Origin of the sequence: Pseudomonas sp. P1.8 (genome assembly GCF_001269805.1) — a bacterium.
Classification (GTDB): domain Bacteria; phylum Pseudomonadota; class Gammaproteobacteria; order Pseudomonadales; family Pseudomonadaceae; genus Aquipseudomonas.
This window is the reverse complement of the sequence record NZ_LHVM01000004.1, coordinates 1-115,343: the sequence shown is the minus strand read 5'-3', so window position 1 is coordinate 115,343 and position 115,343 is coordinate 1. Positions and strand designations below refer to the sequence as shown.

Below are 115,343 nucleotides of genomic sequence, written 5' to 3'. Positions count from 1 at the left end.
ATGTTGACGTTGACCCGGTAGCTCGACTCCAGCTCGGTGCTGGCGAACAGATGCTGCATCAGCGCATCGTGGTCGAAATTCTTGCGGGCACCCGGGATGATCACGATTCGGCACGGGTTCTCGTGGTCAGATTCGTCGCGCAGGTCGGCAATTTGCGGAGCCTTGGACGGCTTGGCCTGCATCATCGCCGCAATCTGCTCCAGCACCTTGGCGCCGGAGACCTGATGCGGCAGCGCGGTGACGATGATGTCGCCGTCTTCGATGTGATACACGGCGCGCATGCGCACCGAGCCCTTGCCGGTCTCATACATTTTCAGCAGGTCGGCGCGCGGGGTGATGATTTCCGCTTCGGTCGGGTAGTCCGGGCCCTGGATGTGTTCACAGAGCTGTTCGACCGTGGCTTTGGGCTCATCGAGCAAGCGCACGCACGCCGTGGCGACTTCGCGCAGGTTGTGCGGCGGTACGTCGGTGGCCATGCCCACGGCGATACCGGTGGTGCCGTTGAGCAGGATATTCGGCAAACGTGCCGGCAACACCAATGGTTCGTCGAGAGTACCGTCGAAGTTCGGACCCCAGTCCGCCGTGCCCTGGCCCAACTCACTGAGCAGCACTTCGGAATAGCGCGACAGCCGCGCTTCGGTGTAACGCATGGCGGCAAAGGACTTGGGATCGTCCGGCGCACCCCAGTTACCCTGGCCGTCGACCAGCGTGTAGCGGTAGCTGAACGGCTGAGCCATCAGCACCATGGCTTCGTAGCAGGCCGAGTCGCCGTGGGGGTGAAACTTGCCGAGCACGTCACCGACGGTACGCGCCGATTTCTTGTGCTTGGAATCGGCGTCCAGCCCCAACTCGCTCATCGCATAAATAATGCGGCGCTGCACTGGTTTCAGACCGTCGCCGATATGCGGCAAGGCACGGTCCATGATCACGTACATGGAGTAGTTGAGGTAGGCATTTTCGGTGAAGTCAGCCAGTGACCGGCGCTCTACACCGTCCAGGCTGAGATCAAGGGAGTCGCTCATGCGGGCCTCATCGGTTCGTTGTCTGGCGCAGCAGCATGGTGCCACCGCGCTGGGTAAATTCAAGTTTGTTCAGTGCGCTCATGCCGAGCAACACCTGATCGCCATGTAGCCCCGGCGCCACCAGTGCGCGAACATCACGCAGCACAATGTCACCCAGTTGCAGGCGTTCGATACGGGTGCGATAGCCCTGGCTCAGGCCATTGGCTGTGCTCAGGGTGACACCGAATCCTTCTTCGAGCTTCAAGCGCCTGGCCAGGTCCGCCGGAATCGACACATCGGTTGCGCCCGTGTCGAGCATGAAATCCACTGGCTGGCCGTTGATCTGGCCGCTGGCGACGAAATGCCCCTGTACGTTGCTGACCAGTTTCACTTCTATGAAACCCTGGCCCTGCTCCGAGGTGACGACCACGTTCGGGTTTTGTTGACGCGCTTCCCACTGGCCGAAAAATCGCGTGGCCAGAAACAACGCAGCGCACCACGCCAATATCATCAACACCCGTCCAGCACGGCGCCCGGGCGTTTGCTGGCTCACGGCGTAACGCTCCAGCCACCGTCCGGCGCGGCAAAGCGCCAGACAACCGGCCGGGTTTCGCCATCGACGCGAGCACCGTTGTTGTTGTCGACACCGATCCAGGCGCCGTCGGCATCCACGATCAGTGCCTCTTCCAGCCCATAGTTCTGTGGATAACGACGCTCTTTGCGCAATAACTCGGCAGCGTACGACCAGCAACGCTCGACCTTGGCCGTCTGCGCATCGCGGCGACAGATCTGGTAGGCGTTGCGCTCAAGCGTAAACAGCTTGCCATTGAACAGCGATACATCGGCGAAATCCCGGGGAACCGCTTTGGCGTAGGTAAATTGCTCCGGCTGCATTTCCCTGCCGGCTTCACTCAACAGCACACAGCCGCCGTCGCAGTCCCACACGGTTTGTTGACGCTTGATCAGCAACAATCCGCGACGCTCGCGCTCGGCCGCCAACCACAACTGATCACCCGCCGGATTGACCGCTATGCCTTCGAACAAGGCATTGAAGTGCAGCAACAAACCACTGGCCCGCGCTTCTCGAACCATCAGAGGAGAAATCTTTAACCAGTTTGCCGGCCCGACGACCGGTATTTGCAAGACGGCAGCATGACCTTCGCTGACGACATAGCGATTGCCGGCACTGTCGCAGGTGATGCCCTCGAAATCCAGATCGCCACCGCGCACGAACGAAGCAGCCCAAACGCGGGACTTCAACCCCCAGGGTAAACCGCTTTCGGGCACTGTCGGCACTTCGATGTGCACGGTTTCGGCCTTCCAGACGCTTTCGCGGCTATCGAGGCGGTAAATCTGATCGTCATCTCGATCGGACACCGTCCACAATTCATCGCCACAGCGGGCAAGCCCCGAGAGGTTGCCACCGCGCATCCCGTCAACGACATGCCCGGACAACAGACGCAGCTCCGGCGCCGGCTCGGCAGACACCGTATTGGAGGTCAGCAGCAACGCACAGGCCAGGGCAACGCCCAGACGCATCAGCCCAGCACCTCGGCCAGGTTGCCCTTGGATTCCAGCCAGCTCTTGCGGTCACCGGCGCGTTTCTTCGCCAGCAGCATGTCCATCATTTCCGAAGTTGCCTCGAAATCATCCAGCGTCAGTTGCACCAGACGCCGGGTGTTCGGATCCATGGTGGTTTCACGCAATTGCGGCGGGTTCATTTCACCCAGGCCTTTGAATCGGGTGACTTGCGGCTTGCCGCGTTTCTTCTCGGCCACCAGGCGATCGAGGATGCCATCGCGTTCGGCTTCATCGAGGGCGTAATAGATCTCTTTGCCCAAGTCGATGCGGTACAAGGGCGGCATGGCAACGTAGACGTGGCCGGCATCCACCAGCGCGCGAAAATGCTGGACGAACAAGGCGCACAACAAAGTCGCGATGTGCAGGCCGTCAGAGTCGGCGTCGGCGAGGATGCAGATCTTGCCGTAGCGCAGCTGGCTCATGTCCGCAGCGCCCGGATCGACACCGATGGCCACGGCGATATTGTGCACTTCCTGGCTGGCCAGCACTTCGCTGCCGTCGACTTCCCAGGTGTTGAGGATCTTGCCGCGCAACGGCAGGATCGCCTGGAATTCCTTGTCCCGCGCCTGCTTGGCCGACCCGCCGGCGGAGTCACCTTCCACCAGGAACAGCTCGGAACGCATCGGGTCCTGTCCGGCACAGTCGGCCAGCTTGCCCGGCAGCGCCGGGCCTTGGGTAACGCGTTTGCGCTCGACCTTCTTGCTGGCCTTGAGGCGACGCCCGGCATTGTTGATCGCCAGTTCCGCCAGCAGCATGCCGGTTTCCGGATTGGCATTGAGCCACAGGCTGAACGCATCCTTGACCACACCGGAAACGAACGCGGCTGCTTCACGAGATGACAGACGCTCTTTCGTTTGCCCGGAGAACTGCGGTTCCTGCATTTTCATCGACAGAACGAAGGCGATGCGCTCCCAGACGTCTTCCGGCGCCAGCTTCACACCGCGCGGCAACAGGCTGCGGAATTCGCAGAACTCACGCATGGCGTCGAGCAAGCCCTGGCGCAGACCGTTGACGTGAGTGCCGCCCTGGGCGGTCGGAATCAGGTTGACGTAGCTTTCCTGTACCGCGTCGCCACCTTCCGGCAGCCACAGCAGCGCCCAGTCCACCGCTTCCTTGTTACCGGCAAAAGCGCCGCAGAACGGTTCGTTCGGCAGACGCTCGAATTCGCTGACGGCGTCGACCAGATAGGAACGCAGGCCGTCTTCGTAATGCCATTCGACTTTCTCGCCGGTGGCCTTGTCTTCAAAACTGACCAGCAAACCCGGGCACAGAACGGCCTTGGCCTTGAGCACATGCTTGAGGCGGCTGATGGAGAATTTTGGTGAATCAAAGTATTTCGGGTCCGGCGCGAAGAACACACTGGTCCCGGTGTTGCGCTTGCCGACGGTACCGACAATCTCCAGCTCGGTCGCCTTGTAGCCATCGGCGAAGGTCATCTGGTACTCATTGCCATCACGCTTTACACGCACCCGCACTTCGGTCGACAAGGCGTTGACCACCGAAATACCCACTCCGTGCAAACCGCCGGAGAACTGGTAGTTCTTGTTGGAGAACTTGCCGCCCGCGTGAAGCTTGGTAAGGATCAATTCGACGCCCGACACGCCTTCTTCAGGGTGAATGTCCACCGGCATGCCACGACCGTCGTCGCTGACTTCCAGGGAATGGTCGGCATGCAGAATGACCTGTACCGATTTGGCATGCCCGGCCAAGGCTTCGTCGACGCTGTTGTCGATGACTTCCTGGGCAAGGTGGTTCGGCCGACTGGTGTCGGTGTACATGCCGGGGCGTTTGCGCACCGGGTCGAGGCCCGAGAGGACTTCGATGGCGTCTGCGTTATAAGAGCTAGCGCTGGGAGTGGCCATGGGGTCTCGTCGTCAGTGTTCAGTGAAAAAAGAAATCTACGGAAAAAGATCGCATCAAAGCGATGCGAAATCGATTGCCTGATACATATCGGCACCAATACCGGCAAAACTCAACATCGCCGGCAATTGCGCGGCAAAACCCTGGAAACTGTGGTCGCCACCGGCCTGAATCCGCAATGCGCAGGCCCGGTAGTACTGCTGGGCGAGACGATAGTCGAGCGTTTCGTCGCCGGTCTGCAACCATACCTGATAACGCTGCGGGTCCTGTGGGGCTGGTACTTCCAGCTCGGCCAAGGCTGTCACGTGGTCGTGGGTCAGTTCCCAAGCCTCATCGGTATAAAGGTTTTTCTGCGTCCCCAGATACCCGTCGAACAGTGTGTGCGGGCTGACAGCAGGGTTGATCAGCAGGGCTTTCAGACCATGCCGTTCAGCCAGATGAGTCGCATAGTAGCCGCCGAGTGAGCTGCCGACCAGCAGCGGTCTACCCAGGTCGGCAATCGCCTGTTCCAGCTGCGTGATGGCCTGGCGCGGGTGATGGTGAAGCGCCGGTACGCGCAAATGATCGCTCAGGCCCAGACGTTCCATCACGGTGATCAACTGGCAGGCCTTTATCGACAATGGCGAGCTGTTGAAACCGTGGATATACAGGATCGAACCGGACATTTGAGCTCCCTGAGCGTCAGCCAAAGAAGCGGAGTTTACTGTAGGAGCTGTCGAGTGCAACGAGGCTGCGATCTTTTGATCTTGCATTTATAAAACGAAATCAAAAGATCGCAGCCTTCGGCAGCTCCTACGGCGGAATGGCGTTGTCAGTAGCCGTTGGAGCCGTAATACACGGTGAATTCGTAACCGACAACCCGCTCGACACCGGTTTCCAGCCGTCCATCAGGCAACAAACGCAACCAGCGATACCCAGGTGCCTGTTCTCCGACCTTGAAATCCTCGCTCCGGGGCTCGAACTGAATGCAGGTCGACGGCGAGGCGATCAAGCGCACGCCGTTGCGCAACTGATCGATTTCCTGATGCACATGCCCCCACAACACGGCACGCACCTGCTCAAAACGATCCAGCACGGCAAACAGCGCTTCGGGATTGCGCAAGCCTATAGGCTCCATCCAGGCGCAGCCGATGGACACCGGATGATGATGGAAACACACCAGATGATGACGTTCCGGCGCTTCGCTCAACGAACGAGCCAGCAACTGCAACTGTTCATCCTGCAAATACCCCGGCACCGAACCCGGCACTGCGGAATCGAGCAATGTAATGCGCCAGTTGCCGATATCCACTACCGGTTCGAGCAAAGCGCTCTGCACCGCTGCTTCGGCCATGATCAGCGGCTCATCGTGATTGCCGGGGATCCAGCGTGCCGGGGCATTGAGCTGGCGCGTCATGTCGCGAAACTGCTGGTAAGACTCCAGCGTACCGTCCTGGGACAGATCGCCGCTGGCGATGATCAAATCGACTCGCGGCTGCTGCGCGCGCACCAGCTCAATGACCTTTTGCAGGCTGTCACGGGTATTCATGCCCAGCAGCGTGCCATCCGCTTCGGCAAAAAGGTGACTGTCGGAGAGCTGCACCAGCAGCGCCGGATCGGCGGTGGTCAAGGTGGATACGCTCGGCAAGGTGGTTCTCCCAGGGCGTGATCACGGGAATGGATAAGTACCGCAATTATGCTGGGGGACGATTGAAAGGGGAAATCCGTGAACCTGACGCAGTTCACAACTGCGAATCACAATTAACGTACCACTTCATACTCATGCCCCAGTGCCAGGCAATGACTCAGCCATTCGCCCAGAAACATGTTCAGTTGGGCTTTTTCGTCCGGCTGGTGCATCGAGGCATTCGGATAAGGATAGATGCCGCGAAAGCGTCGTGCATGTTCGGCGCTGACCACTTCGGCCATGCAGGCATCGTGATAGACCTGCACTTCCAGTTGCGGGACCGGTAGCCACGGCAGGCTATGCTCCTGCCGCACTTGCAGGGTCGTGGTGTAGGGACAGACCTGCAGCACTTCCAGCGCCAGTACGCCAAGCATCTGGTCGCCATGGGTCACGGCGATGCGCCTGGCGGCAGGCTCGCTGCGCATGTCCGGCAGCAGTCGCATCAGGCGCGCGTAGTTCGCCTCGCAGGACGCTTGCAGCCCCGCCAGGTCTACCCGATAGCGATCGCGCAGCTTGTTTACGACCATAACCCCCTCACTTCAACGCGGTTCAAAGCCAGCCATTGCAAGGCAATGATGGTGGCCGCGTTGGCAATACGCCCGTCGCGTACGGCTTGCAGGGCGTCTTCAAAGGCCCAGACCGTGACGCGGATATCTTCTGCCTCTTCCTCCAGCCCATGCAGGCCGCCCACTCCGGTGGTGTCGCAACGCCCCAGGTATAAATGCACGAATTCGTTGCTGCCGCCCGGCGATGGAAAGTATTTGGTCATCGGCCAGAGCGCCCCGACTTCAAGCCCAGCTTCCTCCTGCGCTTCACGGTGAGCAACTTCTTCCGGTTGTTCGTCCTTGTCGATCAGACCAGCGACCAGTTCGATCAGCCATGGATTCTCGGTTTTGCCCAAGGCGCCGACACGGAACTGCTCGATCAACACCACTTCGTCGCGCTGTGGGTCATAAGGCAGCATACAGACCGCATCGTGACGTACGAACAATTCACGATTGATCTCACGACTCATGCCCCCGGCAAACAATTCGTGGCGCAGGTGCACGCGATCGAGTTTGTAGAACCCCTCGAAGCACTTTTCGCGCCGAACGATATCGACGGCCGTCGGAATGGCGTTGGTGAAATCGGTCATGACTATCCTCTTGCTGCAAACCTATACGAGGCTCCTTTTTTCCTGGAGCCTCGACTTCGCGCCATCCTAACGCGCCTGTGACGTTTGATGCAGCCCCTTTACCCTCATCGGGATGGACGGTGAAGGCGAAACCCACTCTAATTAGCTTAGTGGCGAACTGACCGCTTCGTTTAGAGTCGAAGCGGTTACTTTTTGCCTTCCCCTGTTTCAGAAAGGACGCCCATGTCGCTTTTCAAAACTGCCTCCGTGGCCGCCATCGCCCTGACCCTGGGCGCCTGCCAGAGCCTGTTCCAACCCAACTACCGGGCGCCGCTGGAAACTACCCGTGACGCGTCGGAACAACTGCAACCGGGTTGCGCCAACGCGGATTGCCCGCTGGTCAACATCGACACCCTGCACTTTCCGGACGAGCCTGCGCTGGACGGCATCGTCGAAAAGCGCCTGTTGCAGATGACCCGCACCTCGCCCGACGCGCCAGTGGCACCGACGCTCGCGGCGTACCGCGAACAGTTTTTGCGCACCGCTGGCCCGCGCAACAGCATCTACCTGCAAGCGAAAGTACGCGAGCAGCATGACGGCCTGGTGATCATTGAACTGTCCAGCTACCTGGACACCGGCGGCGCCCATGGCACGCCGGGTCGAGGTTTCATCAACTATTCACGCCAGCAGCATAAAGTGCTGACGCTGTCGGACATGCTGGTTCCGGGTCAGGAAGACGCTTTCTGGAAAGCCGCGCAGGTGGCACACAACAGCTGGTTGATCAGCACCAAGCTCGATCAGGAACCGGAGTTCGTCAAGAGCTGGCCGTTCCAGAAAACCCAGAACGTGGCGCTGACCTATGGCGGGGTGATCCTCAAGTACGAAACCAGCAGCATCGCGCCTTACGCGCTGGGCCACGTCGAACTGAAGATCCCCTACCCTCGCCTCAACGGCATTATCAAGCCCGAGCTGTTTCCCGGCCGTAACTGAAGGCCCGGCCCAACACTAGCTGGAGCAGCCCTGCCACCACCAGTGCCGGCAGGGTTGCACCGATATCCGGATACAGGTTGGCCAGCAGATGATAGGTGCTGACCCCGCCCAGCCAGGCGAGCAGCGCCGGCCAGCGCAACGCGGCTGACGCCACCTGACCACTGCGTTTGCGCAGGATGAAATGATCCACCAGCACCACGCCGAACAGCGGCGCGAACACCGAACCGATCAACAGCAGGAAGTTCTGGTACTGGGCCAATGGCGCCAGCAAGGCGATCAAGGTGCAGATCACACCGATGGCCAACGCCAGGTGCTCGACTTTCAAGCGCAACAGAATCCCGCTCGACACCGCCGCCGAGTGAATATCGGCAAAGGCGTTTTCTGACTCATCCAGCAGAATCAGCAGCAGCGGAATCCCCAGGCCGGCACCCGCCAGCGCCAACAGCAACGCATTGACTTCACCGCTCGGCGCAAACGCCAGGGTGTAGGCCACGCCCAGGCTCATCAGCCAGAAATTACCGATAAAGAAGCCGATGGCGGTGCCGCCGAAGACGTTTTTCGCCCGTTTGCCGAAGCGCGAGTAGTCGGCAATCAGCGGCAACCACGACAGCGGCATGGCAATCGCAATGTCGAAACCCACAGCGAACGGCATCGAACCGTCCCCGGCCTGGGCCCACAACGCGGCCAGATCAGCCTTGGCGAACAGGTTCCAGGTCAGCCAGACGCAGGCGGCCAGCAGCAACCAGATGCCCCACTTGCGCAGGATCTGTCGCACGAAGGTCAGCGGACCGCTGACGGCCAGCAGCGTTGCCAGCGCGCCGAAGAACAGCGTCCACATGATCGGATTCGAAAGCCAGCTACCGTCGCTGAACGCCTTGGCTCCCAACAGACTGGCGGCATCGCGCATGACGATGATTTCGAATGAGCCCCAACCGATCAGTTGCAGCAGGTTCAGCACCGCCGGCAGGCTCGCGCCTTTGGCACCCAGGCTGAGTTTTAGCGCAGCCATCGACGACAGGCCAGTGTCGCTACCGATCACGCCAACGGCGGCCAGCAGCAGAACGCCAACCAGCGTGCCGAGGAAAATCGCCAGCAATGAGCCCGACAAGCCAAGGCCCGGCGCGAGCAATGCGCCGGTCTGCAAAACCATCAGGCCGATGCCGAGGGAGAACCACAGGGAAAACAGATCGCGCCCGCCGAAGACACGTTTGTCGCTCGGCACCGCGATATCGGGGGAGTAAGTGCTGGGTTGAATGCTCAAGGGTGTTATCTCAGAGGGACATTTGTTGTTGTGGTCTGCACAGTCCTGTAGGAGCTGGCTTGCTAGCGATCAAAGGCGACGCGGTGCATCAGAGGCGCCGCAATCGCCAGCAAGCCGGCTCCTACAGTTGGCATCAAACTTTCTGGTACAGCTGACTGCCTTCCTGCTTGAAGCGCTCCGCCTGTTCGGCCATGCCCTGGGCGACGTCCGCGTCGACCGCTTCGATCCGTTGGTTGGCCGCGTATTCGCGGACTTCCTGGGTGATTTTCATCGAGCAGAATTTCGGCCCGCACATGGAGCAGAAGTGCGCGACCTTGGCCGAATCCTTCGGCAGCGTCTCATCGTGATACGAACGGGCGGTGTCCGGATCGAGGCCCAGGTTGAACTGGTCTTCCCAACGGAATTCGAAACGCGCCTTGCTCAAGGCATTGTCGCGGATCTGCGCGCCCGGGTGCCCCTTCGCCAGATCGGCGGCGTGGGCGGCAATCTTGTAGGTGATGATGCCGGTCTTCACGTCATCCTTGTTCGGCAGGCCCAAGTGTTCTTTCGGCGTGACGTAGCAAAGCATGGCGCAACCGAACCAGCCGATCATCGCTGCACCGATACCGGAGGTGATGTGGTCGTAGCCGGGCGCGATGTCGGTAGTCAGCGGGCCGAGGGTGTAGAACGGCGCCTCGTCACAGCATTCCAGCTGCTTGTCCATGTTCTCTTTGATCAACTGCATCGGCACGTGGCCCGGGCCTTCGATCATGCACTGCACGTCATGCTTCCAGGCAATCTTGGTCAGTTCGCCAAGGGTCTCCAGCTCGCCGAACTGCGCTTCGTCGTTGGCGTCGGCAATCGAGCCCGGACGCAGGCCATCGCCCAGCGAGAAGCTGACGTCGTAGGCCTTCATGATTTCGCAGATGTCTTCGAAGTGGGTATAGAGGAAGTTCTCTTTGTGGTGCGCCAGGCACCACTTGGCCATGATCGAACCGCCACGGGAGACGATGCCGGTCACGCGCTTGGCGGTCATCGGCACGTAGCGCAACAGTACGCCGGCGTGAATGGTGAAGTAGTCGACGCCCTGCTCGGCCTGTTCGATCAGCGTGTCGCGGAACAGCTCCCAAGTCAGGTCTTCGGCCGCGCCGCCGACTTTTTCCAGGGCCTGGTAGATCGGCACCGTACCGATTGGCACCGGCGAATTACGGATGATCCACTCGCGGGTTTCGTGGATGTGTTTGCCAGTGGACAGGTCCATGACCGTGTCCGACCCCCAGCGAATGCCCCAGGTCAGTTTCGCCACTTCTTCTTCGATGGACGAACCCAGTGCGCTGTTGCCGATGTTGCCGTTGATCTTCACCAGGAAGTTACGGCCGATGATCATCGGTTCCAGTTCGGTGTGGTTGATGTTGGCCGGAATGATCGCGCGGCCACGGGCGATTTCGTCACGGACGAATTCAGGGGTGATGATTTTCGGCACGCTGGCGCCGAAGCTGTGGCCGGCGTGTTGCTGGTCCAGCAGGCCGGCGGCGCGGGCCACTTCCAGCTTCATGTTTTCGCGGATGGCGACGTATTCCATCTCGGCGGTGATGATGCCCTGACGCGCATAGTGCATCTGGCTGACGTTGGCACCCGGCTTGGCGCGGCGCGGGTTGTTGACGTGGGCAAACCGCAGCTTGGTCAATTCCGGGTCGGCGAGGCGTTCCTGGCCGAAGTTGGAGCTCAGGCCGTTCAGGCGCTCGGTGTCGCCACGGGATTCGATCCACGGCGAACGCACGTCGGCCAGGCCTTTGCGCACATCGATGATGACATTGGGGTCGGTGTACGGGCCCGAGGTGTCGTACACCACTACCGGCGCGTTGACCTCGCCGCCGAAGTCGGTCGGCGTCACGTCGAGGCTGATTTCGCGCATCGGCACGAGAATGTCCGGGCGAGTGCCCTGAACATAGATTTTTTGCGAGCGGGTAAACGGCTGAACCGATTGCTGATCGACCTTGGCCGAGTCACTCAGGTTGGTGGCGATTTTTGCTTTTGTAGTCATCACGGGTTCTCCAGACAGCATCCAGGCAGTGGATTTTTGTCGGAGCGAACCTGTAAACGAATGGACGCACGGGCGCTGGGAAAACCAGCTGTGCTGTGCTCAGTGCTCGAGGGGTGTTCGATTGTCGAACAACATCCCGGACGAAGCACAAGAGGACTCGCCGGGTGACGAGAAATCTTGTTCCCTACGCAGGCGCTAACCTGATCAGGTTCAACGGGATCCGAAATTATTCGATCTCAGCCTCATAGCAAGGCACCCCGACAAGAACGCGCCCAGTCTAGACACAACGGGCGAAGAACGCCAACCCCGTTGCAAACGCCATGATGAAAGGCGCAATAACACGCCGAACCAGGATTGTTGCCGCCTGATTGCGCAACTACACTCGCTACGCCAAGCTGCGCATTGACGTCGTACGAGCAGCGCCTTAGCCTTGGCGCTCAAATTACCTGTGTAATATTTAATCTAGGGATCGTCTATGCTGCGCAAACTCTCACTGGCCCTTGCCGTGTCTTGTGCGTCCAACGGAATGGCCTGGGCAGCAGAAGCGCCCTTATCGACCAAGACGGATCTGGTCAGTGTTTATCAGGAAGCTGTGGACAATAACGCTGATCTGGCGGCTGCCATCGCCCAATACGGCGCACAGAAGGAAGTCGTACCCCAGGCCCGCGCCGGGCTGTTGCCGAACCTATCGGGTGGCGCAAATATTTCCGAAGTGCGTACGGCTCTCGATCAGCCGTCCGCCACGTCCAATCGCGATGCTCACTCCTACCAGGCCACTTTGGCGCAGCCGTTGTTCCGGGCTGATCGCTGGTTCCAGTTCCAGGCCGCCAAGGAAGTCAACGAACAGGCCGCCCTGCAACTCTCGGCGACCGAGCAAAACCTGATCCTGCAAACCGCCGACAGCTACTTCAACGTGCTGCGCAGCCAGGACAACCTGGCCTCGAACAAGGCCGAAGAAGCGGCGTTCAAACGCCAGCTCGATCAGTCCAAGGAACGCTTTGACGTCGGCCTGTCGGACAAGACCGACGTGCTGAACTCGCAAGCCAGTTACGACACCGCACGCGCCAACCGGATCGTCGCGCAGCGTCAGGTGGATGATGCGTTTGAAGCCCTGATCACCCTGACCAACCGTCAGTACAAATCGATTTGGGGCATCAGCCATAACCTGCCGATCCTGCCGCCAGTTCCGAACGACGCCAAGGCCTGGGTCGAAACGGCGGGCAGGCAGAACCTCAATCTGCTGGCCAGCAACTATGCCGTCAGCGCCGCCGAGCAGACCGTCAAGCAACGCAAGTCCGGACACTTGCCGACGCTGGACGCGATCGCCAAATACGAGAAAGGCGACAACGATGCACTGGGCTTCAGCAATCCCGTTCCCCTGGGCCAACCCTACGGCGGCAACGTCGAGCAAACGACCGTGGGCCTGCAACTGAACATCCCGATCTACAGCGGCGGCCTGATCAACTCCCAGGTGCGCCAGTCCTATGCACAACTGGACCAGACCGAGCAGCAACGCGAATCCCTGCGCCGCAGCATCGTGGAAAACACCCGCGACCTGCACCGCGCGGTGAATACCGACGTCGAGCAGGTACAGGCGCGCAAGCAATCGATTATCTCCAACCAGAGCGCGGTGGAAGCGACCGAAATCGGCTATCAGGTGGGTACACGAAACATCGTCGACGTGCTGGATGCGCAGCGTCAGCTCTACACCTCGGTGCGCGACTACAACAACACCCGCTACGACTACATCCTCGACAACCTGCGTCTGAAGCAGCAGGCCGGCACGTTGAATCCGGGGGATCTACAAGACCTGGCACGCTGGCTCAATCCCAACTACAACCCGGACAAGGATTTCCTGCCACCGGATCTGGCCAAGGCGGCAGAAGAGCAGTTGAAAGCGCGACCTGACCAGTAAAAGTCATTCCTGTGGCGAGGGGGCTTGCCCCCGTTGGGTCGCGAAGCGGCCCCAAAATCTGCAATAGCATTTTTCTACGGCACCGTAGCCGCAGGAATTACGACTGTTTCGCAGCCGAACGGGGGCAAGCCCCCCTCGCCACAAAGGATCACCAGCAGGCTCAAAATCTGTCGATCAACCGCCCCAACCCATCCAGCAAACGCTGCAACGCGCCCTGGTTGGTGCGCATCACTTTCAATCCCGCCTCAGCCATCCGCTGGGCATCCCGCGGCAACTCAAACAGTCGCTGCACCGCCAGCGCCAGTCCTTCTGCGTCCTCCACTTCCTGCAACGCCCCGGCGCTGCGCAATTGCGCGGCGATTTCCAGGAAGTTGAACAGATGCGGCCCGCTCAACACCGGTTTGGCCAATGCCGCCGGTTCCAGCAGGTTATGCCCGCCGCTGGGGACCAGGCTGCCACCGACGAACGCACTGTCGGCCAGCGCATAGAGAAACAGCAACTCGCCCATGGTGTCGCCCAACAGCACGCTGGTGTCTGCGTCGACTGCATTGCCGGTGGAACGACGGACCGTGGCGAGCCCTTGCTGCTGACACAACGCATACACCGAATTGAAGCGTTCCGGATGACGCGGCACCAGAATCAGCAAGGCATCGGGATGATTGGCCAACAACCGGCGATGGGCCGCCAGCACCACTTCATCTTCACCTTCGTGCGTACTGGCGGCGATCCATACCGGACGCTCCCGGGCTTGCCACTGCCCACGCAACGCGTCGGCACGCTGAAGCAACCGCGGATCGATGGTCAGGTCGAACTTGATCGAGCCTGTCACCTCAACTGTTTCAGCTCTGGCGCCCAGGTCGAGGAAACGCTGGGCCTCGGTTTCGGTCTGCACCGCGAACAGGCTCATCTCGGCGAGCATCGGCTGCGTCAACTTGCGGAAACGACCGTAGCCCTTGGCAGATCGCTCGGACAGCCGTGCATTGGCCAGCGCCACCGGAATCCCGCGCTTGGCACATTGATGGATGTGGTTGGGCCACAGTTCGGTTTCCATGATCACCGCCAGTTTTGGCTGGACCCGATCAAGGAAACGCCGGGCAGCGCACGGCAAGTCGTACGGCAAATAGCAGTGCTGGATGCGCGGCTCATTGGCGAACAACGCCTGGATGCGTTCCGACCCGGTCGGGGTCATGCAGGTTACGGTGATCGGCAACGCAGGATAGCGTTCCAGCAACGCGCGGATCATCGGCGCCGCGGCGATGCTTTCACCCACCGACACCGCGTGCACCCAAATACCGCCCGGTTTCATCGCAGGCATGCCATACGAGAAACGCTCGCCGATGCGTTTGGCATACGCCGGTGCCTTGCGCGCCCGCAGCCACAGCCGAAACGCTACCAATGGCAGCCCCAGATAAAACAGCGCGGTATAGAGAGTTCTATTCATGGCGGCGGAGTTTATCGGCTTTTCTCGCCGATCGCCTGCAAGTGCACGGCAAAACGTTCAGCGAGCCAGCGAGCGGCCGGCCCCAGCGGTTCGTCACGGCGCCAGACCAGCTCAACGACCAGGGCTGGCGGCGTCCATTCGCTGTCCAGTTCGACCATCTGATTCTGATAGGTCGGATACTGCACCACGTGGCGCGGCAGCCAGGCCCAGCCGAGTCCGCGCACCAGCCACTCAGCCATCACATAGAAACTGTCGGCACGCCACACTTGCGGGCTGGCCGGTTCGCTGCCGGGATACACGCTGGACTGAGTCGACATTAGCAACTGTCGGTGCTTCGCCAGCTGTTGGCAGTCGATCCGACCTTGCTTCGCCAGCGGATGATCAACACCACACACAGTGACCATTTCCACGCTGCCGAGCACGCGTCGTTCCAGGGCTTCGGGAATCTGGTCGTGGAAGAACAGCAAACCGAGATCGGCGCGACGCTCCACCAGCTTGCGCGCGACATCGCCCTGAGCCGCGCTGGTCAATTGCACTTCAAGGCTGGGAAATTTTTCCGCCAGGGCCTCGAAGCTTTCAATGATCGGTTGATAAGGCATCGCCTCATCCTGGGCCAGGCGCAGGCGCGCTTCCTGACCGCGCATCAACGCCAGTGCCCGGCCATTGAGACGTTCGCACTGGCGCAGCACTTCCCGTGCTTCCTCCAATAATCCAGCGCCGGCTTCGGTGAGCTTCGGCTGACGGCCACTGCTACGATCAAACAGGCTGACGCCGAGGTCTTCCTCCAGCAACGCAATCGCACTGCTGACTGCCGACTGCGCCTTGCGCTGATCCCGCGCCACGGCGGAAAACGAACGCTGTTCCGCGACGCTGACGAACAACCGCAGCTGTTCCAGATTCCATTGCATGTTCATGGACTAACCCATCTCTATAGCAGATAGGTAATGACTTTACCGCATCTGGAGAATCCCTAGAATGCCAAGCTCAGAAAGCAACACTTCACACGAGGATTGACCCATGACCGCTTACTACTACCTGGCCATAGCCATCTGCGCCGAAGTGATTGCCACTGTTTCGATGAAAGCCGTCAAAGGCTTCAGCACGCCATTACCACTGCTGCTGGTGATCGTCGGCTACGGCATTGCGTTCTGGATGCTGACGCTGGTGGTGCGCAGCGTGCCGGTGGGCGTGGCATACGCGGTGTGGGCCGGCATGGGCATCGTGATGGTCAGCGTCGCGGCGCTGTTTATCTACGGGCAGAAACTGGATGTGCCGGCGATGCTGGGGATGGCGTTGATTGTGCTGGGTGTCGTGGTGATTCAGCTGTTCTCCAAAACTGCGGGTCACTGACACTCTGCAGGAGCCGGCTTGCTGGCGATAGCGGTGCATCCGGCACACCGCTTTGGCTGGATCTCAGCAAGCCGCCTCCTACAGGCTCACCTGCATCCTGAAGATGCCTTGTATACTGCGCCCTCGTCTTGAACACTGAGGTCGCCGAATGCCATCCGTTATTTCCACCGACGTTCTGATTGTCGGCGCTGGTGTCGCCGGCCTCTGGCTCAATGCGCGTCTTCGCCGCGAAGGTTTTTCGACCGTGCTAGTGGAGAACGCCAGCCTCGGCGGCGGGCAGAGCGTGAAGTCCCAGGGCATCATCCATGGTGGTGCCAAGTACGCCTTGCATGGCGCACTGACCGGTGCCTCGGAAGCCATCGCCGACATGCCGCGACGCTGGCGTGAAGCCCTGGCCGGTGACGGCGAACTGGACCTGTCCGGTGTGCGACTGCTGTCCGAAGCCCATTACCTCTGGTCCCCCGGCACGATCGCCGGCAACCTCACCAGTTTCTTTGCCAGCAAAGCCGTGCGCGGCCGCGTCGATCAGGTCAAGGGCGACCAGTTGCCGCCCGCCCTGCAAGACAAACGCTTCAAGGGCAAAGTCTATCGCCTGGCAGAACTGGTGATCGACGTGCCGAGTCTGATCCAGCGCCTGGCCGATCTGGCCGGTGACGGCTTGCTTGCCGGCCAGGCAGTCGAACCACTGCTGGATGGCGGCGTGCTGGTCGGCCTTAAAGTGGATGGGCGCGAAATCCGCGCCCAGCGCATCGTCCTGAGCGCGGGCGCCGGGACGGCAGCATTGCTTGAAACGCTGGGGTTGAGTCGACCCGCCATGCAGCGTCGGCCGCTGCACATGATCATCGCCAAAGGCCCGAGCCTCAAACCGCTGTATGCCCACTGCCTGGGCGGCGGCACCAAACCTCGCATCACCGTGACCACGCACCCGGCGGCGGATAGCCAATGGGTCTGGTACATGGGTGGCGATATCGCCGAAGCCGAGGGCGTGGCCCGAGAACCTGCCGAACAAATCGCCACAGCACAGAAAGAAATCGGCCAATTGCTACCGTGGATCGACCAGAGCACGGTGCAATGGGCGACTCTGCGCGTGGATCGCGCCGAGCCACTGCAATCGGGCCTCGTCCGACCCGACAACGCATTCGTGGCCGAAGAGGGGCGTTTGCTGGTGGGCTGGCCAACCAAACTGGCCCTGGCGCCGGACTTCGCCGACCGGGTGATCGCCAGCCTGACCCGCGACGGCATCCAGCCAAGCCATCCGGCACCGCTGCCTGAACTGCCAAAGCCGCCAATGGGTGTACCTGCCTGGGAGCAACTGCTGCCATGAGCCAACCGACATTGCACGACTTGCATCGCCCACTGGGCAGCACCGGCTTGCGGGTGTCGCCGCTGGGCTTGGGCACGGTGAAACTGGGTCGTGATCAAGGGGTGAAGTACCCCAATGGTTTCCAGATCCCCGGCGACGACGACGCGCGCATGTTGCTCAAGCTCGCCCGCGACATGGGTATCAATCTGATCGACACCGCCCCGGCCTATGGCCGCAGCGAAGAACGACTTGGCCCGTTGCTGCGCGGTCAACGTCAGGATTGGGTGATTGTCAGCAAGGTCGGTGAAGAATTTGCCGATGGTCAGTCGCGCCACGACTTCAGTGCCGCTCATACCCGGCTTTCCGTGGAGCGTAGCCTGCAACGTCTGGAAACGGATTTCATCGACCTGGTGCTGGTGCACTCCGACGGCAACGATCTGGCGATTCTCAACGACTGCGAGGTCTATGCGACCCTCGCCGCACTCAAGAAAGAAGGCAAGATTCGCGGCTTCGGCTTTTCCGGCAAAACCGTCGACGGTGGCTTGAAGGCACTGGAGCAAGGCGATTGCGCCATGGTCACCTACAATCTGAACGAACAAAACGAGAAGGCCGTGATTGACTATGCTGCTGCACACGGCAAAGCCATTCTGGTCAAAAAAGCCTTGGCCAGCGGTCATGTCTGCCTGAGCCCGGGTGTTGATCCGGTGCGCGCCAGTTTCGAGTTGTTGTTTGAACGTCCGGGCGTTGCCAGTGCTATTGTCGGGACCATCAATCCGCTGCACCTCGCCCATAACGTCGCGACCGTTGCCCAGGTCCTACGTAGCAACTGATGCCGCCCCACGCGGCCTTAAGCAGGAGCCGACATGCCGCGTACGCTCATAAGAAAGAACCCGAGCAACTTCAAGACCCTGCCGTTATTCGTCGAAGCGACCCCCGAAGGCCTGACTTACCAGAGCGTCGGGAGGCCGCTGAACTTCTCCCAGACCCTGCAACGCCGTCGCCCGGTGACGGTAGACAACAGTGAACGGTTTGCCCTGGAACTGGCCAATCTCGGGGTTTCGGTACGTCTGACACTGCATTGGCAGAATCGCGACTATTGGGTGCTGGTTCGCCAGCGCCGCCAGGATCGTGGGGACGTCGTGCTCAAGTTGATCTCTGGTTATGTGCCGGCTCATGAACTGAATCTGCCATTGCACACGGCAATTCAGGAGATTGCCGAGGAGTGCTTGCTGGAGACCCCGGAAGGCTGGCTTGGTGGACGCTTCAATGAAACCTGGCTGCCTGCGCCCTACTCCGCCGCCCTGCATTACCGGGAAGCCTTGCCGTTTCGCCTGACGCCCCTGTCCGGCTCGGCACGACCGGTGCGCTGCGCCAATCTGATGTTGATTGAACGGCCGCGGGCATATGTGCATTTACCGACAGCATCGCTGCAACTGATCTACGACTTGCGTCTGGACGTCCCCAAGGAAGCCAAATCCCTGAGCCTGTTTCACGTCGACGAAAGGCTGGAAGGTGATCAACTCGTCGCTCGCCTCGATCGCAAGCGCCCCGACCTGTACCTGATGCCCCTGAAGGATGGCCACCCCACGGCCGAACTCTATACCTTGAAAAAGGACCAGCTGTATCCAGCAAGCACACGCGGGCTGTATCTGGCCGAGAGTTTTGCCCGCCAGGAAGGTTGGCTGGTGAGGGATGAACGAATTCGCTGGAAGGATTGGGTGCGCCAGCAGGGTTTGACCCCGCCGAGCAAAGATTCAGGTCTGGCCCGGCTGCGCGGGAAAGCAAAATTGCTGTTGAAGAAAATCGTTCCGCGCAAAAAAGTCAGTTCCTGAAAGCAAAAAAACGCAGCCTGCGGCAGCCCCTACACAGGAATGCGTATCCCTGTAGGAGCTGCCGCAGGTTGCGATCTTTTAACCTTTATTCAGACTTGCGGATTTTCTCGACAATCGCCGTGGTCGAGCTGTTTTCCACCAACCCCAGCACCTTCACCGTACCGCCGTAAGCGGTCACGATGTCTGCACCGACCACTTGGTCGATCCCGTAATCGCCGCCCTTGACCAGCACGTCCGGCTTGACTGCGCTCAGCAGGTTTTCCGGGGTGCCTTCAGGAAAACTGATCACCCAATCCACTGCGCCCAGACCAGCCAATACCGCCATGCGTCGGTCGACACTGTTGATCGGACGACCCGGTCCTTTCAGGCGGCTGACTGAGGCATCATCGTTGATCGCAACGATCAGACGATCGCCTTGCGCCCGTGCCTGCTCAAGGTAGGTCACGTGGCCGGCATGCAGGATGTCGAAGCAACCGTTGGTAAATACAATCCGCTCGTTGTGCGCACGGGCATCGTCAACGGCCAGCAGCAGTTGCTCAAGCCCCAGAACACCGCGCTCGGAACCTTCTTCGCGCTGAATGGCACGACGCAATTCCGGCGCGCTGATGGCTGCCGTACCAAGTTTGCCGACGACAATGCCAGCCGCCAGGTTGGCGAGGGCCACCGCGTGAGGCAGTTCTTCACCTGCGGCGATCGCGGCCGCCAGGGTGGAAATCACCGTGTCACCGGCACCCGTCACGTCGAACACTTCACGGGCCCGGGCCGGCAGGTGCAGTGCCGGGTGATCCGGGCGTAACAAGGTCATGCCGTGTTCGCCACGGGTCACCAGCAAGGCGCCCAGATCCAGGTCGTGCATCAACTGCGCGCCCTTGTTCACCAGTTCATGCTCATCGGCACAACCACCGACGATAGTTTCGAACTCGCTGAGGTTCGGCGTGATCAGGCTTGCGCCACGATAGATCGAGAAATCCTTGCCCTTGGGATCGGCCAGGACCGGAATACCCCGGGCGCGAGCGGCCTGGATCAGCGCCTGATGGTTTTTCAGGGCGCCTTTACCGTAGTCGGACAGAACCAGCACCTTGATGCCTTCAAGCAATTCGTCGACCTGCGCAGATAATGCCAGAGCATCGGTGGCGAATGGTTCTTCGAAGTCAATCCGCAACAGTTGCTGGTGACGGCTCATGACCCGCAGCTTGACGATGGTCGGCTGGTGCGCAATGCGCTGGAAAATGGCGCGTACGCCTGCGCCCTGGAGGCTATTAACCAGGCTATTGGCGGCTTCATCGTCGCCAGTCACACCGACCAGCGAGGCCGGTGCGCCGAGGGCGGCAATGTTCAAGGCAACGTTGGCGGCACCGCCCGGGCGGTCCTCGATGTGATCGACCTTGACCACCGGTACCGGTGCCTCAGGAGAAATCCGTGAGGTACCACCATGCCAATAACGGTCGAGCATGACATCGCCGACCACCAAGACAGGGGCTTGATCGAATCGCGGCATGGACAACTTCATGGAGCAACCCACATACAGAATGAACAGGGGCGCGATATTAACACAGGGTTGGCGTCGGCTTGTGCGACGGCTGCAACGGGATGATTAGCAGGGCGTTAATGCTCATTTTTTGAGCAAAAAAAAGCGACGACCGACGACAGGGTGAGTCAGGCTCACCCTGTCGCTTCGCATCAGGCGATGTCTTCGGCCGGAGTGTCCAGACCCATGGCATGCAGGCGCGAATAGTAGCCGTTTTGGGCCAGCAACTGCGCGTGGGTGCCTCGCTCGACGATCTGGCCCTGATCCATCACCAGGATCAGGTCAGCTTTTTCGATGGTCGACAAACGGTGAGCGATGACCAGTGTGGTTCGCCCCTTCATGACCTGGTCCAGCGCGGCCTGAATGTGCCGCTCGGACTCGGTGTCGAGCGCCGAGGTCGCCTCGTCGAGGATCAGCAAAGGCGCATTTTTCAACAGCGCCCGGGCTATCGCCAGACGCTGGCGTTGGCCACCGGACAGCAGCACGCCATTTTCACCAACCTGGGTATCCAGGCCCTGGGGCATCTGGGAAATGAAGTCCATTGCAAATGCATCCGTAGCGGCCTTTTCAATGTCGGCACGGGGTGCACCGGCCAGGTCACCGTAAGCGATGTTGTTGGCAATGGTGTCGTTGAACAGGGTGACATGCTGTGTGACTTGCGCAACATGACGACGCAGATTACGCAGGCGATAGTCCTCGATCTCGACATCATCGAGCAGGATTTCTCCAACGTCGTGATGATAGAAACGTGGAATCAGGCTGGCCAGGGTCGACTTGCCGCTGCCAGAGCGACCGACCAACGCGACCATCTGTCCCGGCGCCGCCGAGAAGTTGATGTTCTTCAAGACTTCACGCTCGGTTCCCGGATACGTGAAGCAGAGGTTGCGTACTAGCAGGTGGCCGTTGACACGATCACGCTCAACCGTGCCGTTATCAATTTCCGGCTCAACGTCGAGTTGCTCGAAAATGCTCTCCGCCCCGGCAACGCCCTTCTGAATAGTCGAACTGACTTCCGACAGCTGCCTGATCGGTTTGGGCAACAGGCCGGCGGCGGTGATATAGGCCACCAGATCACCGGCCGTTGCGTCGCCACGCAGGAACAGCACCAGGAACATCAATACAGCCATGGCGGTGTAGATCACCAATTGCAGCATCGGCGTATAGACCGCACCCGTCTTGGTCATGCGCAATTGCTTGTCGGTATTGCCTTGGCTGGCAGCGGCAAAGCGTTGCTGCTCGTAATTTTCGCCACCGAAGCTACGAACTACGCGATAGCCCTGAATGGTCTCGGAAGCCACGTGAGTCACGTCGCCCATGGCCACCTGGATCTTTTTGCTCTGCTTGCGAAATTTCTTGCTGGTGTTACCCACCATGAATGCAATCAGCGGCAGGATTGCGAGCATCACAATGGTCAGCTTCCAGTTCATCCACAACAAATAGGCAAACAGGAAAACCACGGTCAAGCCTTCGCGGATCACCACTTTGATGGCGTCCGTGGCGGCGCCGGTCACCATCGTCACGTTGAACGTGATGCGCGAGATCAGATGCCCGGAGTTATGGGTGTCGAAGTAGCGGTTGGGTAGCACCAGCAACTTGTTGAACAACTCGACGCGCAAGTCATGCACCAATCCCAACGACACCCTCGCCAGGTAATAGTTACCCAGAAACGAGCCCAGGCCTTGCCATGCAGCAATCAGGATGATCAGCAGCGGCACGGCCATCAGCAACTGCAAATCCTTCAGGTAGGGGACCGTGGGAAAGAGCACCGCTTCGGGGTTGCTCAAGCCATCGACGAAATATTTGAGAATCCCGGCCAGCATCGGCTGTGTCGAGGCAAAGATCACGAAGCCGACGATACTCAGCAGGAAAAGACCGACGTAGGGTTTTACGTACCCCAGCAGCCGAAGATAGATTTTCAGGCTGGAATCCTGTCCCGCTTTAGGCGGTGCATCACTCATCGTAGAGCTCACTGATTAGGAAGAACGCGAAATTTTATCACAGGCGTCGGAACTGGCCCGCGCCCATACCAAAACACTGGCCAAACCTATGGGCAACCAGCTTATAAACCATTCTGGCCTTGGCGTACCGGACAAGCTGGCAGCGTCAAATTGCATTGCCAGCGTAGAAAACAGCCAGATTCCGATAATTCCCTTGGCATAACGCGTATCCCGGACTTTCCATGCCTCGTACAGCACTGCCAACCAAATCGCACACCACAACAGGAGCCCAGGTATTCCCAATTCAATGGTCACATGGGTAAACAAATTGTGCGTATGGTCAAAAACCTGACCCGACGTGAGCACCCGATAGTCGCCACCCAGCCCCAGGCCAAGCCATGGATGTTCAGCGATCATTTGCAGACTGGCGATCAGGATTTGCGGGCGATAAGACATACCGCGCGCCACGACGAAGGATTCGAAAAACCAGACTGCGAGCACGGCCACAATCAAGGCAGCTGCCGCGATGATGCGACTGCGTCGGTCACCGCACCACATCGGCATGGCAAGTACCGTGAAAAACAAAGCCACCCCCGCACCACGACTCTGACTGAGCATTACGAAGGCACAAAGCAAGCCTAACGCTGATACCCAGATCACTTGCAACCTGCCGGTATTGGGAGGCCAGAACACAAGCCAGACAGCCGCCAACCCAATGACATAGCCGCCCAGGATCGGATGAGATAACTCGCCAAGCCCCTCAAGGCGCGCAGCCCAAGCGTTTCCATCAATGCCATAAAACTTGATCATCGCCACCAACGCCGTCGCTGACAAGCCCACACCTGCCCATTGCATGGTCCGAATCACGCGCTCGGGTCGACCGTTGGCAAAAACCGAAAAAAACAGCACAAACACCACGATATAGAGCAATCGCTTGGCCTCGCGAAAAACGTCCGGGGCGTTTGTCCATGTGAGACTGATCAATGACCAGACCAGAAGTCCGAGCATCGGCAGGTAGACCCAGCGTTGCTCAAGGAACAACTCACGGAGCCGGGAGCGGGCAGACCAGGAAAACAATATCGCTGGCAACCACAGCAATGTGACCAACCCTTGTTGATAGATCTTGTTCGTAGGCGCAGCGGCGATGGCCAACAGGAACCACAACAAACCCATCGTCATCCATACTTGCGCCCAGCGTTTTTCTTGCATCAAATTACCCCTGTGAGAGTTCACCCACCCAACCTGGCATGGTTAAAGCTGAAACTTTTCGGCATCATTGCCCGCCACAGCGCCCCGCTTTTCCAACAAGGCTTTCTACGATGCAATGCTCCCCGCTTTCGCAAGCCACTCTAAATCAGATGATTGAAGGTGCCAGAGTACTTGAAGCCGACAGCTACGGGCCGAAAGTCTATCTGTTGCAGAATGGGAATATTCTCAAACTGTTCCGTCGCAAGCGCATTTTTTCTTCCGCGATGCTGCGCCCCTACTCGAAACGTTTCATCGACAATGCTGTCGAGTTGCAAAAACTTGGCGTGCCGACCCTGGAGGTCCTGCACTACCACAAACTGCAAACCCCGGGCATGACGGCGGTACTTTACCGACCTCTGCCTGGGGAAACCCTGCGCCAGATCGCCAGCAAGGAAGGCTTCACCTGGCAGCAGGCACTGCCAGACCTTGTGGGGCTGATACGAAGTCTTCATCAATCAGGGATCTACTTTCGGTCACTGCACCTAGGCAACATTGTAGTTACTCCAGACAAACGCATGGGCCTTATTGACGTGGCGGACATGCGCTTTCTGCGTGCGCCGCTACCCCGGCACTTGATCAGGCGCAACCTGCAGCACTTCGCTCGCTATATTGCACGCGAAAACCTGAACGACAGCTTTCCAATGAACGCACTCGAACAGGCATTGCTGCCGTCATGAGAGCAATGCCCGGGACGTCTGGCGGAAGCTCTGCCAGGCTTGATCCGGGGCAAGCTCCTGATACTGATCTGCTGCGATCGTCCTGGCCGAGACGTTGAACGCTCGCACGATAGCGTCGCGCCAGGCGTTCACATCCTCTACGGGCGCAAACCAGCCGCTATGGGCAAGTTGTTCACGAAATACTTCGAGGTCACTGGCCAGTACCGGGACACCCGCCATGACCGCTTCCTGCATGATCAGGCCCAGGCCTTCGCTCAGTGACGGCATCGCCACCCAGTCGAATGCTCGATAGAGCTGCGCCACATCACTCAGATGCCCCGTTAACAAGACGTTGTCGCGCAGGCCCAATGCCTCAATTCGAGCCTCCAGTTCGGCACGGACCACCCCCTCGCCAACAATCACCAGTTGCATATCGGGCCGTTCATGCAATGCCGCAGCAAAGGCATCGAGCAGGCAGCCAAAACCTTTTCCAGCGACCAGACGCCCCACGGCTCCCAGAACCGGTGTGTTATCCAGAGGCAGACCTAAACGGGCACGCGCTTGCTCGCGTGTAAGCAAGGCCGAACGAAAGGCAGCGGGATCGAAAGCACTACGCAGGGTCATGACCGGAAGTTGCAGATCCTGATTCAATGAAGTCGCCAGGGTTTGTGACACCGCGACCAATGTCATCCGGGTAGCCGGTAGCCGCCTGAAGAGCGCTCGATCAAACGCATTAAGCCGCGTCGAGCCATGGAAAATCACCACCGCGTGCAGATGTGGCATTTCCTCGACAACGGGTAACAGCGCGCGTGCGACACCCAGGCCATCAAGCAGTAGCACCCGCGCATCGCTGGCCTCGAGGGCACGCTGAAAACCGTAGTGCATCCAGGGCTGGGTCAGCCGCCAGAAATGTCGCCCCTTCAATCGGGCAGAGGACAATCCCCACTCACGGACCTTGCCGACGAACACGCCACATTCGGATGCATGCCCCTGAAGCAGCCACGTTTCAATCGAAGCCGCCGCCGGAGCTTGAGACAAAATCTGGTGGTGCACCTTATGAGTCGAGGCGAACGGTGCACCGCTTGCCCACATGACGTTGACGATACTCATAGGGAAAAAAGCCGGGACTGGGGATTCTTTAGACAAGCCGTATTGCGTTCAGTTGTTGGACCAACCACTTTTTCACCACTGCAACCGATAACTGGGGCGCACGATCGGCAACCCGATGCGATTTCGCTTTCTATGAAAAAAAGCCTCTGATTCCCAACAAGAACCAGAGGCCGCCAGCAATATCAATGGCCGGGCAACGCTTGTCAAATACCCAGCTTCGACCGGACCTTTTCCAACAGACTCAGCGGCGCACGAACTCGCAAAGGCGGATTGAGCGCCTCAACGATCTGCTGACCGATTCGCGCAAAACTGAACTGACTGACAGCCAGGTCTCGACCGTTTCGAGCGATACGCTCTGCCAGATCCGGATCGCTGCGCAATTTGCCCAGTTTTTCCCGAAGTTGAGCAATGTCCCGGTAGAAAACAATGTTGTGCATATCCCGCAGCCCCAGCGCCTGACTCTCCGGCTCTCCCTGGTCATAGGCCAGCAATACACAGCCGCAGGCCATGGCTTCGAAATTCTTGATCATGAACTCGCCCATGCCGACATCGGCGCTTACAAAAAAACGGATACGGTTGAGTGTGTCGCGGTATTCCTCACCGGATTTCGTACGGGTGACCACCAGGGGTTCGACGTCGGCAAGCTCATCGAGCAGGGCTTTGCGCCCGCTGTAGGCAACGCTGTTGGTGCTGCCGACAAAGGCCAGTTCGATATCCCGGTCTCGACCTTGATCCTCAAGCTGAGTCTGGTCGTAGCCCTTGGGAACGAACACCGCGTCGAATCCTTCGCCACGCAAACGCTCGGTGACCACGAAACCGGAACTGATGATTCGTGCCCACGGTAGCCGACGGTAGTGCGCGCTGAACTTACCGGTGTACTTGCAAGGAATGTAATTCTGGTAGGCATCGTGTTCGAGAATCACCAGATTGGGAATCGTGCGGATAAATCCGACCTGGCGAATTTCCTGCTTGAAACGCAGGAAAAACACGATTCGGTCATATTGCGATACATCGACTTCGCGGCGGAAATAACTGCGCAGGTTGCGCTGCTCATCGCTGCTCAGCCACCGTAGGTCGCACTCGCAATGAGCTGCCACGCCGTCATATAAACGGTCCAGGATGGCCCGCTGATCCTTCTGTACCAGAAATAGAACTTTCATCGTTTTCCTTGCCGCAACAGGCACACCCAGCAACACCTGACACCCTTCCCGCTCACAGCAGGTGTACTTCAGGCCCGTAAACTTTACAAATGCCAGAACAGCTCATGGCGGCGCACAGCTTTGCGAAAAAAATCATTTTCACCGTAAGGCGAACCGGAGCGCCCGGCTAACAACCGTTGCAGCGTGCGACGCAACCTTCGCTTGAGCGGGGCTCGAGGCTGCAGGTCATGCATCATTCCCAGCGCCATGGCCTTATCACGCTGCAGCGCCTGGGCCAGCAAAAGACAGAAGGGATGCATTGTCTGCGTCGAATCAAAGTTCGGCGCAAGCGCAACGCCAGCACCGGCATCACCCATGGGCCAGCGATCGTTGTCATGCAAGTGATTGGCGTATCCCAGTAGCGTCGGTTGCCATTGCAACCCATTCAAGGCTTCAAGGACGGCTGCATGTGCACAAATATGATCAGGGTGCGGATCGAGGGTCGGGTGCGGCAGCACAATCACCTCGGGCTGAGCCCGCAGCAGCAATTCTCGCAGGTCGGCCACCAGGTTGTTCCAGGTCGGCGCGCCATCGACATCACCCGGCAGCGCAAATGGATTCAACTGGCGAAACAGGCGAGTGTCACTCAGGTCCGCCTCGCGCGAGCCTGCCGGCTGAGTCGGCGAAGCTTGCATGGTCGCCAGTTGCAGACAGAAATAGCCAAGCTGCACGCAGCGTGCTTCGGGCACCCCCGCCCAACGCGGCACTGCAATGCTGTCCCAGGTTCGCAATCGGCCTTTCAGACGCGCAGCTTGGACCTTGTCCAATCCCATCTGCTGATAGTGTTCAGCTTCAATTTCACCGGCAGTCAGCGTGACGATCCAGGCTTCATCGGCCTGGCTGTACAAGCCGTAAGCCGCCAACTCCGCATCATCGGCATGGGGCGCGATGACCATCACCCGCTGACGACGGTAGTCGGGATGTTCGAAGGCCCACAGCACAGGCTCGCCGAGCAATCGGCAGAAACGCCCGCGCAGACGTAATTTACCTTGTGACAGTGTCTGCGCCTGACCACTGAGGTTCAGGTAACGCAAACCGTCCACACCACGTTCGAAAGCCTGTCGGTCTGGTTTATCTCCCCCGGCCAATTCGATCACCGGATCGAGGAACCGCCCCAACCATGTGCTTTTGATTCGCAACGCCAATACCAGCGTCGCATCGTCGACCAGCATGACACCATCGTCCAGCCGCAGCTGATCGCCGCTCAGGTGCACCTTTGGCTGTGGCGTGTAGGGTGGGAAGCTGTACTCATAATCGTCAGTGGGTGAGTAGAAAAGATGGTCGGCAAACCAGGCCTCGTGGGCGATCCAGCCCAGCACCGCGAGCATCAGCGGCACCCACCAGGCGACCAGCACACCGATAATAACCAGCAGCACCAGTGCACTGAGCAGAGCTATGCGCTTGTTGCGCCGGTGACGCTTGAGCAACTGTTGTTTGCGACTCATCACTTGGCTCATACGGTGAAGACCGGTACGGGGTTGCACCAGCGATCCTTGTATTCACGATCGGCACGACCGAAAGAAAAACGCAACGGCTTGTCCTGCGCGCGGGCATGTTCCCAGGCGCTTTGGGTATTGAGAAAACTCAACACGCTACCGGGACTGAACTCGCGGGTTTCAGGATCAACGCCGCCATTGATGTACTCGACACTGATCCACTGCGGCGTCTCGACGCGGTACACCAGCTGAATCGCGATCGGCGCATCGTTGAGAAAGATCACCGAACCGATCAGCAACTCACGCAACAACTCGATGACCTCGGCCATGCGTTCAGCACCTGTCGCTGGAAAGCCCCAACGGCGCTGGAACAGATCGCAATAGATCGCCCCCAGTTCACTGCTGGAAAACTCAGAAACCGGGCGCACCACGCCGCCCGCCTCTTCCAGCAATCGCAATTCACGGCGCTGGTTGTAGCGAAACTTCTTCGACAGTTCTTCGGGCGTGCGGGCCATCGCCAACTGCTCGGCCTGCAACTTGATGCCGGTGAAACGGCCCTCGTTCAGGGCCGACAAATAGCGCCCGCGATGGCGCAAAGGCACCTGAGCATCAGCCGCGGCGGGCAGAATGATCTCTGCATTCCCCAGATCGAACAGACCTTTCTTGCCGCGGCGCTTGAGCACGTCCTTGGACAAGGCCAGATCGCGTCCCCAGGTTGGAATGGCCGCCTTGACGTCGCCATCCTGCATCCAGGCGAGGTAGCGAACCGGGATGTCGGCCAGTTTTGCCAAACGCTCGACCACCATGGGGTGGGTCGCAACACTGCCGCCATAACGCTGCCAGGTTTGGGTATAAACCGAGGCGTCGACTACCGCCCAGCCACGTTCACGCCAGCCTTGAAATCGGTTGAGCATCAGCCCCTCTGTGCCAGTTCGGTAACATGCGGCAAGTGCCAGAAAGCGTCGCGTACCGCGCGGTCGGAGAATCGCTCGTACAGGCGCTCAAGCATCAACTCGGCGCATTGGCGATGTTGTTGCTCGTCCATTGCAGCCAGATGTTGCAGGCCTTGAGCCAAATGCTCGGCATCGCCCAGCGGGAACAGAATGCCCACGCCTTCAACCACTTCCTTCGCGCCACCACATGCGGTTGCAAGCAATGGCACTCCGGCAGACATTGCCTCCAACAGCACCATGCCGAACGGCTCGTGATCGGAACTCAGGGCAAACACATCGAAGGCACGAAAATAGCGACGTGCCTCGGGGACCTGACCAAGAAACAGCACTCGATCACCAATCCCGAGCTCACGGGCCTGCGCCTTGAGATCTTCCTCCAACCGCCCGGAACCGAGGATCACCAGTTGGCTGTTGGCTGGCAAGCCCGGCAGGGCTTTGGCAAAACCGTCCAGCAACGTGGCCTGATCCTTGTCCGGATGCAGGCGCCCGACGTTGCCGACAATCCAGGCGTCCGCCGCCAGGCCGAGAGTTTCCCGCGCTTCGGCGCCCAACACCTGGGTTGCCTGCAAAGTATCCACATCGATCCGGTTGTAGAGCGTACGAATCCGCGACGCCGGCCATTTCGGCAGGCAGCTGCGCATATCATCGCGCACGGCATCGGAGACGCCGAGCAAGCTCAGGCGCTTGCGAAAGAAATTCGCGAACAGCTTGCGGCTGCCACGCTTGTAATCGTCAAAAGCGTGGTGCACGCCTATCACCGGCAACGATGTGCCAAGCAAGGCGATGTAAACAGGTTTGAAGCGATGAGCGATGCAGAAACTGAAATTGCGCGAAGCGGCGATTTTACGCAGATCGCCGATGGCACCCAGCTTCAGGCCTCGAATGGCCTTGGAGCTGTACTCCATGAACAGCACTTCATCAGAGGCGCACCCCGCAGCGACTTCGGCATCGGCGACCCCGGTGAGAAACACCGTGGTCACGCGATAGCCGGTCCCCGCGAACAGGCTGGCGTACTGCCGGGCGCAGTCCAGAAACGGGCCGTCGTAGCCGTGACAGAACTGCAACACATGGCGTTCAGCCGAGCGTGTCATAGGCGTTTGCGCCCTCTTTAACCACCAGAATGTCTTCCATGATCAAATACTGTAGATCGGAACCGAAGAACATGTTCAACGCGTCCGTCGGCGAGCAGATCATTGGTTCGCCACGACGATTGAGCGAGGTGTTCAGCGACACGCCGTTACCGGTCAGCACTTCCAGCGCTTTCATCATGTCGTAGTAACGCGGGTTGTATTCGCGCTTGAGCACCTGGGCGCGGGAGGTACCGTCTTCGTGGACGACTTCCGGCACGCGGGTTTTCCACTCTTCCGCCACTTCGAAGGTGAACGTCATGAACGGGGCCGGGTGATCGATCTTGATCATCTGCGGTGCCACGGTGTCGAGCATCGACGGGCAGAAAGGCCTCCAGCGCTCGCGGAACTTGATCTGGTGATTGATGCGGTCAGCCACGCCCGCAATGCTCGGGCAACCGATGATCGAACGACCGCCCAGTGCACGCGGACCGAACTCCATGCGGCCCTGGAACCAGGCCACCGGGTTGCCATCGACCATGATTTTGGCGATCTGCTCGGGCATGTTGTCGAGCTTGCGCCAGTTCGGCTTGTCGACATGACGGGCGCAGGCTGCGATCACGTCTTCGTTGCTGTACGACGGGCCGAGGTAGACGTGTTCCATCTTCTCGACCGGGACGCCACGGGCGTGGGACACATAGGCGGCGGCGCCGACTGCGGTACCGGCATCGCCGGATGCAGGCTGCACAAACAGTTCTTTGACGTCGTCGCGGGCAATGATTTTCTGGTTGAGCTTGACGTTCAACGCACAGCCACCGGCGTAGGCCAGTTTGCCGGTTTCCTTGAGCACGTCGCCCAGGTAGTGGTCGATCATCTGCAGCGATATTTTTTCGAACAGCGCTTGAATGCTCGCGGCGTAGTGGATGTAAGGTTCATCGGCGATATCGCCTTCGCGCTTGGGACCCAGCCACTCGATCAGCTTCGGCGAGAAGTAGTAGCCCTTGCCTTTCTCTTTGTAGCGACGCAGGCCGATGACGTTGGCGTAGTCGGTGTTGATCACCAGCTCGCCGTTTTCGAACGAAGCCAGGCGCGAGAAATCGTATTTGCTGGCGTCGCCGTACGGCGCCATGCCCATGACCTTGAACTCACCATCGAGCATATCGAAACCGAGAAACTCGGTAATCGCGCCATACAGGCCGCCGAGGGAGTCCGGATCGAAGAATTCCTTGATCTTGTGGATCTTTCCGTTTTCGCCATAACCGAAGAAGGTCGTGGCGTACTCGCCCTTGCCGTCGATGCCCAGGATCGCGGTTTTCTCTTTGAAACCGGAGCAGTGATAAGCGCTGGAGGCGTGGGCCAGGTGGTGTTCGACCGGCTCGATCTTGATTTTCTTCGGATCAAAACCCAGTTGCTCCAGGCACCAGACGATCTTGTTGCGATAGCGCTTGTAGCGACGGTTGCCCATCAGGATCGCGTCGAGTGCACGGTCCGGGGCGTACCAGTAACGCTTGGCGTACTGCCAGCGGGCCTTGCCGAACAAGCTGATCGGGGCGAATGGAATCGCTACCACGTCAACGTCGGAAGGTTTGATACCGGCCTGCTCCAGGCAGAATTTTGCCGATTCGTAGGGCATGCGGTTCTTTGCATGTTTATCGCGTACGAAGCGCTCTTCTTCAGCGGCCGCGACCAGCTTGCCGTCGATATACAGGGCTGCGGAAGGATCATGGCTAAGGGCGCCGGACAGGCCAAGAATCGTCAATGCCACAGGGGTCTAGCCTCTTTAGTCTGCGTGCAGGCGCAAGCGCCTCAAAAATTAATGTGCCCTCGCAAGGGGCGAGAGACAGCTAAAGGGCGGGATTATAGCGTAAACGTGGAGGGAATGACCCTTTGCGAATTGCCCCAGGGTAATCGCCCTGCAGAAACATCTCCTGGCGGCTCAACTACCACCGGTGCGCCAGTAAATGCCGATATGACCATCCGCAAACTGACGGTAAATCGTATATGGCAGCGAAATCGTGTCAAACACGCCAGATAGTGGAAGATCCAGCAACAAGGCTGGCGCCATGATTCCACCGGGCTGGGGTGGCCCATTCAACATGCAGAAATCATAGGCCAGCCCGCTATAAACCCGCGGAATGGCCTGGCAGTAGGTTTTTTGCCTGCGCAAATCCTGAGCAACGTCGGCATCGCTCTGCAAGACGCTCATGACGGTGCCGCAGCCGGTCAAAACCCATGAAAAAACGCCCAGCGTCACAGCTTTTTTCATCGCCAACATCTTGCCCCCCGAGAATGTCAGACAAACTAGCATCGGGGCGATGTCAGCCACAGTTCATGGCGTCCCAGGATCGCGTAGGACGATTCATCAGAGTTTGTCTGCTTTATCGGTTGGCAATTGCGACGCCCTCGCGAGCAACCTCGCACCCCTATGCGATCCGATGCGAACACAAATTGTGCGCTCGACCCGGATCCTTTGTGGGAGCGATTCAGCTCGCGAAAGAGTTTAAATAGCGCTCGAAACGTCTTTGGGCAGACGTTGATCGATTTTCTGATACAGCGCACTGCTCTCGGCCCAGTTGCGCATGAACCGCGCACGATCGCGCAAATAGGCGGGGGCAAAGCTGCCTACAGTGCCGTGCTGACACATTGAATCAAGATCGATCAGCGCCCAGCGATCCTCGTGCCAGAACAGGTTATGCCCCTTGAAGTCGCCATGGCTGATACGCAGACGAATCAGCTCGGCAAACAGATGATCCAGCGCGACCAGCTCGGACTCCGGCGCATCGCCTCTCTCAACATAGGGCGCAAACCTCTCGATGATGTCGGGCCCCGGCAAATACTCGGTGACCAGGTAAGCCCGGCTGCGCAACCACAGAAAACGCTTTTCCAGCAACGCCAGCGGCTTGGGCGTGGCAATGCCGAGGAACGCCAGACGATTGCCTTCGCGCCAGGAATGCCAGGCGCGACTCGGGCGCCAGAAACGCTTGAGCCAGTGGGCAAACCCCTTGATGTTGTAGCGTTTGATCACCAAAGTGCGGCCATTCACCTCAACCTTGCCGACACTCGCCGCGCCGCCGGTTTTGTAGAGGTGTCCCTGATCAAGCAACGCGTCGGCCTGCTCAAGCACCGGCAACATGGCCGCCTCTTCCTCACGACGAATCGCCCGCAAACCGAACGCACCGCGCTGCACACTGAACAACGAGCACTCACGGCCAACCTTGATCAGATAATCCTTGAGGCGCCATTGGCGGACTTTGTCGATCTGCTTTTGCAGCGCCTCCATGGGCAGGGCATGCTCGCCGTTGCTGAGCAGGTAATACACCAGCAACTCTTCGATGAACGGATCCAGCGATGTGGGCAGCTGAGCGAAAAACACCCCGAGGTTTTCCAGGACTTTCTGTCGCGAAAGCGGTTTGCCCGGTGTTTCCGAGCAGATTCCGGCACCATCGATCAAGTACAGACGACCGCCCTGGCGCAACAGATTGTCCAGGTGCAAGTCTTCCTGCCACAGGCCCCTGCGATGCATTTGACCGATTGCGCCCAAGGCCTCAGCCAGCACCGCTCCTTGCCCATCGGACAATTCAGGCTGTTGCTCAACCTGTTTCCAGGTATCGCCCAGGCTTTCGGCGCGCTCCAGAAACTCAAACAACAGCCAGCCACCCTCGCCGTCCTTCAGGCCATCGGCCAGCAGTTGCGGCGTGGTCAGTCCTTGAGCGGCGAGCAAGCGCACACCGTCCAGCTCCCGCTGAAAATGTCGTGCCGCCTTATGGCCGACCAGCAACTTGGCCAGCACCGGTCGGCCACGCCAGACACCGGCACCGACGTAGCGCTGCCCCGGCAATACCCGCAACAGGCTCAGTAGTTGCAGATCGGCAGGGCCAGCGGCGTCAGCAAGTGTCACATTCAGTGGCAAGTCTGGACTACGGCCAGCGGATTTCAGTTCAGACAAGCGCATCAACGCGGCCCCTTGTGACTACGGCGCGCCGTAAGACGCTGTAACCAGCTGTCGATCAGAGAGCTTTCCTGACCTTGATCCAGATAAGCGGCGAGCAATTCACGCAATTGCGACACGTCCCACTCGGGGGCGCGGCGTGTCAAAGGCTCCAGGTCCTTGACCCGGTCACGCTGCCCGTAAAGCAACGGCCGGGTCTTTTCCAGATCGATCAATTGACCCTGATAGCCTTTTGCGGTCGCTCTCAGAAAGATGTGCTTGGGGTAGAAGCAACCATGCACCTGACGCTTGGCGTGCAGTTGCCGCGCCAGTTCACCGCAGGCCTTGAGGATTTGCGAGTGCTGCTGCGGGCTCAGCTGCGACCAGCGCTGCAACAGCGAATCCAGATCGTCCCAGCCATCCAGGGCTCGGGTCAACAGGATCGCGCGGACCTCTCCATCGATCTTTCGCACGCCGTAGAACGCCGCTTGCAGCGCCGGAATGCCCAACTTCTGATAGCGCACGATGTTTCGAAATTCGTGGGCAAAGCTCGGCTCGCCGAACGGCGCGCGCAACGTGCGGGTCATGTAATTGCTCTGGCGTTTCAGGTAAAAGCCCTGACCTTCCAGATCCAGCCGAAACACGCTGCTCCAGCCTCCCCGACCGGTGTTGGGTTCATCCACCGCCTCGAGCTGCTTGGCCCAGAGGGCATCGAACGTGCCGAGACCATGTCGCTCGAGCAGCGCACGATCTTCAGCCGCCAGGAAATCAGTCATTCGCGTCCCTCGAAAAATCTCACCACATGCCGGATGCGTTTTTTATCGGCCGCATTGAGCCGGGTCCGATTGCGGTATTGCAGGTAGAAGCGCAGGCGCTGCGTGGCCGACAGTTGATACTTGGCAACCTTGTCCAGGCATGCCAGATCCTTGGTAATGCGGTACTTGAGCCAGAACCCGCGCCAGAAATCACCGTTGGGGCAATCGATCAGGAACAGCTGAGCCTGATCGTCGATCAGCAGGTTGCGCCACTTCAGATCGTTATGGGTGAAGCGGTGGTCGTGCATGGTTCGGGTGTACTGGGCCAACTGGCGACTGACGCTATCTACCCAGGCGCGATCCGCCAGTTTCGGGTCGTGGCGTTCGGCTAATGCCGACAAGTCTTCGGTATTGGGCAACTCGCGGGTGATCATCGCACCGCGATCGTACGCCGCTCCGCGTCGTTCGAGCCCCCACGCCACTACTTCGGCAGTGGGAATTCCCCACTTGGCGAAGCGCTTGAGATTTTGCCACTCCATCTTCACTCGGGGTTTACCGATATAGCGACGCAACCCCTTGCCGGCGCCGACATAGCGTTTGACGTAGTAATTGACGCCATTGCGCCGCACGCGGATGACCTCGGACAGCGGATCTCGAGTCAGCCGCTCGCCCTGGAGCGAGAACACGGCCTCCAGGCTGCCGAAGTCCTCTGCCAGATCACTGTAAGCCGGCTCCAGTCTCCAACCCGACATCAGAGCGCATCTCCGTATCGCTGTTTTCGGTCGTAAAGTTTGTTGGCCTTGCCTTCGAGCCAGTTCAGCAACCCGGCCTCCTCGCCCAGAATCTGCCGCAGAGGCCGCTGGAAATAGCCCTTGAGGAAGCGCAGCTTGTCGCGCCGGGTCAGACCGATGTCCAGCGCGGAAAAGTACAGTGCCGCCAGATCCTTGTTGCGCCAGCGCTGGGTGATCGCCGGGCGGGTCTGGGCGCGATGCAGGTCGATCACCGACAGTTTGAAGTCATCAAAGGTCACCGGTTTGTCGGTGTGCAGCAGGAAATGGCAGATGTAGCAGTCGCGGTGATTGACGCCAGCACGGTGCATCATGCCCGTCATGCGCGCGACTTCGGCGATCAGCGCACGCTTGAGCCTTGGCTCCGGCGGTTGCTTGAGCCAGTTGATACTGAAATCTTCGAGACTGACGGTTGGCGCCAGTTCTTCGGTGACGATAAATGAATGCTGGTCGGCCGGATTGCTGCCCTTTTCGCCGTAAGCGACGGCGGTCATGGTCGGCACGCCGGCTTCGTGCAGGCGTTGAATGGCCTTCCACTCCTGACCCGCGCCGAGCACCGGCAGTTTGGCGGTGAGCAGGTTCTTGAAGATTTCACCCCAGCCGATGCCACGGTGGATCTTCACGAAAAACCCGTGGCCGTTCACCTCGGTGCGCAGGGTACGGCGTGCTTCAAGCTCACGGTACACTTCGCCCTGCAAACCCTCGACTTCGGCGAACGGGTCACGTCCGGCCCAGAGGCTCTTGAACGGTTCAGCCAGCATCAACTTCATTTAGCGTGCTCCGCCAGAATCACATCGGCCGCGTGCTGCGGCATGCTGTAGAGGTCGGCCGTCTCGGCGAAGGCCAGACCGTTTCGGCTCCAGGCCGCCCTTGCTTGAGCGTCGTTCAACATGCCGGTCAGGTACTGCGTCAGTTGTGCCTGTTCGAAAGGCTCATCCAGCACAAGGCCAGCGTCAGCCTCGGCAATGTAATGCGCATAACCGCAGACCGCGCTCACCAGCACCGGCAACCCGGCGACCAGGGCTTCAAGCAGAACGGTACCGGTATTTTCGTTGTACGCCGGATGTATCAACAGGTCGGCACCCAACAGGAAACGCGGGATATCGCTGCGCCCTTTAAGGAACGTCACGTTATCGCCAAGCCCCAGTGTCGCACTCTGCATCTGGAATAACTTGGGGTCGTCCTGGCCGATTACAAACAGGCGGGTGCGTTTCTTCAGGTCAGCTGGCAATGCGGCCAACGCCTTTAGGCTGCGATCCACGCCCTTGGTCTTGAACCCGGAGCCGATCTGCACCAGCAACAGCTCATCGTCCTTGAGGTTGAATTCGGCACGGAATCCGGCGCGAATCTCATCGGCATCCGTCGGTCGGCGACGGTCCTGGGCGATACCCGGCGGCAAGAGATGGAAGCGCTCCAGCGGTGTGTCGTAATGCTTGATGAACAGTGGCTGCTGAACTTCGGAGATCATCAAGACCTCGGTTTTGGCGTCCTTGGCGAACACGGCCCGCTCGTACTCGGCGAAATGGCGATAGCGGCCCCAGCGACGGTACAGCGAGTTACGCAGGTTCTGCGCTTTGTCTTCGAAACAGCCGTCGGCGGCGTAGTAGACGTCCAGGCCCGGCATCTTGTTGAAGCCGATCAGGCGGTCGACCGGACGCTTGGCCAGGTCCGCCTCCATCCACTCGCTGAGTTTTTCATTGCGCCGATGATTGAAGAACGCCTTGACCGGCGCCACCAGCACTTCAAAGCCCGGCGGCACGTCGCCTTCCCAGATCAGCGTGTAGACGCGAATCTGATGACCGCGCTTCTGGCACTCCAGAGCGATGCGCATGAAATCGCGCTGCAAACCGCCAAACGGAAAGTATTTGTACAGAACAAATGCCAATTGCATCAACGCAGCTCCTCAGCCAGTAACAACGTGCTCAGACGGCTGGCGACACGCTCGGGATTCAGGCGCGTGAAGCACAGGGGCCACTCGCGTTTCAGGTCAAACTGACGGGCATCTTCGGCCGTCGGTTGATACGTACATTTCTTTTGCAGGCACGGCGCACAGGGGAAGTCGCTGGCCAAGTGAATCTGCGATTTGCCGTAGGCGCCGGTCAGCCCCGGGTTGGTCGGGCCGAACAACGATAGCGTCGGCACATCCAGCGCGGCCGCCAAATGGCCAAGACCGGTATCCACCGCGACACAGGCCTGCGCACCGGCCAGCACCTTGCCGACACCGGCCAGGTTCAGCTTCGGCAGGACTTCGGCGTGTTTGAAACCCGACGCAATGCGCTCGGCACGGGCTTTCTCCAGCGGATTGCCCCAAGGCAATTTCACGCCTACACCGAGATAACCTACGCGCTCGGTCAGTTCGCGCCAGTAGGCTTCGGGCCAGTGCTTAGTGTCCCAGGTGGTGCCATGCAAAAACAGCACGTAGGGATTCTTGCGCGGCAACTCCACCATGCGCTCGACATTCAGACCGTAGTCACCCAGACCTTTGGGCAAGTCATAGCCCAGCGCGATGGCGAACAACTGACGAACCCGCTCCACAGCGTGCTGACCACGGGCAACTGCCAGGCGCCGATCGTAAAAACGCGCGGCGATCGGTTCGCGCGCCGAGCGCTTGTCCAGTCCGGCCACCGGCGCCTTGACGTAACGGGTCAACCAAGCACTTTTCAACAGGCCTTGGGCGTCGATCACCAGATCGTATTTCGTGGAGCGAACGCTTTGCTTGAATCGCTTCCACTCACCACTCTTGATGGTTTGCCAGATGTTTTTACGCCAGCGACGGATCGCCACCGGAATCACCTTGCCCACGGCCGGGTGCCAGGTCGGGATTTCGGCGAAGCCCTCTTCCACCACCCAGTCGAACTGGATGCCGGGAATTGCCCGCGCCGCGTCGGTCAGCGCCGGTAACGCGTGAATCACGTCGCCCAGCGATGAAGTCTTGATCAACAGAACGCGCAAACTATTTGACCTCGACCACAGTGCCCTGCAACCGCTGCAAAGCATCGTTCACCACTTGCGGCATGAGCTGGCGCAAGCAGTTGTAATGGCCAAAACGGCAGGTGCGATCAAAGCAAGGGCTGCATTCGATGCCCAGACGCACGATCTCGACGTGCTCGGCCAAAGGCGGCGTGAAGCCGGGCGACGTCGAGCCGTAAACCGCCACCAATGGGCGATTCAGCGCAGCAGCGACGTGCATCAGGCCGGAGTCGTTGGACACCACCGAATCGGCGCAGGACAGCAGATCGATGGCTTCGGCCAGCGAGGTGCCGCCGCTGAGGTTGACCGACTCTTCACGCAGACCGGGAATCAGCCGAGCGCGGATGTCTTCGCCCACGGCATGGTCGTTTTTCGAACCGAACAGCCAGACTTGCCAGCCCTCGCGGATTTTCGCTTCAGCCACTTTCGCGTAATGCTCCGACGGCCAGCGCTTGGATTCGCCGAACTCGGCACCGGGGCACAGCGCCAACACCGGACGATCAAGAACCAGGCCGAACTTGGCCAGTGCCGCTTCACGGGTGACCGGATCGATCTGCAACATCGGGCGCGGGTACGGTTGCAGCAAGTCGACGCCCGGCTCGTACGCGAGCGCCATGAAGCGCTCGATCATCAGCGGATAACGGTCTTTGTCCAGCGTGCGCACATCATTAAGCAGCCCGTAGCGAAACTCGCCACGCCAGCCGGTGCGTTTCGGGATGCCAGCAAAGAACGGCACCAGAGCCGACTTCAGGGAGTTGGGCAACAGGATTGCCTGGTCGTATTGCCCAGCCAGGGATTTGCCGATGCGCCGACGGGTCGCCAACTCCAGTGCGCCGTGACCGAGCGGGAAGCTCAAGGCCTGGCGAACTTCGGGCATGCGCTCAAGAATCGGCCGGCTCCACTCGGGGGCCAGCACGTCGATTTCGCACTGCGGGTGGCGTTGTTTGAGACACTGAAACAGTGTCTGCGCCATCACCATGTCACCGACCCAACTGGGCCCAACGATCAGAATTTTCATGTGGTTTCCATAAACGAACCGGGGAGGCCTACGCCTCCCCGCCTCGAGAATCTCTGTGGAAGCATGGCGGCTTGCGATGGGTCATCACCTTCAACATTGCTGTCGACTGTCACTCCGCTATCGCGAGCAAGCCCGCTCCTACATGGGTATGGGTGCAACTCGATCTGCGCAACACTGCCGATCTACTCCTGTAGGAGCGAGCATACTCGCGATGCACCTGAGAACGTCGCGGGGCGTCAGGCTCGCCGCGTTATCGTTAACGAACATCGCGAGCAAGCTCGCTCCTACAGGGGATAGTGGCGTATCAAATATCCCGTTTCAGCTTAGCCCCAGCTCACGCCAGATCCGCATGACCTGACGCCTTTCGTCCGCGAACTGATCGCCCGGTATGACCCCGGCATCCTTCTGCAACGCCTGCCGGTGCGCGGCAGAGCGGTAAGCTTTATAGGCCTCACGCAGCAGGCTGGCATCTTCGACGGGCATCAACCCTTCGTGCTCCAGCTCTTCCAGAATGCGGATGTTATCGGTCCAGCGCAGCAATGGCGGGTGCGTTTGCGACCACGCCAGGGTCGCGTATTGCACCATAAATTCAATATCGACGATACCTCCGGCGTCCTGCTTGAGGTCAAAGGGCGCTGCGGCCTCGAAGGCGTTCGGCCCGGTTCCGGCGGCGGTACCCTTGCTGCCGAGGTTCTCGCGCATCTTGGCGCGCATCTCGCTGACCTCCTGGCGCAGGGTCGGCAAGTCACGGGCTTTGCCCAGGATCGCGGCACGGACTTTTTCAAAAGCCTGGCCGACATCCTGACTGCCCACCAACACTCGCGCGCGCACCAATGCCTGATGCTCCCAGGTCCAGGCTTCATTTTCTTGATAGCGGGCAAAAGCCCCCAACGAACTGACCAGCAAACCCGAGGCCCCGGACGGTCGCAGGCGCATGTCCACTTCATACAACTGGCCGGAGTTGGTCTGCGCCGTCAGCAAGTGGATGATGCGTTGCCCCAGACGGGTGAAGAATTGTGCGCCATCAATAGGTTTGGGGCCGTCGGTTTCCGCCTGCGGATCACCATCGTGGATGAACACCAGATCCAGGTCCGAGCCATGGCCGAGTTCCAGGCCGCCGACTTTCCCATAACCGACAATGATGAAGCCCGGATCGCACACGGTCCCGTCGGGGCGCAGTGGCGAACCGTATTTGGCCACCGTTTGCCGCCAGGCCAGGGCCAGCACTTGTTCGAGGATCGCTTCGGCGAGCCAGGTCAGGTAATCGCTGACTTTCATCAGCGGCAGGCTGCCGGCGATTTCCGAAGCGGCGACCCGCAGGCGATGCGCCAACTTGAAATGACGCAGGGCTTCCATTTGCTGTTCGAGGTCGTCTTCGGGAATGCGCGTCAAACGCTCGCGCAATTCGGCGGCCAGTTCCGGCGCCAAGGGTGGCTTGAACAATCGGCCTTCGTTGAGCAACTCGTCGAGCAACAGCGGGAAGCGGGTGATCTGCTCGGCGATCCACGGGCTTGCGGCGCACAAGGTCAGCAAGCGTCGCAACGCACCGGGGTTCTCGGTCAGCAGCACCAGATACGCGGAGCGGCGCGCTACGGCCTCTACCAGTGGCAGCACCCGCTCCAACACCAGATCCGGGTTGGCGTGCTCCACAGCCTGTGCAAGCAAGCGTGGAATAAAGGCATCGAGACGCTCGCGCCCCAGTCGCTGCATGGCTCGCAATTGCGGACTGCCGCGCAGACTGGCCAACGCCTTAAGCGCCTTCGGAGCATCGGCGAAACCGCCCTCTTCCAGCTGACGGCAAGCGGCCTCTTCATCCTGGGCTTCTTCCCACAACGGCAACCATTCTCCGCCAACCACCACTTCGCTTTCGGCGCCTTCCTCCTCGTCGGGATCGGCGATCACCTGAGCGAAGTGCCAGGCCACGCGACCACGCCAGAACATCAGTTGTTCGTGGAAGGCTTCCCAGTCGGGGAAACCGAGCATGAACGCGATACGCGCCTGATCCTGGGCAACGTCCGGCAGCATTTGGGTCTGGCGGTCGGCGATCGCCTGAATCGCGTGTTCGGTGTAACGCAGGAATTCATAGCCTTCGCGCAGCTCGCTGATGACCGCCGGCGGCAGATAGCCCTGACCTTCCAGCGTGCTCAGGACTTTTAATAGAGGACGCTGCTGCAGACTCAAGTCGCGGCCGCCGTGAATCAGCTGGAACGCCTGGGCGATGAACTCCACTTCACGGATGCCGCCGGAACCCAGCTTGATGTTGTCGGCCATGCCTTTGCGCCGCACCTCCTGCTGGATCAGCTGCTTCATGGTGCGCAACGCTTCGATGGCCGAGAAGTCCAGGTAACGACGATAAACGAAGGGTCGCAGCATCTCTTGCAGTTGCGCGCCGGCCACCTGGTCGCCGGCCACCACCCGCGACTTGATCATCGCGTAGCGCTCCCAGTCGCGCCCCTGGTCCTGGTAATACTGCTCCAGCGCGTTGAAGCTCAGCACCAACGCACCCGACGAGCCATAGGGACGCAAACGCATGTCGACGCGGAAGACAAAACCGTCGACGGTCATCGGGTCCAGCGCCTTGATCAGACGCTGGCCGAGACGGATGAAGAATTCCTGGTTATCCAGTGGACGCTTTACGCCAACGGTTTCGCCGCCCTCAGGGTAGGCAAAAATCAAATCGATGTCCGACGACAGATTCAGCTCCACCGCACCGAGCTTGCCCATGCCGAGGACAACCATCTGCTGCGGTTCGCCGCTGCGCCGGCCGGTCGGCACGCCGAACTGCTGACAATGACGTGAGTACAACCATTGATAGGCCTGATCGATGCTCGCGTCAGCCATATCCGACAGGTCGCGGCAGGTCTGCACGAGGTCGGCCTGACGGGTCAGATCGCGCCAGATGATCCGCACTTGATGGCGCGCACGCTGGCGCCGCAACGCACGGCCGAGCTGGTCATCGGTCTCGGCGATGCCCGCGGCGGCGGCAATCTGTGCGCACAATTCGCCGGGGGCAAAACTGCGATCCAGTTCGCCAGACTGAACCAGCATCAGCAGCATCAAGGGATCGCGCACGCTCTGCTCAGTGACGAAGTCACTGGCGGCCGTCACTCGGGCAAATTGCGCCCAGCGCTCCGGCGTCCAGGCGGACAATCCATGGTCATCATCGAGCGCGGCGACGGCAGCGCGAAACGACTGTTCGGCACGGGTGACAAACGGCAGGAGAATGCCGGGCAGTTCGGCAAGCGAAGGGAGGCTCATGGTCTATCCTTGATCGGCGTGCATCGGGCTGCATGTAGTGGATTTCGAAAACCCACTACCTGAAGGAGTGTCGAACAAAAGTTAGAAATAGCTGAAATTTCTATTATTTTGGCAGCCAGCATCAAGCTTTCACCTATTCGAGTTGGAAAAAGACCAACCTTAACGATTATTCTCACAACGCAGCCGGGGGCCACAAGCCGCTCATCTGTAGTTTTACTACTCGTATATACATTACCAAGGCTGAAATGCCGGAAGATTTGTAGTAAAACTACACGCCGCCGGAACAACCTGTCGGCAATCCAAGAATTCAAAACGTCTGCCCACAAGGCCAGTCGCTAACTCAGGCAACCGATTCTGGTAGCCTTTCCGCCCTGGAGCAAGCCATGCAAGACCTCGATCCCGTCGAAACCCAGGAATGGCTGGACGCCCTGGAATCGGTTCTCGACAAAGAAGGCGAAGACCGTGCTCACTATCTGATGACCCGTATGGGTGAACTCGCGACCCGCAGCGGTTCGCAGTTGCCTTACGCCATCACCACGCCTTACCGCAACACCATCCCGGTAACCCACGAAGCACGCATGCCTGGCGACCTGTTCATGGAACGCCGCATTCGCTCGCTGGTACGCTGGAATGCGATGGCCATGGTAATGCGTACGAACCTGAAAGATTCCGACCTCGGCGGTCACATCTCCAGCTTCGCTTCCAGTGCGACCCTGTATGACATCGGCTTCAACTATTTCTTCCAGGCCCCGACCGACGAACACGGCGGTGACCTGATCTACTTCCAGGGCCACACCTCGCCAGGCGTTTACGCCCGCGCATTCATGGAAGGCCGCATCACCGAAGACCAGATGAACAACTTCCGCCAGGAAGTAGACGGTCAAGGCCTGTCGTCCTATCCGCACCCTTGGCTGATGCCTGACTTCTGGCAGTTCCCGACCGTATCGATGGGTCTGGGCCCGATCCAGGCGATCTACCAGGCACGCTTCATGAAGTACCTGGAACACCGCGGTTTCATCCAGCCGGGCAAACAGAAAGTCTGGTGCTTCCTGGGCGACGGCGAGTGCGACGAGCCGGAATCCCTGGGTGCGATCTCCCTGGCCGGCCGCGAGAAGCTGGACAACCTGATCTTCGTCATCAACTGCAACCTGCAGCGCCTCGACGGCCCGGTTCGCGGCAACGGCAAGATCATCCAGGAACTCGAAGGCGTGTTCCGCGGCGCTCAGTGGAACGTGACCAAAGTCATCTGGGGCCGTTTCTGGGACCCACTGCTTGCCAAGGACGTCGACGGCATCCTGCAACGTCGCATGGACGAAGTCATCGACGGCGAGTACCAGAACTACAAAGCCAAAGACGGCGCGTTCGTACGTGAACACTTCTTCAACACGCCTGAACTCAAGGCCATGGTTGAAGACCTGTCCGACGACGAGATCTGGAAACTCAACCGTGGTGGCCACGACCCGTACAAGGTCTATGCGGCGTACCACGAAGCGGTCAACCACAAAGAACAACCGACCGTCATCCTGGCCAAGACCATCAAAGGTTATGGCACCGGTGCCGGCGAAGCGAAAAACACTGCGCACAACACCAAGAAGGTCGATGTCGAAAGCCTGAAGTTGTTCCGCGATCGTTTCGACATCCCGGTCAAAGACGACGAACTCGAAAATCTGCCGTTCTTCAAACCGGAAGAAGGCAGCGCCGAAGCCCGTTACCTGAGCGAGCGCCGTTCCGCACTGGGCGGTTTCGTGCCACAGCGCCGCGCGCAAAGCTTCAACATTCCGACCCCGCCACTGGACACCCTCAAGGCGATCCTGGACGGCTCGGGCGACCGTGAAATCTCCACCACCATGGCGTTTGTGCGCATCCTCGCGCAACTGGTCAAGGACAAGGAAATCGGTCCGCGCATCGTTCCGATCATCCCGGACGAAGCCCGTACCTTCGGTATGGAAGGCATGTTCCGTCAGTTGGGCATCTACTCGTCCGTCGGTCAGCTCTACGAGCCAGTCGATAAAGACCAGGTGATGTTCTACAAGGAAGACCAGAAGGGCCAGATCCTCGAAGAAGGCATCAACGAAGCGGGCGCCATGAGCTCCTTCATCGCCGCCGGTACTTCGTACTCCAGCCACAACCAGCCGATGCTGCCGTTCTACATCTTCTACTCGATGTTCGGTTTCCAGCGTATCGGCGACCTGGCCTGGGCCGCTGGCGACAGCCGTACCCGTGGTTTCCTGATCGGCGGCACCGCCGGCCGTACCACCCTGAACGGTGAAGGCCTGCAACACGAAGACGGTCACAGCCACCTGCTGGCCTCGACCATCCCGAACTGCCGCACCTACGATCCAACCTACGGCTACGAGCTGGCGGTGATCATTCAGGACGGCATGAAGAAGATGACCGAAGAGCAACAGGACGTCTTCTACTACATCACCGTGATGAACGAGTCCTACCAGCAGCCAGCCATGCCGGCCGGTGCCGAAGAAGGCATCAAGAAAGGCATGTACCTGCTCGAGGAAGACAACCGCGAAGCGGCGCACCACGTTCAGCTGATGGGCTCCGGCACCATCCTGCGTGAAGTCCGTGAAGCAGCGAAGATCCTGCGTGAAGAGTTCAACGTTGGTGCTGACGTGTGGAGCGTTACCAGCTTCAACGAACTGCGTCGCGACGGCCTGGCCGTTGAGCGCACCAACCGTCTGCACCCGGGCCAGAAGCCTAAACTGAGCTACGTCGAAGAGTGCCTGAACGGCCGTAAAGGTCCGGTCATCGCGTCTACCGACTACATGAAACTGTTCGCCGAGCAGATCCGTCAGTGGGTACCGGTCAAGGAATTCAAAGTCCTGGGCACCGACGGTTTCGGCCGCAGCGACAGCCGCAAGAAACTGCGTCATTTCTTCGAAGTCGACCGTCATTTCGTGGTGTTGGCAGCCCTGGAAGCATTGGCTGACCGTGGTGACATCGAACCCAAGGTTGTGGCTGAAGCCATCACCAAGTTCGGTATCAACCCGGAAAAACGCAACCCACTGGACTGCTGAGGAGAGATTCTGTGAGCGAACTCATTCGCGTACCTGACATCGGCAGCGGTGAAGGTGAAGTAATTGAACTGTTTGTGAAGGTCGGCGACCGTATCGAAGCCGACCAGAGCATCCTGACGCTTGAATCGGACAAGGCGAGCATGGAAGTGCCTGCGCCGAAGGCCGGTATCATCAAGAGCCTGAAAGTGAAGCTGGGCGATCGCCTGAAAGAAGGCGACGAGCTGCTTGAGCTGGAAGTCGAAGGTGCCGCTGCTGCGGCCCCTGCGGCTGCCCCAGCGGCCAAGGCTGAAGCCCAACCGGCTGCTGCGCCTGCCGCCGCTGCTCCTGCTGCTGCTGCGCCGGCTGCCGCCAGCGTTCAGCAAGTGCACGTGCCGGACATCGGTTCGTCGGGCAAGGCCCAGATCATCGAGATCCAGGTCAAGGTCGGCGACACTGTCGCGGCTGATCAGTCGCTGATCACCCTGGAGTCCGACAAGGCGAGCATGGAAATCCCGTCGCCCGCCGCTGGCGTGGTCAAGGCCATCAACGTCAAGCTCAACGACGAAGTCGGCACCGGCGACCTGATTCTGGACCTGGAAGTTGCGGGTGCTGCGGCACCGACTGCTGCTCCGGCCCAGGCTGCCGCTCCAGCTGCCGCCGCTGCGCCTGCTCCTGCAGCAGCTCCGGCTGCTCCGGTGGCTGACAGCGTTCAGGACATCCACGTGCCGGACATCGGTTCGGCGGGTAAGGCCAAGATCATCGAAGTACTGGTCAAGGCTGGCGACACCGTTGCCGCCGACCAGTCGCTGATCACCCTGGAATCCGACAAGGCGAGCATGGAAATCCCATCGCCAGCCGCTGGCGTGGTGGAAAGTGTTTCCATCAAGCTCGATGACGAAGTCGGTACCGGCGACCTGATCCTCAAGCTGAAAGTCAAAGGCGCTGCGCCGGCTGCTGCTCCGGCACCTGCCGCTGCCGCTCCAAGCGCACCGACTCCAGCCGCGGCTGCTCCGGCCGCCGCTGCACCTGCTGCCCCGGTCGCCGCGCCAGCCAAGCCTGGTGCAAAAGTTCACGCCGGCCCTGCCGTGCGTCAACTGGCCCGTGAATTCGGCGTCGAGCTGAGTGCCGTTGGCGCCAGCGGTCCGCACGGTCGCATCCTGAAGGAAGACGTGCAGGTCTACGTCAAAGCCATGATGCAGAAGGCCAAGGAAGCACCAGCCGCTGCTGCTGGCGCAACCGGTGGCGCGGGCATCCCGCCGATTCCGGTCGTAGACTTCAGCCGCTTCGGTGAAATCGAAGAAGTGCCGATGACCCGCCTGATGCAGGTCGGCGCCGCCAACCTGCACCGCAGCTGGCTGAACGTGCCGCACGTGACACAATTCGACTCGGCGGATATCACCGAACTCGAAGCGTTCCGTGTTGCCCAGAAAGCCGTTGCAGAGAAGGCCGGCGTCAAGCTGACCATCCTGCCGTTGCTGCTCAAGACCTGTGCGCACCTGCTCAAGGAACTGCCGGACTTCAACAGTTCGCTGGCGCCAAGCGGCAAAGCGATCATCCGCAAGAAATACGTGAACATCGGCTTCGCCGTCGACACCCCGGATGGCCTGCTGGTACCAGTCATCAAGAACGTCGATCAGAAGAGCCTGCTGCAACTGGCCGCCGAAGCTGCTTCCCTGGCTGAAAAAGCCCGGACCAAGAAGCTCTCCTCCGACGAGATGCAAGGTGCTTGCTTCACCATTTCCAGCCTCGGCCACATTGGCGGCACCGGCTTCACGCCGATCGTCAACGCGCCGGAAGTGGCGATCCTCGGTGTTTCCAAGGCAACCATCCAGCCAGTCTGGGACGGCAAAGCCTTCCAGCCGAAACTGATGCTGCCGCTGTCGCTGTCCTACGATCACCGTGTGATCAACGGCGCCGCTGCTGCACGCTTCACCAAGCGCCTGAGCGATCTGCTGGGCGATATCCGCACCATGCTTCTGTAATACCGAGCGGCCCTCCTTCACAGGAGGGCCGCTCGCATTTCAAGTTTCCGAGCGCCACGCTCGTACCTCAACCCTGCCAATTTGGCGGGGCTTTTTTTGCCTGAAATTTAACGATTAAAAGTATGTTCCTACATTTGTGGCTGATATGGGCTACAAGTCGAATCCATTTCGACCAGGTATTTTTTCATGTCCAATAAGTAATCCTAGTTTCAAAGTTATTGAACACCCAAAAACACCTTTTATTTATTTCGTTGAAATCGAATGGACGCGAACATGCTAAAACCCACCGTCGGCCCAATTCTTGGCCACATAACTACTGACGAGGCACGAGTTTTTCTGCGTGGCAAGTTACATGAAAGTGCATTGACGTTTGCAGGCATTCGTTACCGCGTACGCGGCGAGGAGAGATGGTCAAAAGGGATATTCGCCAAACTTGATGCGACGCGAGATATGTCTGATGTCATTGTAATCCGCGGTCTTGGTCACGATACCGACTATGAGTATCAAGCCGGCTGGTTCAACACCACGAATGTCGAGCACACAGTAAAATCGGTGCACGAATTGCCGCTGCAATGGCCGCAGGAACTTTATCGCCTGCGCACCCGGTCTGGCTCGGCCGGCACACCTCGAGCCTATTTCGTCGGCTCATGTCGTTACTTGCGTATGACCGCCGGCATCCCCTCGGCGCCACATCTGGGCGACCGGATATTTGCCTCGATTACACGAATGGCACAGCAAGCCGAGCCGCCGGTCAGCGCGATGTTGATGACTGGCGATCAGATCTATGTCGATGACTTGAATTTTTTCGCGCCCGACCGAGAGTTTCAGCAAATCCTGGCAAAATACCGTGCAGCTTTCTCCCAGCCGAATATCTCCCGATTAATGGCCAATGTATCGACTTACATGATCCTCGACGATCATGAAATCGAAGACAACTGGCCGAAAAATAAAAGGCCAAGCGATAACATTCTATATACAAACGCCATCACCGCTTACGAGTTATATCAAGCCAGTCACAGCCCGGCATTTGAAATACTTCACGATGGCCGAATCAGCCGAAATCCGAAGCACTATTGGTACCAATTCACCGATGGCGATATCGAATGGTTCGTCACCGATAGTCGTTCCCGACGTAATCTGTCCGCCGGTGATCGACGCATCCTTGATGTGGAGCAGGAAAATGCCTTGTGCCAATGGCTGATCAGCAGCCCTGCTCGGGTCAAGATGATAGTAACCAGCGTGATGTTCTTTCCTGACGCCAAACAAGATGGAGATGACGCCTGGGCCGGCTTTCCCGGACAACGGCTGCGGTTGCTTGAAACCATTCGTTCGCACCGGCTGAAAAATGTCATTTTCGTTTCCGGTGACGTCCACGGCTCCCTGACCAGTCGACTGACCCACAGCGAAGACCCGGACTTCGAGGTACACACCATCGTGTCGTCGCCATTGTGCAACTCCAGACTGCTGCCCCACGCCCGTCGATCCAGCTTTATCCTCGACCAACCGCTGGTACGGAACGACGCAGGCGAATATCGGCAAGAATTGACGGGCAAAGTCATCAGTCAGGATAACTTCGCACACCTGGTCATCGATGCAGAACGCATTCAGGTCAATTACCACGATCAGGAGGGCAAATTACTGCAATCGACAGACATTGATTTGCGTTAATGGCAAAAAATCGCAGCTTTCGATACGGCGCCAAGGCTTCGACCTGATCAATAGCAATACTTTTGCCGCAAACTGCAGAAATCTTTTCGCCTGCCGACATATTCTTATAGCACTTGGCCTCCATCACTCTTGTCAGTCGGTGCTGCAATGATGCAACCTTGCCGCTGGCAACAGTAAAGAGGGCGAGAGCCCGGCGCGTTCAGCAATTTCGAAGCGAGTTTCCCTCCATGAAAAGCCAACCCGATGCCGCCAGCCGTATGGTGGCCGAGGTAGTGACGCAGTTGCCTGTGCCCTCGCGGCTCGGCATGCTGCGTTTCGAACGGCTTAATGAACCGAGCTGGGCGCTGCTGTTTCTCGACCCCAATTGCGAGCGCCAGTTCGGTCTGCCGGCCATGGAGCTTTGTGCGCTGGTCGGCTCGCCCTACGCCAGCCTGATGGAACCCGAAGCACGCTATCAGTTACATGACGCGGTCCAGCATCAACTGAGCGAAGGCACGCATTATCTGATCCGCTACACCCTGCACACCGCCTCCGGCTCCCTGAACTTGCTGGAAATGGGCGAAGCCTTTAAACAACACAATCGACATTTGTTGCGTGGCTACCTGCTGGTCATCGACGGGGTGTTCGAAGATTCCCCCCTGCAACCTGCCCTGGACCTTGAAACCCAGAACTCGCGCCTGCAAATCGCCCTTGAGCTCAATCAACGGACGCAACAGGAGCAACTGCTGCACCTGGATCGTGCGCGCGCCCAGCAGGATCTCATCCTGTTGCTGACCCGCCAACGCTATACCAGTAACAAATCCCTGCAAGAAGCCGCCGAACTGATCACCCGCAGCGCCTGTGACATCTACGAAATCGATTGCGCCAGCCTGTGGCACCTCGAAGGCTCGCAGCTGGTGCCGATCTCGGCCTATCACCGCACGACTCAGGAATATGTGCTGCCGGAGTCGATCGATATCAGCGTGTTCCCCGACTACCTAGACGCCTTGCACACCGGTCGCGCCATCGACGCGCACAACGCCATGCGCGACCCGCGCACCCGGGAAATGGCCGAACGCCTGCGCCCGCGCGACGTCAATGCGATGCTCGACGCCAGTATTCGCGTCGACGGCCAAGTGGTGGGCGTGCTGTGCCTGGAACAGACCGGTGCGACCCGCGCCTGGCAGTCCGATGAAATCGCCTTTGCCGGCGAACTGGCGGATCAGTTTGCCCAGGTCATCAGCAACCACAATCGACGCACCGCGACCAGCGCCTTGCACCTGTTCCAGCGAGCGGTCGAGCAAAGCGCCAACGCCTTTCTGCTGGTCAATTGCGATGGCGTTGTCGAGTACGTCAACCCGAGCTTCACCGCGATCACCCAGTACAGCACCGAAGAAGTCCACGGTCAGCGGCTGTCAGAACTACCGGCCCTGGAAAATCTCAGTGAATTGCTGTTCGATGCGCCTTCAGCGCTGGCCAAGAGCAACAGCTGGCAAGGCGAATTCAAAAGCCGCCGCAAGAACCTCGAACCCTACTGGGGCCAGTTGTCGATCTCCAAGGTCTACGGCGACAACCGCGAACTGACCCATTACATCGGCATCTACGAAGACATCACGCAAACCAAGCTCGCTCAGCAACGCATCGAGCGCCTGGCCTACACCGATAACCTGACCAACCTCGGCAATCGTCCGGCGTTTATCCGCAACCTCGATGAACGCTTTGCCCGGGACAGCGATGCGCCGATCAGCCTGTTGCTGGTGGACATCGACAACTTCAAGCGGATCAACGACAGCCTCGGCCACCAGACCGGCGACAAACTGCTGATCAGCCTGGCCCGACGCCTGCGCAACAGCTTGATCCCCAGCGGCAGCCTGGCGCGCTTTGCCAGTAACGAATTCGCCGTATTGCTCGATAACAGCGATCTTTCAGTGGGCCAGCAAGTGGCCAACCAATTGCTGGCGACCCTCGACAAGCCGATGTTCGTCGACAACCAGTTGATCAGCGTCACCGGCTCCGTCGGCCTGGCCTGCGCCCCGCTGCACGGGCGCGACCCGCAAACATTGATGCGCAATGCCGGCTTGGCGTTGCATAAAGCCAAGGCCAACGGCAAACATCAGGTGCAGGTGTTCACCGAAGCGTTGAACGCCGAGGCGAGCTACAAGTTGTTCGTCGAAAACAATCTGCGCCGCGCTCTGACCCAAAACGAACTCGACGTGTTTTACCAACCCAAGCTGTGCCTGCGCAGCGGTCGCCTGTTGGGGATGGAAGCGCTGCTGCGCTGGGACCATCCGGAAAAAGGCATGATCCGCCCGGACCAGTTCATCAGCGTGGCCGAAGAAACCGGCCTGATCATTCCGATCGGCAAATGGATCGCCCGTCAGGCCTGCCGCATGAGCAAAGCCCTGGCCGCTGCCGGCCTGGGCAACTTGCAGGTGGCAATCAACCTGTCGCCCAAGCAGTTCTCCGACCCGGATCTGGTGGCATCTATCGCCAACATCCTCAAGGAAGAAGCCCTGCCCGCTCACCTGCTGGAGTTGGAGCTGACCGAAGGCCTGCTGCTGGAGGCCACCGAAGACACGCACTTGCAGCTCGATCAGTTGAAGCGCCTGGGCCTGACGCTGGCCATGGACGACTTTGGCACCGGTTACTCGTCGCTCAGCTACTTGAAAAAATTCCCCATCGACATCATCAAGATTGATAGAAGCTTCATCCACGAAATCCCGGACAACCAGGACGACATGGAAATCACCTCCGCGGTGATCGCCATGGCCCACAACCTGAAGCTCAAGGTCGTGGCTGAAGGCGTCGAAACTGCTGAACAGTTGTCGTTCCTGCGCCGTCACCGCTGCGACGTCGGCCAGGGTTATCTGTTCGACCGTCCGATCCCGGGCAATGAGCTGATCGAAAAGCTCAAACGCTATCCGCGCGGCCCAATCGCCTGACAGCGATCCAACTCTCGGGCAAACTGCTTGTCTGTCTAATTATCCTGACTGAGAGGACTGATCATGGTTCTGCGCTCGGAAATTCTGGTGAACAAAAACGTGCTCCCTACTAAAGAACAAGCTCTGCCCGGCCGTGAATCCCCAATCAAGGTGCCGGAAGAACACTTCGTCAACAAAAACCCTCTACTGGGCCCGTTCCCGGGCAACGTCGAATTCGCCATCTTCGGCCTGGGTTGTTTCTGGGGCGCGGAACGTCGTTTCTGGCAGCGTGAAGGCGTGTACAGCAGCGCCGTGGGTTACGCAGGCGGCTACACGCCGAACCCGACCTATGAAGAAGTCTGCTCAGGCCTGACCGGCCACAGCGAAGTGGTGCTGGTGGTCTACGAGCCAGAGAAAGTCAGCTACGAAGAGCTGCTGAAGATGTTCTGGGAACTGCACAACCCGACCCAGGGCATGCGCCAGGGCAACGACATTGGCACCCAGTACCGTTCGGTGATCTACGCCACCAAACCGGAGCAGCTGGAAGCCGCGCTGAAGAGCAAAGAGGCGTTCCAGGTCGAACTGACCAAAGCCGGCCTGGGTGAAATCAGCACTGAAATCGACGAAGCCCCGACCTTCTACTACGCCGAGGCGTATCACCAGCAGTACCTGGCGAAGAATCCGGAAGGCTATTGCGGGATTGGCGGTACTGGCGTGACCTGCCCGATCTGACACAGATCACTCGTAGGAGCCGGCTTGCTGGCGAAAGCGGTAGTCGGTCCAGCAGAGATCTCTGGGCCGCTATCGCCAGCAAGCCGGCTCCTACAGGGCCGAGCATTACTCGGCAATCAACCAATCCATCTTCCAGCCACCCTGGGTCTGCCCAAGCTTCTCGGACAACCACGGCAGCAGCTCGCGCAATTCCTCCTCCAGCCCCCACGGCGGATTGGCAATCGCCAGGCCGGAGCCGTTAAGGCTGTTCGGCGTATCCAGCGGATGTACCAGCAACTCCACACGCAACAACTTCGGCGCACCGGTACCCGCCAAATCCTGATAGAACCGACGCAAGGCGCGTTGATCCTTCACCGGGTACCAGATCGCCGCCACCGTCTGGCGCATCCGGCCAATTGCCTCTTTCAGCGACGCGGCACAACGCTGCATCTCGTCGAGCTTCTCGAATGGCGGATCGATCAACATCACCGCCCGCTTCTCCGGCACTGGCAGCAAGGCACGCGGCACATGCCAACCTTCGCCCAGGTGCACCTTGACCCGACGATCACCGGCCATGTTGTCCTTGAGCAGCACGCCGTCTTCCGGGTGCTTCTCGTTGAGCAACACGCGGTCCTGCGCACGGGTCAGACGCCGCGCCAGCTCCGGCGAACCCGGGTAATAGCGCAACTGGCCATCCGGGTTCATCTCGTGCAGCACCTGCATGTAATCAGCGGTCAGGATCGGCAGATCCGGCTGGTCCCACAACCGCGCGATGCCTTCCAGGTACTCACCGGTACGGTTGGCCTGATCGCCCTGAAGGTCATAAAGACCAATACCGGCGTGGGTATCGAGATAGGCAAACGGCTGCTCCTTGCGCGACATCAGGGCGATGAGGCGGGTCAAGGTCAGGTGTTTGAACACATCGGCATGATTGCCGGCATGGAAGGCGTGGCGATAATTCATGGTTGCTCCTGCGAAGGCCGGGGAGTTTACCTTTTACCGGCCGGCAAGTCAGGGGTTGGCGGTCAAACGGAAAAACGCTACATCCACAAACGAACAATCCCTCGAAAAATAGAACTTAACCTACATTTTGCAGCCCATGTCCTGCCTGAACATTGGAAGAAAGCACTTCACTGACAATCCAATGGATGGAGATTCCATGACCATGCGCTATGCAAAAATATTACTCACCCTGGCACTCGCCACCTTCGCCTTATTGGTCACTTTCAACAACGTCACCGATTACGCCTCGAACTTCGCATTCGTGCAGCATGTGTTGAGTATGGACACTACCTTTCCCTCCAACACCGCCGGATATCGGGCCATTACCACCCCGTGGGCGTGGCATGCGGCCTACTGGCTGATCATTGGGGGCGAAGCAATGACCTGCACGTTTCTGGCTTGGGGCAGCTTGAACCTGTGGCGCGCACGCCGTGCCACCGGTCCTGTATTCACTCAGGCCAAACGCCAGGCGATCATCGGTTGCAGCCTGGGTTTTCTGGTCTGGTTCTTTGGTTTCATGGTAATCGGTGGCGAATGGTTTCTGATGTGGCAATCACAACACTGGAATGGCCAGGAGCCAGCCTTCCGGTTCTGCATCACGATACTTGGGGTGCTGTTGCTTCTGAACCAGCCAGACGCCGACTTGCCGACATAACGTCGCGCATTCAAGGCAAAAAAAACGGCCCGCTCTTATAAGGAGACGGGCCGTTTCTTGTTCTGCGAGAGATCAGAGCGTTAGCTCACCCTCATCACTTGTTCAGGCGGTAATCTTTCTCGGCAGCATCAAAACGCTGCAGCATGCCGGCAGTCGGCGTGCCCAGTTTGCTGACGATGTAGATCGCCAGGCTGGCGAAAATGAAACCAGGGATGATTTCGTACAGACCCAGCAGTTCGAAGTGTTTCCACACGATCACGGTGATCGCGCCGACCAGGATGCCGGCCAGTGCGCCGTTGCGGGTCATGTCTTTCCAGATCACGGAGATCAGCACGACCGGACCGAACGCGGCACCGAAGCCAGCCCAGGCGTAGCTCACCAGGCCCAGTACACGGTTTTCCGGGTTGGCCGCCAGGGCGATGGCAACCAGGGCCACCAGCAGCACCATGGCACGACCAACCCAGACCAGCTCCACCTGGGAAGCGGTTTTACGCAGGAAGGTCTTGTAGAAGTCTTCGGTCAGGGCGCTCGAGCACACCAGCAACTGGCAGCTCAGGGTACTCATCACTGCAGCCAGAATGGCCGACAACAGAACACCGGCAATCCATGGGTTGAACAGGATTTTCGCCAGCTCGATGAACACACGCTCGTGGTTTTCGGTCACAGGACCTGCCACTTCCGGGTGCGCCGAGAAGTAAGCGATGCCGAAGAAACCTACAGCGACGGTGCCGCCCAGGCACAGGATCATCCAGGTCATGGAAATGCGACGGGCGTTGGCGATCGATTTAACAGAATCGGCAGCCATGAATCGCGCCAGGATGTGCGGTTGGCCGAAGTAGCCCAGACCCCAGCCCATCAGCGAAATGATGCCGATGAAGGTGGTGTTTTTCAGCATGTCGAAGTTGCCTGGATCTTGCGCTTCGATGGCCAGGAACGTGGTGTCGACGCCACCGGTCGCCAGCAGCACGATGATCGGCGTGAGCAGCAGGGCAAAGATCATCAATGTGGCTTGTACGGTGTCGGTCCAGCTCACTGCCAGGAAACCGCCTACGAAGGTGTAGGCAATCGTTGCCGCAGCACCGGCCCACAGCGCGGTCTCGTAGGACATACCGAAGGTGCTCTCGAACAGACGGGCGCCAGCCACAATGCCGGAAGCACAGTAGATGGTGAAGAACACCAGGATCACCACGGCGGAGATGATCCGCAGCAGGCCGCTTTTGTCTTCGAAACGGCTGGAGAAGTAGTCCGGCAGGGTCAGGGCATCGCCGTTGTGCTCGGTCTGCACGCGCAGACGGCCGGCAACGAACAGCCAGTTCAGGTACGCACCGACGATCAGGCCGATGGCGATCCAGCTCTCGGACAGGCCAGACATGTAGATGGCGCCCGGCAGGCCCATCAACAGCCAGCCGCTCATGTCGGAAGCACCGGCAGACAGCGCAGTCACGACGCTGCCCAGGCTACGGCCGCCCAGAATGTAATCGGAAAGGTTGTTGGTGGAGCGATAGGCCATGAAGCCGATCAGCACCATTGCTGCGATGTAGATCACAAACGTGATCAGGGTTGGATTGCTTACGCTCATTGAGTTACGCCCTGGCTTTGTTTTTATGTAGCGGCGGCTGGTGAACCGCTCGCAAACGGTGACGTTTGACAGACGATCCGGGATGCCGCGCATTTATGACCGATGTTTCCCCAGGAAAGCCATCAGCCGGAGCACCTGCATTCGTTGCCGGTTGCACCTTGGGCGCGAATGCTATTCAACAAAGCAAATAAGGTGCAACCAGTTTCGCGAGAATAAGTTGCACCTAGTCGGAAATAAACTTCAAACCCTTGTTTTTGCTCCTTTTAGGAGCAAGAACCGTGACCAACCAAGCTAAAAAGCACCAAGCAGATGCAGCACCGACGTACCAGAATTTATTTCCTGACGAGCTGCTTATTATTCCGACAAAAAAAGGGTTGCACCAGGTTGCACCTCGCCAGTTGCACGGCTAATCTTGCCGCCAGCTGATGCCACGCAGTCGTGGCAAACATGAGGATAAAAACATGGCTACCACCACCCTTGGGGTCAAACTTGACGACCCAACCCGCGAACGCCTCAAGGCCGCCGCGACCTCGATTGATCGCACGCCACACTGGCTGATCAAGCAGGCAATCTTCAATTACCTGGAAAAACTCGAGGGTGGTGCAACCCTGTCCGAGCTGAACGGTTTGACCAAGGATTCCGACGATTCCGTCGACGCGCCTCTGGATCATGCCCACCAGTGCTTCCTCGAATTCGCCGAAAGCATCCTGCCGCAATCGGTCCTGCGCGCATCGATCACCGCCGCCTACCGTCGCCCTGAGCCGGAAGTGGTACCGATGCTGATCGAGCAGGCGCGCCTGCCGGCACCGATGGCCGAAGCGACCAACAAACTCGCGGCCTCGATTGCCGAAAAACTGCGCAACCAGAAGAGCGCTGGCGGCCGTGCCGGCATCGTTCAAGGCCTGCTGCAGGAGTTTTCTCTGTCGTCCCAGGAAGGCGTGGCGCTGATGTGCCTGGCCGAAGCGCTGCTGCGCATCCCGGACAAAGGCACTCGCGACGCACTGATCCGCGACAAGATCAGCACCGGTAACTGGCATCCGCACTTGGGCAACAGCCCGTCGCTGTTCGTCAACGCCGCGACCTGGGGCCTGCTGCTGACCGGCAAGTTGGTGTCCACGCACAACGAAGCAGGCCTGACGTCCTCCCTGAGCCGCATCATCGGCAAGAGCGGCGAGCCGATGATCCGCAAGGGCGTCGACATGGCCATGCGCCTGATGGGCGAACAATTCGTGACCGGTGAAACCATCGCCGAAGCGTTGGCCAACGCCAGCAAGTTCGAAGCCAAGGGCTTCCGCTATTCCTACGACATGCTGGGTGAAGCCGCACTCACCGAGCACGACGCCCAGAAGTACCTGGCTTCGTACGAACAAGCCATTCACTCGATCGGCAAAGCGTCCCACGGCCGTGGGATTTATGAAGGCCCGGGCATCTCCATCAAACTGTCCGCCCTGCACCCGCGCTACAGTCGCGCCCAGTACGAGCGCGTGATGGACGAGCTGTACCCGCGCCTGTTGTCGCTGACCCTGCTGGCCAAGCAATACGACATCGGCCTGAACATTGACGCCGAAGAAGCCGACCGCCTCGAGCTGTCGCTGGATCTGCTCGAGCGCCTGTGCTTCGAGCCGCAACTGACTGGCTGGAACGGCATCGGTTTCGTCATCCAGGCTTATCAGAAGCGTTGCCCGTACGTAATCGACTACGTGATCGACCTGGCTCGCCGCAGCCGTCATCGCCTGATGATCCGCCTGGTGAAAGGCGCGTACTGGGACAGCGAAATCAAGCGCGCCCAGGTCGAAGGCCTGGAAGGCTACCCGGTCTACACCCGCAAGGTGTACACCGACGTTTCCTACATCGCTTGCGCACGCAAACTGCTGTCGGTGCCGGAAGTCATCTACCCGCAGTTCGCCACGCACAACGCCCACACTCTGTCGGCCATTTACCACATCGCCGGCCAGAACTATTACCCGGGCCAGTACGAGTTCCAATGCCTGCACGGCATGGGTGAACCGCTGTACGAACAGGTTGTAGGCAAGGTTTCCGAAGGCAAGCTGAACCGTCCGTGCCGCGTCTACGCTCCAGTCGGCACCCACGAAACCCTGCTGGCGTATCTGGTACGTCGCCTGCTGGAAAATGGCGCGAACACCTCGTTCGTCAACCGCATTGCCGACCAGTCGATTTCCATCCAGGAACTGGTAGCCGATCCGGTAGCCAGCATCGAGCAAATGGCAACCGTCGAGGGTGGTTTTGGCCTACCGCACCCACGCATTCCGCTGCCGCGTGACCTGTATGGTTCGGAACGCGCCAACTCCAGCGGCATCGACATGGCCAACGAACATCGTTTGGCGTCCCTGTCCTGCGCCCTGCTCGCCACCGCGCACAACCATTGGAAAGCCGCGCCGATGCTCGGCTGCGCTTCCAGCAGCGAAGCGCCGGCACCGGTCTTGAACCCATCCGATCTGCGTGACGTGGTCGGCCATGTGCAGGAAGCGACCGTCGAAGACGTCGACAACGCGATCCAGTGCGCCCTGAACGCTGCACCGATCTGGCAGGCCACCCCGCCAGCCGAACGCGCCGCGATCCTGGAACGTGCCGCTGACTTGATGGAAGCCGAGATCCAGCCGCTGATGGGTCTGCTGGCTCGTGAAGCCGGCAAGACCTTCGCCAACGCCATCGCCGAAGTGCGTGAAGCCGTGGACTTCCTGCGCTACTACGCAGTGCAGGCTCGCAACGATTTCACCAATGACGCTCACCGTCCGTTGGGTCCAGTAGTGTGCATCAGCCCGTGGAACTTCCCGCTGGCGATCTTCAGTGGTCAAGTGGCTGCAGCCCTCGCCGCCGGTAACCCGGTATTGGCCAAACCTGCGGAACAGACGCCACTGGTCGCCGCTCAAGCCGTGCGCCTGCTGCTCGAAGCCGGCATCCCGGAAGGCGTGCTGCAACTGCTGCCGGGCCGTGGCGAAACCGTCGGCGCAGGCCTGGTTGGCGATGATCGCGTCAAAGGCGTGATGTTCACCGGCTCGACCGAAGTCGCTCGCCTGCTGCAACGCAACATTGCCGGCCGCCTGGACAGCCAGGGCCGTCCGATCCCGCTGATCGCCGAAACCGGTGGCCAGAACGCGATGATCGTCGACTCTTCGGCACTGACCGAACAAGTTGTGATCGACGTGGTGTCCTCGGCCTTCGACAGCGCCGGCCAGCGTTGCTCGGCCCTGCGCGTCCTGTGCTTGCAGGAAGATTCCGCTGACCGCGTGATCGAAATGCTCAAAGGCGCCATGGCTGAAAGCCGCCTCGGCAACCCTGAGCGCCTGTCCGTGGACATCGGCCCGGTGATCGACGCCGAAGCCAAGGCCGGCATCGAGAAGCACATCCAGGCCATGCGCGACAAAGGTCGCAGCGTGTACCAGGTGGCCATCGCCGACGCCGAAGAAGTCAAACGCGGCACCTTCGTGATGCCGACGCTGATCGAACTGGAAAGCTTCGACGAACTGCAACGGGAGATCTTCGGCCCGGTACTGCACGTGGTTCGCTACAAGCGCAAAGACATCGATCAACTGATCGCTCAGATCAACGCTTCCGGCTACGGCCTGACGCTGGGCGTGCACACCCGCATCGACGAAACCATCGCCAAGGTGATCGACAACGTCAACGCCGGCAACGTCTACGTCAACCGCAACATCGTGGGTGCCGTGGTCGGCGTTCAACCATTCGGTGGCGAAGGCCTGTCGGGTACTGGCCCGAAAGCCGGCGGCCCGCTGTACCTGTACCGCCTGTTGTCGACACGTCCTACAGATGCAATCGAACAATCCTTCGCTCGCGGTGATGCCGAGGTTGCACCGGATGTGCGCTTGCGCGATGCCATGAGCAAGCCGCTGACTGCCCTGAAAGCCTGGGCCGACAGCAACAAGTTCGCCGACCTGAGCAGTTTGTGCGCGCAGTTCGCCGCGCAATCGCAAAGCGGTATCACCCGCGTGCTGGCTGGCCCGACCGGCGAGCGCAACAGCTATGCAATCCTGCCGCGTGAACACGTGCTGTGCCTGGCGGAAGTCGAAGGCGATTTGCTGACTCAACTGGCAGCGGTGTTGGCTGTCGGCGGTTCGGCGGTCTGGCCGGAAGCTGACATGACCAAGGCCTTGTTCGCACGCTTGCCGAAGGAGATTCAGGCGCGCATCAAACTGGTTTCCGACTGGAACAAGGATGAAGTGGTGTTTGATGCGGTTCTGCATCACGGCCATTCCGATCAGTTGCGTGCGGTGTGCCAGCAGGTGGCCAAGCGTGCTGGTGCGATCGTTGGGGTTCAGGGCCTGTCGCAGGGCGAATCCAACATTGCGCTGGAGCGACTGGTTATTGAGCGTGCATTGAGCGTCAACACTGCAGCGGCGGGTGGTAATGCCAGCTTGATGACCATCGGCTAAATAGCGATGCAGTCACTGTAAAAATGGGCGCCCTCATCGGCGCCCATTTTTTTTGCCTTGTAGGAGCCGGCTTGCTGGCGATCAATACACTACGGTGCGTCTGATGCACCGCCATCGCCAGCAAGCCGACTCCTACAGGTCGGTGTTTTGCCCCTTTATCACCGACATCAATCATCCTGTTCAGCCTCTATTCCCCATCTTAGACTCGGCCCATTCCAACAAAAGGTAGGCCGCCATGTCAGAGACGTTGCTCAGTTCCCGCAATCTGGCTTTCGAGCTGTATGAAGTCCTTGATGCCGAGGGCCTGACCCAGCGTGAGCGTTTCGCCGAGCACAACCGCGAAACCTTCGATGCCGCCATTGGCACCGCCCGCAGCATCGCCGAGAAGTTCTTCGCCCCGCACAACCGCAAGGGCGACGAGAATGAGCCGCGCTATGAGAACGGTCAGGCGATTCTGATTCCGGAAGTAAAACCGGCAGTGGAAGCCTTCCTCGAAGCCGGTTTCCTCAACGCCGCTCGCAGTTTCGATGCTGGCGGCATGCAACTTCCTACATTGCTGTCCCAAGCCTGTTTTTCGCACTTCCAGTCAGCCAACGCCGCTTCGACGTCTTATCCGTTCCTGACCATGGGCGCGGCAAACCTGATCGAAAGCTTCGGCACTGACGAACAGAAGCAGCGCTTCCTGCAACCGATGATCGACGGCCGCTTTTTCGGCACCATGGCCCTCACCGAACCGCACGCCGGCTCATCGTTGTCGGATATTCGTACCCGCGCAGAACCTGCGTCTGACGACACCTATCGCCTCAAGGGCAACAAAATCTTCATTTCCGGCGGTGATCACTCGCTGTCGGAAAACATCGTGCACATGGTGCTGGCCAAGCTGCCGGACGCGCCGGCAGGGGTGAAGGGCATCTCGCTGTTCATCGTGCCGAAATTCCTGGTCAACGATGACGGCAGCCTCGGCAAGCGCAATGACGTGTTGCTCGCCGGTCTGTTCCACAAGATGGGCTGGCGCGGCACCACGTCCACCGCGCTCAACTTCGGCGATAACGGTGACTGTGTCGGCTATCTGGTGGGCAAGCCGCATCAGGGCTTGAGCTACATGTTCCAGATGATGAACGAGGCGCGGATCGGCGTCGGCATGGGCGCGGTGATGCTCGGCTACGCCGGTTACCTGTACTCGCTGGAATACGCCCGCGAGCGCCCGCAAGGCCGCGTGCCGGACAGCAAAGACCCGAACACTGCTCCGGCGGCAATCATCAACCACGCCGACGTCAAGCGCATGCTGCTGACACAAAAGGCCTACGTCGAAGGCTCATTCGACCTCGGCCTGTATGCGGCGCGCCTGTTCGATGACACCACCACACTTGCGACCGAAGCCGAGCGCAAGCAGGCCCATGAGCTGCTGGACCTGCTGACGCCGATCGTTAAATCCTGGCCGTCTGAGTTCTGCCTGAAGGCCAATGAGCTGGCGATCCAGATCCTCGGCGGCCATGGCTACACCCGCGAGTATCCGGTCGAGCAGTATTACCGCGACAACCGCCTGAACCCGATCCACGAAGGCACCCACGGTATTCAATCGCTGGACCTGCTGGGGCGCAAACTGGCGCAGAACGGTGGTGCAGGACTGAAAAAACTGATCCGCCTGATCGCCGACACTGGCGAGCGAGCACAGGCGTTTGATTCATTGACGCCACTGCGTGAACCGCTGGAAAAACTGGTGGCCCGACTGCAAGCCGTGACCATCGGCCTGCTGACCGATCTGGCCCAGGGCAAGGTCAACAGCAGCCTGGCGAACTCGGCGCTGTACCTGAAAGTGTTTGGTCACACGGTGATCGGCTGGCGCTGGCTGGAACAGGCGATCCGCGCCGAGGAAGGCTTGACCAAGGGGAATGCGGCGGATGTGAGCTTCTACAAAGGCAAGCTGCAGGCGGCGCGGTACTTCCTGACGTGGGAAGTGCCGGGTTGCCATCATGAGCTGGCGATTCTTGAGGCGCGGGATGATGTGTGCCTGGGGATGCAGGATGAGTGGTTTTGATCCGGGGCTTTTGCCGCCCTTGAGATCCAATCGCCGGCAAGCCGGTTCCTACAGGGATTCGGTCGTTCACGAATAATGTGTTCGACACAAAACCTGTAGGAGCGAGCTTGCTCGCGATGGCGTCAGAACAAACAACACATCACTTCAACTTGAACCCACCCATCTGCCGCGCCAGATCATCTGCCAACCGTTGCAACGTCTGACAATCATCCCGACAGCCCCTGACCTCTCCCGCCGTCGCCCGCGCCAGGTCGGAAATACCCTGCACGTTGCGATTGATTTCCTCGGTCACCGCCGATTGCTCTTCCGTCGCCGTCGCCACCTGGTGATTCATGTCGCTGATGCGTTCGACCTGTCCGGTAATGGCGGTCAACGAGGCTCCCGTGCGCTGGCTCGATTCGACGCCTGTCCCTGTCGCCGCTTGACCGCTATGCATCGAGGAAACGGCGTTCTCCGCGCCCTGCTTGAGACTACCAATCATCTGCTGGATCTCATCAGTGGACGACTGCGTACGTCTTGCCAAGGTGCGCACTTCATCGGCAACCACCGCAAACCCGCGCCCCATGTCCCCGGCCCGCGCTGCTTCAATGGCAGCGTTGAGCGCCAGCAGGTTGGTTTGCTCGGATATGCCGCGAATCACCGCCAGCACCTGATCGATGGATGCCACTTGATGGGCCAATTCGCCCACTGCGCTGGCGGCGACGCCTATTTCGTCAGACATGCTTTCGATATGCCGAATCGAGCCACCGACCGCTTCCCGCGCCTGCATCGCCTCATCCCGCGCCGTTTGCGACGCGACCGCCGCATTGCCTGCGTTCTGCGCGATTTCCTGAACCGTCAGGCCCATTTCGTGAACCGCCGTGGCGACCATGTCGGTCATCTCCTGCTGGCGTCCAGAGCGTTCAGCAGTGTTATCCACAACCTTGGCCACTTGCCCCACCGCCGTGCGCAGGCGTTCGCTGGTGGTGAGCACTTCGCCGATCATGTCGCGCTGACTGTCGAGGAAGCGATTGAACCCACGCGCCAGATCACCCAGCTCATCGGCGCGACTGGAATCTAACCGGTGGGTCAAATCTCCACCACCGCTACCGATGGCCACCAGCGCCGCTGTTACCTGACGAATCGGTCTTACCAACCCTCGTGCCAACAAGACGACCAGCAACAGGCACACCATTGCCACCGCCAGGCCAATGCCGCTGCTCATCCACATGGCGCGGCGGGCCTCGGCGTAGATTTGTGACTGCGGCACTTCGGCAACCAACGTCCAGCCGAGATCGCGCAGTGGCAGGCTCAACGCAAGAAAATCTTCGCCATCACGCTGGAAGCTATTGCTGGTGGCAGATTTTTGACCCATGACGGCGCGCGCCGCGACATCGCCGATCTGCTCGGTGAGGGTGCGTTTACCGCTGAATTGCGCCTCGGGATGAACCTGGATCAAACCGTCGGAACGCACGAGATAGACCTTGCCGCGCTCACCAAAACTGAAATTGTGGATAATCTCCGACAGCTCTTTCATGCTCAATCCAAGCCCTGCAACACCCACGACTTTACCGGCCTGTTCGACTTTGATGTCGATGAAAAGCGCCAATTCTCCGGTGGCCGTGTCGTTATCGATATTGAGGGTGCGCGGCTGGTGGCTGTCGAGAAATGCATAAAACCAGGCGTCTTTTGGATTGGAGCGGCTGAGGGTGCGGTCCAGGCCTTTTTCGCTGAAGTAATGGTTGGAGGCAGTGCCGACAATCAGCGCAGTAAAGGCTTTGTGCTCGCCTCGAATGCCTTCCAGATAAGTGGTGAAGGCACCGACCTGGGCACTGTCTTCACCTGCGGCCAGCCAGTCACGCACCATGCTGTTGCTGGCGATGTCCTTGGCGGCGGTGAGGGGTTGGACAAGGATGCGCTCGATGTCGTTGCGCATCGCTTCGATGCTCGACGGCAAGGCTTGCTCGACCAGGTAGCTCTGGGCGAGGCGGTTGACCACGAGGGTATAAATGCCAACCACAATCAGGATACTGACCAACAGGGCGCTGCCCATGCTCAGGATCAATTGCCATTGAATACTGCGTCGCCAGAACTGCATGGAGCACCCCCAAAGAATAAGAGGCTGAAACACTGCAACAGCCGTGCCGATTGTATACATCAAAATCGACAATTTATTCTTTGGTTGTGCGCAAAGCCGATCAGGCCTGATTGATCGTCTTGGAAATCACTTCAACCGTGGCGCTGACTTGCTCTTGGTAACGGTCGAGTTCGAGCTTGTGCTGCTTTTTCATTTCGATCTGCTGAGAGCACAGATTCATTGCGGCCAGCACCAGCAGTCGGTCACCGATCAGCGTCGGGTACTTCCTTTTGGTGTCGTCCAGGGCAGCTTTCAACATCATCGCAGCGTCGAGCAGGGTTTGTTCTTCCCCGGCCGGCGCCTTGATCGAATAGTCCTCCCCCAGAATCGAGACGACTTTCACCCCCGGACCGTAACTCATGCGCTGACAGGGCCAGCGCTGACGCGCTCAACCAGTGCCTGGATGCGAGCGGCGGTGGCGCCTTGCTTCTCTTCCTGTTCCATCAGGCTCAATTGCAGGCTTTCGTTTTCGTCTTTGGCCTGGGCCAGTTCTGCAGTCAGGGTCTGGTTGGTGCCGAGCAAAGCCTGGTTCTGTTGCACCAGGTCGCTGACCAGTTGTTCCAATTGGCTTAGGGATGCTTCCAACATTTTGATTTTCCGGGCATTTTCAAAGGGCGCGTACGATAAAGAAAAGTCACCCTGGATGCCAGGGTTATACCGGCGCAAAGCCTTGATTTTCCTGCCGGGCGACCTTCCTCGCGAGTTTTAAAGACTGTGAATGGCCGATCTGGTTCCTGCACTTCGTCGCCGAAGGGTGCAACTGGCTGAATGACAGAGGGTTCAATCGCTCAGATCGGCAACGCACAGGGCATTCATCTTCTATCGGCCGCCCGAGGTGCACTCCCTGATGGTAAGCACGGACGTTTACACGCCCCCCGAACAAACGCTATCAAACCACTCCATGTCTAAACCCAATAATGTGCAAGTGGCTAAAACTCGACAAACTCGATAAATCCAAAACACCACTTACACTTATTAAAAACAAGCGAAACACTCAGAACCAAACTCTCGCTCGCAAACATAATTACAACCATGGAATAATTTTAATTGCCGCCAATCTGCGGCCAACATTAAAACCCACCAGAATTTATTTATATAAAAGCGAGAACAACTACCATGTCAAACAATCAAGAAACACCGGCCTCCATGTCCGAACCCCGGAGCACTGCCACAACAAGCCAGAGCATCACCCTGACAACTAACGACAGGGGCGGCGTTACCTATGGCATTGAAGATTCCCTTGCAGCAATCAGCGAAGTGCAATACATCGCCAGTTTTGAAACGGGCAAAGACCGCATCGACATGTTGAAAGCATTGAAAAACCTCGGCGTGAACACGCTAAACTTCAATCTTTCCGACCCCTCCGAACTGAGGAACCCAGGCGATGCTTTTGTAAACTACACGCCTCACAACAACCAAAGCCAAATCATAGTAAAAATCCTCCACACCAAAACATTATTAGCCGTTACCGTAACAGGTTTTGTGCGCTTGGGAGATATCGCAGGCTCAGGCTGGTCTTGAGCCTTCAGATAAATTTGTTTGCACTTTCAAACCCATCTGAAAACCCGGCAAGACAAGAGCATCCTGTTCAAAACAAAATCTGATTATCATCCGTTGAATCTCTAATTGACTCAACAGTTAGCAAATCAGCAGGCACCACCAAAAACAGTCATCTTCAAAAGCTTTTTTGACAGCGACTCAATTCAACAGGTTAGAATCGCTGGCACGCAGACTGCATGGTCAGTCTGCGCCCCGCCTTTCAGCTTTTCTGGAGTACTGCCTTTGAATGCGACAACCATCAACAGCCTGTTCTTGATCGGCGCGTTGCTGGTGGGTGCTAGCATTCTGGTGAGTTCTCTCTCGTCCCGCCTCGGCATCCCGATTCTGGTGATCATCCTGGCCGTGGGCATGTCGGCCGGCGTCGATGGCGCCGGCATTATTTTCGATAACTATCCCACGGCTTATCTGGTCGGCAACCTCGCATTGGCCGTGATCCTGCTCGACGGCGGCTTGCGTACACGGGTCTCGAGCTTCCGTGTGGCGTTATGGCCGGCGTTGTCGCTGGCGACGGTCGGAGTGTTGATAACCACCGGGCTGACCGGTATGGCGGCCGCATGGCTGTTCGACCTGAACCTGATTCAAGGCCTGCTGATCGGCGCCATCGTCGGCTCCACCGATGCCGCGGCAGTATTCTCGCTGCTGGGGGGCAAGGGTCTGAACGAACGGGTGACCGCCAGCCTGGAAATCGAATCCGGCAGCAACGACCCGATGGCGGTGTTTCTCACCGTCACCCTGATCGATATGCTCGCCAGCGGCCAGACAGGCCTGCACTGGAGCCTGCTGACTCATCTGTTGCGCGAATTCGGCATCGGCGGCGTCATCGGACTCGGTGGCGGCTGGCTCATGCTGCAACTGGTCAACCGCATCAATCTGGCCACCGGTTTGTATCCGATCCTGGTCATCGCTGGCGGGCTGGTCGTCTTTGCCCTGACCAACGCCCTGCACGGCAGCGGCTTCCTGGCGGTGTACATCTGCGGTCTGGTGATCGGTAACCGCCCGGTACGCAGCCGTCACGGCATCCTGCACATGCTCGACGGCATGGCATGGCTGGCGCAGATCGGCATGTTCCTGGTGCTGGGCCTGCTGGTCACACCCCACGACCTGCTGCCGATTGCGCTGCCCGCACTGGCACTGGCGCTGTGGATGATTCTGTTTGCCCGGCCGCTGTCGGTGGTCGTTGGCTTGCTGCCGTTCAAGGCCTTCCATGGCCGGGAAAAAGCGTTCATTTCCTGGGTCGGCCTGCGGGGCGCGGTCCCGATCATTCTGGCGGTGTTCCCGCTGATGGCCGGCCTGCCTAACGCCCAGCTGTATTTCAACCTCGCGTTCTTCATCGTGCTGGTGTCGCTACTGGTGCAGGGCACGAGTTTGCCGTGGGTCGCCAAACTGTTGAAAGTGACGGTACCGCCGGAGCCCGCGCCGATCTCACGCTCTGCCCTGGAAGTACACGTCACCAGTGAGTGGGAGCTTTTCGTTTATCGACTCGGCGCGGAAAAATGGTGCATCGGTTCACCACTTCGTGAACTGAAAATGCCCGAAGGCACCCGCATTGCCGCCCTGTTTCGTGGCCAGCAATTGCTCCATCCGTCGGGTAGTACGGTGCTGGAAGTCGATGATTTACTGTGTGTTATCGGCCATGAACACAACCTGCCGGCCCTCGGAAAACTCTTCAGCCAGGCGCCGCAACGGGGCCTCGATTTGCGTTTCTTCGGCGACTTCGTACTCGAAGGAGACGCCCAGCTGGCGGCGGTTGCCGCCCTGTATGGCCTGAAAGTCGAAGGCATCGACCCGGACATGTCCCTGGGCCACTTCATTGCCCAGAAAGTGGGGGGCGCGCCGGTGGTTGGCGACCAGGTGGAATGGAACAACACCATCTGGACCGTTGCCGTCATGGAGGGGAACAAGATCGGCAAAGTGGGCGTCAGATTCCCCGAAGGAAGTCGCCCGGGTCCGGGACTCTTCCTCTAAACTCCATTTCTCGTCAGCTTTTTAATCGGTCTCTATGTCAAGCCTGCGCACCTTTTTCATCATGGCCCTGCTGGGCCTGAGTCTCTCCGTCGGCCCCTTGCAAGCCGCCGAACCGCCCACCCGCGAAGCCGTGCAGACGAGTCTGGACAAGATCGCTGATCGTAAACTGCCGGAGGCGGACCAAAAGGCTCTGCAATCCGTTCTGCAAGGCACGCTGACTCATCTCAACAATCAGCGTGATTACGAGCAGAAACTGGCCGAACTCAAGCAACAGCTGAGCAGCGCACCCAAACAGACCATCGAGAACCAGCGTGAGCTGACGCGGCTCAAAGCCACCAGTGTGGTGCCGGTGGCACAGCGTTTCGCCAAAGAAAACATCCAGCAGCTGGAGCAATTGCTCACCGAGCGCTCGACACAGCAAAGCGATCTGCAAAAAGCCCTTGCCGACGCCAACAGTCTGATCATCACCGCCCAGACCCGTCCGGAGCGCGCGCAGGCTGAAATCTCCACCAGCCAGACACGCATCCAGCAGATCAACAACATCCTCAAGGCCGGCAAAGACGCCGGCAAGACCTTGAGCGCCGAGCAACGCGACCAGCTCAATGCCGAACTCGCGGCGCTCAACGCCCTGATCCCGCTGCGTCGCCAGGAACTGGCCGGCAACACTCAACTGCAGGATCTGGGCAACAGTCAGCATGACCTGTTGTCGGAACGGTCCGATCGCCTGGATCATGAAATTCAGGAACTGCAGAACCTGATCAACCAGAAGCGCCTGGCGCAGTCTCAGGAGACCGTCACCCAACAGTCGATCGAAGCGCAGAAATCCGGCGGCAGCAGCCTGCTGGCGACCGAAAGCACGGCCAACCTGAAGCTCTCGGACTACCTGCTCAAAAGCACTGACCGCCTCAACGAAGTCACTCAGAAAAATCTGCAGACCAAGCAGCAACTCGACAGCGTGACCCAAAGCGACTCGGCTTTGGATGAACAGATCAACGTGCTCAAAGGCAGCCTGCTGCTTTCGAAGATTCTCTATAAGCAAAAGCAGGCCCTGCCGCGCCTCAAGGTCGACCGCGACCTGGCCGACCAGATCGCCGACATTCGCCTCTATCAGTTCGAAGTCAGCCAGCAACGGGAGTTGCTCAGCAACCCGGCCACCTACGTCGATAACCTGCTGTCGACCCAGCCGCCCGAGCAAGTCACCCCGCAGCTGCGCAAGAGCCTGCTGGAGCTGGCCACCACCCGTGCCGACCTGTTGGAACGTCTGAACCGGGAACTGAGTGCGGTCCTCAACGAATCCATCACCCTGCAGTTGAACCAGAAGCAATTGCTCAGTACCGCGCAAAGCCTGCGGGCCACGCTCGATGAGCAGATGTTCTGGATTCCCAGCAACAAGCCACTGGACCTGGAATGGATCCACAGCGTGCCGGATCGCCTGCAACGTCAGATCGACACACTGCCCCTGGCCTCAAGCCTGAGCGAACTGACCGATGGCCTGACCCAGCGACCGCTGCTGTTCCTGCCACTGGCTCTGTTGATCGGCGCCCTGCTGTGGCGCCGCAAGCAACTGTATGCCCGACTGAACAAGGTTCACCAGGATATCGGCCACTTCAAGCGCGACAGCCAGTGGCACACACCACAAGCCATTCTGATCAACATTTTGCTGGCGATGCCGGTGTCCCTTGGCCTCGCCTTGTGCGGGCTGGCCCTGCAAATCGATGCCCGCGGGCAAAACGCCAATATGGGCGCGGCGCTGCTGCAAATGGCTCAGGCATGGCTGGTGTTCTACACCGCCTATCGGATCCTCGCGCCGGGTGGCGTGGCCGAACTGCATTTCCGTTGGGAAAAGCCTCAGGTCGAATTCCTTCGCGGCTGGGTCCGCCGTCTCGGCATGGTCGTGATGGCGCTGGTCGCGGTGGTGGCCGTTGCCGAACTGCAACCGGCGGGGCTGGCCGACGACGTAATCGGCATGCCGGTGGTGCTCACCTGCTACGCCTTGATGACTTTGCTGCTCAGCCGCTTGCTGATCAGCAGCCCGACCCACGAAAACGCCTCGCTGTTCCGCAAGGTCGTGGGCATCCTGTTTACCGCCCTGCCGGTCGCGCTGTTCGTCGCGGTGTGCTTCGGCTACTACTACACCGCACTGAAACTCAGCGACCGCTTGATCAACACCCTGTACCTGCTGATGTTCTGGCTGGTAATCGAAGCCACCTTCGTCCGCGGCCTCAGCGTTGCAGCCCGACGCCTGGCCTATCAGCGTGCCCTGACCAAACGTCAGGCGGCGAAAGAGGCCGGCGACGGCGAAGCGGTCATTGAAGAGCCGACCCTGGACATCGAAAAGGTCAACGAACAGTCGCTGCGACTGATCCGCCTGGCCTTGCTCGGTGGTTTCATGGCGTTGCTGTACTGGGTCTGGGCTGACCTTATCACGGTGTTTTCGTACCTCGACAACATCACCCTTTACGAATACACCAGCGGCACCGGCGCCAACATGAGCATGGTGCCGATCAGCATCGGCGACATGCTGGGCGCACTGATCATCATCGGCATCACCTTCGCCCTCGCGCGAAACTTGCCGGGTCTGCTTGAAGTCTTCGTGTTGTCCAAGCTCAACCTCGCCCAAGGCAGCGCCTATGCCACGACTACGCTGCTGTCCTACGTGATTGCCGGTGTCGGTTTTGTCTCGACCCTGTCGACCCTCGGTGTGAGTTGGGACAAGTTGCAATGGCTGGTGGCGGCGCTGTCGGTCGGACTCGGTTTCGGCATGCAAGAGATCTTCGCCAACTTCATCTCCGGCATCATGATCCTGTTCGAGCGTCCGGTACGGATCGGTGACACCATCACCATCGGCAACCTGTCGGGCACGGTGAGCAAGATCCGCATCCGCGCCACGACCATCACCGACTTCGACCGCAAAGACATCATCGTTCCGAACAAGACGTTCATTACCGGGCAACTGATCAACTGGTCCCTCACCGACACCATCACCCGGGTAACACTCAAGCTCGGCGTCGACTACGGCTCGGATCTCGATCTGGTGAAAGAACTGCTGCTGAAAGCTGCCCGCGATAACCCGCGTGTGCTGAAAGACCCCGAACCTCATGTGTATTTCCTGAACTTCGGCGAAAGCACCCTCGATCACGAGTTGCGCATGCACGTGCGCGACCTCGGCGACCGCAACCCGGTGCTCGACGAGGTCAACCGCTTCATCAACCGCGAGTTCAAGAAGCAGCACATCAACATCTCGTTCCGGCAGATGGAGGTCTACCTCAAGAACCTTCATGGCCAGGAGTACAAGATGGTGCCCATCGAGCCGGAAGCGAAAACCATTGTGCCGATCGTTGATGGCCAGCCTCCGCAACAACCGCCGGCGGCCAAACTCGACTAACAGGCCATTCCCCAGCAGAATGCTCGGACATTCTGCTGGAGCCGGCACTTGAAAGCCCTCGACGAACTGACCTTCGATAATCGCTTCGACCGCCTGGGCGACACCTTTTCCGCCCATGTGCTGCCTGAGCCCATCGACAATCCGCGCCTGGTAGTCGCCAGCCCTGCTGCCATGGCGCTGCTGAACCTCGACCCGGCCGTGGCCGAAACACCGGAGTTCGCCGAACTGTTCAGCGGCCACAAGTTGTGGGCCGATGCGGTGCCTCGGGCAATGGTTTATTCCGGCCATCAGTTCGGTTCGTACAACCCGCAACTGGGTGATGGTCGCGGCCTGTTGCTGGGTGAGGTGTACAACGAGGCGGGCGAGCACTGGGACCTGCATCTCAAGGGCGCCGGCCAGACACCGTTTTCACGCATGGGCGATGGTCGCGCCGTGCTGCGCTCCTCGATCCGCGAATTTCTTGCCTCCGAAGCCCTGCACGCGCTGAACATCCCGACCACCCGGGCGCTGTGCGTCATCGGCTCCGATACACCGGTGTGGCGCGAAAAACAGGAGCGTGCCGCCATGGTCCTGCGCCTGGCGCCGAGCCATGTGCGTTTCGGGCACTTCGAATACTTCTACTACACCAAACGCCCCGAGCAACAGAAAGTACTCGGCGATCATGTGCTGGCCATGCATTTCCCGGAATGCCTTGAGCAACCGGAACCGTACCTGGCGATGTTCCGCGAGATCGTCGAGCGCAACGCCGAACTGATCGCCAAATGGCAGGCCTACGGTTTTTGCCACTGCGTGATGAACACCGACAACATGTCGATCCTCGGCATCACTTTCGACTTCGGCCCATTCGCCTTCCTCGACGACTTCGACGCCAATTTCATTTGCAACCATTCCGATGACCAAGGCCGTTACTCCTTCAGCAACCAGGTGCCCATCGGCCAGTGGAACCTCAGCGCCCTGGCCCAGGCCCTGACGCCGTTCATCAGCGTTGAAGCCCTGCGTGAAACTCTCGGCCTGTACCTGCCGCTGTTCCAGGCCCATTACCTGGACCTGATGCGCCGCCGCCTCGGCTTGACAACGGCCGAAGAGGATGACCAGAAACTGCTGGAGCAGTTGCTGCAACTGATGCAGAACAGCGGCGTCGATTACAGCCTGTTTTTCCGGCGTTTGGGTGAAGAGGCGCCACAAGCTGCCACCGCTCGATTGCGCGATGACTTCGTCGACCTCAAAGGTTTTGATGCTTGGGCCGAGCTTTATCTTGCCCGGGTTACCCGCGATGGTGAGCTAGACCAGGAAAAACGACGTCAGCGAATGCATGCGGTCAATCCGCTGTACATCCTGCGCAACTATCTTGCGCAGAAAGCTATCGATGCGGCAGAGAGCGGCGACTATACGCAAGTCCGCCGACTGCACGCGGTGCTGAGCAATCCGTTCGAGGAGCAACCAGGGATGGAGAGTTACGCCGAGCGACCACCGGAGTGGGGCAAGCATCTGGAGATCAGTTGTTCGTCGTGAAGCGCTGCACAATTGAAAACCTGGAGTCATGTCTCCAGATAAGGATCATTCGCTTTCGACTGGACGATTTGTCATGACCGAGCCACTCCTCATCCCCTGCCCCCACTGTAACGGCCTCAACCGCATCCCGGCCGAACGTCTCAGTGACCACCCGAAATGCGGGCGATGCAAAGCTGAAGTGCTGCTGAACAAGCCCTTTGAGCTCAAGCAAGGCGACTACGCCAGCCAGATCAAGGGTGATCTGCCGTTGCTGGTGGACGTGTGGGCTGACTGGTGCGGGCCGTGCAAGTCGTTTGCGCCGGTATTCGAGCAGGCCGCGGCGCAACTGGCAGGCAAGTGCCGATTGGCCAAGCTGGACAGCGAGGCGAACCCGCAGTTGTCGGCACAGTTGGGGATTCGCTCGATTCCGAGCCTGATCCTGTTCAAGAACGGCCGGGAAGTCGCCCGGCAGAGCGGGGCCTTCCCGTTACCGCAATTGATGAGCTGGTTGCGCAGCCAAGGGGTTTGACACCGTTCTTTTGTTCTTCAGGCGTTTTCCAGCAGGTTGTGCAGCTCCACAAATTGCTGGGTCAACTTGTGCCGCGGATCAAGATGGATCAGCGGAGTGTTGGCCTGATGCGATTCGCGCATACGCACTGAACTGGCCAGGTACACCGGCAGCACTGGCAATCCTTCGGCTATCAGTTCGTCGAGGATCTGCTGTGGCAGGCTGGCACGGGCCTGGAACTGGTTGACGACGATGCCTTCGACTTCCAATCCCTCGTTGTGGTCTTCCTTCAACTCTTCGATCTCCGCCATCAGGCCATACAACGCCTGCCGGGAGAAACTGTCGCAATCGAAGGGAATCAGCACACGATCGGCGGCAATCAGTGCTGATACTGCGTAGAAGTTCAGCGCTGGCGGAGTATCGAGATAAATCCGGTCATAGTCCTCGCTCAACTCTTCGAGCAACTTTCGCAGTTTGTTGATCTTGTGCTTGGCTTCCAGCTTTGGCTGCAAATCCGCCAGTTCGGCGGTGGCCGTAATGACGTGGAGGTTGTCGAACGGTGTTTCGTAGATGTCGACCTGGTTTTTCTTGGAGAACGGTCCGGATGACAGGGTTTGCTTGAAAAAATCGGCGATCCCCATCGGGATGTCACTGCCGGTAAGCCCCGTCAGATACTGGGTGGAGTTCGCCTGGGCATCGAGATCCACCAACAGGGTGCGAAAGCCCTCGCTGGCACTGACCGCTGCCAGATTGCAGGCGATGCTGGATTTGCCAACGCCACCTTTCTGATTGAACACCACACGCCGCATGTCAAAACCTCCGCGTATCAAAGAATGACCGAGTGTAGTGGTCCTCGGTACTGCTTCGCTACCTCGCTGGGATCGGGACTACACAGTCAGTGGCGATCTCCTATCGAAAAAGCCGCAAGTACCACAATCAACAGCCATAAGAGACGACAGACGGGCAGATTAAAATGCGAATAATTGGCAACCAACATGTATTTGCTCTCTAACCAGTCCGTCTGATTGAGCAAAATGCAACCGGCATTTGCTACACGTTCCCGGCACCGGGATAATGCGCACCACTCGGCGCCTGGCGCCACGTAGCGTGAGGCACGGTTTTCGACCACTTACCGCGTCAGGAAGCCCCTCAGGGGCGGGATGAAATGTCTGTGATCAATTTCAATATCGCCCAATGGCGCGCATGGGCTCCAGGGCTCGAAAGCGTGGACGATTGGCAAGCCTGGAGCCGACAACCTGTCGTGCTGCCGGTCAGCGATGCCGCTCCTGACGTCTCGTTCCTGCCAGCCATGCAGCGTCGGCGACTCAGCCGACTGGCACGGATGGCGTTCAGTGTCGGCTGGCCCTTGGCCGATGGTCGCCAGGACCTTCCGTTGGTCTTTATTTCTCGTCATGGCGAAACCCCGCGCACCTTCGACATTCTCAGCGATCTGGCCGTTGATCAGCCGCTGTCACCGACCCAGTTCAGCCTTTCGGTGCACAACGCGATCATCGGCCTGTGGTCGATCATGCGCAATGAGACCAGCGAGATGACGGCCCTCGCCGCCGCTGGAGACGGACTTGAACACGGTATGCTGGAGGCGGCGGCGCTGCTGAGCGAAGGCGCTCCGGCGGTGTTACTCGTTGTGACCGAGGAGCAACCGCCCGAGGCGTATTCGGCCTGGATTGATGATGTGCCATTTCCCTATGCCGTCGGCCTGTTGATCACTCCCGGCAATGACTGGCAGTTGACCCTGAACAGCCCTTCGAATGCGTTGTCCAAATCCCGCGGGCCCCATGCCTTGAATCTGTTGCGGACGCTGCTTGACCAGCAAACAACCTGCCAACATGCCTGGAAAAATCGTGTATGGACCTGGCAACGCAATCCGTGACTGAAAAGAACCGCGACGCTTATTATTGGCGCCTGTTGGCGACCGCCGCGAGCTTCACCCTGTTCGGGTTGGGCGGTATGTGCCTGCGCCTGCTGGTTTTCCCGTTGTTGAGCTGTCTGCCGGGCGACGCCCAGACCCATCGGCTGCGTGCACGAAAAACCGTCAGTCGTTGCTTCTGGTTTTTCGTGCAGTTCATGGCCCGAACCGGTGTGCTGACCTACGATATCGAGGGTGCGGAAAAACTCGGCCGCCCGGGACAGATGATCATTGCCAATCATCCGTCGCTGATCGACGTGGTGTTCCTGATCGGGCTGGTGCGCCATGCCAATTGCGTGGTCAAGCAAAGTCTGTGGGAGAACCCCTTCACTCGCGGCCCGCTGCGCCGCACCGATTACATCAGCAACGACGGCAGCATGGACATGCTCGATACCGCCGCAGACGCACTGAAAAGCGGCCAGACCCTGATCATTTTTCCCGAGGGCACCCGCACACAACCCGGCCAGACACCGGCCTTTCATCGGGGTGGCGCGGCAATCGCCTTGCGCGGTGCGAAAATCCTCACTCCCGTGGTAATCAAGGTCAACCCGACGACATTGACCAAGGCCGAACCCTGGTATCGCATACCCAAACGGCGCGTGCATTTCAGTTTCCGTGTCGGGGCCGATATAGACCCACAGGCGTACGCCGTACAGGGGCCCGCCCCTCAAGCCTCGCGCAAGCTCAACGATTATCTGCATTCTTACTTTATCAAGGAGCTCGCCGAAGATGAGCGATCTACACCGTGAAATCAAAGACCTGATCATCGAAGCCCTGGGCCTTGAAGACATCAGCGCACAAGACATTGGCGATGACCAGACGCTGTTCGGCGAAGGACTGGGCCTGGACTCCGTCGATGCCCTGGAACTCGGCCTGGCCATTCAGAAAAAGTACGGCATCAAAATCGATGCAGACGCCAAGGACACGCGCAATCATTTCAGCAACGTGGCGAGCCTTGCAGCGTTCGTCACCGCAAAACAGGCAGCTTGAGACCGGACCATGCAAACTCGTGACGACATTTTCAACACCTTGCGCGATGCCTTGGTCGAGCTGTTTGAACTGGACCCCGAGCGCGTGAGCCTCGAATCCAACCTGTATCAGGATCTGGAAATCGACAGCATCGATGCGGTCGACCTGATCGATCACATCAAACGCCAGACCGGCAAGAAAATCGCCGCCGAAGAATTCAAGTCGGTGCGCACGGTCAGCGACGTGGTCGAGGCTGTCTACCGTCTTGTTCAACCGGCCGCATGAGCCGACTGATCGGCCTCGGCCTGTTGCTGGCAGGCCTGCTGTACCCCTTTGCGGTGTATTTCGGCATGGAACACTTCGCGCCGTGGCAGTTCGCACTGCTGCTGGGCAGCCTGTGGCTGGCCCGTGCGCTGACCGGCCGCAGACGCCCCGGCAGCCAGTGGATGGCTACAGCGGCCATTGGTTTCTGTCTGTTGCTGGCGCTGTTGGACAGCCCGGCGCTGCTGCGCTGGTATCCCGTATTAATCAGCGGGTTCATGCTGGGATTGTTCGGCCTGAGCCTCAAATTCGGCCCGCCGATGGTCGAACGCCTGGCCCGTCTGCGCGAGCCGCACCTGCCAGCCAAGGCCATTCGCTATACCCGCCAGGTAACCATCGCCTGGAGCGTGTTTTTTCTCTGCAACGGTTTGTGCGCCGCCGCCCTGACGCTGTGGGCGCCGCTGAGCTGGTGGATGTTGTACACCGGTCTGATTTCCTACGGATTGATAGGCCTGATGTTTGCCATTGAATGGCTGATACGCCAACGGGTACGAGGCCACCCATGAATTGGATAAAACTTGAGCATCTGTTGCTCAAGACGCAGCCGGAGCGCGCCGTGACGAGCGCTCCGACGCTGGACCATGCTCAGCTGTGCGACCGGGCGCTGCGCCTGGCTGCCGGCCTGCAAACCCAGGGCGTGCGCCAGATGGCCGTGCACCTTGAGGATGCCGCCGATCTGGCGGTCGCGCTGCTCGGCGCCTGGCGCGCCGGGGTCAGCGTACTGCTGCCCGCCGACCTGCAGCCACAGACCCGCCAGCGCTGGTCCAGGAACGTTGACCTGTGGCTCACCGATCAAACCGGCGATGCCCACCTGAGCGACTATCGCCATCCGCCATTGGATGGCGCCGCTCTGGATCTGGATCACTGCCAGCTCAATCTGTGCACTTCCGGTTCCAGTGGCGAGCCCAAGCGCATCGAAAAAAATCTGCGCCATTTGGCCAATGAAGTCGAAGCCCTGGAACAGTTGTGGGGAGCGGACCTGGGGCCAGCGTGCATCATCGGAAGCGTCGCCACCCAGCACATCTACGGCCTGCTGTTTCGGGTGCTGTGGCCGCTGTGCGCCGGGCGCCCGTTCGTGCGTCGGCAACTGGCCTTTCCGGAGGACCTGCAGCGCGCCAGCCGCGAACACCCCGCCTTTGCCTGGATCGCAAGCCCCGCGTTGCTCAAGCGTATGGGCGACAACCTCGACTGGCCTGCCTTGAGCGCGGTGCGTCGGGTGTTTTCTTCCGGCGGCGCCTTGCCGGCTGAAGCCGCACAGAACCTGCAGCAACGCCTTGGGCAATGGCCGACGGAAATCTTCGGCAGCTCGGAAACCGGCGGCATTGCCTGGCGCCAGGGCTCCGGACTCTGGCAGCCTTTCGCCGATGTTGTGCTGAGCCAGGACGGTGACGGCGCGCTGCTGATTGCTTCGCCGTATTTACCAATCGGCTATGTCGAACACACCGCCGACTCCGCGAGAATCACCGCTGATGGCCGGTTCGAATTACTCCGACGACTGGACCGGATCGTCAAACTGGAAGAAAAACGTATCTCGCTGCCGATGCTGGAACAGGCACTTGCAACCCATGAATGGGTCGCCGAAACGCGTCTGGGCGTCGTCCAGGAAAACCGCGCCTCGTTGGGGGCCTTGCTGGTACTGACCGAAACAGGTCTGCATGCCCTGCGCAATCAGGGTCGACGCAGCGTGACTGAGCAATTGCGCAAGCATCTGAGTCAACACTGTGAGGCCCTCGCCCTGCCACGTCGCTGGCGCTTGCTTCGACAACTGCCGCTCAATGCCCAGGGCAAACTGCCTCAAGCTGAAGTCGACGCCTTGCTGATGGCACCACGCCCCAAGGCGCCACAAGTACTGGAGCAAACCGAAACCGATGGCGAGTGGAGCCTGCAACTGGCCGTGCCACCGGATCTGGCCTACTTCAGCGGTCACTTCCCCACTGCGCCAGTTCTGCCCGGTGTGGTGCAGGTGGAGTGGGCGTTGAACCTGGGACAGCAACTGATGAACCTGCCGGAAAAATTCGCCGGCATGGAAGTACTGAAATTCCAGCAGCTGGTGCGTCCCGGTGATGAAATCCAGCTGCACCTGCGTTTCGACCCAACTCGCGGCAAACTGTATTTCGCCTATCGCAATGAGACTGCAACCTGCTCCAGCGGGCGGATCTTGCTGGAGGCTTTGAATGCATAACCTGTGGCGAGGGAGCTTGCTCCCGCTGGGCTGCGAAGCAGACCCAAAACCATCTCGCACCGGCGTCATGGCGAGTGCTTCGCACTCGAACGGGAGCAAGCTCCCTCGCCACAAAAGTGTTGTAGAGGTTTCGGTCCATGCATAGCCCCTGCGCCGTCATCCCGGTCTACAACCACGAAACCGCCATCACCACGGTGGTCGATGCACTGATCGCCTGCAACCTGCCCTGCATTCTGGTGGACGATGCCAGCAGCCCGGCCTGTGCCCGGGTGCTCGATCGATTGGCCCGGCGCGAGATGGTGTACCTGATCCGCCTGGCCACCAATCAGGGCAAGGGCGCCGCGGTGATGACCGGGCTGCGTGAAGCCTCGCGCCTGGGTTTCAGCCATGCCCTGCAAGTGGACGCCGACGGCCAGCACGATCTGCAAGACGTGCAACGGTTTATCGAACTGTCACGCGCCCACCCGCAAGCGGTCATCTGCGGCTACCCGCAATACGACGACAGCGTGCCAAAAGGCCGTTTGTACGCCCGCTACCTGACCCACGTCATGGTCTGGATAAACACCCTGTCGCTGCAGATCCGCGATTCCATGTGCGGGTTTCGGGTTTACCCGTTGCCTCCAGTGCTTGAACTGATCGAGTCGGCGAGGATCGGCAAACGCATGGATTTCGACTCTGACATTCTGGTGCGCCTGGCCTGGCGCAATCAGCCAATGCAGTGGCTGCAAACCAAGGTCCATTACCCTTTGGACGGTGTCTCACACTTTCGGATGTTCCACGACAACGTGCTGATTTCAAGCATGCACACGCGGTTGTTCTTCGGCATGTTGTTGCGTTCGCCGATGATCCTCTGGCGCCGGTGGCGACCATGACACCAGACAAGCAGCATTGGGCTGACCGCGAAGAACGCGGAAGCTTCTGGCTGATGAAGCTCACCGCGTTTGGCGCCAGGGTCCTCGGTCGCCGACTGTTGAGCCCGCTGCTGTACGGCATCGTCTTGTACTTTTTCCTGTTCGGACGAAGCGCCCGCCACAGTGCCTGGCAATACCAGCAACGGCTCGCCGACTGGAGCGGTCGCAGAGAGTTGCGGCCGAGCCATTGGCGCGTGTTCGGCCAGTTCATGGCCTTCGCCGATTCCATGCTCGACAAGCTTGACGTGTGGAACGGCAAGTTGAGCATCGAGCAGATCGAAATCATCGACCCGGCGCTCCTGCGTAATCAGTTGCGCGGTACACGCGGGCAGATGTTGGTCGGCGCGCACCTTGGCAACCTGGAAGTCTGCCGTGCGCTGGCAGAGATCGGTGAAAAGGTCACGATGAACGTACTGGTGCACACCAAGCACGCCGAGCAGTTCAACCGTTTGCTGGGCGAAGCCGGGGCGACCCATTTGCGCCTGATTCAGGTCAGCGAACTGGACCCGGTCATCATGCTGCAACTGCACGAACGCCTGGAGCGCGGCGAATGGTTGGCGATTGCCGGCGACCGCGTGCCTTTGCATGGCGGGCGCAGCGTAACCGTGGGCTTCCTCGGTCACCCGGCAAAATTCCCCCAGGGCCCGTGGCTGTTGGCCGGTCTGTTGAAATGCCCGGTCAATCTGCTGATGTGCCTGAAGAAGCCCGACGGTGGCTATCGCCTGACGATAGAACCGTTCGCGCAGGCGATCATCTGGAAACGCAGCGACCGAGAGCAGGTCATTCATCAGTGGGCTTCGCGCTATGCCGAACGCCTGAGCCACTATTGTCTCGAAGCGCCCCAACAATGGTTCAACTTTTATCCTTTCTGGAAGACCGATGACGACGCCAACGCTTGAGCCGGTAATCTTCGGCGAACGCCCTTTGCGCATCGAAGATGTGCTGGCCCTGGCCAACCGCAAGGTGCCAACGCAGTTGCAAAGCGATCCCGCGTACCGCGAGCGCATCGCCAAGGGTGCGCGATTCCTCGATTCCCTGCTGGACAAGGAAGGTGTGATCTATGGCGTGACCACCGGCTACGGCGATTCGTGCGTGGTTGCGGTGCCACTGCATCACGTCGAGGCGCTGCCGCGTCATCTGTACACTTTTCACGGTTGCGGACTGGGCAAGTTGCTCGATGCGCAAGCCACCCGCGCTGTGTTGGCGGCGCGTTTGCAGTCGCTGTGCCACGGCGTGTCCGGGGTGCGCGTGGAACTGCTGGAGCGGCTGCAAGCGTTCCTTGAACACGACATTCTGCCGCTGATTCCGGAAGAAGGCTCGGTGGGTGCCAGCGGCGATCTGACGCCGTTGTCGTACGTCGCCGCGACCTTGTCCGGCGAACGCGAAGTGATGTTCCGTGGCGAACGCTGGCAAGCCGCCGATGTGCACCGCGAACTCGGCTGGCAACCGCTGGTGCTGCGCCCGAAAGAAGCGCTGGCATTGATGAACGGCACCGCCGTGATGACCGGCCTCGCCTGCCTGGCTTTCGCCCGCGCCGATTATCTGCTGCAACTGGCCACACGTATAACGGCGCTGAACGTGGTCGCCCTGCAAGGCAACCCCGAGCATTTCGACGAGCGCCTGTTCGCGGCCAAACCGCACCCGGGACAGATGCAAGTCGCCACCTGGTTGCGCAAGGATCTGGCCATCGACGCACCGACCGCACCACTGCACCGCCTACAGGATCGTTACTCCCTGCGTTGCGCACCCCATGTGCTCGGCGTGTTGGCCGACAGTCTGAACTGGCTGCGTTCGTTCATTGAAATCGAACTCAACAGCGCCAACGACAACCCGATCATCGACGCCGAAGCCGAGCGGGTTTTGCACGGTGGGCACTTCTACGGCGGGCACATCGCGTTCGCCATGGACAGCCTGAAAAACCTCGTGGCCAACGTCGCCGATCTGCTGGACCGGCAGCTCGCGCTGCTGGTGGACGAGCGTTACAACCACGGCTTGCCGAGCAACCTGTCCGGCGCCAGCGCCGAACGGGCGATGCTTAACCATGGCTTCAAAGCCGTACAGATCGGCACCAGTGCCTGGACCGCCGAAGCGTTGAAGAACACCATGCCGGCAAGCGTGTTCTCGCGCTCCACCGAGTGCCACAACCAGGACAAGGTGAGCATGGGCACCATCGCTGCCCGCGACGCCATCCGCGTGCTGGAGCTGACCGAACAGGTCGCTGCCGCAACATTACTGGCGGCCAATCAGGGTGTCTGGCTGCGCGGTCAGGCCGAAGACGCCCGACCGCTGCCACCCGCCCTCGCCGCCATGCACGAGGCCTTGGGCAAAGATTTCCCGCCGGTCATCGAAGACCGTGCGCTCGAAGGCGAATTGCGCCTGTGCCTGCAACGTATCGCCGAACAACACTGGAGGCTGCATGCGTAGCAAGGGAGTGCTTCACACCGACACGGAAATCCTCGTGCCGTTTTTCGACGTCGACAGCATGCACGTGGTCTGGCACGGCCATTATGTGAAATACCTGGAAGTCGCACGGTGTGCGCTGCTGGACCGAATCGGCCATAACTACACGGCGATGAACGACTCGGGCTACGCCTGGCCGGTGATCGACCTGCAATTACGCTACGTGCGCGGTGCCGTATTCGGCCAGAAGCTCAACGTGCGCGCCAATCTGGTGGAGTGGGAAAACAGGCTGAAGATCAATTACCTGATCACTGACCAAAACACCGGCGAACGCCTGACCCGTGCCGTCTCGGTCCAGGTTGCCGTCGAGATCTCCAGCCGCGAAATGCAACTGGCTTCGCCCAAGGTGTTCACTGACGCGGTTGAGAGGGCCCTGCCATGAAGTTCTGCGCCCCCCGTTCCCCTGTAGGAGCAAGCTTGCTCGCGATGGTCGTTAACGATGACGCTGGGCACCTGACACTGCGCGGCGCTCTCAGGTCTTTCGCGAGCAAGCTCGCTCCTACAGTGTTCTGCGTGTTGCTGGGTATTCCTGGGCTGGCCCACGCATTCGACCTGCAACAGCTGAGCGATCAACTGGCCAGGCCCGATGTCATCCACGGCAACTTCATCCAGGAAAAGCACCTGCGTGCCCTCCCCCAGCCGCTGACCAGCAAGGGCACCTTCGTCCTGGCGAAAAAACACGGATTGTTATGGCTGCTGAAAACGCCGCTGCAACAGGATTACCGCATCACCGCCCAAGGCATTGCCCGGCGTGATGTCCATGGTTGGCAGATGCTGCCGGGCAAGAGCGCCGGCACCGAGCAGAACCGTCTGTTCCTCGCCGTGCTGCAAGGCGACAGCAGTGGGCTGCAACGAGATTTCGAACTGTCCCTGAGCGGCGACGCACAGAACTGGCAATTGACACTGGTGCCACGCTCGCTGCTGCTCAAGCAAGTGTTCAATCAGATCAATATCGCCGGCAGCGATCTGGTGCACAGCATCGAACTGCTCGAAACCCAGGGCGACAGTACCTTGTTGCGCATGCAGGACAGCACCAGCACCCAACCCCTGAGCGACGCGGAGCAACATGACTTTGCCGAGTGAACGCAAGCTGCCGTGGCTGTTTCTTCTCCTGCTGCTGGCGGTGCTGGCGCTCGCCGGCTGGCAATGGCGTGACGCCGCGCCGCTGTCGGCCAACCTGATGGAACTGGTGCCGGGCACGGCGCCGGACGCATTGGAACAGCGCGCCGAACAACGCATGCAAGAGCCGTTGAACCGTCAGATGCTGTTACTGGTTGGCCATAACAGTCGTGAGAAAGCCATCGCCATGGCACAGCAACTGGGCGATCAGTGGCAGGCCAGTGGCCTGTTCGAAAAGGTCCAGTGGAACCTGCAGGCTGATCTTCCGGCACTGCGCACACAATTGCTGCAAGGCCGTCTGGCGATGCTCTCGACCGAGGATCGTCAGCAACTGGTCGAACACCCTGACGTTTTTATCCAGCAGCGGGTGCAGGCGCTGTTTGATCCCTTCAGCGGTTTCACCCTGGTGCCGAGCCAGGATGACTGGCTGGGCCTGACCGGGCGCATCCAGAATAGCCAGCCACAACGCGGCTCGGTACAGCTCGACATTGGCAGCGGCGCCTTGATCGCCGATGCCGACGGCAAGAGTTGGGTGCTACTGCGGGCACTCACCACCGGCAATGCCTTCGACCTGAACCTTCCGCTGCGAGTGGCCGACCTGCTCCAGCAAAGCCGAGAAAAAGCCGCCCAGGCCGACGTGCAACTGCTCGCCGCCAGCGGTTTGCTGTACGCAGCCAGCGGACAGCGACAGGCTTCGCGAGAGATAACCTGGGTCGGCGGTGGCGCCACTGTCGGGATCCTGCTGTTGCTGCTGCTGGCTTTCCGACGTTGGCGCGTGTTGCTGGCATTCATTCCGGTGCTGGTTGGCATGCTTTTCGGAGCGGTGGCCTGCGTGGCACTGTTCGGCCACATGCACGTCATGACACTGGTATTGGGCTCAAGCCTGATCGGCGTCGCCGTCGATTACCCGCTGCATTACCTGTCCAAGAGCTGGAGCCTGAAACCCTGGCACAGTTGGCCGGCTCTGCGCCTGACCTTGCCTGGGTTGACCCTGAGCCTGATCACCAGCGCCATCGGCTACCTGGCCCTGGCCTGGACGCCGTTCCCGGCATTGACCCAGATTGCCGTGTTCTCCGCGGCCGGTCTGCTCGGCGCCTATCTGTCTGCGGTATGCCTGCTGCCCGCGCTGCTCAAAGGTGTAGAGCTGCGCCCGGCCCAATGGCCGTTACGCGTTTGCGAGTATCTGTTGAGCTCTCGTGAAGCGCTGCTCAAGCACGTCAGTACACCGGTATTACTGGCGCTGCTGATCGCCTTCTGCGTTGGCGGCCTGCTACAACTCGACAGCCGGAACGACATCCGCCAATGGATCAGTGCGCCACAGGCGTTGACCGACGAAGCGCGGAGCATCGCGCAAATAACCGGCTATCAACCCACCAGCCAGTTCTTCCTGGTGCGCGCCGCCAATCAGCAGCAGTTGCTCGAGCGATCAAGCGCCCTGAGCGAACGCCTGGATCAGTTGACCGGTCTGGATAAACTTCCAGGTTATCTGTCGCTCAACCAGCTGGTCAGCCCCCCGAACGAACAGCAGCAAGTGCGCGATGCGTTGAACAAACTGCCGCAGCACTGGCAACCATTGCTCGATGTCGGTGTGCCGGTCGAGGCGCTCCAGGCGGAATTGGCAACGTTGCAGTCGCTGCCCACCGAAGACATCGACACAGCACTCACCGGTCCATTGGCAGAGCCTTATCGCACCTTGTGGCTGGGGCCGACCGATGACGGCGTTGCGGCAATCGTCAGCCTGCAAGGCGTGAGCAACCCGACGTTGCTGCAAGTCCAGGCTGAGGATTTGCCCGGGGTGGTGCTGGTGGATCGGCTGGGCGAGTTGAACAGCGTCTTCGCCGCCACCCAGATCAGCGCCGCCGAACTGAAACTGGCCTCCTGTGTGCTGATCGTGCTGGTGCTGATCCTGCCGTTCGGTTTCGGTGGCGCGCTGCGCATCGTGTCGCTGCCACTGCTCGCGGCGTTGTGCAGCCTGGCCAGCCTCGGTTGGCTGGGGCAGCCATTAACCCTGTTCAGCCTGTTCGGCCTGCTGCTGGTGACGGCGATCAGCGTCGACTACGCCATCCTCATGCGCGAACAGATCGGCGGCGCCGCCGTGAGCCTGCTGGGTACGTTGCTGGCGGCAGTGACCACCTGGCTGTCGTTCGGTTTGTTGGCGGTGTCGAGCACCCCGGCGGTGAGCAACTTCGGGCTGTCGGTGAGCCTGGGCCTGGTCTTCAGTTTCCTGCTCGCGCCTTGGGCCGGTCGCCAGCCGCATGCAGCGCCCGTCGCGGAGACGCCAGCGTGATGGTGATTGTGTTCTGGGCAATGGCCTTGGCGTTGTTCGCCGTGGCGACTCGCGTCGGTCGGCATTTCGGCCTGATTCCGATTGTCAGCCAGTTGCTCCTGGCGACCCTTGGCCTGCCGCTGCTGATGTACTTCTGGATCGAACCGCAATGGCAACTGAGCGGCGCGGCGCTGGTGTCGCCGGACTGGCTGAAGAACCTCTACAGCCTGAGCTTCGCCCTGTTGCTGGGCTACATCCTCAGCGATGTGATCGACCTGCAACTGGACCGCCAGAGCCTGAAGATCGCCCTGCCGAGTTTCTGCATTCCGTTTGCCTGCGGACTGGCCACGGCGATCTGGCTATTGCCGCCACAACCCTGGATCAGTTCATTGGCGGTCGGCCTGCTGTTCGCCATTACCGCCATTCCGGTGTTGTATCTGTACCTGCAACACATCGATTACCCGCCCGCCGCTACCCGACGACTGGTGCAAACCGCGATCCTCATCGACCTCGCCTGCTGGACCGTGTTCGGCATCGCCCAAGGCAGCTTGCACCTGAGCAGTTTGTTGTTGCCGCTGGCCGGCGCTTGCCTGCCGGTGCTGCTGCGCCTGCTGGGCCTGCGTCAAGCGTGGCTCTACAGCGGATGTTTTTTTGCGTTGCTGGTGGTCGCCGAGCACTTCAAGCTCAATGCACTGATTTTCGGCATCGGTTATGTCCTGATCATGGCCGCACTGAAAGCGCCGCTGACATTGCCTTTTCCACTGCTGTGGATGAACCGTTTGCAGACGTACTTCGCCATTCCGCTGATCCTTACGTTCGGCATCGTGCAAATCAACGTGCACAGCGCCATGGACAGTCTTGGCTGGATACAACTGGCGGCATTGCTGCTGTTACCGATCAGCAGCAAACTGCTGGGCAACTGGCTCGGCCTCGGCTGGGCCGGCGCCTCGTTCAGCGGAGCCAGTCGCTGGCGAGAAAGTGTGTTACTGAACATTCGCGGTTTGAGCGAAATAGTCTTTCTCAACCTGCTGCTCCAACAACAACTCATCAGTCCGCCGCTGTACTTCGCGTTGATGCTGATGGGCCTGATTGCGACACTGCTGCCGGCCTTGACCGGCATGCACCGAATCCCGTTGAAAGCCGCCGCGCCGGCAAGGAGCCCTCATGCCAACCGTTGAAATGCAACGCCGCCAGGTCGTAGTGATCGGTGCTGGCCCTTCCGGCGCCATCGCCGCCGCGCTGCTCAAACGCAAAGGGCACGATGTGCTGGTGATCGAGCGTCAGCATTTTCCGCGTTTTTCCATCGGTGAGAGCCTGTTGGCCCACTGCCTGGATTTCGTCGAAGAAGCGGGCATGCTCGACGCCGTCAACGCCGCCGGTTTCCAGGTGAAAACCGGTGCCGCGTTTGCCTGGGGCGAGCGCTACAGCGCGTTCGATTTTGGCGACACCTTTACGCAAGGCAAACCAACGACGTTCCAGGTTCAGCGTGCGGATTTCGACAAGTTGCTGGCCGATCAGGCCTCGCTGCAAGGCGTGGAGATTCGCTACGGCGAGTCCATCGTCGGCGTCGATGTCAGTGGGGCCAAGCCGCAACTCGACGTACGCCGCGAAGACGGCAGCCAATACCGCATCGAAGTCGAGTTCATGCTCGATGCCAGCGGCTACGGGCGCGTCCTGCCACGTTTGCTCGACCTTGAGGCGCCGTCCAACTTCCCGGTGCGCCAAGCCGTGTTCACCCACGTCGAAGACTGCATCGACAACCCGAATTTCGACCGGACCAAGATTCTCATTACAACCCACCCGACAAAACGCGATGTCTGGTTCTGGACCATTCCGTTCAGCAATGGACGCAGTTCGGTCGGTGTGGTCGCCGCCCAGGAACACTTTGAAGGTCGCACCGACAACCTGGACGACTGCCTGCGCGGATTCATCGCCGAAACGCCAAGCCTGGCCGGCGTGATGGGCAACGCCGTGTGGGACACCGAAGCCCGGACCATTGGCGGTTATTCAGCCAACGTCAAATCCTTGCACGGTCCCGGTTTTGCCCTGCTGGGCAATGCGGCGGAGTTCCTTGACCCGGTCTTCTCCTCCGGCGTCACCATCGCCATGCGTTCGGCCAGCATGGCCGCCGCTGTGCTGCACCGCCAGCTGCAAGGTGATTGCGTCGACTGGCAGAGCGAATTCGCCGATCCACTCAAGCGCGGCGTCGACACCTTCCGCTGCTACGTCGAAGGCTGGTACACCGGGACCTTCCAGGACGTCATCTACCACGAGGGCGGCTCGCCGGAAATCCGCCGGATGATCTGCTCCATTCTCGCCGGATATGCCTGGGACGAACGCAACCCGTTCGTCAGCGAAGCCAAGCGACGGTTGAAGGTCATTTCAGAACTCTGTGCAAGAGAGGCGACATGAGCGTCTTCAGCGACAGCCAGGGCCGCTCCGGGAGCCAAGCCCGTTGGCCAGCAGGCTTTGTGCGATTGCTGCCAGTGGCCGCTGCCCTGTTGCTGAGTGCTTGCGCCAGTCGCGCTCCGCTGCCCGAGCAAAACCCCAATCTTGCGCTTCCAATGCAACTGCACATCCAGCGCTTGCAGGATGACCAGCGCCAGGATTGGGTGCTGGTGATCCAGCGTGAAGACCAAGGCATTCGCTGGTCGATGATGGACCTGTTGGGCATTCCCCAAGCACGCCAGAAACTGATCGATAAACACTGGCAATCCGATGGTTTTTTGCCACCCAATCCGCAAGCCCGGGAGCTGTTCGCCGCGTTGCTGTTTGCGCTGACGCCCAAAGATGAACTCGTCGCCAACTATCCTGGGGCCTGGCAGCACGGCACACAACGGTCCCTCCCCGAACGCTGGGACATCCGCTACACACAACCACAGAATTTTCAATTGCAGCTACCGAAAGGTCCGACCTACCAAGTCACTCCACTGAGTGGTGACGCGCCATGACCGCCTACCTCAATGCCCTCGGGGTGGTCTGCGCCCTGGGTCGCGACAAACAGGAAGTCACCCGAAACCTGTTTGCTGGCGATTGCTCCGGCATGGTCGACGACGCTGTGCGGGTACGCGAGCGGTCATTGCCGGTCGGTGCAGTCCGCGGTGAGTTGGCGGCGATTCCAGACGACATGTCGCTGCATCGTAGCCGCAACAATCAGCTGTTGCTGGAAGCTGCGCTGCAAATCCGTCAGGACATCGATAGCGTGATCCAGACCTACGGTCGCCACCGTGTCGGTGTGGTGCTGGGCACCAGCACCTCGGGTATCGACGAGGCCAGCCAGGGCCTGACCCATTACATCCGCGAAAAACACTTCCCCGCCGAATATGACTACCAGCAGCAGGAACTCGCGGCCCCGGCGAATTTTCTCGCCGACTGGCTGCAACTGAGCGGTCCGGCCTACGTCATTTCCACGGCATGCACCTCCAGCGCCCGTGCATTGATGAGCGCCCAGCGCCTACTGGATCTGGGCGTGTGCGATGCGGTGTTGTGCGGAGGTGTCGATACCCTGTGCAAGCTGACGCTCAATGGTTTTTCGGCACTGGAAGCGGTCTCGGGGCAACGCTGCAATCCGTTCTCGGTGAACCGCAACGGCATCAACATCGGTGAGGCAGCTGCGTTGTTTGTGATGAGCCGACAGGCGGACAACGCTCCATCGATAGCCTTGCTCGGCAGCGGCGCCAGTTCCGATGCACACCACATTTCCGCCCCCGAGCCCACCGGCCGTGGCGCCTTGCAGGCCATGAACAAAGCCTTGAGCCGTGCGCACCTGAACCCGCAGCAGATCAATTACCTGAACCTTCACGGCACGGCCACCCAGCACAACGACGCCATGGAAAGCCAGGCTGTCGCGACGCTCTTCCCTGAAGGCGTACCCTGTTCTTCCACTAAACCCATGACCGGCCACACCCTCGGCGCCGCGGGTGCCCTGGAGGCCGCGTTCTGCTGGTTGAGCCTGAGCCCGGTCAATGTCGATCATGCCCTGCCACCGCATGTCTGGGATGGCCAACCGGACCCCCAGTTACCCGCGCTGAATTGGGTGACCCCGGCCGCTCGCCTGGCGTCCATTGCTCCACGCTACCTGATGAGCAATTCCTTTGCCTTTGGGGGCAACAATGTCAGCCTGATTATCGGAGACGCACCATGATTGACTGGCCGCTCGCCGAACTGCTGCCACACGCCGGCGACATGATCTTCATCGAGCAGATCCTGGCGTTCGATGAAGAGCAGATTCATACCCGCCTCACCGTCAGACCCGATGGACTGTTCAGCCGTCCCGACGGTAGCCTGCCGGCCTGGGTCGGCATTGAATTGATGGCCCAGAGCGTCGCCGCCTTCGCCGGTTGCCATGCGCGCCAGCGCGGGGATGACGTGGAATTGGGCTTCCTGCTCGGCAGCCGCAAATTCGAGAGCAACGTCGAAAGCTTCCCGGCGGGCACCGAGCTGACCATCCATGGCATCCGTTCCCTGGAAGACGACAACGGCATGGGCGTGTTCGAATGCCATATCAACGGTACGGGCATTCACGTGACGGCGCGTCTGAACGTATACCGCCCGCCCCACGCGGCTCAATATCTTCATGAATCCCAGGAATCCAGTGATGACTGAATCCGTATTGGTCACCGGTTCCAGCCGTGGTATCGGCCGCGCCATCGCATTGCGCCTGGCCCAGGCCGGGCATGACATCGTGCTGCATTGCCGTAGCGGCCTGGCCGATGCGCAAGCCGTCAAAGTCGAAATCGAAGCCCTGGGGCGCAATGCGCGCATCCTGCAATTCGACGTGTCCGACCGCGCCAGCTGCAAAGCCATCCTTGAAGCCGATGTGGAAACCCACGGTGCTTATTACGGCGTGGTGCTCAACGCCGGCCTGACCCGCGACGGTGCTTTTGCGGCGCTGAGCGAGGATGATTGGGACGTGGTGATGCGCACCAACCTCGATGGTTTCTACAACGTGCTGCACCCGGTGATGATGCCGATGATTCGCCGTCGTGCGCCGGGGCGGATCGTCTGCATCACCTCGGTGTCCGGCTTGATCGGCAACCGTGGCCAGGTCAACTACAGCGCCTCCAAGGCCGGACTGATCGGCGCCGCGAAAGCATTGGCGATCGAGCTGGGCAAGCGCAAAATCACCGTTAACTGTGTCGCACCCGGCCTGATCGACACAGCCATGCTCGATGAAAACGTGCCGGTGGAAGAGCTGATGAAAATGATCCCCGCACAACGCATGGGCACCCCTGAGGAGGTAGCCGGTGCGGTGAATTTCCTGATGTCGGCGGAAGCTTCGTACATTACCCGGCAGGTTCTGGCCGTCAACGGAGGCCTGTGCTGATGAAGCGCGTCGTCGTCACCGGCATGGCCGGCATCACCTCACTGGGCAGCGATTGGGAGACCATCGCCGGCAACTTCGTGGCCAACCGCAGCGGTATCCGCCGGATGGACGAGTGGGACCGCTTCACCGAACTCAACACACGCCTGGCCGGCCCCATCGATGACTTCAAGGTCCCGAGTCACTGGACCCGTAAACAACTGCGCAGCATGGGCCGGGTATCACGGCTGGCCGTTGGCGCGTCGGAACTGGCACTGGCCGACGCCGGATTATTGGGTGACGAATCAATCAAGGACGGACGCATGGGCGTCGCCTGCGGCTCCTCCACCGGCAGCACCGACGAGATCAAGGCCTTCGGCAACATGCTGCTCAACTCGGTGGCCGAGGGGCTGAACGCCAATTCCTATGTGCGGATGATGCCGCACACCACGGCGGCGAACATCAGCATCTTCTTCGGCCTCACCGGGCGCCTGATCCCGACGTCCAGCGCCTGTACCAGCGGCAGCCAGGGCATCGGCTATGCCTACGAGGCGATCAAGTTCGGCCGCTTGCCGCTGATGCTCGCCGGCGGTGCCGAGGAGCTGTGCCCGACCGAGGCCATGGTCTTCGACGCGCTCTACGCCACCAGCCTGAAAAACGACACCCCGCAACGCAGCCCCCGCCCATACGACACCGCACGCGACGGCCTGGTGATAGGTGAAGGCGGTGGCATGCTGGTGCTCGAAGAACTGGAACACGCCTTGGCCCGTGGCGCGCGCATCCATGCCGAGATCGTTGGTTTCGGCAGCAACGCCGACGGCCAGCACACCACCCGCCCCGAACAGATCACCATGCGTCGGGCCATGGAACTGGCCCTGGAAGATGCCGGACTTGCACCTTCCGACATCGGCTACGTCAACGGCCACGGCACTGCCACCGAGCAGGGCGACATCGCCGAAACCCTGGCCACCAGCAGCCTGTTCGGCGAACACATGCCGATCAGCTCGCAGAAAAGCTTCCTCGGCCACACCCTCGGCGCCTGCGGTGCGCTGGAGTCGTGGTTCAGCATCGAAATGATGAACCGCGACCTCTACGCCCACACCTTCAACCTCGACAATGTCGACCCGCACTGCGGCAAACTCGACTACCTGCGCGGCGAGTTTCGGCAGATGAGCAACCAGTACGTGATGAATAATAATTTTGCGTTTGGCGGGGTGAATACTTCGCTGATATTCAAGCGCTGGTCGTAATTTAAGCCAAAAGATCGCAGCCTTCGGCAGCTCCTACAGTGATTGGTGTAGGAGCTGCCGCAGGCTGCGATCTTTTGTTTTTGCGGTACGGTGATCAGGGCGGATCAAGATTATCCAGCACCCGATTCACCGCCATTTCCCCCAGCATGATCGACTGCTGGATCCCCAGCAGTGTGTGGCCCTGTGAGCCCTTCAGGTCTCTGGCGAAGTTACTTGCCATGACGTTTGCCGAGGCTAGCGACACGCAGGCGTATTCCAGCAGGGTGTGGTTGTCGATATCGGGGGCGATGAGGAATAGGGGGCTGGGTGGGTGTGGCACGTCCGGATCGGTATCCGGTGGGTTTGGCGCATTGGTCATGATTCAGCGTCCTGAAAGTGGCGGCCACACCAAATTGCTACTGACCAAAAGGGTGGCAGCTGTACGCAGGTTAGCAGACCGGGCCACGATGAAACCGGCGCGCCAGATGGCGCCCTGCGCACAGCCACCGTCAAGGGCAGGTATGAACATACCTGCCTATCAGGAGCGCCAATGCGCTTCATTGTGGACACGGGCTGCTAAACCCGATCACTGACAATCAGTGACGCGAATCAAGCTACCGACAGCCCCAAAAGCGCACAAGCCGGCGGATTCTGGAGTAGCTGTAGGCAGCGCCGCAAGACGCTGTAGCTTTTGGGAAGGATTTCGGAAATGTCCCACAGGAGGGGGTGAATTTTCCCGCCAGGTTGGCATGCAGAGGGTCTTTTGGGAGTACTTGCGGACGCCTTCGCTGGCAAGCCAGCTCCTACAGGGTTCCGTGGTGTGGCAAGCAGGGTGTGCACAGCGCTGAACACTGTAGGAGCGAGCATGCTCGCGATTGACTGCGCAGCAGTCACGCCTGTAACGGTTCCACCTTCCTCGTCAACAACTCCACAAACGCCCGCGCCATCGCCGACTTCTGATCCTTGCGCTGCACCAGCCACACCGCCGACACCGCCGCCGGATCCAGCAAGGGTCGATAGACCACACCGTCGATGCGCATCCGCTGATATGACGCCGGCATTACCGAAACCCCGAGCCCCGCCGCGACCAAGCCAATGATGGTCATGGCCTCACCGGCCTCTTGGGCGAAGTGCGGGCTGAAACCGGCGTCCCGCGCCAGGCTGAGCAGCTGTGCATACAGACCGCTGCCGTAACTGCGTGGGAAAAAGACGAAAGGTTCGAGGGCCAGGGCTGACAGAAACAGGCCCTCTTCACTGCCGTTGACCAGCGGATGTTTGGAGCTGAGGACCGCGACCAGCGGCTCGCGCATCAATTCGACCACGCTGAGACTGTCCGGCAACCCGAGCGGGCGCATGATGCCGACTTCAATCGACTCGTCCACCAGCGCATCGGCCACCTGGGTGCTGCTCATTTCCCGCAGATTCAGGTGCACGGCCGGGAAGCGCTGGCGGAAAGAGAAAATCGCCTGGGGAATGGTCGAGTTGAAGGGTGCCGACGAGGTGAAGCCGATTTTCAGTTCGCCCAACTCGCCCAACTGTGCCCGCCTCGCGACATCCGCCGCTTTGGCGACCTGCGCCAGCGCCAATCGCGCCTCTTCGAGGAACAGCCGACCGGCTTCGCTCAGTTCGACCCGACGATTGGTACGTTCAAAAAGCCGTGCGCCGACTTCCTGTTCCAGCGCTTGAATTTGCTGGCTCAGCGGCGGCTGCGAGATGCCCAGCACCTGTGCAGCGCGGCCGAAGTGCAGTTCTTCGGCGACGGCGATGAAGTAGCGCAGATGACGCAATTCCATGGAAACCTCATTAGGTCGTAAAAGCTATCAAACAGGTCGAACAATATATTGGATTGAATCATTAGCCAGCTATATGCTTTTTTTCATTGCCTGACCGGCTGCGTCCTCCGAGGTCCCTGTGAAAACTGTTGTTGCCCCACTCGCCCATGAAGTTCCACCCGCCGCGCCGGGTGCTATCGCTGTTGAGTTGGCGGAAATCTACATCGAAAAAGGTACGCCGGCGTTCATGCGCACGGTGCTGGCGTTGTTCTGCGGCGGCTTCGCGACTTTTGCCCTGCTCTACTGCGTGCAGCCGATGATGCCGCTGCTGTCCCACGAGTATTCCATCAACGCGGCACAGAGCAGCCTGATCCTGTCGATCGCCACCGGCATGCTCGCCATTGGCCTGCTGATCACTGGCCCGATTTCCGACCGTATCGGGCGTAAGCCGGTGATGGTGGCGGCCCTGTTCGCCGCCGCGCTGTGCACCATGGCCAGTGCGATGATGCCGAGCTGGCACGGTGTGCTGCTGATGCGCGCGCTGATCGGGTTGTCGCTGAGCGGCCTGGCAGCAGTTGCAATGACTTATTTGAGCGAAGAGATTCACCCACAGCACATCGGCCTCGCCATGGGTTTGTACATCGGCGGCAACGCTATTGGCGGAATGAGCGGACGCTTGATCACCGGAGTGTTGATCGACTTCGTCAGCTGGCACACGGCGATGCTGGTGATCGGTGGCCTGGCGTTGATTGCCGCGGCGGTGTTTTGGAAAATTCTCCCCGAGTCGCGCAACTTCCGCGCCCGCTCGCTGCACCCGCGCAGCTTGCTCGACGGTTTCACCATGCACTTTCGCGACGCCGGGTTGCCGCTGTTGTTCCTCGAAGCCTTTGTGTTGATGGGCGCGTTCGTCACGCTGTTCAACTACATCGGCTATCGCCTGCTGGCCGCGCCGTACCATATGGAACAGGCGTTCGTCGGGTTGCTGTCGGTGGTGTACCTGTCGGGCATCTACAGCTCGGCGAAAATCGGCTCGCTGGCCGACAAACTCGGCCGCCGTAAAGTGCTCTGGAGCACCATCGCGCTGATGATTGGTGGCCTCGCCCTGACGATGTTCACGCCATTGCCGCTGGTGATCATCGGCATGTTGGTGTTCACCTTCGGTTTTTTCGGCGCCCATTCGGTGGCCAGCAGCTGGATCGGTCGCCGCGCCACCCGGGCCAAGGGGCAGGCATCGTCCTTGTACCTGTTCAGCTATTACGCCGGGGGGAGCATCGCCGGTACGATGGGTGGCGTGTTCTGGCATTTGGGTGGATGGAACGGGATCGGGCTGTTCATCGGCACGCTGCTGGTGATTGCGTTGCTGGTGGCGTTGAAGCTGGCGAAGCTGCCGCTGCTGGGTGGCGTCAAAGTCTGACCCAAACCAATGTGGGAGCAAGCCTGCTCGCGATTGCGGAGTGTCAGCCAAACATTTGCTGACTGTTCCACCGCTTTCGCGAGCAGGCTCGCTCCCACATTTTTTACCGGGCGTTTTTTATTGGGCAGCTATCACTCGTGATACTGCGCCGACAACTCATGCACGGCACGCAAGAAGGCGCCAGCATGCTCCGGATCGACTTCCGGGGTGATGCCATGGCCAAGGTTGAACACGTGGCCACTGCCTTTGCCATAGCTGGCAAGGATGCGCCCGACTTCGGTACGGATGGCTTCCGGTTTTGCGTAGAGCACGGTCGGGTCCATGTTGCCTTGCAACGCGACTTTGTCACCCACGCGGGCGCGGGCACTGCCGATGTCGCAGGTCCAGTCCAGGCCCAGTGCGTCGGCGCCGGCATCGGCGATGCTCTCCAGCCACAGGCCACCGTTCTTGGTGAACAGGATGACCGGCACCTTGCGACCTTCGTGTTCGCGGATCAGGCCGCTGACAATTTTCTTCATGTAGGCCAGGGAGAATTCCTGGTAAGCCGCCGCCGAGAGGGCACCGCCCCAACTGTCGAAGATCTGTACCGCTTGCGCACCGGCCATGATCTGGCCGTTGAGGTAGCTGGTGACCGTCTGCGCGAGCTTGTCCAGCAGCAGGTGCAAGGCTTGCGGGTTGTCGTAGAGCATGGTTTTGGTCTTGCGGTAGTCTTTCGACGAGCCGCCTTCGACCATGTAGGTGGCCAGGGTCCATGGGCTGCCGGCAAAGCCGATCAGCGGCACGCGGCCGTTCAGTTCGCGGCGGATGGTGCTGACCGCGTCCATGACGTAGCCGAGGTCTTTGTGCGGATCGGGAATCGGCAAGGCTTCGATGTCGGCCAGGGTGCTGACGACTTTCTTGAAACGCGGACCTTCGCCGGTTTCGAAGTACAGGCCTTGGCCCATGGCATCGGGGATGGTCAGGATATCGGAGAAGAGGATCGCCGCATCCAGTTGCGGGTAGCGGTCGAGCGGTTGCATCGTGACTTCGCAGGCGAACGCCGGATTCATGCACAAGCTCATGAAGTCGCCGGCCTTGGCACGGCTGGCGCGGTATTCAGGCAGGTAGCGACCGGCCTGACGCATCATCCACACAGGGGTGACGTCTACGGGTTGCTTGAGCAGGGCGCGAAGGAAACGGTCGTTCTTCAGGGCAGTCATGTCGGCATCCGGAAAAAAAGTGCGGGCATTTTCTCAGAGCGCGACGCAAAAGGCACGGTTGCAGGTCAGCCTTTTGTCTATCGGGTCAATTTGTCGCGGGGGAATATTTCTTTGCAACACCGAAAACACTGTAGGAGCCGGCTTGCTGGCGATGCAGACGACGCGGTGATCAGGTACACCGCGTTAACGTTCATCGCCAGCAAGCCGGTTCCTACAGGGTGAGGCGTCGATCAGACGCCCAGGTAATCCAGGATCCCTTCAGCCGCATTACGGCCTTCGAAGATCGCCGTCACTACCAGGTCGGAACCGCGCACCATGTCGCCACCGGCAAAGATTTTCGGATTGCTGGTCTGGTGCTTGTACTGACCTTGCTCAGGCGCAACAACGCGGCCCTGGCTGTCGGTCTGGATTTCGAACTGTTCGAACCACGGCGCCGGGCTCGGACGGAAACCGAACGCGATGACCACGGCGTCGGCCGGGATGATCTCTTCGGAACCCGGGATCGGCTCAGGGCTGCGACGGCCACGGGCGTCCGGCTCGCCGAGACGGGTCTCGACCACCTTCACGCCTTCGACCTTGTCTTCACCGACAATGGCGATCGGCTGGCGGTTGTAGAGGAACTTCACGCCTTCTTCCTTGGCGTTCTTCACCTCTTTGCGCGAGCCCGGCATGTTCGCTTCGTCACGACGATAAGCGCAGGTCACCGACTTGGCGCCCTGGCGGATCGACGTACGATTGCAGTCCATCGCCGTGTCACCACCGCCGAGTACCACAACCTTCTTGCCTTTCATGTCGACGAAATCTTCCGGCGACTTTTCAAAGCCCAGGTTGCGGTTGACGTTGGCGATCAGGAAGTCCAGCGCGTCGTACACGCCCGGCAGGTCTTCCCCGGCAAAGCCGCCCTTCATGTAGGTGTAGGTGCCCATGCCCATGAATACCGCATCGTATTCTTCGAGCAGTTGCTCCATGGTCACGTCCTTGCCCACCTCGGTGTTGAGGCGGAACTCGATGCCCATGCCAGTGAAGACTTCGCGACGATTGCTCAGCACAGTCTTTTCCAGCTTGAACTCGGGAATGCCGAAGGTCAGCAGGCCACCGATTTCCGGGTTCTTGTCGAACACCACCGGGGTCACGCCGCCGCGCACCAGCACGTCGGCACAGCCCAGGCCCGCAGGCCCGGCACCGATGATCGCGACACGCTTGCCGGTCGGTTTGACCTTGGACATGTCCGGGCGCCAGCCCATGGCGAACGCGGTGTCGGTGATGTACTTCTCCACCGAACCGATGGTCACCGCGCCAAAGCCATCGTTGAGGGTGCAGGCACCCTCGCACAGACGGTCCTGCGGGCACACCCGGCCGCAGACTTCCGGCAGGGTGTTGGTCTGGTGCGACAGTTCGGCGGCCTGGAGGATGTTGCCCTCGGCCACCAGCTTCAGCCAGTTGGGAATGAAGTTGTGCACCGGGCACTTCCATTCGCAATACGGGTTACCGCAACCCAGGCAGCGGTGGGCCTGGTCGGCCGACTGCTGGGGTTTGAAGGGTTCGTAGATTTCCACGAACTCTTTCTTGCGTTGACGCAACAGTTTCTTCTTCGGATCCTTGCGCCCGACCTCGATGAACTGGAAGTCATTATTCAGACGTTCAGCCATTTTAAAACCTCATCAAACTCTTCAGGCGCATATCACTGCGGGTTGGCACGGGTGCTGGAAAGCAACGATTTCAAGCTGGCAGCCTTGGGCTTGACCAACCAGAAACGGCGCACGTAATCATCGAGGTTCTCGGCGAGTTCACGACCCCACTCGCTGTCGGTTTCCTCGACGTACTCGTTCAGCACGCGTTGCAAATGGCTGCGGTAGGCTTCCATCGCCTCGCCGCTGATCCGCTGGATTTCCACCAGTTCGTGGTTGACCCGGTCAACGAAGGTGTTGTCCTGGTCGAGCACGTAGGCGAAACCGCCGGTCATGCCAGAGCCGAAGTTGTAACCAGTCTTGCCCAATACGCAGACGAAACCACCGGTCATGTACTCGCAGCAGTGATCGCCAGTGCCTTCCACAACGGTGTGGGCACCGGAGTTACGCACGGCAAAACGCTCGCCCGCGGTGCCGGCAGCGAACAGTTTGCCGCCGGTGGCGCCGTACAGGCAGGTGTTACCGATGATGGCACTGTCCTGGGTGCGGTAGACGCTGCCCTTCGGCGGAACGATGACAAGCTTGCCGCCGGTCATGCCCTTGCCGACATAGTCGTTGGCATCGCCTTCCAGGTACATGTTCAGGCCACCAGCGTTCCACACGCCGAAGCTCTGACCGGCAGTGCCCTTGAAGCGGAACGTGACCGGCGCGTGGGCCATGCCCTGGTTGCCGTGCTTGCGCGCGATTTCGCCGGAGATCCGTGCGCCGATGGAACGGTCGCAGTTGCAGATATCCAGGGCGAATTCAGCGCCGCTCAGGTCGTTGATCGCCGAGGTGGCCATGTCGACCATTTTCTCGGCCAGCAGGCCTTTGTCGAACGGCGGGTTGCGTTCAACGCCACAGAACTGCGGCTTGTCCGCCGGCACGTGGTCGCTGCCCAACAACGGGGTCAGGTCCAGGTGATGCTGCTTGGCGGTCTGACCTTCGAGGACTTCCAGCAGATCGGTACGACCGATCAGCTCTTCGAGGGAGCGCACGCCCAGCTTGGCCAGCCACTCACGGGTTTCTTCGGCGACGTAGGTGAAGAAGTTCACCACCATGTCGACGGTACCGATGTAGTGATCCTTGCGCAGCTTCTCGTTCTGAGTCGCAACGCCGGTGGCGCAGTTGTTCAGGTGGCAGATGCGCAGGTATTTGCAGCCCAGGGCGATCATTGGCGCGGTGCCGAAGCCAAAGCTTTCGGCGCCGAGGATGGCTGCCTTGATCACGTCGAGGCCGGTTTTCAGGCCACCGTCGGTCTGTACCCGAACTTTGCCGCGCAGGTCGTTGCCACGCAGGGTCTGGTGGGTTTCGGCCAGGCCGAGTTCCCACGGAGCGCCCGCGTATTTGATCGAGGTCAGCGGCGATGCGCCGGTGCCGCCGTCGTAGCCGGAGATGGTGATCAAGTCCGCATAGGCCTTGGCCACACCGGCGGCGATGGTGCCGACGCCCGCTTCTGCTACCAGCTTCACCGAGACCAGTGCCTTCGGGTTGACTTGTTTCAGGTCGAAAATCAGCTGCGACAAGTCTTCGATCGAGTAGATGTCGTGGTGCGGCGGTGGCGAAATCAGCGTCACGCCCGGCACTGCGTAACGCAGCTTGGCGATCAGACCGTTGACCTTGCCGCCTGGCAGTTGACCGCCTTCGCCCGGCTTGGCGCCTTGAGCGACCTTGATCTGCAGCACTTCAGCGTTGACCAGGTATTCCGGGGTCACACCGAAACGGCCGGTCGCCACTTGCTTGATTTTCGAGCTCTTGATGGTGCCGTAGCGCGCCGGGTCTTCACCACCTTCGCCGGAGTTGGAACGCGCACCGAGGCGGTTCATGGCTTCGGCCAGGGCTTCGTGAGCTTCCGGCGACAGGGCGCCCAGCGAGATACCGGCGGAGTCGAAGCGCTTGAGCACCGATTCCAGCGGTTCGATTTCGCTGATGTCCAATGGCGTGTCGAGGGTTTTGACTTTCAGCAGGTCGCGGATCATCGACACCGGGCGGTTGTCCACCAGCGACGTGTATTCCTTGAACTTGCTGTAGTCGCCCTGCTGCACAGCGGCTTGCAGGGTGTTGACCACGTCAGGGTTGTACGCGTGATATTCGCCACCGTGGACGAACTTCAGCAGACCACCCTGCTGGATCGGCTTGCGCGGGCTCCAGGCTTCGGTGGCCAGGGCTTTCTGCTCGGCTTCGATGTCGACGAAACGCGCACCCTTGATACGGCTTGGCACGCCACGGAAGCTCAGGTTGCAGACTTCCTCGGACAGGCCGATGGCTTCGAACAACTGCGCACCACGGTACGAAGTGATGGTCGAGATACCCATCTTCGACAGGATCTTGAGCAGGCCTTTGGTGATGCCTTTACGGTAGTTCTTGAACACCTCGTAGAGGTCGCCCAGCACTTCACCGGTGCGGATCAGATCGCCCAGCACTTCGTAGGCCAGGAACGGGTAAACGGCAGAGGCGCCGAAACCGATCAACACGGCGAAGTGATGCGGGTCACGTGCAGTCGCGGTTTCAACAAGGATGTTGGAGTCGCAACGCAGACCTTTTTCGGTCAGGCGGTGGTGCACCGCGCCGGTGGCCAGGGATGCGTGGATCGGCAACTTGCCCGGGGCAATGTGACGATCGCTCAGCACAACCTGGGTACGACCGGCGCGCACAGCTTCTTCAGCCTGATCGGCAACATTGCGGATCGCCGCTTCAAGGCCGACGCTTTCGTCGTAGTTCAGATCGATGATCGCGCGCTCGAAGCCCGGACGATCGAGGTTCATCAGCGAGCGCCACTTGGCCGGGGAAATGACCGGCGAGCTGAGGATCACACGCGAAGCGTGTTCCGGCGACTCCTGGAAGATGTTGCGCTCGGCACCGAGGCAGATCTCCAGCGACATGACGATGGCTTCACGCAGCGGATCGATTGGCGGGTTGGTAACCTGCGCGAACTGCTGGCGGAAATAGTCGTACGGTGTACGCACGCGCTGGGACAGCACGGCCATCGGCGTATCGTCGCCCATCGAGCCAACGGCTTCGTAGCCCTGCTCACCGAGCGGACGCAGCACCTGGTCGCGCTCTTCGAACGTGACCTGATACATCTTCATGTATTGCTTGAGCTGATCGACGTCGTAGAACGCCGAACCGTGATCGTTGTCTTCCATGGTCGCCTGGATGCGCAGGGCATTCTTGCGCAGCCATTGCTTGTACGGATGACGGGACTTCAGGCGGTTGTCGATGGCATCGGTGTCGAGGATCTGACCGGTTTCGGTGTCCACGGCAAAAATCTGGCCCGGGCCAACGCGGCCCTTGGCGATCACGTCTTCAGGCTGGTAGTTCCAGACACCGATTTCCGAAGCCAGGGTGATGAAGCCGTTGGTGGTGGTGACCCAACGCGCCGGGCGCAGACCGTTACGGTCGAGCAGGCACACCGCATAACGACCGTCGGTCATTACTACACCAGCCGGGCCGTCCCACGGCTCCATGTGCATCGAGTTGTACTCGTAGAATGCACGCAGATCCGGGTCCATGGTCTCGACGTTCTGCCACGCAGGCGGAATGATCATCCGCACGCCACGGAACAGGTCGATGCCGCCGGTGACCATCAACTCCAGCATGTTGTCCATGCTCGAGGAGTCGGAACCCACGCGGTTGACCAGCGGGCCGAGTTCTTCCAGGTCCATCAGATCGTTGCTGAACTTGGTGCGACGGGCCACGGCCCAGTTGCGGTTACCGGTGATGGTGTTGATCTCGCCGTTGTGCGCCAGGAAGCGGAACGGTTGAGCCAGCGGCCATTTCGGCAGGGTGTTGGTGGAGAAGCGCTGGTGGAACACGCAAATCGAAGTTTGCAGGCGCTCATCGCTCAGGTCTGGATAGAAGGCGGTCAAGTCCGCCGGCATCATCAGGCCTTTGTAAATGATGGTCTTGTGGGAAAAGCTGCACACGTAGTGGTCGGTGTCGGCGGCGTTGGCCACGGACGAGCGACGACGGGAGGTGAACAACTTGACGGCCATGTCCTGATCGCTCAGGCCTTCACCGCCGATGTACACCTGCTCGATTTGCGGCAGGCGCTCAAGGGCCAGGCGGCCGAGCACGCTGGTGTCGATTGGCACTTTGCGCCAGCCGATCAATTGCAGGCCGGCGGCCAGGATCTCGCGGTTCATGTTCTCGCGAGCGGCCTGGGCTTTGACCGGGTCCTGGTTGAAGAAGACCATGCCCACAGCATATTGCTTGGGCATTTCGACGCCGAAAGTTTCCTGGGCGATGGCTCGCAGGAATACGTCCGGCTTTTGAATCAGCAGACCGCAACCGTCACCGGTCTTGCCGTCGGCATTAATCCCACCGCGGTGGGTCATGCAGGTCAGGGCCTCGATGGCCGTTTGCAAAAGGGTATGACTGGGCTCGCCCTGCATATGGGCTATCAGGCCGAAACCGCAGTTATCCTTGAATTCATCTGGTTGGTACAGACCTGCTTTCATAGACACTTTCTCACCAGGCTGCCTCTGATCGAGGCAAATTTCTTTTCAATTCAACCACTTGCCATCCGCGCCGAACGTACGCCAGCTTTGCGGGGGCAAAAGGGAGGTCATTGTACACACCGACACAGAGGCTCACAAATTTGACGACGAAATGTCGTAAATCTATGTCGCATTTGTGAAAGGTTTAAAACGATACGCTGTGCTAGTCAAAACCTTTTTGATTCTGACCGCAACGACTCAAAGACTACTCTGACGCAGACACCACAAGGCACGCAGCCTGGAAGGCGGCGCGCACTTGCAGAAATTTTGAGGTGCCTGGAGAGGCGGCCTGGGTAAGGCCGCCGAATCTTCAGCGAGTTGTTGCCAGTTCCTGTTGGACGCTGGCGACAGTGCGAGGCCAAGGTTTACCAGCCTGAACCTTCGCTGGCAAGGCCTTGATGGCGGAAACGGCTGCATCACGATTGGCGAAGCTGCCATACGTGATGACGTAAAGCGGCTTGCCATTGAGGACTTTCTTGAAATAACGGTAATCGCCGCCCTGCTCTTTCACGAAGCTTTGCGCACTCGCTTCAGAGCTGGTGCCGAGGATCTGCACCACGTAATTGCCCGGCGCCTGACCGGAATACCAGGTACCGCCAGCGGCCTTGGCAGCAGGCGCTGGCTTCTCGGCTGGCTTGGTTGCGGCAACGGCCGGTTTGGCTGGCGCCGGGGCAGGCTTGGCGGCAGGCGCAGGGATCGTTGCAGGTTTGGCCGTAGCGACTTGAGTCGGTGCAGGGGTCGGTTTGACCGCAGGTGCAGGCGCTGGACCGGCCGGGACGCCCGCAGGCGGCGCAGTCGTAGTCACTGTCGGTGGCGTCTGGCTCGAACCTTCAAGCGGCACGCCGTCATCACCTTCGGTAATACCACCCGCGGCTTCCGCCAATGGGCCACGCATGACCGGTTGCGAGTTACCGACCAACGGCAAAGGCATCGGCTGCGTGTTACCAGCGAATTCAACGGCTGGCGCACCGCCGTTCGGCTGAGGCGCGCCCTGGCCGAGCGGCAATTGCGCCTGTTCGTTGGCCGGTGCACCGGTGGTCGGTGTCTTGCTGCGACCCGGCATCAACCAGGCGGCGGCTACCGCGACCACGACAACGGCGGAAATCGCCAATACGTGTTTCTTCGGCATATTGAACCCCATTTTTGGACGCTTCACCGCTGAGCGGCTGGCAATCATGGCTTCGATCATTGCATCGCGGGCAACCTGGTTGATGTTGCCAGGCCAACCGTCGGAGCTTTCGTGAATATCAGAGATCTGATCTGCGGTGAAAAGTTCTATACCCCGACCCGCCCCCTCAAGCCGCTGGTCCAGATATTCGCGGGTTTCTTCTTCGGTGTAGGGTTGCAACTCGATAACGTGGAAGCGCTCTTCCTCTAGATGCAAAGCGTCAAGCTGAGCGATCAGCGACGACTCACCAAACAGGAACACATGTGGACGACCTTCCGGCGCACCGGCAGCCAGTGCCATCAAGGCTTCGAGCGCGGACTCGTCGAGCTGCTCGGCATCATCCACCAGCAGATACACTTCCTGCCCGGTGAGCGCCAGCTGAACCACTTGAGCCAGAATGGCGTCGATTTCGGCGCGAGCGACGTCCAGCGCCTGCGCTACCTGACGCAGAACACCCGCAGCATCCCCGGCACCGCGAGCCGAAACCACCACGCTCTGCACCGATTGCTTATTGGTGCTGGCCACGAGGGCCTGGCGCAGCAGGGTCTTGCCACTACCCTGAGGGCCAGTGACCACCAACAGCAGCTGGCTATAACGCGCCAGGTGATGCAGTTGCCCCAGGACCGGCTTGCGCTGGGCCGGGAAAAATTTGAAGCCAGGAACCCGTGGAGCAAAAGGGTCATGATTCAACTGGTAATGGCCGAGGAAAGCCTCGTCGGCATGCAGACTAGTCATCGCGTTCTTATTAACCTTTAAGCTGAGCCAGGGCGCGGTAGTCCGCTCCCAGCGTGGCCTGTAAAACCTCTTTCGGATAATCGTCGGTCACCACTGCTTTGCCCATATGGCGCAGCAGCACCAGGCGCAAACGACCGTCGATCACTTTCTTATCAATTGCCATGTGTTCCAGGAAATCGGCTTCGGCCATCTCTTCAGGCGGGACAACCGGGAGCCCGGCGCGCTGGAACAGACGGATACCTCGATCGCGCTCCTGCTCACTGATCCAGCCAAGGCGCGTGGACATTTCCAGAGCCATTACGGTGCCAGCAGCGACCGCTTCTCCGTGGAGCCAGACACCATAGCCCATGTGGGTTTCAATGGCGTGGCCGAAAGTGTGCCCCAGGTTCAATGTCGCACGAACGCCGGTCTCTTTTTCATCGGCGCCGACCACCGCAGCCTTGGCCGCGCAGGAGCGCTCGATGGCATAGGTCAGGGCTTGCTGATCCAGATTACGCAGGCGGTCGACGTTGTCTTCGAGCCAGGTCAGGAACGGCTCATCGCAGATCAAACCGTATTTGATGACTTCAGCCAGGCCGGCGGACAGTTCGCGGGCGGGCAGGGTATTGAGGCTGGCGGTATCGATCAGCACCACGTTCGGCTGATAGAAGGCCCCGACCATGTTCTTGCCCAGCGGATGATTGATCCCGGTCTTGCCGCCCACCGAGGAGTCGACCTGCGACAGCAGCGTGGTCGGAACCTGGATGAAGTCGACGCCGCGCTGGTAGCAGGCGGCCGCAAAACCGGCCATATCGCCGATCACACCGCCGCCGAGGGCGATCACCGTGGTACGACGGTCATGGCGCGCAGTCAGCAGGCCATCAAAAATAAGCTGCAGGGTTTCCCAGGTCTTGAAGGCTTCACCATCCGGGAGCACAACGGAAATCACCGAGAACTGCGCCAGGCTGCGGGTCAGACGTTCAAGATAGAGCGGCGCAACGGTTTCGTTGGAGATGATCGCGACTTGCCGTCCGCGAATGTGCGGGGCCAGCAGCTCAGGCTGGTCCAACAAACCTTCGCCAATGTGAATCGGGTAGCTGCGCTCGCCTAGATCGACCTTGAGTGTCTGCATGTGTCCCCACAGTGAAGATTGTTATCAGGCATCTTGCCTTGAATTAACCAATGTCCGCGGCCTCGGCTGATGTGACGCCGTTCGATAGCCATCTGCTACAACCTTGCACGGTCATGGCAGGACGCCGAGGATAGCGCATTTCGTGCGGCGCTTTAACGGGGCGGCAGCTGCTGCAATCGTTCGAGAATATCGAGCACGACCATTCGCGGCGGCCGCTCATCGGTTTCCACCACCAGATCGGCGATTTCCCGATAAAGCGGATCGCGGATCGCCAGCAGATCCCGAAGCGTCTTGGCCGGATCGGCGGTACGCAAAAGCGGTCGATTGCGATCACGGGCCGTGCGGCCGACCTGCTGCTCGACAGAGGCATGCAGATAAACCACTCGCCCACCGGCGTGCAGTGCCCGCCGATTGGCTTCGCGCATGACTGCACCGCCGCCGGTCGCCAGCACCACGCCGTCGTAATCACACAATTCGGCAATCATTGCCTCCTCGCGATCACGAAAGCCCGGTTCGCCTTCTTTATCGAAGATCCATGGGATATTGGCGCCCGTGCGTAATTCAATTTCCTTATCGGAATCTTTGAATGGCAAGCGCAGCTCTTTGGCCAGCAATCGGCCGATGGTGCTTTTTCCAGCACCCATCGGACCTACAAGAATCAAATTTCGCACAGAATCAACGACTCACAGCAATCGCCTGGTTATTCATGATACGCGGTGTGAGAAACACCAACAGCTCGGATTTTTTCTCCGAAACCACGTCACGCCGGAAAAGGCGGCCAAGATACGGCACATCGCCAAGAAATGGCACCTTATCTACAACCTTGGCCTGAGTATTTGAAAAAACCCCTCCGATGACGATGGTCTCGCCGTCATTGACCAAGACCTTGGCGTTGACCTCGTTTTTCTTGATTGGCGGAACCTCCTGGACCTTGTTCAGGTAGTCCGGCTCGTCCTTGGTGACCTTGACCTCCATGATGATCCGGTTGTCCGGCGTGATCTGCGGCGTGACCTCCAGTGACAGCGAAGCCTCCTTGAATGAGACCGAGGTAGCGCCGCTGGAGCTGGCTTCCTGATAGGGAATCTCGGTGCCTTTAAGGATCTTTGCGGTTTCCTTATCGGACGTGACTACCTTAGGCTGCGAGACGATTTCCCCATTGCCGGTTTTTTCCATCGCCGTCAGTTCCAGATCCAGCAAGACGTTGTCGGTGATGAATGCCAACCCGATTCCCGACGTTTTGTCCGCCACCCCCAGGTCGACGAACGGTGAACTGCTGCTCGTACCCCCGAGCGCACCGACGGCATCTTTGCTAACGCCCGAGGCGTTCCAGTTGCCCTTGTGGATGGAACCGCCCCAACGTACGCCCAGACTCTTGTCATAGTCGACGTTGGCTTCGACGATCCGCGCCTCGATCATCACCTGGCGTACCGGAATATCCAGTTGTGCGACGATTCTGCGCAGCTCGTCGAGACGATCCTGGGTCTGGTAGGCAATGATGTTGTTGGTCCGCTCATCGACGGTGATCGAGCCCCGCTCGTCAGCTTTTGCCTCGGCATTGGTCACCGACTGGAACAACTTGGCAATATCGGCCGCCTTGGCGTAATTGACCTGCAACAGCTCCCGCCGAAGCGGCGCGAGATCGGCGATCTGCTTTTGTGATTCGAGCTCCTGACGTTCGCGGGCAGCAATTTCGTCGGCCGGCGCGACGAGCAAGACATTACCGACCTTGCGCTTGTCCAGCCCCTTGGTTTTCAGCACCAGATCCAGCGCCTGATCCCACGGTACGTTCTGCAGGCGCAAAGTAATACCACCCTGTACCGTGTCGCTGGCCACCAGATTGAGGTGGGTGAAGTCGGCGATCAGTTGCAGGACCGAACGCACATCGATGTCCTGAAAATTAAGCGAAAGCTTCTCCCCGCTGTAAGCTCGAACGGCATCGCGCTTTTGCAAATCGTCGACGCTCATCGGACGGACGCTGACCGTGAGCTTGTTATCGGTTTGATAGGTGGAGTATTCGAAGGCACCGCCCGGCTCGATGCTGACGATGGCCCGATCACCGGTCGCGCTGGCCTTGACGAACTGCACCGGCGTAGCGAAATCCTTTACATCCAGCCGCACGCGCAGAGACTCAGGCAGTCGGGTCCTGGCAAAACCGAGAACAATCTTGCCTTCTCGCTCTTGAATCTCGGGAGCCATCGTCGGATCCGACAGATCGATCACGACATTGCCTTCACCCTGACTTCCGCGCTGAAAATCCACGCCACGAATAGCTCTGCCCGCCGGCACAGTATTTCGCGCAGGACGTGAGACAGCAGAAGCTGCCCGGCTTGCCACTGGGCTCTTGGCCTCTTGTCCGACCACGACAAACAGATCATTGCCTTCAATGCGCGACTCGTACGCAGACAGCTGGTTCAGGTTGATGATCAACCGCGTACGATCTTTGACTTGGACTACCGTGGCGCTGCGAGCATTGCCGCGCCCCAGATCCTGAGTCTTGGTCGCGAGCTGACTGACAACGCCAGGCATGTCCAGCGCAATTCGGGCGGGTGCTTGTGTGGTGTAGCCATGAGGTTCAGGGGGAGGCTTGTCGAATGACAACTTCAACTCAACACGATCCCCCGGTAACGTTTCGACATCCAGCGCTTTGAGATTGGCCGCTTGTACCATCGGCGACAACATCGCTATCCATAGCGAAAGACCGATGGTGGAGAAAATCCTGTTCATCATTTTTGTTCCACTATGAGTGCTCTTTCAATGAGATGGTCCGGGGTCGCTCCAGCCAAGCGCCGTCCCCATCCGGGACGATTTCGACCACTTCGACTTGCGAGCTGCTGATGGAGACTATTCGTCCGTCGTTGCGCCCCAGGTAATCGCCGACGCTCAGTCGGTGCACACCTCCCGCCCCGCGCAGCAAAGCAAATGAGCCAGTCGCATTGGAGAGGGTGCCGACCATTTCGAATTGCTCGATGTTGAAACCTTCGAGGTATTGCCTGACCCGATCGGGGTCCGGGCCGACATTGCGAGAACCAGGCTTGTGACCCTCCCGATCGATTCGGATCTGCTTCGAAAACGGACTGCGCAGGTTCGCTGCGCTGTAAGTGAATGTCGGGTAAGACCGGAATGCCGGCGTTGGTTCAATCTTGTCCGGCGCACGCAAGCGCATCCGGCTCATGTACGCATCCAGGTCACCCACGTCATCGCCGGCACCACAGCCGCCGAGCACACCCATCAACAGGACAACCGTCAGGTTTCGCCGGCTCATTGCGCCAGCCCTTTGTCGTTGTAGCGATAAGTCTTGGCCAGGATACTCATGCGCAATTTTGCCCCGAGCTCGGAATTGACCGGCGCGAGATCGAAATCGTGCAACGTGACGATTCGAGGCAACCCTGCGACGCCACTGACGAACGTCGCGAGGTCGTGATAGCCGCCCGTGACGGTGATCTGGATAGGCAATTCGATGTAGAACGGCCGAGAGACTTCTGGCAACAGCTTGATCTCCTCAAACACCAGGCCACTGCCAAGCCCCGTGCGGGTGATGTCTTCAAGCAAACCCGGCACTTCGGTGTCGCTGGGCAACTGTTGCAACAACACGCTGAAGGCGTTCTCCATTTCATCCATCTGCTGCGTGTAGGCCTCCAGATTCGCGGCCATTCGCATCTTGGTCGCAAACTGCTCCTTGAGCGCCGACTCTTCCTTACGCTTGAGATCGAGCTGGCCTTCCCGCTCGCTGATGGAAACGCTGTAGCCCAGAGCAAGCACCGCAACCATCAACAGGCAAGCCACTGCAGCTTTGACGGCAGATGGCCAGGAGCCAATATTGCGGGTGTCCAGGTCGTGAATGTCGATCTTGCGCAAGCCGTCGTACCATTCGGAGGGGCTCATTCATCCATCTCCGGCACCGGGGGGCGAACCTGACGCACTGTCAGCTGGAAAATGTTGGCCTGATTCACCTGATCGACAGCGCTTGCCTTGACCTCGGTAAGACTCGGCTTATCGAACCAGTCCGAAGCCTCCAGATTGCGCATCAGGTCTGAAACCCGATTGTTGGACTCCGCCGCGCCTGTCACGGACAGGACTTTGTCCGTCATTTTGACTTCGGTGAAAAAAACACCATCTGGCAAGGTACGGGCCAATTGGTCGAATATTCGTCCACTGATTGGACGGTTACTCTGCAGATCCTGGATGATTCTCATGCGGTCCAGCAGTTGCTGGCGACGCTCCTTGAGATCGCTGATCTGCTTGATTCGCCCATCCACCACTGCTATCTGCTTGCCGAGGTAATCGTTGCGGGCGACTTGTCGATCAATGGCACCACCAATCACCTGATTCGCAATCATTACCGCACCCATCGCCCCGACCAGCACAGCCGCCAGAACCACAAAAAAGTGTTTGCGACGCAGTTCACGCTGCTCTTCGCGCCAGGGCAAAAGATTGATTCGCGCCATCAGTCAAAGCTCCTGAGGGCCAGGCCACAAGCAATCATCAACGCTGGCGCATCATTCGCCAGGGCAACGCCATTGACCTTGCTGCCCAGAATCATGTCGGAGAAAGGATCGGCAACCTGGGTCGGCGTCTTCAACTGTTGTTCGATCAACCCCTCCAGCCCGGGGATCGATGCGGTGCCACCCGCCAGCAATATGTGATCGACCGAGCTGTACCGACCGGAGCTGAAGAACAATTGCAAGGAACGGAAAACCTGCTGCGCCAATGACTCACGGAAGGGCTGCAGCACTTCATTGACGTAGCCATCCGGCAGCCCGCCGTGCTTTTTCGCCTGACCTGCCTGCTCCATGGTCAGGCCGTAGCGGCGCTGGATTTGCTCCGTCAATTGGCGACCGCCGAACAGTTGCTCACGGGTGTAGATGATCCTCCCGTTGTGCAGCACGCTCAGGGTCGTCATGGTGGCACCGATATCTATCACCGCTACCGTCATGCGCTCCGGGGACGCCGACAACCCGCTGACGAGCAGGTCATAGGAACGCTCCAGGGCATACGCCTCGACATCGACCACTCGCGCTCTCAGACCTGCCAGGGACAGGGCCGCTTCGCGCACTTCGACATTCTCCTTGCGGCAGGCGGCGAGCAGCACATTCACACGCGCGGGATTGCGGGCTGCAGCGCCCTGAACCTGGAAGTCGATGGCGGCTTCCTCCAAAGGGTAGGGAACGTATTGGTCGGCTTCGATCTTCAGTTGGCTTTCCATTTCATCATCCGAAAGACCGGCGTCCATTTCGATGGTTTTGGTGAGCACCGCTGAACCGGCCACCGCCACGGCGACATTCTTCAAACCGCTTTTGGATTTGACCCGTGCACGAGCGAGTGCAAGCCCGACCTCCTCGAGTTCGGTGATGTTCTTTTCGGTCACGGCACCGACCGGCAGCGGCTCGATCGCGTAAGATTCGACCTTGTAGCGCTCGCCCAGGCGGCTCAATTCCAGCAGCTTCACCGAGGTGGAGCCGATGTCGATCCCTAGCAGCGTTTTGGCTTTTTTGTTGAAGAGTCCTGGCACTACAAATTCCCTATGACTATCCGTGAGTTACGGACTGTGCAATGTCCATTGCGTTCAACCCGCCCGTCTTGACAGCAGCGCAAATGACGCTACCCAGCAGAAAAATGCTTATAATGCCCAGCGTTTTTTTCCGCATTTGCTCAAGCGCGGGTCGTTTCCTTTTGCCTGACCCTGATGCCTAATTCATTTTTTGCCCTGGATATCCCAAAGCCTTGATTCGTCTGCTGAAGTTTTTCGGTTGGTCCATCGTCGCGGTTTTCTGCGGACTCCTTCTGGGTCTGAGCGGGGCGTACCTCTACCTTAGCCCCGGATTACCGTCCGTTGAGGCCCTGCGAAGCATCCAGTTGCAGATTCCCTTGCGGGTTTACAGCAGCGACAACAAGTTGATTGCAGAGTTTGGCGAAATGCGCCGTACTCCGATCCGTTTCGCCGACATTCCCCCCAATTTCATTAATGCGTTACTAAGTGCTGAAGACGATAACTTCGCCAACCACTACGGCGTCGATCCGAGCAGCCTGATGCGTGCCGCCACGCAACTGGTCAAAAGCGGGCACATTCAGTCCGGCGGCAGCACCATCACCATGCAGGTCGCGAAGAACTTCTTCCTGACCAGCGAACGCAGCTTTTCGCGCAAAACCACTGAAATCCTTCTGGCACTGCAGATCGAACGACAGCTCACCAAGGACGAGATCCTTGAGCTGTACGTCAACAAGATCTATCTGGGTAACCGCGCTTATGGCATCGAGGCAGCGGCGCAGGTCTATTACGGCAAGTCGATCCGCGACGTCAGCCTGGCACAGATGGCGATGATCGCCGGCTTGCCCAAGGCACCGTCACGCTTCAACCCGCTGGCCAACCCCGCACGCAGCAAGGAGCGTCGCGACTGGATCCTGGGACGCATGTACAAGCTCGGCAAAATTACCGAGGCCGACTACACCACTGCGGTCAACGAGCCACTCAACGCCAGTTATCACGTGCCGACACCAGAGGTTAACGCGCCATACATCGCTGAAATGGCCCGTGCCGAAATGGTCGGTCGCTACGGCAGCGATGCATACACTGAAGGATTTCGTGTCACCACCACAGTGCCAAGCAATCTTCAGGAACTGGCCAATACTGCCCTCCACGAAGGCTTGATGACCTACGACCAGCGCCATGGCTATCGCGGTCCGGAATCGCGTTTGCCGGGCAAGACCCGCGAGGCATGGGTAACGGAGTTGACCAAGCAGCGCACCATCAGCAGCCTCGAGCCAGCCATCGTTACCCAGGTCGACAAGAACGGTTTGCAAGTCCTGACCCGCACCGGCCAGGAGCATGTCAGCTGGGACACCATGAAATGGGCTCGTCCGTTCCTGAACACCAACAGCATGGGGCCAAATCCGAAGCAGCCTTCGGACGTGGCACAGGTCGGCGACCTGATTCGTGTACAGCGCCAACCGGACAACTCACTGAAGTTCAGCCAGATTCCTCAAGCCCAGGGTGCACTGGTTTCCCTTGACCCGCAGAACGGTGCAATCCGCTCGCTGGTCGGTGGCTTCGCCTTCGAGCAGAGCAACTACAACCGCGCCCTTCAGGCCAAGCGCCAGCCCGGATCGAGCTTCAAGCCGTTTGTCTACAGCGCAGCACTGGATAGTGGCTACACCGCCTCCAGCCTGGTCAACGACGCACCGATCGTGTTCGTCGACGAGTACCTGGACAAGGTCTGGCGCCCGAAAAACGACACCAACACGTTCCTTGGCCCGATCCGTCTGCGTGAAGCACTCTACAAGTCGCGCAATCTGGTGTCGATCCGCTTGCTGCAAGCAATGGGCGTCGGCAAGACCATCGACTACATCACCCGCTTCGGCTTCAACAAGCAGGATCTGCCGCCCAACCTGTCCCTGGCCCTGGGCACTGCGACCCTGACGCCGATGGAAATCGCCACTGGCTGGAGCACCTTCGCCAACGGCGGTTACAAAATCACTCCATACATCATCGACAAGATCGAAAGCCGCAACGGCGACACCCTGTTCGTCGCCAACCCGGCGAGCGTGCCTCAGGGTGGCGTCGCCAGCGACGGCATTGCCGCACCTTCCGCTGAAGCCTTCACAGTCAATGCGACCCCGGGCGAAGTCCCTGGCGCGACACCCGCACCACAAGCACCGGCGGTGGCCGAACGCATTGTCGATGGGCGCACGACCTACATCCTCAACAGCATGCTCCAGGACGTCATCAAGCTCGGCACCGGGCGTCGCGCCCTGGCACTGGGTCGCTCCGACATCGCTGGTAAAACGGGTACGACCAACGAATCCAAGGACGCCTGGTTCTCCGGCTACAACGCCGACTACGTGACCACGGTCTGGACCGGCTTCGACCAGCCTGAAAGTCTGGGCCGCAAGGAGTTCGGTGGCACAGTCGCGCTGCCGATCTGGATGAACTATATGGGAGCCGCCCTCAAGGACAAGCCGCCACACACGCAAGCGGAGCCGGAAGGCCTTCTCAGTCTGCGGGTCGATCCGATCAGCGGGCGCGCAGCCAGCCCGGGTACGCCAGGCGCCTACTTCGAGCTGTTCAAGGCCGAGGACACGCCGCCATCCGCAAACGAACTGAGCAACGGCACAGCGCCGGGCAGCCCGCTACCGGCAGATGAAGCGGCGCCGATCGATTTGTTCTGATTCCGACCTGCCAAAAAGCCCCGCCTTCGAGAGAAGCGCGGGGCTTTTTTTACCTGAAAGATCGCAGCCTTCGCCAGCTTCTAAGGGGCGTAAGCCGCTCCATGCAGGAGCTGGCGCAGGCTGCGATCTTTTGAATATGTCTAGTCCTGAAATAGGTTTACACCTGTTTCAGTCTCAAAACGCCCGATGCACCGCATCGGGCGTTTTGTATTTCAAGGCCAGATGTGGCCGCTCCGCGTTGTAGATCAGCACCGATTCATCAACCATTCTCACCGCGTCGGCCAGGTTCTTGGGGCGATGCAGCAAAAACTCCGTCTTCAAAATCCCGTTTATTCGCTCCGCCATCGCGTTCTGATAGCAGTCATAGCCATCGGTCATCGAACAAATGACCCCGTGCTTGGTGTGAAAACGCTGATAAAGGTCGGAGCAATACTGCGCCCCACGGTCTGAGTGATGAACCAGCGGCTGCTTGGTTTTCCTTCCTCCTACAGCCTTCTTCAGCGCTTTGAGCACCGACTCTGTATGCAAGCTCTCATGCACATGATGTCCCACTATTTTACGCGAGTAGGCGTCGGTGATCAGGCTCAGATAAGCAACGCTCTCCTGGGTAGGCAGATAGGTTATATCCGCAACCCAAACTTGCTCAGGAGCACAGGCCATGATTTGCTGCGGGCCTGCCTTGGGTCTGTTTGGATGTCTTCTCCCTCTATTTTTTGTTTGTGTGGTCTTGTTGTATGCCCGCTTGCGAGGGACCAATTCTC

The 115,343-nt window shown here is 59.7% G+C and carries 92 protein-coding genes, 1 pseudogene and 1 riboswitch (1 of these 94 running past the window's edge); of the genes and pseudogenes, 42 read left to right on the top strand and 51 right to left on the bottom strand.

Annotated elements, in window-relative coordinates; genetic code table 11:
- The 8 genes from parC to AD668_RS01475 all read right to left on the bottom strand — a co-directional run.
- On the bottom strand, window positions 1-1,022 hold the 5' end (the start) of the coding sequence (parC, locus tag AD668_RS01510; RefSeq protein WP_053153634.1) for a DNA topoisomerase IV subunit A. It extends 1,246 nt beyond the left edge of the window; the window shows 1,022 of its 2,268 coding nt (coding positions 1-1,022); it begins with the start codon at window positions 1,020-1,022; the stop codon falls past the left edge of the window.
- Window positions 1,023-1,029: 7 nt separating this feature from the next.
- Complete coding sequence (locus AD668_RS01505) at window positions 1,030-1,554, bottom strand: TIGR02281 family clan AA aspartic protease (protein ID WP_053153631.1); 525 nt, start codon at window positions 1,552-1,554, stop codon at window positions 1,030-1,032.
- The gene (locus tag AD668_RS01500; protein ID WP_053153628.1) at window positions 1,551-2,540 is read right to left on the bottom strand and encodes an esterase-like activity of phytase family protein; all 990 of its coding nucleotides are present in this window, start codon (window positions 2,538-2,540) and stop codon (window positions 1,551-1,553) included. Before AD668_RS01500 ends, AD668_RS01505 begins: the two co-directional genes overlap by 4 nt.
- Window positions 2,540-4,444 (bottom strand): DNA topoisomerase IV subunit B, encoded by a 1,905-nt coding sequence (parE, locus tag AD668_RS01495; RefSeq protein ID WP_053153625.1) that lies wholly within the window; start codon window positions 4,442-4,444, stop codon window positions 2,540-2,542. The genes AD668_RS01500 and parE overlap by 1 nt, the downstream gene beginning before the upstream one ends.
- A 54-nt stretch (window positions 4,445-4,498) precedes the next feature.
- Window positions 4,499-5,107, bottom strand: coding sequence for a YqiA/YcfP family alpha/beta fold hydrolase (locus AD668_RS01490; RefSeq protein WP_053153622.1), 609 nt, complete (start codon window positions 5,105-5,107; stop codon window positions 4,499-4,501).
- A 146-nt stretch (window positions 5,108-5,253) separates the two neighbouring features.
- Window positions 5,254-6,069, bottom strand: a complete 816-nt coding sequence (cpdA, locus tag AD668_RS01485) for a 3',5'-cyclic-AMP phosphodiesterase (RefSeq protein WP_053153619.1) — start codon at window positions 6,067-6,069, stop codon at window positions 5,254-5,256.
- Between the two features lie 113 nt (window positions 6,070-6,182).
- Entirely contained in the window at window positions 6,183-6,635 is a 453-nt protein-coding gene (locus tag AD668_RS01480) for a DUF1249 domain-containing protein (RefSeq protein ID WP_045061863.1), read from the bottom strand.
- Window positions 6,626-7,243: an NUDIX domain-containing protein gene (locus AD668_RS01475; protein WP_053153617.1), complete on the bottom strand. Its 618-nt coding sequence runs from the start codon at window positions 7,241-7,243 to the stop codon at window positions 6,626-6,628. The genes AD668_RS01480 and AD668_RS01475 overlap by 10 nt, the downstream gene beginning before the upstream one ends.
- Before the next feature lie 222 nt (window positions 7,244-7,465).
- Here AD668_RS01475 and AD668_RS01470 point away from each other — a divergent pair, with 222 nt between their 5' ends.
- The gene (locus AD668_RS01470) at window positions 7,466-8,212 is read left to right on the top strand and encodes an RsiV family protein (protein WP_053153613.1); all 747 of its coding nucleotides are present in this window, start codon (window positions 7,466-7,468) and stop codon (window positions 8,210-8,212) included.
- Here the strand turns inward: AD668_RS01470 and cytX are convergent.
- Both cytX and thiC read right to left on the bottom strand, forming a co-directional pair.
- Window positions 8,181-9,473 carry a putative hydroxymethylpyrimidine transporter CytX gene (gene cytX, locus AD668_RS01465; RefSeq protein WP_053153611.1) on the bottom strand — a complete coding sequence of 431 codons (1,293 nt, stop codon included), beginning with the start codon at window positions 9,471-9,473 and terminating at the stop codon, window positions 8,181-8,183. The genes AD668_RS01470 and cytX overlap by 32 nt on opposite strands.
- Before the next feature lie 133 nt (window positions 9,474-9,606).
- Window positions 9,607-11,496 (bottom strand): phosphomethylpyrimidine synthase ThiC, encoded by a 1,890-nt coding sequence (thiC, locus tag AD668_RS01460; RefSeq protein WP_053153608.1) that lies wholly within the window; start codon window positions 11,494-11,496, stop codon window positions 9,607-9,609.
- Window positions 11,497-11,660: 164 nt separating this feature from the next.
- Window positions 11,661-11,766: riboswitch (TPP riboswitch) on the bottom strand.
- A 205-nt stretch (window positions 11,767-11,971) separates the two neighbouring features.
- On the opposite strand from thiC, the gene AD668_RS01455 reads away from it, so the two are divergent.
- Window positions 11,972-13,411 (top strand): TolC family outer membrane protein, encoded by a 1,440-nt coding sequence (locus AD668_RS01455; protein ID WP_053153605.1) that lies wholly within the window; start codon window positions 11,972-11,974, stop codon window positions 13,409-13,411.
- 160 nt (window positions 13,412-13,571) lie between these two features.
- Here AD668_RS01455 and waaA read toward each other — a convergent pair whose 3' ends face one another.
- Window positions 13,572-14,852 carry a lipid IV(A) 3-deoxy-D-manno-octulosonic acid transferase gene (gene waaA / locus AD668_RS01450; RefSeq protein WP_053153602.1) on the bottom strand — a complete coding sequence of 427 codons (1,281 nt, stop codon included), beginning with the start codon at window positions 14,850-14,852 and terminating at the stop codon, window positions 13,572-13,574.
- Window positions 14,853-14,863: 11 nt separating this feature from the next.
- Window positions 14,864-15,766: a LysR family transcriptional regulator gene (locus AD668_RS01445; RefSeq protein ID WP_172681776.1), complete on the bottom strand. Its 903-nt coding sequence runs from the start codon at window positions 15,764-15,766 to the stop codon at window positions 14,864-14,866.
- A 103-nt stretch (window positions 15,767-15,869) separates the two neighbouring features.
- Between AD668_RS01445 and AD668_RS01440 the strand changes: the two genes are divergently transcribed.
- The 4 genes from AD668_RS01440 to AD668_RS01425 all read left to right on the top strand — a co-directional run bounded on the left by AD668_RS01440 (window position 15,870) and on the right by AD668_RS01425 (window position 19,337).
- The gene (locus AD668_RS01440; RefSeq protein ID WP_008004867.1) at window positions 15,870-16,202 is read left to right on the top strand and encodes a multidrug efflux SMR transporter; all 333 of its coding nucleotides are present in this window, start codon (window positions 15,870-15,872) and stop codon (window positions 16,200-16,202) included.
- A 148-nt stretch (window positions 16,203-16,350) separates the two neighbouring features.
- A complete protein-coding gene (locus AD668_RS01435; RefSeq protein ID WP_053153597.1) occupies window positions 16,351-17,526 on the top strand; it encodes an FAD-binding oxidoreductase in 1,176 nt (391 codons plus the stop codon).
- Complete coding sequence (locus AD668_RS01430) at window positions 17,523-18,335, top strand: aldo/keto reductase (RefSeq protein ID WP_053153594.1); 813 nt, start codon at window positions 17,523-17,525, stop codon at window positions 18,333-18,335. The genes AD668_RS01435 and AD668_RS01430 overlap by 4 nt, the downstream gene beginning before the upstream one ends.
- Before the next feature lie 33 nt (window positions 18,336-18,368).
- Window positions 18,369-19,337, top strand: a complete 969-nt coding sequence (locus tag AD668_RS01425; RefSeq protein ID WP_053153591.1) for a hypothetical protein — start codon at window positions 18,369-18,371, stop codon at window positions 19,335-19,337.
- Window positions 19,338-19,422: 85 nt separating this feature from the next.
- Here AD668_RS01425 and hldE read toward each other — a convergent pair whose 3' ends face one another.
- The 3 genes from hldE to AD668_RS01410 all read right to left on the bottom strand — a co-directional run bounded on the left by hldE (window position 19,423) and on the right by AD668_RS01410 (window position 24,011).
- The gene (hldE, locus tag AD668_RS01420) at window positions 19,423-20,847 is read right to left on the bottom strand and encodes a bifunctional D-glycero-beta-D-manno-heptose-7-phosphate kinase/D-glycero-beta-D-manno-heptose 1-phosphate adenylyltransferase HldE (protein WP_053153588.1); all 1,425 of its coding nucleotides are present in this window, start codon (window positions 20,845-20,847) and stop codon (window positions 19,423-19,425) included.
- 170 nt (window positions 20,848-21,017) lie between these two features.
- Window positions 21,018-22,823 (bottom strand): lipid A export permease/ATP-binding protein MsbA, encoded by a 1,806-nt coding sequence (gene msbA / locus AD668_RS01415; RefSeq protein ID WP_053153585.1) that lies wholly within the window; start codon window positions 22,821-22,823, stop codon window positions 21,018-21,020.
- Window positions 22,824-22,838: 15 nt separating this feature from the next.
- Window positions 22,839-24,011 (bottom strand): O-antigen ligase, encoded by a 1,173-nt coding sequence (locus AD668_RS01410; protein ID WP_053153582.1) that lies wholly within the window; start codon window positions 24,009-24,011, stop codon window positions 22,839-22,841.
- Window positions 24,012-24,160: 149 nt separating this feature from the next.
- On the opposite strand from AD668_RS01410, the gene AD668_RS01405 reads away from it, so the two are divergent.
- Complete coding sequence (locus AD668_RS01405; RefSeq protein ID WP_256220553.1) at window positions 24,161-24,727, top strand: toluene tolerance protein; 567 nt, start codon at window positions 24,161-24,163, stop codon at window positions 24,725-24,727.
- Here AD668_RS01405 and AD668_RS01400 read toward each other — a convergent pair.
- The 15 genes from AD668_RS01400 to glnE form a co-directional block, all read right to left on the bottom strand.
- Window positions 24,722-25,816: a glycosyltransferase gene (locus AD668_RS01400; RefSeq protein ID WP_053153576.1), complete on the bottom strand. Its 1,095-nt coding sequence runs from the start codon at window positions 25,814-25,816 to the stop codon at window positions 24,722-24,724. The genes AD668_RS01405 and AD668_RS01400 overlap by 6 nt on opposite strands.
- Window positions 25,817-26,019: 203 nt before the next feature.
- Window positions 26,020-26,976, bottom strand: a complete 957-nt coding sequence (locus AD668_RS01395; RefSeq protein ID WP_053153573.1) for a glycosyltransferase — start codon at window positions 26,974-26,976, stop codon at window positions 26,020-26,022.
- 83 nt (window positions 26,977-27,059) lie between these two features.
- Window positions 27,060-28,460, bottom strand: a complete 1,401-nt coding sequence (locus AD668_RS01390) for a PIG-L deacetylase family protein (RefSeq protein WP_053154089.1) — start codon at window positions 28,458-28,460, stop codon at window positions 27,060-27,062.
- A gap of 8 nt (window positions 28,461-28,468) precedes the next feature.
- Window positions 28,469-29,365, bottom strand: a complete 897-nt coding sequence (locus AD668_RS01385) for an antimicrobial resistance protein Mig-14 (protein ID WP_053153570.1) — start codon at window positions 29,363-29,365, stop codon at window positions 28,469-28,471.
- Window positions 29,365-30,495, bottom strand: a complete 1,131-nt coding sequence (locus tag AD668_RS01380) for a glycosyltransferase (RefSeq protein WP_053153567.1) — start codon at window positions 30,493-30,495, stop codon at window positions 29,365-29,367. Before AD668_RS01380 ends, AD668_RS01385 begins: the two co-directional genes overlap by 1 nt.
- A complete protein-coding gene (locus AD668_RS01375) occupies window positions 30,479-32,236 on the bottom strand; it encodes a carbamoyltransferase (RefSeq protein WP_053153564.1) in 1,758 nt (585 codons plus the stop codon). Before AD668_RS01375 ends, AD668_RS01380 begins: the two co-directional genes overlap by 17 nt.
- A 171-nt stretch (window positions 32,237-32,407) precedes the next feature.
- Window positions 32,408-32,737, bottom strand: a complete 330-nt coding sequence (locus tag AD668_RS01370; protein WP_371259746.1) for a YceK/YidQ family lipoprotein — start codon at window positions 32,735-32,737, stop codon at window positions 32,408-32,410.
- A gap of 234 nt (window positions 32,738-32,971) precedes the next feature.
- Window positions 32,972-34,423, bottom strand: a complete 1,452-nt coding sequence (locus AD668_RS01365) for a lipopolysaccharide kinase InaA family protein (RefSeq protein ID WP_053153561.1) — start codon at window positions 34,421-34,423, stop codon at window positions 32,972-32,974.
- Complete coding sequence (locus AD668_RS01360) at window positions 34,423-35,175, bottom strand: lipopolysaccharide kinase InaA family protein (RefSeq protein WP_053153558.1); 753 nt, start codon at window positions 35,173-35,175, stop codon at window positions 34,423-34,425. The genes AD668_RS01365 and AD668_RS01360 overlap by 1 nt, the downstream gene beginning before the upstream one ends.
- Window positions 35,172-35,906 (bottom strand): lipopolysaccharide kinase InaA family protein, encoded by a 735-nt coding sequence (locus AD668_RS01355; protein ID WP_053153555.1) that lies wholly within the window; start codon window positions 35,904-35,906, stop codon window positions 35,172-35,174. Before AD668_RS01355 ends, AD668_RS01360 begins: the two co-directional genes overlap by 4 nt.
- Complete coding sequence (gene rfaP, locus AD668_RS01350) at window positions 35,906-36,712, bottom strand: lipopolysaccharide core heptose(I) kinase RfaP (RefSeq protein WP_053153552.1); 807 nt, start codon at window positions 36,710-36,712, stop codon at window positions 35,906-35,908. Before rfaP ends, AD668_RS01355 begins: the two co-directional genes overlap by 1 nt.
- Complete coding sequence (locus AD668_RS01345) at window positions 36,709-37,833, bottom strand: glycosyltransferase family 4 protein (protein ID WP_053153548.1); 1,125 nt, start codon at window positions 37,831-37,833, stop codon at window positions 36,709-36,711. The genes rfaP and AD668_RS01345 overlap by 4 nt, the downstream gene beginning before the upstream one ends.
- A complete protein-coding gene (gene waaC / locus AD668_RS01340; RefSeq protein ID WP_053153544.1) occupies window positions 37,833-38,894 on the bottom strand; it encodes a lipopolysaccharide heptosyltransferase I in 1,062 nt (353 codons plus the stop codon). The genes AD668_RS01345 and waaC overlap by 1 nt, the downstream gene beginning before the upstream one ends.
- Window position 38,895: 1 nt before the next feature.
- Window positions 38,896-39,930, bottom strand: coding sequence for a lipopolysaccharide heptosyltransferase II (waaF, locus tag AD668_RS01335; RefSeq protein ID WP_053153542.1), 1,035 nt, complete (start codon window positions 39,928-39,930; stop codon window positions 38,896-38,898).
- Between the two features lie 318 nt (window positions 39,931-40,248).
- Window positions 40,249-43,188 carry a bifunctional [glutamate--ammonia ligase]-adenylyl-L-tyrosine phosphorylase/[glutamate--ammonia-ligase] adenylyltransferase gene (glnE, locus tag AD668_RS01330; protein WP_053153539.1) on the bottom strand — a complete coding sequence of 980 codons (2,940 nt, stop codon included), beginning with the start codon at window positions 43,186-43,188 and terminating at the stop codon, window positions 40,249-40,251.
- Between the two features lie 383 nt (window positions 43,189-43,571).
- Between glnE and aceE the strand changes: the two genes are divergently transcribed.
- The 5 genes from aceE (at window position 43,572) to msrA (ending at window position 53,478) form a co-directional block, all read left to right on the top strand.
- Window positions 43,572-46,217, top strand: a complete 2,646-nt coding sequence (aceE, locus tag AD668_RS01325) for a pyruvate dehydrogenase (acetyl-transferring), homodimeric type (RefSeq protein ID WP_053153536.1) — start codon at window positions 43,572-43,574, stop codon at window positions 46,215-46,217.
- Window positions 46,218-46,228: 11 nt separating this feature from the next.
- Window positions 46,229-48,178, top strand: a complete 1,950-nt coding sequence (aceF, locus tag AD668_RS01320) for a dihydrolipoyllysine-residue acetyltransferase (RefSeq protein WP_053153533.1) — start codon at window positions 46,229-46,231, stop codon at window positions 48,176-48,178.
- A 273-nt stretch (window positions 48,179-48,451) separates the two neighbouring features.
- Window positions 48,452-49,846 carry an alkaline phosphatase D family protein gene (locus tag AD668_RS01315; protein ID WP_053153530.1) on the top strand — a complete coding sequence of 465 codons (1,395 nt, stop codon included), beginning with the start codon at window positions 48,452-48,454 and terminating at the stop codon, window positions 49,844-49,846.
- 227 nt (window positions 49,847-50,073) lie between these two features.
- Window positions 50,074-52,767 (top strand): bifunctional diguanylate cyclase/phosphodiesterase, encoded by a 2,694-nt coding sequence (locus tag AD668_RS01310; RefSeq protein ID WP_053153527.1) that lies wholly within the window; start codon window positions 50,074-50,076, stop codon window positions 52,765-52,767.
- 63 nt (window positions 52,768-52,830) lie between these two features.
- Window positions 52,831-53,478 (top strand): peptide-methionine (S)-S-oxide reductase MsrA, encoded by a 648-nt coding sequence (gene msrA / locus AD668_RS01305; RefSeq protein WP_053153524.1) that lies wholly within the window; start codon window positions 52,831-52,833, stop codon window positions 53,476-53,478.
- 105 nt (window positions 53,479-53,583) lie between these two features.
- Here the strand turns inward: msrA and AD668_RS01300 are convergent, their stop codons facing one another.
- Window positions 53,584-54,420 carry a 23S rRNA (adenine(2030)-N(6))-methyltransferase RlmJ gene (locus AD668_RS01300; RefSeq protein ID WP_053153521.1) on the bottom strand — a complete coding sequence of 279 codons (837 nt, stop codon included), beginning with the start codon at window positions 54,418-54,420 and terminating at the stop codon, window positions 53,584-53,586.
- Between the two features lie 196 nt (window positions 54,421-54,616).
- Here AD668_RS01300 and AD668_RS01295 point away from each other — a divergent pair, with 196 nt between their 5' ends.
- A complete protein-coding gene (locus AD668_RS01295) occupies window positions 54,617-55,114 on the top strand; it encodes a DUF2165 family protein (RefSeq protein WP_053153517.1) in 498 nt (165 codons plus the stop codon).
- Between the two features lie 94 nt (window positions 55,115-55,208).
- Here AD668_RS01295 and putP read toward each other — a convergent pair whose 3' ends face one another.
- On the bottom strand, window positions 55,209-56,693 hold the full coding sequence (gene putP, locus AD668_RS01290; RefSeq protein WP_053153514.1) for a sodium/proline symporter PutP: 1,485 nt from the start codon (window positions 56,691-56,693) through the stop codon (window positions 55,209-55,211).
- 278 nt (window positions 56,694-56,971) lie between these two features.
- Between putP and AD668_RS29790 the strand changes: the two genes are divergently transcribed.
- From AD668_RS29790 to AD668_RS01280, 3 genes are all read left to right on the top strand, one after another.
- Window positions 56,972-57,103, top strand: coding sequence for a hypothetical protein (locus tag AD668_RS29790; protein WP_256220552.1), 132 nt, complete (start codon window positions 56,972-56,974; stop codon window positions 57,101-57,103).
- A gap of 51 nt (window positions 57,104-57,154) precedes the next feature.
- On the top strand, window positions 57,155-61,105 hold the full coding sequence (putA, locus tag AD668_RS01285; protein ID WP_053153511.1) for a trifunctional transcriptional regulator/proline dehydrogenase/L-glutamate gamma-semialdehyde dehydrogenase: 3,951 nt from the start codon (window positions 57,155-57,157) through the stop codon (window positions 61,103-61,105).
- 235 nt (window positions 61,106-61,340) lie between these two features.
- The gene (locus AD668_RS01280; RefSeq protein ID WP_053153508.1) at window positions 61,341-63,143 is read left to right on the top strand and encodes an acyl-CoA dehydrogenase; all 1,803 of its coding nucleotides are present in this window, start codon (window positions 61,341-61,343) and stop codon (window positions 63,141-63,143) included.
- A 139-nt stretch (window positions 63,144-63,282) separates the two neighbouring features.
- On the opposite strand, the gene AD668_RS30245 is transcribed toward AD668_RS01280, so the two are convergent.
- The 4 genes and pseudogenes from AD668_RS30245 to AD668_RS01265 all read right to left on the bottom strand — a co-directional run bounded on the left by AD668_RS30245 (window position 63,283) and on the right by AD668_RS01265 (window position 65,847).
- The gene (locus AD668_RS30245) at window positions 63,283-64,014 is read right to left on the bottom strand and encodes a methyl-accepting chemotaxis protein (protein WP_371259750.1); all 732 of its coding nucleotides are present in this window, start codon (window positions 64,012-64,014) and stop codon (window positions 63,283-63,285) included.
- Between the two features lie 132 nt (window positions 64,015-64,146).
- Window positions 64,147-65,175, bottom strand: a pseudogene (locus AD668_RS30240) (cache domain-containing protein); the annotation flags it as partial.
- 145 nt (window positions 65,176-65,320) lie between these two features.
- On the bottom strand, window positions 65,321-65,620 hold the full coding sequence (locus AD668_RS01270; RefSeq protein ID WP_053153502.1) for a cell division protein ZapA: 300 nt from the start codon (window positions 65,618-65,620) through the stop codon (window positions 65,321-65,323).
- A complete protein-coding gene (locus AD668_RS01265) occupies window positions 65,617-65,847 on the bottom strand; it encodes a hypothetical protein (protein WP_053153499.1) in 231 nt (76 codons plus the stop codon). The genes AD668_RS01270 and AD668_RS01265 overlap by 4 nt, the downstream gene beginning before the upstream one ends.
- A gap of 528 nt (window positions 65,848-66,375) precedes the next feature.
- Here AD668_RS01265 and AD668_RS01260 point away from each other — a divergent pair.
- The 5 genes from AD668_RS01260 to trxC all read left to right on the top strand — a co-directional run bounded on the left by AD668_RS01260 (window position 66,376) and on the right by trxC (window position 74,189).
- The gene (locus tag AD668_RS01260) at window positions 66,376-66,780 is read left to right on the top strand and encodes a hypothetical protein (RefSeq protein WP_156322295.1); all 405 of its coding nucleotides are present in this window, start codon (window positions 66,376-66,378) and stop codon (window positions 66,778-66,780) included.
- Between the two features lie 261 nt (window positions 66,781-67,041).
- Window positions 67,042-68,784 carry a potassium/proton antiporter gene (locus AD668_RS01255; protein WP_053153494.1) on the top strand — a complete coding sequence of 581 codons (1,743 nt, stop codon included), beginning with the start codon at window positions 67,042-67,044 and terminating at the stop codon, window positions 68,782-68,784.
- 34 nt (window positions 68,785-68,818) lie between these two features.
- The gene (gene mscK, locus AD668_RS01250; protein WP_053153491.1) at window positions 68,819-72,169 is read left to right on the top strand and encodes a mechanosensitive channel MscK; all 3,351 of its coding nucleotides are present in this window, start codon (window positions 68,819-68,821) and stop codon (window positions 72,167-72,169) included.
- A gap of 48 nt (window positions 72,170-72,217) precedes the next feature.
- Window positions 72,218-73,681 carry a protein adenylyltransferase SelO gene (gene selO, locus AD668_RS01245; RefSeq protein ID WP_053153488.1) on the top strand — a complete coding sequence of 488 codons (1,464 nt, stop codon included), beginning with the start codon at window positions 72,218-72,220 and terminating at the stop codon, window positions 73,679-73,681.
- Window positions 73,682-73,754: 73 nt separating this feature from the next.
- On the top strand, window positions 73,755-74,189 hold the full coding sequence (trxC, locus tag AD668_RS01240; RefSeq protein WP_053153485.1) for a thioredoxin TrxC: 435 nt from the start codon (window positions 73,755-73,757) through the stop codon (window positions 74,187-74,189).
- Window positions 74,190-74,206: 17 nt separating this feature from the next.
- Here trxC and AD668_RS01235 read toward each other — a convergent pair whose 3' ends face one another.
- Window positions 74,207-74,977: a ParA family protein gene (locus tag AD668_RS01235; protein WP_053153482.1), complete on the bottom strand. Its 771-nt coding sequence runs from the start codon at window positions 74,975-74,977 to the stop codon at window positions 74,207-74,209.
- A gap of 356 nt (window positions 74,978-75,333) precedes the next feature.
- On the opposite strand from AD668_RS01235, the gene AD668_RS01230 reads away from it, so the two are divergent.
- The 19 genes from AD668_RS01230 (at window position 75,334) to AD668_RS01140 (ending at window position 92,875) form a co-directional block, all read left to right on the top strand.
- Window positions 75,334-76,059 (top strand): beta-ketoacyl synthase chain length factor, encoded by a 726-nt coding sequence (locus AD668_RS01230; RefSeq protein WP_053153479.1) that lies wholly within the window; start codon window positions 75,334-75,336, stop codon window positions 76,057-76,059.
- Window positions 76,035-76,844: a 1-acyl-sn-glycerol-3-phosphate acyltransferase gene (locus tag AD668_RS01225; protein ID WP_053153475.1), complete on the top strand. Its 810-nt coding sequence runs from the start codon at window positions 76,035-76,037 to the stop codon at window positions 76,842-76,844. Before AD668_RS01230 ends, AD668_RS01225 begins: the two co-directional genes overlap by 25 nt.
- Window positions 76,825-77,085, top strand: coding sequence for a phosphopantetheine-binding protein (locus tag AD668_RS01220; RefSeq protein WP_053153472.1), 261 nt, complete (start codon window positions 76,825-76,827; stop codon window positions 77,083-77,085). The genes AD668_RS01225 and AD668_RS01220 overlap by 20 nt, the downstream gene beginning before the upstream one ends.
- Window positions 77,086-77,094: 9 nt before the next feature.
- Entirely contained in the window at window positions 77,095-77,349 is a 255-nt protein-coding gene (locus tag AD668_RS01215) for an acyl carrier protein (RefSeq protein ID WP_007992314.1), read from the top strand.
- The gene (locus AD668_RS01210) at window positions 77,346-77,891 is read left to right on the top strand and encodes a hypothetical protein (protein ID WP_053153469.1); all 546 of its coding nucleotides are present in this window, start codon (window positions 77,346-77,348) and stop codon (window positions 77,889-77,891) included. Before AD668_RS01215 ends, AD668_RS01210 begins: the two co-directional genes overlap by 4 nt.
- Window positions 77,888-79,567, top strand: coding sequence for an acyl-CoA synthetase family protein (locus AD668_RS01205; RefSeq protein WP_053153466.1), 1,680 nt, complete (start codon window positions 77,888-77,890; stop codon window positions 79,565-79,567). The genes AD668_RS01210 and AD668_RS01205 overlap by 4 nt, the downstream gene beginning before the upstream one ends.
- Window positions 79,568-79,704: 137 nt before the next feature.
- A complete protein-coding gene (locus AD668_RS01200) occupies window positions 79,705-80,439 on the top strand; it encodes a glycosyltransferase family 2 protein (RefSeq protein ID WP_053153463.1) in 735 nt (244 codons plus the stop codon).
- Window positions 80,436-81,377 (top strand): glycosyl transferase, encoded by a 942-nt coding sequence (locus AD668_RS01195; RefSeq protein WP_053153460.1) that lies wholly within the window; start codon window positions 80,436-80,438, stop codon window positions 81,375-81,377. Before AD668_RS01200 ends, AD668_RS01195 begins: the two co-directional genes overlap by 4 nt.
- On the top strand, window positions 81,358-82,902 hold the full coding sequence (gene hutH / locus AD668_RS01190) for a histidine ammonia-lyase (RefSeq protein ID WP_053153457.1): 1,545 nt from the start codon (window positions 81,358-81,360) through the stop codon (window positions 82,900-82,902). The genes AD668_RS01195 and hutH overlap by 20 nt, the downstream gene beginning before the upstream one ends.
- Window positions 82,895-83,320, top strand: a complete 426-nt coding sequence (locus AD668_RS01185) for a thioesterase family protein (protein ID WP_053153454.1) — start codon at window positions 82,895-82,897, stop codon at window positions 83,318-83,320. The genes hutH and AD668_RS01185 overlap by 8 nt, the downstream gene beginning before the upstream one ends.
- Window positions 83,317-84,021, top strand: coding sequence for an outer membrane lipoprotein carrier protein LolA (locus AD668_RS01180; protein ID WP_053153451.1), 705 nt, complete (start codon window positions 83,317-83,319; stop codon window positions 84,019-84,021). The genes AD668_RS01185 and AD668_RS01180 overlap by 4 nt, the downstream gene beginning before the upstream one ends.
- Entirely contained in the window at window positions 84,005-86,344 is a 2,340-nt protein-coding gene (locus AD668_RS01175; protein WP_053153448.1) for an MMPL family transporter, read from the top strand. Before AD668_RS01180 ends, AD668_RS01175 begins: the two co-directional genes overlap by 17 nt.
- Complete coding sequence (locus tag AD668_RS01170) at window positions 86,344-87,501, top strand: hypothetical protein (RefSeq protein WP_053153445.1); 1,158 nt, start codon at window positions 86,344-86,346, stop codon at window positions 87,499-87,501. Before AD668_RS01175 ends, AD668_RS01170 begins: the two co-directional genes overlap by 1 nt.
- Complete coding sequence (locus AD668_RS01165; RefSeq protein ID WP_053153442.1) at window positions 87,488-88,735, top strand: NAD(P)/FAD-dependent oxidoreductase; 1,248 nt, start codon at window positions 87,488-87,490, stop codon at window positions 88,733-88,735. Before AD668_RS01170 ends, AD668_RS01165 begins: the two co-directional genes overlap by 14 nt.
- Window positions 88,732-89,274 (top strand): hypothetical protein, encoded by a 543-nt coding sequence (locus AD668_RS01160; protein WP_082344398.1) that lies wholly within the window; start codon window positions 88,732-88,734, stop codon window positions 89,272-89,274. Before AD668_RS01165 ends, AD668_RS01160 begins: the two co-directional genes overlap by 4 nt.
- Entirely contained in the window at window positions 89,271-90,467 is a 1,197-nt protein-coding gene (locus AD668_RS01155) for a beta-ketoacyl-[acyl-carrier-protein] synthase family protein (protein WP_053153437.1), read from the top strand. Before AD668_RS01160 ends, AD668_RS01155 begins: the two co-directional genes overlap by 4 nt.
- On the top strand, window positions 90,464-90,928 hold the full coding sequence (locus AD668_RS01150; RefSeq protein WP_053153434.1) for a hotdog family protein: 465 nt from the start codon (window positions 90,464-90,466) through the stop codon (window positions 90,926-90,928). The genes AD668_RS01155 and AD668_RS01150 overlap by 4 nt, the downstream gene beginning before the upstream one ends.
- Window positions 90,921-91,649, top strand: coding sequence for a 3-oxoacyl-ACP reductase FabG (gene fabG, locus AD668_RS01145; RefSeq protein WP_053153431.1), 729 nt, complete (start codon window positions 90,921-90,923; stop codon window positions 91,647-91,649). Before AD668_RS01150 ends, fabG begins: the two co-directional genes overlap by 8 nt.
- A complete protein-coding gene (locus AD668_RS01140) occupies window positions 91,649-92,875 on the top strand; it encodes a beta-ketoacyl-ACP synthase (RefSeq protein WP_053153424.1) in 1,227 nt (408 codons plus the stop codon). Before fabG ends, AD668_RS01140 begins: the two co-directional genes overlap by 1 nt.
- Before the next feature lie 94 nt (window positions 92,876-92,969).
- Here AD668_RS01140 and AD668_RS01135 read toward each other — a convergent pair whose 3' ends face one another.
- Together AD668_RS01135 and AD668_RS01130 are read right to left on the bottom strand one after the other, a co-directional pair.
- The gene (locus tag AD668_RS01135) at window positions 92,970-93,233 is read right to left on the bottom strand and encodes a DUF6124 family protein (RefSeq protein ID WP_053153421.1); all 264 of its coding nucleotides are present in this window, start codon (window positions 93,231-93,233) and stop codon (window positions 92,970-92,972) included.
- Window positions 93,234-93,744: 511 nt separating this feature from the next.
- Window positions 93,745-94,647, bottom strand: coding sequence for a LysR family transcriptional regulator (locus tag AD668_RS01130; protein ID WP_053153418.1), 903 nt, complete (start codon window positions 94,645-94,647; stop codon window positions 93,745-93,747).
- Window positions 94,648-94,765: 118 nt separating this feature from the next.
- Between AD668_RS01130 and AD668_RS01125 the strand changes: the two genes are divergently transcribed.
- The gene (locus AD668_RS01125) at window positions 94,766-96,040 is read left to right on the top strand and encodes an MFS transporter (RefSeq protein ID WP_053153415.1); all 1,275 of its coding nucleotides are present in this window, start codon (window positions 94,766-94,768) and stop codon (window positions 96,038-96,040) included.
- A gap of 131 nt (window positions 96,041-96,171) precedes the next feature.
- Here AD668_RS01125 and hemE read toward each other — a convergent pair whose 3' ends face one another.
- The 11 genes from hemE to AD668_RS01070 form a co-directional block, all read right to left on the bottom strand.
- Window positions 96,172-97,239: a uroporphyrinogen decarboxylase gene (gene hemE, locus AD668_RS01120; RefSeq protein ID WP_053153412.1), complete on the bottom strand. Its 1,068-nt coding sequence runs from the start codon at window positions 97,237-97,239 to the stop codon at window positions 96,172-96,174.
- A 230-nt stretch (window positions 97,240-97,469) separates the two neighbouring features.
- Window positions 97,470-98,888, bottom strand: a complete 1,419-nt coding sequence (locus tag AD668_RS01115; RefSeq protein WP_007975602.1) for an FAD-dependent oxidoreductase — start codon at window positions 98,886-98,888, stop codon at window positions 97,470-97,472.
- A gap of 32 nt (window positions 98,889-98,920) precedes the next feature.
- Window positions 98,921-103,366, bottom strand: coding sequence for a glutamate synthase large subunit (gltB, locus tag AD668_RS01110; RefSeq protein WP_053153410.1), 4,446 nt, complete (start codon window positions 103,364-103,366; stop codon window positions 98,921-98,923).
- Window positions 103,367-103,715: 349 nt separating this feature from the next.
- A complete protein-coding gene (locus AD668_RS01105) occupies window positions 103,716-105,308 on the bottom strand; it encodes an AAA family ATPase (RefSeq protein WP_053153408.1) in 1,593 nt (530 codons plus the stop codon).
- A gap of 10 nt (window positions 105,309-105,318) precedes the next feature.
- Window positions 105,319-106,419, bottom strand: coding sequence for a 3-dehydroquinate synthase (gene aroB, locus AD668_RS01100; RefSeq protein WP_053153405.1), 1,101 nt, complete (start codon window positions 106,417-106,419; stop codon window positions 105,319-105,321).
- Between the two features lie 152 nt (window positions 106,420-106,571).
- Window positions 106,572-107,090, bottom strand: a complete 519-nt coding sequence (gene aroK, locus AD668_RS01095; protein ID WP_053153402.1) for a shikimate kinase AroK — start codon at window positions 107,088-107,090, stop codon at window positions 106,572-106,574.
- Between the two features lie 4 nt (window positions 107,091-107,094).
- The gene (gene pilQ, locus AD668_RS01090) at window positions 107,095-109,143 is read right to left on the bottom strand and encodes a type IV pilus secretin PilQ (RefSeq protein ID WP_053153399.1); all 2,049 of its coding nucleotides are present in this window, start codon (window positions 109,141-109,143) and stop codon (window positions 107,095-107,097) included.
- 13 nt (window positions 109,144-109,156) lie between these two features.
- Complete coding sequence (locus tag AD668_RS01085) at window positions 109,157-109,681, bottom strand: pilus assembly protein PilP (RefSeq protein ID WP_053153396.1); 525 nt, start codon at window positions 109,679-109,681, stop codon at window positions 109,157-109,159.
- The gene (locus AD668_RS01080; protein ID WP_053153393.1) at window positions 109,678-110,301 is read right to left on the bottom strand and encodes a type 4a pilus biogenesis protein PilO; all 624 of its coding nucleotides are present in this window, start codon (window positions 110,299-110,301) and stop codon (window positions 109,678-109,680) included. The genes AD668_RS01085 and AD668_RS01080 overlap by 4 nt, the downstream gene beginning before the upstream one ends.
- The gene (locus AD668_RS01075; RefSeq protein ID WP_053153391.1) at window positions 110,298-110,864 is read right to left on the bottom strand and encodes a PilN domain-containing protein; all 567 of its coding nucleotides are present in this window, start codon (window positions 110,862-110,864) and stop codon (window positions 110,298-110,300) included. The genes AD668_RS01080 and AD668_RS01075 overlap by 4 nt, the downstream gene beginning before the upstream one ends.
- Complete coding sequence (locus tag AD668_RS01070; protein ID WP_053153387.1) at window positions 110,864-111,928, bottom strand: pilus assembly protein PilM; 1,065 nt, start codon at window positions 111,926-111,928, stop codon at window positions 110,864-110,866. Before AD668_RS01070 ends, AD668_RS01075 begins: the two co-directional genes overlap by 1 nt.
- A gap of 215 nt (window positions 111,929-112,143) precedes the next feature.
- Here AD668_RS01070 and AD668_RS01065 point away from each other — a divergent pair, with 215 nt between their 5' ends.
- Entirely contained in the window at window positions 112,144-114,582 is a 2,439-nt protein-coding gene (locus AD668_RS01065) for a penicillin-binding protein 1A (protein WP_371259749.1), read from the top strand.
- Between the two features lie 174 nt (window positions 114,583-114,756).
- On the opposite strand, the gene AD668_RS01060 is transcribed toward AD668_RS01065, so the two are convergent.
- Window positions 114,757-115,343 (bottom strand): IS3 family transposase (locus tag AD668_RS01060; protein ID WP_053153381.1); only part of this gene is annotated, 587 nt, incomplete at its 5' end.

Excerpts from the sequence above, each read along its gene's own strand:
- AD668_RS01500 (WP_053153628.1), bottom strand. The coding sequence starts at position 2,540 with ATGCGTCTGGGCGTTGCCCTGGCCTGTGCGTTGCTGCTGACCTCCAAT.
- parE (WP_053153625.1), bottom strand. The coding sequence starts at position 4,444 with ATGGCCACTCCCAGCGCTAGCTCTTATAACGCAGACGCCATCGAAGTC.
- AD668_RS01490 (WP_053153622.1), bottom strand. The coding sequence starts at position 5,107 with ATGTCCGGTTCGATCCTGTATATCCACGGTTTCAACAGCTCGCCATTG.
- AD668_RS01480 (WP_045061863.1), bottom strand. The coding sequence starts at position 6,635 with ATGGTCGTAAACAAGCTGCGCGATCGCTATCGGGTAGACCTGGCGGGG.
- AD668_RS01475 (WP_053153617.1), bottom strand. The coding sequence starts at position 7,243 with ATGACCGATTTCACCAACGCCATTCCGACGGCCGTCGATATCGTTCGG.
- AD668_RS01470 (WP_053153613.1), top strand. The coding sequence starts at position 7,466 with ATGTCGCTTTTCAAAACTGCCTCCGTGGCCGCCATCGCCCTGACCCTG.
- thiC (WP_053153608.1), bottom strand. The coding sequence starts at position 11,496 with ATGACTACAAAAGCAAAAATCGCCACCAACCTGAGTGACTCGGCCAAG.
- AD668_RS01455 (WP_053153605.1), top strand. The coding sequence starts at position 11,972 with ATGCTGCGCAAACTCTCACTGGCCCTTGCCGTGTCTTGTGCGTCCAAC.
- waaA (WP_053153602.1), bottom strand. The coding sequence starts at position 14,852 with ATGAATAGAACTCTCTATACCGCGCTGTTTTATCTGGGGCTGCCATTG.
- AD668_RS01445 (WP_172681776.1), bottom strand. The coding sequence starts at position 15,766 with ATGAACATGCAATGGAATCTGGAACAGCTGCGGTTGTTCGTCAGCGTC.
- AD668_RS01440 (WP_008004867.1), top strand. The coding sequence starts at position 15,870 with ATGACCGCTTACTACTACCTGGCCATAGCCATCTGCGCCGAAGTGATT.
- AD668_RS01435 (WP_053153597.1), top strand. The coding sequence starts at position 16,351 with ATGCCATCCGTTATTTCCACCGACGTTCTGATTGTCGGCGCTGGTGTC.
- AD668_RS01430 (WP_053153594.1), top strand. The coding sequence starts at position 17,523 with ATGAGCCAACCGACATTGCACGACTTGCATCGCCCACTGGGCAGCACC.
- AD668_RS01425 (WP_053153591.1), top strand. The coding sequence starts at position 18,369 with ATGCCGCGTACGCTCATAAGAAAGAACCCGAGCAACTTCAAGACCCTG.
- hldE (WP_053153588.1), bottom strand. The coding sequence starts at position 20,847 with ATGAAGTTGTCCATGCCGCGATTCGATCAAGCCCCTGTCTTGGTGGTC.
- msbA (WP_053153585.1), bottom strand. The coding sequence starts at position 22,823 with ATGAGTGATGCACCGCCTAAAGCGGGACAGGATTCCAGCCTGAAAATC.
- AD668_RS01410 (WP_053153582.1), bottom strand. The coding sequence starts at position 24,011 with ATGCAAGAAAAACGCTGGGCGCAAGTATGGATGACGATGGGTTTGTTG.
- AD668_RS01405 (WP_256220553.1), top strand. The coding sequence starts at position 24,161 with ATGATTGAAGGTGCCAGAGTACTTGAAGCCGACAGCTACGGGCCGAAA.
- AD668_RS01400 (WP_053153576.1), bottom strand. The coding sequence starts at position 25,816 with ATGAGTATCGTCAACGTCATGTGGGCAAGCGGTGCACCGTTCGCCTCG.
- AD668_RS01395 (WP_053153573.1), bottom strand. The coding sequence starts at position 26,976 with ATGAAAGTTCTATTTCTGGTACAGAAGGATCAGCGGGCCATCCTGGAC.
- AD668_RS01390 (WP_053154089.1), bottom strand. The coding sequence starts at position 28,460 with ATGAGTCGCAAACAACAGTTGCTCAAGCGTCACCGGCGCAACAAGCGC.
- AD668_RS01385 (WP_053153570.1), bottom strand. The coding sequence starts at position 29,365 with ATGCTCAACCGATTTCAAGGCTGGCGTGAACGTGGCTGGGCGGTAGTC.
- AD668_RS01380 (WP_053153567.1), bottom strand. The coding sequence starts at position 30,495 with ATGACACGCTCGGCTGAACGCCATGTGTTGCAGTTCTGTCACGGCTAC.
- AD668_RS01370 (WP_371259746.1), bottom strand. The coding sequence starts at position 32,737 with ATGAAAAAAGCTGTGACGCTGGGCGTTTTTTCATGGGTTTTGACCGGC.
- AD668_RS01365 (WP_053153561.1), bottom strand. The coding sequence starts at position 34,423 with ATGCGCTTGTCTGAACTGAAATCCGCTGGCCGTAGTCCAGACTTGCCA.
- AD668_RS01360 (WP_053153558.1), bottom strand. The coding sequence starts at position 35,175 with ATGACTGATTTCCTGGCGGCTGAAGATCGTGCGCTGCTCGAGCGACAT.
- AD668_RS01355 (WP_053153555.1), bottom strand. The coding sequence starts at position 35,906 with ATGTCGGGTTGGAGACTGGAGCCGGCTTACAGTGATCTGGCAGAGGAC.
- rfaP (WP_053153552.1), bottom strand. The coding sequence starts at position 36,712 with ATGAAGTTGATGCTGGCTGAACCGTTCAAGAGCCTCTGGGCCGGACGT.
- AD668_RS01345 (WP_053153548.1), bottom strand. The coding sequence starts at position 37,833 with ATGCAATTGGCATTTGTTCTGTACAAATACTTTCCGTTTGGCGGTTTG.
- waaF (WP_053153542.1), bottom strand. The coding sequence starts at position 39,930 with ATGAAAATTCTGATCGTTGGGCCCAGTTGGGTCGGTGACATGGTGATG.
- glnE (WP_053153539.1), bottom strand. The coding sequence starts at position 43,188 with ATGAGCCTCCCTTCGCTTGCCGAACTGCCCGGCATTCTCCTGCCGTTT.
- aceE (WP_053153536.1), top strand. The coding sequence starts at position 43,572 with ATGCAAGACCTCGATCCCGTCGAAACCCAGGAATGGCTGGACGCCCTG.
- AD668_RS01315 (WP_053153530.1), top strand. The coding sequence starts at position 48,452 with ATGCTAAAACCCACCGTCGGCCCAATTCTTGGCCACATAACTACTGAC.
- AD668_RS01310 (WP_053153527.1), top strand. The coding sequence starts at position 50,074 with ATGAAAAGCCAACCCGATGCCGCCAGCCGTATGGTGGCCGAGGTAGTG.
- msrA (WP_053153524.1), top strand. The coding sequence starts at position 52,831 with ATGGTTCTGCGCTCGGAAATTCTGGTGAACAAAAACGTGCTCCCTACT.
- AD668_RS01300 (WP_053153521.1), bottom strand. The coding sequence starts at position 54,420 with ATGAATTATCGCCACGCCTTCCATGCCGGCAATCATGCCGATGTGTTC.
- AD668_RS01295 (WP_053153517.1), top strand. The coding sequence starts at position 54,617 with ATGACCATGCGCTATGCAAAAATATTACTCACCCTGGCACTCGCCACC.
- putP (WP_053153514.1), bottom strand. The coding sequence starts at position 56,693 with ATGAGCGTAAGCAATCCAACCCTGATCACGTTTGTGATCTACATCGCA.
- putA (WP_053153511.1), top strand. The coding sequence starts at position 57,155 with ATGGCTACCACCACCCTTGGGGTCAAACTTGACGACCCAACCCGCGAA.
- AD668_RS01280 (WP_053153508.1), top strand. The coding sequence starts at position 61,341 with ATGTCAGAGACGTTGCTCAGTTCCCGCAATCTGGCTTTCGAGCTGTAT.
- AD668_RS30245 (WP_371259750.1), bottom strand. The coding sequence starts at position 64,014 with ATGGTCGCCACGGCGGTTCACGAAATGGGCCTGACGGTTCAGGAAATC.
- AD668_RS01270 (WP_053153502.1), bottom strand. The coding sequence starts at position 65,620 with ATGAGTTACGGTCCGGGGGTGAAAGTCGTCTCGATTCTGGGGGAGGAC.
- AD668_RS01265 (WP_053153499.1), bottom strand. The coding sequence starts at position 65,847 with ATGTTGGAAGCATCCCTAAGCCAATTGGAACAACTGGTCAGCGACCTG.
- AD668_RS01260 (WP_156322295.1), top strand. The coding sequence starts at position 66,376 with ATGTCAAACAATCAAGAAACACCGGCCTCCATGTCCGAACCCCGGAGC.
- mscK (WP_053153491.1), top strand. The coding sequence starts at position 68,819 with ATGTCAAGCCTGCGCACCTTTTTCATCATGGCCCTGCTGGGCCTGAGT.
- trxC (WP_053153485.1), top strand. The coding sequence starts at position 73,755 with ATGACCGAGCCACTCCTCATCCCCTGCCCCCACTGTAACGGCCTCAAC.
- AD668_RS01235 (WP_053153482.1), bottom strand. The coding sequence starts at position 74,977 with ATGCGGCGTGTGGTGTTCAATCAGAAAGGTGGCGTTGGCAAATCCAGC.
- AD668_RS01230 (WP_053153479.1), top strand. The coding sequence starts at position 75,334 with ATGTCTGTGATCAATTTCAATATCGCCCAATGGCGCGCATGGGCTCCA.
- AD668_RS01225 (WP_053153475.1), top strand. The coding sequence starts at position 76,035 with ATGGACCTGGCAACGCAATCCGTGACTGAAAAGAACCGCGACGCTTAT.
- AD668_RS01220 (WP_053153472.1), top strand. The coding sequence starts at position 76,825 with ATGAGCGATCTACACCGTGAAATCAAAGACCTGATCATCGAAGCCCTG.
- AD668_RS01215 (WP_007992314.1), top strand. The coding sequence starts at position 77,095 with ATGCAAACTCGTGACGACATTTTCAACACCTTGCGCGATGCCTTGGTC.
- AD668_RS01210 (WP_053153469.1), top strand. The coding sequence starts at position 77,346 with ATGAGCCGACTGATCGGCCTCGGCCTGTTGCTGGCAGGCCTGCTGTAC.
- AD668_RS01205 (WP_053153466.1), top strand. The coding sequence starts at position 77,888 with ATGAATTGGATAAAACTTGAGCATCTGTTGCTCAAGACGCAGCCGGAG.
- AD668_RS01200 (WP_053153463.1), top strand. The coding sequence starts at position 79,705 with ATGCATAGCCCCTGCGCCGTCATCCCGGTCTACAACCACGAAACCGCC.
- AD668_RS01195 (WP_053153460.1), top strand. The coding sequence starts at position 80,436 with ATGACACCAGACAAGCAGCATTGGGCTGACCGCGAAGAACGCGGAAGC.
- hutH (WP_053153457.1), top strand. The coding sequence starts at position 81,358 with ATGACGACGCCAACGCTTGAGCCGGTAATCTTCGGCGAACGCCCTTTG.
- AD668_RS01185 (WP_053153454.1), top strand. The coding sequence starts at position 82,895 with ATGCGTAGCAAGGGAGTGCTTCACACCGACACGGAAATCCTCGTGCCG.
- AD668_RS01180 (WP_053153451.1), top strand. The coding sequence starts at position 83,317 with ATGAAGTTCTGCGCCCCCCGTTCCCCTGTAGGAGCAAGCTTGCTCGCG.
- AD668_RS01175 (WP_053153448.1), top strand. The coding sequence starts at position 84,005 with ATGACTTTGCCGAGTGAACGCAAGCTGCCGTGGCTGTTTCTTCTCCTG.
- AD668_RS01170 (WP_053153445.1), top strand. The coding sequence starts at position 86,344 with ATGGTGATTGTGTTCTGGGCAATGGCCTTGGCGTTGTTCGCCGTGGCG.
- AD668_RS01165 (WP_053153442.1), top strand. The coding sequence starts at position 87,488 with ATGCCAACCGTTGAAATGCAACGCCGCCAGGTCGTAGTGATCGGTGCT.
- AD668_RS01160 (WP_082344398.1), top strand. The coding sequence starts at position 88,732 with ATGAGCGTCTTCAGCGACAGCCAGGGCCGCTCCGGGAGCCAAGCCCGT.
- AD668_RS01155 (WP_053153437.1), top strand. The coding sequence starts at position 89,271 with ATGACCGCCTACCTCAATGCCCTCGGGGTGGTCTGCGCCCTGGGTCGC.
- AD668_RS01150 (WP_053153434.1), top strand. The coding sequence starts at position 90,464 with ATGATTGACTGGCCGCTCGCCGAACTGCTGCCACACGCCGGCGACATG.
- fabG (WP_053153431.1), top strand. The coding sequence starts at position 90,921 with ATGACTGAATCCGTATTGGTCACCGGTTCCAGCCGTGGTATCGGCCGC.
- AD668_RS01140 (WP_053153424.1), top strand. The coding sequence starts at position 91,649 with ATGAAGCGCGTCGTCGTCACCGGCATGGCCGGCATCACCTCACTGGGC.
- AD668_RS01135 (WP_053153421.1), bottom strand. The coding sequence starts at position 93,233 with ATGACCAATGCGCCAAACCCACCGGATACCGATCCGGACGTGCCACAC.
- AD668_RS01130 (WP_053153418.1), bottom strand. The coding sequence starts at position 94,647 with ATGGAATTGCGTCATCTGCGCTACTTCATCGCCGTCGCCGAAGAACTG.
- hemE (WP_053153412.1), bottom strand. The coding sequence starts at position 97,239 with ATGACTGCCCTGAAGAACGACCGTTTCCTTCGCGCCCTGCTCAAGCAA.
- AD668_RS01115 (WP_007975602.1), bottom strand. The coding sequence starts at position 98,888 with ATGGCTGAACGTCTGAATAATGACTTCCAGTTCATCGAGGTCGGGCGC.
- gltB (WP_053153410.1), bottom strand. The coding sequence starts at position 103,366 with ATGAAAGCAGGTCTGTACCAACCAGATGAATTCAAGGATAACTGCGGT.
- AD668_RS01105 (WP_053153408.1), bottom strand. The coding sequence starts at position 105,308 with ATGACTAGTCTGCATGCCGACGAGGCTTTCCTCGGCCATTACCAGTTG.
- aroB (WP_053153405.1), bottom strand. The coding sequence starts at position 106,419 with ATGCAGACACTCAAGGTCGATCTAGGCGAGCGCAGCTACCCGATTCAC.
- pilQ (WP_053153399.1), bottom strand. The coding sequence starts at position 109,143 with ATGAACAGGATTTTCTCCACCATCGGTCTTTCGCTATGGATAGCGATG.
- AD668_RS01085 (WP_053153396.1), bottom strand. The coding sequence starts at position 109,681 with ATGAGCCGGCGAAACCTGACGGTTGTCCTGTTGATGGGTGTGCTCGGC.
- AD668_RS01080 (WP_053153393.1), bottom strand. The coding sequence starts at position 110,301 with ATGAGCCCCTCCGAATGGTACGACGGCTTGCGCAAGATCGACATTCAC.
- AD668_RS01075 (WP_053153391.1), bottom strand. The coding sequence starts at position 110,864 with ATGGCGCGAATCAATCTTTTGCCCTGGCGCGAAGAGCAGCGTGAACTG.